This window comes from Paenibacillus sp. 2TAB26 (genome assembly GCF_052115145.1).
Classification (GTDB): Bacteria; Bacillota; Bacilli; order Paenibacillales; family Paenibacillaceae; genus Pristimantibacillus.
Window position 1 is genome coordinate 173,014 of the sequence record NZ_JBFRGC010000003.1, and the last position, 115,343, is coordinate 288,356.

The 115,343-nt window shown below is 45.8% G+C and carries 88 protein-coding genes and 1 other annotated feature (2 of these 89 only partly in view); of the genes, 76 read left to right on the forward strand and 12 right to left on the reverse strand.

The window, feature by feature from the left end; genetic code table 11:
- On the reverse strand, positions 1–12 hold the start of the coding sequence (gene ytvI / locus AB4Z50_RS03840) for a sporulation integral membrane protein YtvI (RefSeq protein ID WP_441875872.1). The gene continues 1,152 nt to the left of window position 1, outside the view; only the first 12 of its 1,164 coding nucleotides appear in the window; its start codon is at positions 10–12; its stop codon lies off the left edge, out of view.
- A gap of 166 nt (positions 13–178) precedes the next feature.
- Between ytvI and AB4Z50_RS03845 the strand changes: the two genes are divergently transcribed.
- Entirely contained in the window at positions 179–1,570 is a 1,392-nt protein-coding gene (locus AB4Z50_RS03845) for a polysaccharide deacetylase family protein (RefSeq protein WP_441875875.1), read from the forward strand.
- Between the two features lie 176 nt (positions 1,571–1,746).
- Here the strand turns inward: AB4Z50_RS03845 and ilvD are convergent, their stop codons facing one another.
- Positions 1,747–3,432: a dihydroxy-acid dehydratase gene (gene ilvD, locus AB4Z50_RS03850; RefSeq protein ID WP_076270807.1), complete on the reverse strand. Its 1,686-nt coding sequence runs from the start codon at positions 3,430–3,432 to the stop codon at positions 1,747–1,749.
- A 242-nt stretch (positions 3,433–3,674) separates the two neighbouring features.
- Between ilvD and AB4Z50_RS03855 the strand changes: the two genes are divergently transcribed.
- The 18 genes from AB4Z50_RS03855 to AB4Z50_RS03940 all read left to right on the forward strand — a co-directional run bounded on the left by AB4Z50_RS03855 (position 3,675) and on the right by AB4Z50_RS03940 (position 21,050).
- A complete protein-coding gene (locus AB4Z50_RS03855) occupies positions 3,675–4,379 on the forward strand; it encodes a response regulator transcription factor (RefSeq protein WP_339207922.1) in 705 nt (234 codons plus the stop codon).
- Complete coding sequence (locus tag AB4Z50_RS03860; protein WP_441875879.1) at positions 4,369–5,463, forward strand: sensor histidine kinase; 1,095 nt, start codon at positions 4,369–4,371, stop codon at positions 5,461–5,463. Before AB4Z50_RS03855 ends, AB4Z50_RS03860 begins: the two co-directional genes overlap by 11 nt.
- 96 nt (positions 5,464–5,559) lie before the next feature.
- On the forward strand, positions 5,560–6,528 hold the full coding sequence (locus AB4Z50_RS03865; RefSeq protein ID WP_441875882.1) for a D-alanyl-D-alanine carboxypeptidase family protein: 969 nt from the start codon (positions 5,560–5,562) through the stop codon (positions 6,526–6,528).
- 216 nt (positions 6,529–6,744) lie between these two features.
- Positions 6,745–7,047, forward strand: coding sequence for an urease subunit gamma (locus AB4Z50_RS03870; RefSeq protein ID WP_441875885.1), 303 nt, complete (start codon positions 6,745–6,747; stop codon positions 7,045–7,047).
- A 93-nt stretch (positions 7,048–7,140) separates the two neighbouring features.
- Positions 7,141–7,509: an urease subunit beta gene (locus AB4Z50_RS03875; protein ID WP_441875888.1), complete on the forward strand. Its 369-nt coding sequence runs from the start codon at positions 7,141–7,143 to the stop codon at positions 7,507–7,509.
- A complete protein-coding gene (gene ureC, locus AB4Z50_RS03880) occupies positions 7,506–9,221 on the forward strand; it encodes an urease subunit alpha (protein ID WP_441875891.1) in 1,716 nt (571 codons plus the stop codon). Before AB4Z50_RS03875 ends, ureC begins: the two co-directional genes overlap by 4 nt.
- A 42-nt stretch (positions 9,222–9,263) precedes the next feature.
- Entirely contained in the window at positions 9,264–9,956 is a 693-nt protein-coding gene (locus AB4Z50_RS03885) for an urease accessory protein UreF (protein ID WP_441875894.1), read from the forward strand.
- Between the two features lie 25 nt (positions 9,957–9,981).
- Positions 9,982–10,710 carry an urease accessory protein UreG gene (ureG, locus tag AB4Z50_RS03890; RefSeq protein ID WP_441875897.1) on the forward strand — a complete coding sequence of 243 codons (729 nt, stop codon included), beginning with the start codon at positions 9,982–9,984 and terminating at the stop codon, positions 10,708–10,710.
- Positions 10,710–11,603, forward strand: a complete 894-nt coding sequence (locus AB4Z50_RS03895; RefSeq protein ID WP_441875900.1) for an urease accessory protein UreD — start codon at positions 10,710–10,712, stop codon at positions 11,601–11,603. The genes ureG and AB4Z50_RS03895 overlap by 1 nt, the downstream gene beginning before the upstream one ends.
- Positions 11,604–11,800: 197 nt before the next feature.
- Positions 11,801–12,244 (forward strand): MarR family winged helix-turn-helix transcriptional regulator, encoded by a 444-nt coding sequence (locus AB4Z50_RS03900; protein WP_076270801.1) that lies wholly within the window; start codon positions 11,801–11,803, stop codon positions 12,242–12,244.
- 145 nt (positions 12,245–12,389) lie between these two features.
- Positions 12,390–13,427, forward strand: a complete 1,038-nt coding sequence (locus AB4Z50_RS03905; protein WP_441875904.1) for a BMP family lipoprotein — start codon at positions 12,390–12,392, stop codon at positions 13,425–13,427.
- 116 nt (positions 13,428–13,543) lie between these two features.
- The gene (locus AB4Z50_RS03910) at positions 13,544–15,043 is read left to right on the forward strand and encodes an ABC transporter ATP-binding protein (protein WP_441875907.1); all 1,500 of its coding nucleotides are present in this window, start codon (positions 13,544–13,546) and stop codon (positions 15,041–15,043) included.
- A complete protein-coding gene (locus tag AB4Z50_RS03915; protein WP_076270798.1) occupies positions 15,036–16,085 on the forward strand; it encodes an ABC transporter permease in 1,050 nt (349 codons plus the stop codon). Before AB4Z50_RS03910 ends, AB4Z50_RS03915 begins: the two co-directional genes overlap by 8 nt.
- Before the next feature lie 2 nt (positions 16,086–16,087).
- Positions 16,088–17,011 (forward strand): ABC transporter permease, encoded by a 924-nt coding sequence (locus tag AB4Z50_RS03920; protein ID WP_076270797.1) that lies wholly within the window; start codon positions 16,088–16,090, stop codon positions 17,009–17,011.
- Between the two features lie 61 nt (positions 17,012–17,072).
- Positions 17,073–17,747, forward strand: a complete 675-nt coding sequence (locus AB4Z50_RS03925; RefSeq protein WP_441875911.1) for a sulfite oxidase-like oxidoreductase — start codon at positions 17,073–17,075, stop codon at positions 17,745–17,747.
- A 4-nt stretch (positions 17,748–17,751) separates the two neighbouring features.
- Complete coding sequence (locus AB4Z50_RS03930) at positions 17,752–18,474, forward strand: nucleoside phosphorylase (RefSeq protein WP_076270795.1); 723 nt, start codon at positions 17,752–17,754, stop codon at positions 18,472–18,474.
- Positions 18,475–18,506: 32 nt separating this feature from the next.
- Positions 18,507–19,421 carry an AraC family transcriptional regulator gene (locus AB4Z50_RS03935; protein ID WP_441875914.1) on the forward strand — a complete coding sequence of 305 codons (915 nt, stop codon included), beginning with the start codon at positions 18,507–18,509 and terminating at the stop codon, positions 19,419–19,421.
- A gap of 132 nt (positions 19,422–19,553) precedes the next feature.
- A complete protein-coding gene (locus tag AB4Z50_RS03940) occupies positions 19,554–21,050 on the forward strand; it encodes an alpha-glucosidase/alpha-galactosidase (RefSeq protein ID WP_339207940.1) in 1,497 nt (498 codons plus the stop codon).
- On the opposite strand, the gene AB4Z50_RS03945 is transcribed toward AB4Z50_RS03940, so the two are convergent.
- A complete protein-coding gene (locus tag AB4Z50_RS03945; RefSeq protein WP_076270792.1) occupies positions 21,047–21,661 on the reverse strand; it encodes a 3'-5' exonuclease in 615 nt (204 codons plus the stop codon). The two genes, AB4Z50_RS03940 and AB4Z50_RS03945, sit on opposite strands and share 4 nt — an antisense overlap.
- A gap of 596 nt (positions 21,662–22,257) precedes the next feature.
- Between AB4Z50_RS03945 and AB4Z50_RS03950 the strand changes: the two genes are divergently transcribed.
- From AB4Z50_RS03950 to AB4Z50_RS04140, 39 genes are all read left to right on the forward strand, one after another.
- Positions 22,258–23,514, forward strand: a complete 1,257-nt coding sequence (locus AB4Z50_RS03950; RefSeq protein WP_441875918.1) for an MFS transporter — start codon at positions 22,258–22,260, stop codon at positions 23,512–23,514.
- A 234-nt stretch (positions 23,515–23,748) separates the two neighbouring features.
- Positions 23,749–24,555 carry an ABC transporter ATP-binding protein gene (locus AB4Z50_RS03955; RefSeq protein ID WP_076270790.1) on the forward strand — a complete coding sequence of 269 codons (807 nt, stop codon included), beginning with the start codon at positions 23,749–23,751 and terminating at the stop codon, positions 24,553–24,555.
- 9 nt (positions 24,556–24,564) lie between these two features.
- Positions 24,565–26,403 carry an FtsX-like permease family protein gene (locus tag AB4Z50_RS03960; RefSeq protein WP_441875921.1) on the forward strand — a complete coding sequence of 613 codons (1,839 nt, stop codon included), beginning with the start codon at positions 24,565–24,567 and terminating at the stop codon, positions 26,401–26,403.
- 133 nt (positions 26,404–26,536) lie between these two features.
- Positions 26,537–27,121: a GNAT family N-acetyltransferase gene (locus tag AB4Z50_RS03965; RefSeq protein WP_441875924.1), complete on the forward strand. Its 585-nt coding sequence runs from the start codon at positions 26,537–26,539 to the stop codon at positions 27,119–27,121.
- Between the two features lie 13 nt (positions 27,122–27,134).
- The gene (locus tag AB4Z50_RS03970; protein WP_441875927.1) at positions 27,135–27,608 is read left to right on the forward strand and encodes a GNAT family N-acetyltransferase; all 474 of its coding nucleotides are present in this window, start codon (positions 27,135–27,137) and stop codon (positions 27,606–27,608) included.
- Positions 27,609–27,646: 38 nt separating this feature from the next.
- Positions 27,647–28,687, forward strand: a complete 1,041-nt coding sequence (locus AB4Z50_RS03975; protein ID WP_441875930.1) for a serine hydrolase domain-containing protein — start codon at positions 27,647–27,649, stop codon at positions 28,685–28,687.
- Between the two features lie 72 nt (positions 28,688–28,759).
- On the forward strand, positions 28,760–29,110 hold the full coding sequence (locus AB4Z50_RS03980) for a hypothetical protein (RefSeq protein WP_441875933.1): 351 nt from the start codon (positions 28,760–28,762) through the stop codon (positions 29,108–29,110).
- 160 nt (positions 29,111–29,270) lie between these two features.
- Entirely contained in the window at positions 29,271–29,582 is a 312-nt protein-coding gene (locus AB4Z50_RS03985) for a sigma factor (protein ID WP_441875936.1), read from the forward strand.
- Positions 29,583–29,609: 27 nt separating this feature from the next.
- Positions 29,610–29,822 (forward strand): sigma-70 family RNA polymerase sigma factor, encoded by a 213-nt coding sequence (locus AB4Z50_RS03990; RefSeq protein WP_441875939.1) that lies wholly within the window; start codon positions 29,610–29,612, stop codon positions 29,820–29,822.
- Positions 29,815–30,036 carry a hypothetical protein gene (locus AB4Z50_RS03995; RefSeq protein ID WP_441875942.1) on the forward strand — a complete coding sequence of 74 codons (222 nt, stop codon included), beginning with the start codon at positions 29,815–29,817 and terminating at the stop codon, positions 30,034–30,036. Before AB4Z50_RS03990 ends, AB4Z50_RS03995 begins: the two co-directional genes overlap by 8 nt.
- A gap of 93 nt (positions 30,037–30,129) precedes the next feature.
- Positions 30,130–30,391: a binding site (T-box leader), on the forward strand.
- Between the two features lie 41 nt (positions 30,392–30,432).
- Positions 30,433–32,079 carry a methionine--tRNA ligase gene (gene metG, locus AB4Z50_RS04000; protein WP_441875945.1) on the forward strand — a complete coding sequence of 549 codons (1,647 nt, stop codon included), beginning with the start codon at positions 30,433–30,435 and terminating at the stop codon, positions 32,077–32,079.
- A gap of 4 nt (positions 32,080–32,083) precedes the next feature.
- Positions 32,084–32,548: an NUDIX domain-containing protein gene (locus AB4Z50_RS04005; protein WP_441875948.1), complete on the forward strand. Its 465-nt coding sequence runs from the start codon at positions 32,084–32,086 to the stop codon at positions 32,546–32,548.
- 63 nt (positions 32,549–32,611) lie between these two features.
- Positions 32,612–32,998, forward strand: coding sequence for a VOC family protein (locus tag AB4Z50_RS04010; protein ID WP_441875951.1), 387 nt, complete (start codon positions 32,612–32,614; stop codon positions 32,996–32,998).
- 215 nt (positions 32,999–33,213) lie between these two features.
- A complete protein-coding gene (locus AB4Z50_RS04015) occupies positions 33,214–34,131 on the forward strand; it encodes a phosphotransferase family protein (RefSeq protein WP_441875954.1) in 918 nt (305 codons plus the stop codon).
- Between the two features lie 5 nt (positions 34,132–34,136).
- Positions 34,137–35,000: a MerR family transcriptional regulator gene (locus AB4Z50_RS04020; RefSeq protein ID WP_441875957.1), complete on the forward strand. Its 864-nt coding sequence runs from the start codon at positions 34,137–34,139 to the stop codon at positions 34,998–35,000.
- A 53-nt stretch (positions 35,001–35,053) separates the two neighbouring features.
- Entirely contained in the window at positions 35,054–35,968 is a 915-nt protein-coding gene (locus AB4Z50_RS04025) for an NAD-dependent epimerase/dehydratase family protein (RefSeq protein ID WP_441875960.1), read from the forward strand.
- A gap of 41 nt (positions 35,969–36,009) precedes the next feature.
- Entirely contained in the window at positions 36,010–37,059 is a 1,050-nt protein-coding gene (locus AB4Z50_RS04030; protein WP_441875962.1) for a hypothetical protein, read from the forward strand.
- The gene (locus AB4Z50_RS04035; protein ID WP_441875965.1) at positions 37,059–38,072 is read left to right on the forward strand and encodes a S66 family peptidase; all 1,014 of its coding nucleotides are present in this window, start codon (positions 37,059–37,061) and stop codon (positions 38,070–38,072) included. Before AB4Z50_RS04030 ends, AB4Z50_RS04035 begins: the two co-directional genes overlap by 1 nt.
- Positions 38,073–38,287: 215 nt before the next feature.
- The gene (locus AB4Z50_RS04040; protein WP_441875968.1) at positions 38,288–39,781 is read left to right on the forward strand and encodes a glycoside hydrolase family 32 protein; all 1,494 of its coding nucleotides are present in this window, start codon (positions 38,288–38,290) and stop codon (positions 39,779–39,781) included.
- A gap of 517 nt (positions 39,782–40,298) precedes the next feature.
- Complete coding sequence (locus tag AB4Z50_RS04045; RefSeq protein WP_441875971.1) at positions 40,299–40,826, forward strand: hypothetical protein; 528 nt, start codon at positions 40,299–40,301, stop codon at positions 40,824–40,826.
- Between the two features lie 139 nt (positions 40,827–40,965).
- Positions 40,966–41,214: a hypothetical protein gene (locus AB4Z50_RS04050; protein ID WP_441875974.1), complete on the forward strand. Its 249-nt coding sequence runs from the start codon at positions 40,966–40,968 to the stop codon at positions 41,212–41,214.
- Between the two features lie 98 nt (positions 41,215–41,312).
- The gene (locus AB4Z50_RS04055) at positions 41,313–41,459 is read left to right on the forward strand and encodes a hypothetical protein (RefSeq protein ID WP_441875977.1); all 147 of its coding nucleotides are present in this window, start codon (positions 41,313–41,315) and stop codon (positions 41,457–41,459) included.
- 56 nt (positions 41,460–41,515) lie between these two features.
- On the forward strand, positions 41,516–41,875 hold the full coding sequence (locus tag AB4Z50_RS04060; protein ID WP_441875980.1) for a hypothetical protein: 360 nt from the start codon (positions 41,516–41,518) through the stop codon (positions 41,873–41,875).
- 1,081 nt (positions 41,876–42,956) lie between these two features.
- Entirely contained in the window at positions 42,957–43,523 is a 567-nt protein-coding gene (locus AB4Z50_RS04065) for a helix-turn-helix transcriptional regulator (protein WP_339207960.1), read from the forward strand.
- Between the two features lie 86 nt (positions 43,524–43,609).
- Positions 43,610–44,203 carry a hypothetical protein gene (locus AB4Z50_RS04070; RefSeq protein ID WP_441875983.1) on the forward strand — a complete coding sequence of 198 codons (594 nt, stop codon included), beginning with the start codon at positions 43,610–43,612 and terminating at the stop codon, positions 44,201–44,203.
- 218 nt (positions 44,204–44,421) lie between these two features.
- Entirely contained in the window at positions 44,422–45,486 is a 1,065-nt protein-coding gene (locus tag AB4Z50_RS04075) for a serine hydrolase domain-containing protein (protein WP_441875986.1), read from the forward strand.
- Between the two features lie 851 nt (positions 45,487–46,337).
- A complete protein-coding gene (gene panD, locus AB4Z50_RS04080) occupies positions 46,338–46,721 on the forward strand; it encodes an aspartate 1-decarboxylase (protein ID WP_076270779.1) in 384 nt (127 codons plus the stop codon).
- Between the two features lie 29 nt (positions 46,722–46,750).
- Positions 46,751–58,858 carry an amino acid adenylation domain-containing protein gene (locus AB4Z50_RS04085; RefSeq protein WP_441875990.1) on the forward strand — a complete coding sequence of 4,036 codons (12,108 nt, stop codon included), beginning with the start codon at positions 46,751–46,753 and terminating at the stop codon, positions 58,856–58,858.
- A gap of 30 nt (positions 58,859–58,888) precedes the next feature.
- The gene (locus AB4Z50_RS04090; protein WP_441875993.1) at positions 58,889–59,743 is read left to right on the forward strand and encodes a CPBP family intramembrane glutamic endopeptidase; all 855 of its coding nucleotides are present in this window, start codon (positions 58,889–58,891) and stop codon (positions 59,741–59,743) included.
- Position 59,744: 1 nt separating this feature from the next.
- Entirely contained in the window at positions 59,745–60,545 is an 801-nt protein-coding gene (locus tag AB4Z50_RS04095; RefSeq protein ID WP_441875996.1) for a CPBP family intramembrane glutamic endopeptidase, read from the forward strand.
- Positions 60,542–61,333, forward strand: coding sequence for a CPBP family intramembrane glutamic endopeptidase (locus AB4Z50_RS04100; protein WP_441875999.1), 792 nt, complete (start codon positions 60,542–60,544; stop codon positions 61,331–61,333). The genes AB4Z50_RS04095 and AB4Z50_RS04100 overlap by 4 nt, the downstream gene beginning before the upstream one ends.
- 64 nt (positions 61,334–61,397) lie before the next feature.
- Positions 61,398–74,861: an amino acid adenylation domain-containing protein gene (locus tag AB4Z50_RS04105; protein WP_441876002.1), complete on the forward strand. Its 13,464-nt coding sequence runs from the start codon at positions 61,398–61,400 to the stop codon at positions 74,859–74,861.
- Positions 74,862–74,949: 88 nt separating this feature from the next.
- Positions 74,950–75,921: a hypothetical protein gene (locus AB4Z50_RS04110; protein ID WP_441876005.1), complete on the forward strand. Its 972-nt coding sequence runs from the start codon at positions 74,950–74,952 to the stop codon at positions 75,919–75,921.
- A gap of 41 nt (positions 75,922–75,962) precedes the next feature.
- Positions 75,963–76,691 carry a thioesterase II family protein gene (locus AB4Z50_RS04115; protein ID WP_441876008.1) on the forward strand — a complete coding sequence of 243 codons (729 nt, stop codon included), beginning with the start codon at positions 75,963–75,965 and terminating at the stop codon, positions 76,689–76,691.
- Between the two features lie 15 nt (positions 76,692–76,706).
- Positions 76,707–79,919 (forward strand): non-ribosomal peptide synthetase, encoded by a 3,213-nt coding sequence (locus tag AB4Z50_RS04120; RefSeq protein ID WP_441876011.1) that lies wholly within the window; start codon positions 76,707–76,709, stop codon positions 79,917–79,919.
- Positions 79,913–81,184 carry an ACP S-malonyltransferase gene (gene fabD / locus AB4Z50_RS04125; protein WP_441876014.1) on the forward strand — a complete coding sequence of 424 codons (1,272 nt, stop codon included), beginning with the start codon at positions 79,913–79,915 and terminating at the stop codon, positions 81,182–81,184. Before AB4Z50_RS04120 ends, fabD begins: the two co-directional genes overlap by 7 nt.
- A gap of 43 nt (positions 81,185–81,227) precedes the next feature.
- Positions 81,228–82,571 (forward strand): M20/M25/M40 family metallo-hydrolase, encoded by a 1,344-nt coding sequence (locus tag AB4Z50_RS04130; RefSeq protein WP_441876017.1) that lies wholly within the window; start codon positions 81,228–81,230, stop codon positions 82,569–82,571.
- 54 nt (positions 82,572–82,625) lie between these two features.
- On the forward strand, positions 82,626–83,315 hold the full coding sequence (locus AB4Z50_RS04135; protein WP_441876020.1) for a 4'-phosphopantetheinyl transferase family protein: 690 nt from the start codon (positions 82,626–82,628) through the stop codon (positions 83,313–83,315).
- Positions 83,316–83,484: 169 nt separating this feature from the next.
- Positions 83,485–84,216: an MOSC domain-containing protein gene (locus tag AB4Z50_RS04140; protein WP_441876023.1), complete on the forward strand. Its 732-nt coding sequence runs from the start codon at positions 83,485–83,487 to the stop codon at positions 84,214–84,216.
- Between the two features lie 64 nt (positions 84,217–84,280).
- On the opposite strand, the gene AB4Z50_RS04145 is transcribed toward AB4Z50_RS04140, so the two are convergent.
- Genes AB4Z50_RS04145 through AB4Z50_RS04155 form a run of 3 tightly spaced genes read right to left on the reverse strand, consistent with a single transcriptional unit; the run spans position 84,281 to position 87,680 of the window.
- On the reverse strand, positions 84,281–86,230 hold the full coding sequence (locus AB4Z50_RS04145) for a CotH kinase family protein (protein WP_441876026.1): 1,950 nt from the start codon (positions 86,228–86,230) through the stop codon (positions 84,281–84,283).
- 18 nt (positions 86,231–86,248) lie between these two features.
- On the reverse strand, positions 86,249–86,965 hold the full coding sequence (locus tag AB4Z50_RS04150; protein ID WP_441876029.1) for a DUF4956 domain-containing protein: 717 nt from the start codon (positions 86,963–86,965) through the stop codon (positions 86,249–86,251).
- Position 86,966: 1 nt separating this feature from the next.
- Positions 86,967–87,680, reverse strand: a complete 714-nt coding sequence (locus AB4Z50_RS04155; protein WP_441876032.1) for a polyphosphate polymerase domain-containing protein — start codon at positions 87,678–87,680, stop codon at positions 86,967–86,969.
- Between the two features lie 187 nt (positions 87,681–87,867).
- On the opposite strand from AB4Z50_RS04155, the gene AB4Z50_RS04160 reads away from it, so the two are divergent.
- Positions 87,868–89,100, forward strand: coding sequence for a purple acid phosphatase family protein (locus tag AB4Z50_RS04160; RefSeq protein WP_441876035.1), 1,233 nt, complete (start codon positions 87,868–87,870; stop codon positions 89,098–89,100).
- Positions 89,101–89,163: 63 nt separating this feature from the next.
- Here the strand turns inward: AB4Z50_RS04160 and AB4Z50_RS04165 are convergent, their stop codons facing one another.
- Positions 89,164–90,165 carry a VanZ family protein gene (locus AB4Z50_RS04165; protein WP_441876038.1) on the reverse strand — a complete coding sequence of 334 codons (1,002 nt, stop codon included), beginning with the start codon at positions 90,163–90,165 and terminating at the stop codon, positions 89,164–89,166.
- Between the two features lie 202 nt (positions 90,166–90,367).
- Here AB4Z50_RS04165 and AB4Z50_RS04170 point away from each other — a divergent pair, with 202 nt between their 5' ends.
- Together AB4Z50_RS04170 and AB4Z50_RS04175 are read left to right on the forward strand one after the other, a co-directional pair.
- Positions 90,368–91,399, forward strand: coding sequence for an ROK family protein (locus tag AB4Z50_RS04170; protein WP_441876195.1), 1,032 nt, complete (start codon positions 90,368–90,370; stop codon positions 91,397–91,399).
- 68 nt (positions 91,400–91,467) lie between these two features.
- A complete protein-coding gene (locus tag AB4Z50_RS04175; protein ID WP_441876041.1) occupies positions 91,468–92,028 on the forward strand; it encodes a maltose acetyltransferase domain-containing protein in 561 nt (186 codons plus the stop codon).
- A 51-nt stretch (positions 92,029–92,079) separates the two neighbouring features.
- On the opposite strand, the gene AB4Z50_RS04180 is transcribed toward AB4Z50_RS04175, so the two are convergent.
- Positions 92,080–92,853 (reverse strand): copper amine oxidase N-terminal domain-containing protein, encoded by a 774-nt coding sequence (locus AB4Z50_RS04180; protein WP_441876044.1) that lies wholly within the window; start codon positions 92,851–92,853, stop codon positions 92,080–92,082.
- Positions 92,854–93,029: 176 nt separating this feature from the next.
- On the opposite strand from AB4Z50_RS04180, the gene AB4Z50_RS04185 reads away from it, so the two are divergent.
- The gene (locus tag AB4Z50_RS04185) at positions 93,030–94,220 is read left to right on the forward strand and encodes an acyl-CoA dehydrogenase family protein (protein ID WP_076269411.1); all 1,191 of its coding nucleotides are present in this window, start codon (positions 93,030–93,032) and stop codon (positions 94,218–94,220) included.
- 80 nt (positions 94,221–94,300) lie between these two features.
- Here AB4Z50_RS04185 and AB4Z50_RS04190 read toward each other — a convergent pair whose 3' ends face one another.
- Both AB4Z50_RS04190 and AB4Z50_RS04195 read right to left on the reverse strand, forming a co-directional pair.
- On the reverse strand, positions 94,301–95,842 hold the full coding sequence (locus tag AB4Z50_RS04190) for a sensor histidine kinase (protein WP_441876047.1): 1,542 nt from the start codon (positions 95,840–95,842) through the stop codon (positions 94,301–94,303).
- Positions 95,839–96,525: a response regulator transcription factor gene (locus tag AB4Z50_RS04195; protein ID WP_441876050.1), complete on the reverse strand. Its 687-nt coding sequence runs from the start codon at positions 96,523–96,525 to the stop codon at positions 95,839–95,841. Before AB4Z50_RS04195 ends, AB4Z50_RS04190 begins: the two co-directional genes overlap by 4 nt.
- 301 nt (positions 96,526–96,826) lie before the next feature.
- Between AB4Z50_RS04195 and AB4Z50_RS04200 the strand changes: the two genes are divergently transcribed.
- The 12 genes from AB4Z50_RS04200 to AB4Z50_RS04255 all read left to right on the forward strand — a co-directional run bounded on the left by AB4Z50_RS04200 (position 96,827) and on the right by AB4Z50_RS04255 (position 110,519).
- Positions 96,827–98,482 (forward strand): urocanate hydratase, encoded by a 1,656-nt coding sequence (locus AB4Z50_RS04200; RefSeq protein WP_441876053.1) that lies wholly within the window; start codon positions 96,827–96,829, stop codon positions 98,480–98,482.
- Positions 98,482–99,579: a DUF917 domain-containing protein gene (locus tag AB4Z50_RS04205; protein ID WP_441876056.1), complete on the forward strand. Its 1,098-nt coding sequence runs from the start codon at positions 98,482–98,484 to the stop codon at positions 99,577–99,579. Before AB4Z50_RS04200 ends, AB4Z50_RS04205 begins: the two co-directional genes overlap by 1 nt.
- A 45-nt stretch (positions 99,580–99,624) precedes the next feature.
- Positions 99,625–101,184 carry an HAL/PAL/TAL family ammonia-lyase gene (locus AB4Z50_RS04210; RefSeq protein ID WP_441876059.1) on the forward strand — a complete coding sequence of 520 codons (1,560 nt, stop codon included), beginning with the start codon at positions 99,625–99,627 and terminating at the stop codon, positions 101,182–101,184.
- Positions 101,177–102,544, forward strand: a complete 1,368-nt coding sequence (locus AB4Z50_RS04215) for a dihydroorotase (RefSeq protein WP_441876062.1) — start codon at positions 101,177–101,179, stop codon at positions 102,542–102,544. The genes AB4Z50_RS04210 and AB4Z50_RS04215 overlap by 8 nt, the downstream gene beginning before the upstream one ends.
- A 27-nt stretch (positions 102,545–102,571) precedes the next feature.
- Positions 102,572–103,846: a Zn-dependent hydrolase gene (locus AB4Z50_RS04220; protein ID WP_076269418.1), complete on the forward strand. Its 1,275-nt coding sequence runs from the start codon at positions 102,572–102,574 to the stop codon at positions 103,844–103,846.
- Positions 103,839–105,089, forward strand: a complete 1,251-nt coding sequence (locus tag AB4Z50_RS04225) for a Zn-dependent hydrolase (protein WP_076269602.1) — start codon at positions 103,839–103,841, stop codon at positions 105,087–105,089. The genes AB4Z50_RS04220 and AB4Z50_RS04225 overlap by 8 nt, the downstream gene beginning before the upstream one ends.
- Positions 105,090–105,185: 96 nt before the next feature.
- On the forward strand, positions 105,186–105,830 hold the full coding sequence (locus tag AB4Z50_RS04230; RefSeq protein ID WP_076269419.1) for an ABC transporter permease: 645 nt from the start codon (positions 105,186–105,188) through the stop codon (positions 105,828–105,830).
- Between the two features lie 18 nt (positions 105,831–105,848).
- Positions 105,849–106,754, forward strand: coding sequence for an ABC transporter substrate-binding protein (locus AB4Z50_RS04235; protein ID WP_076269420.1), 906 nt, complete (start codon positions 105,849–105,851; stop codon positions 106,752–106,754).
- 68 nt (positions 106,755–106,822) lie between these two features.
- Complete coding sequence (locus AB4Z50_RS04240) at positions 106,823–107,779, forward strand: ABC transporter ATP-binding protein (protein WP_441876068.1); 957 nt, start codon at positions 106,823–106,825, stop codon at positions 107,777–107,779.
- A 5-nt stretch (positions 107,780–107,784) separates the two neighbouring features.
- Positions 107,785–108,423: an ABC transporter permease gene (locus AB4Z50_RS04245; protein WP_076269422.1), complete on the forward strand. Its 639-nt coding sequence runs from the start codon at positions 107,785–107,787 to the stop codon at positions 108,421–108,423.
- A 51-nt stretch (positions 108,424–108,474) separates the two neighbouring features.
- Positions 108,475–109,215 carry an IclR family transcriptional regulator gene (locus AB4Z50_RS04250; RefSeq protein ID WP_076269423.1) on the forward strand — a complete coding sequence of 247 codons (741 nt, stop codon included), beginning with the start codon at positions 108,475–108,477 and terminating at the stop codon, positions 109,213–109,215.
- 146 nt (positions 109,216–109,361) lie between these two features.
- Positions 109,362–110,519: a peptidoglycan-binding domain-containing protein gene (locus AB4Z50_RS04255; RefSeq protein WP_441876073.1), complete on the forward strand. Its 1,158-nt coding sequence runs from the start codon at positions 109,362–109,364 to the stop codon at positions 110,517–110,519.
- A 175-nt stretch (positions 110,520–110,694) separates the two neighbouring features.
- Here the strand turns inward: AB4Z50_RS04255 and AB4Z50_RS04260 are convergent, their stop codons facing one another.
- The gene (locus AB4Z50_RS04260; protein ID WP_441876076.1) at positions 110,695–111,408 is read right to left on the reverse strand and encodes a collagen-like protein; all 714 of its coding nucleotides are present in this window, start codon (positions 111,406–111,408) and stop codon (positions 110,695–110,697) included.
- Positions 111,409–111,738: 330 nt separating this feature from the next.
- Between AB4Z50_RS04260 and AB4Z50_RS04265 the strand changes: the two genes are divergently transcribed.
- Complete coding sequence (locus AB4Z50_RS04265; protein WP_441876079.1) at positions 111,739–113,364, forward strand: S-layer homology domain-containing protein; 1,626 nt, start codon at positions 111,739–111,741, stop codon at positions 113,362–113,364.
- Between the two features lie 117 nt (positions 113,365–113,481).
- Here the strand turns inward: AB4Z50_RS04265 and AB4Z50_RS04270 are convergent, their stop codons facing one another.
- Complete coding sequence (locus AB4Z50_RS04270) at positions 113,482–114,357, reverse strand: helix-turn-helix domain-containing protein (protein ID WP_441876082.1); 876 nt, start codon at positions 114,355–114,357, stop codon at positions 113,482–113,484.
- 102 nt (positions 114,358–114,459) lie between these two features.
- Between AB4Z50_RS04270 and AB4Z50_RS04275 the strand changes: the two genes are divergently transcribed.
- Positions 114,460–115,343 carry the start of a glycoside hydrolase family 95 protein gene (locus AB4Z50_RS04275; protein ID WP_441876085.1) on the forward strand. 1,426 nt of this gene lie beyond the right edge of the window, so 884 of the gene's 2,310 nt are visible here — the first part of the coding sequence; the start codon lies at positions 114,460–114,462; its stop codon lies off the right edge, out of view.

Below are 115,343 nucleotides of genomic sequence, written 5' to 3' on the forward strand. Positions count from 1 at the left end.
AAAGGGCAGCATAATGTTTCTCCTTCTTTTTCCATATTCATATTTCCATAAAGATTGTACTATAGTTTTTAAAAAGATGCCTATTTTTAATTGCGTTATGCTACAATTAATACTACTGTTGTTGTTTTGTACCGCTATTTATTCGTCGACTAAATCATATAACGGTGGGGAAAACAAAATGGAAAATTTGCTGTTATGGGGATTATACGTAGCATCCTTCTATGCGTTTCTTCCTGGCCTCATTAGCCGTACTTTTGGCTTTCGTGTTTTTAAGAAGGGCCGTGTGGGAAACGAAATATCTTTAACGTTCGATGATGGGCCAGATGAGATCTATACGCCGCAATTGCTCGATCTTCTTGCCCGCTACAATGCGAAGGCAACCTTTTTTGTTGTCGGCTCACATGCCGAGGGACAAGAAGAGCTGCTGAAGCGGATGAAGGATGAGGGTCACAATATTGGTGTCCATAATTACGTTCATAAATCGAACTGGTTAATGCGTCCGAGGACGGTTAAGCGCCAAATCGAGCGTACGCTTGACATTATTGAGCAAGCTACGGGATTGCGATCGACTTATTATCGCCCGCCATGGGGAATCGTAAATGTATTCGATTATGCGAACTTAGGCCATTTGCAAATTATTTTGTGGTCGGCAATGTTCGGTGATTGGCGGATACGTTTAGGGTCAGAACGATTGAAAAACCGGATGATGAAAAAGCTTCGGCCAGGTGAAGTCATTCTATTGCATGATTGCGGCATGACCTTTGGGGCGGACAAGGATGCACCGAGAAATATGCTTACGGCACTTGAGGCTTACTTAGAAGAAGGTACGAAGCAAGGTTTCCGCTTTGTTGGCATTGAAGAAATGATGAAGCGATCTGAAGCAGCGCGTGCTTCTCATACATCACTCTTGAAGAAAGCGATGATATCGCTTTGGCTGACATGGGAGCGTCTGTTTCACGTCGTATTCCGTCTGAAGACCGTAGGAGATGTGAAGGATGCAGCGTTTCATTACCGGGTGACCACATACACTGRCCAGGACATTGAATTAGCAGAGGGAGGACGCGTCTCAAAGGGAGACCGTATTGCAGAACTGCATTTTGACAACAAGAAATTGTCGATGATTGCAGCAACCTCAAAATCCCCTGTAGCTACAGGTATTCGCATGCTTCGTGAAGTGGAGCAAGCTCTTCCGCTGCTCGCAAATCAGCTTGCTGAAGATACAGATGCGAATGACATCAAAGCGGTATATGGGGTTACCATGATCCATCGCGGGGCTGATCGATTGGGATTTGAAATATTTCAGCTACCTGAGGGCTGGTTTGCCAGATCATCGCGTGTGTACTTGCGTGTATTGATTAAAGTATTAACGAACACGAAGCAGACTTCTCAGAGCAAGAAGAAAAGAGAACTGATCTCGCCGCGTATGCTGTTAATGCCCGTCGCAACGATTAGGTCCTATGCAACGGCACAGCTGAACATGATTCAAGATATAAGCCAGACAGTAGAGAGAACTTTAAACGCAGCAGCCGACGAAGCTGCGCAGTTAGGTACAAAAACAACAGCGATTTAATGTTGAGATATAAAAGACATTTATCCAAATGAATGTTAAATAAATAAAGGAGTGCAGGCTGTTTCCAGCCTGCACTCCTTTTGTTTTAATATAAGGAAGGAAATCACTTCCTCTAACTTACCTTATATTTTTTGCTCAAAGCTGCTTCAGCATCCAGAGGATGCTGAAGGCGATAACTACATTTTCATTACGCCGCCCGTGCTGGCAGATGTAACAAGGTGAGCGTAGCGAGCCAAGTAGCCGCGCTTGATTTTTAGCTCGAAGCCTTTCCATTCGGAACGGCGTTTCTCGAACTCTTCGTCGCTAATAAGAAGATCCATCGTACGGTTGTTCATGTCGATCTCGATGATATCGCCGTCTTGTACGAAAGCGATAGGGCCGCCTTCAGCTGCTTCAGGAGAAGCGTGGCCGATGCTGATGCCGCGAGATGCGCCGGAGAAACGTCCGTCTGTAATGAGGGCAACCTTAGCGCCGAGTCCCATACCTACGATTTGCGAAGTTGGTGCTAGCATTTCTGGCATACCTGGGCCGCCGCGTGGTCCTTCGTAACGAATGACTACGACATGACCTTCTTTGATTTTTCCGTTAGCGATGCCGTGAAGCGCTTCGTCTTGGGAATCGAAACAGATAGCAGGACCTTTGTGGTAGCCGCCAACGGACTTGTCAACTGCACCTGTTTTGATAATAGCGCCGTGAGGAGCCAGATTACCAAATAGTACAGCTAAACCGCCGCGTTCTGTATGCGGGTTGTCGATGGTATGAATAACATCGGTGTCTTGAATTTCACAGCCAATAACATTTTCACGAAGCGTTTTGCCAGTAACGGTGATGCAGTCACCATGCAATGCGCCTTCTTTCTTGAACAGCTCATTAAGGACAGCACTTACGCCGCCTGCATTATGCACATCTTCAATGTGATAATCGGATGCAGGAGCGATTTTTGCCAAATGCGGTACGCGTTCAGCTACTTCGTTAATACGCTCAATTGGGTACTCGATTCCAGCTTCATGCGCGATTGCTAGCGTGTGAAGAACTGTGTTTGTTGAGCCGCCCATTGCCATATCTAGAGCAAATGCATTGTCGATTGTATCTTTTGTAACGATGTCGCGAGGTTTGATGCCTAGCTCGATGATTTTCATCAATTGGCGAGCAGCGTCTTTAACGAACTCTTTGCGTTCTGGAGAAACAGCAAGAATCGTGCCGTTACCAGGCATTGCAAGTCCCATGCCTTCTGCCAAGCAGTTCATGGAGTTTGCCGTAAACATACCGGAGCAAGAGCCGCAAGTCGGACAACCGAATTGTTCAAGCTCCATCAGTTGATCGTCATTGATTTTACCAGCTTGGTGAGCGCCTACGCCTTCAAATACGCTGGAGAGTGAAATTGAACGACCATCGGATGTTTTACCGGCTTTCATAGGTCCGCCGCTTACAAGCATAGTCGGGATATTGACGCGAAGTGCGCCCATGATCATGCCCGGTGTAATTTTGTCACAGTTCGGAATACAAACCATACCGTCAAACCAGTGAGCATTTACGACTGTTTCAATGGAATCGGCAATAATTTCACGGCTGGCAAGTGAATAACGCATACCGATGTGACCCATTGCAATACCATCATCAACGCCGATTGTGTTAAATTCGAAAGGAACGCCGCCAGCTTCACGGATCGCTTCTTTAACGAGCTTGCCGAACTCCTGTAGATGAACGTGACCAGGAATAATATCAATATACGAGTTGCAAACCGCGATAAACGGCTTGTCAAAATCTTCCTCTTTTACGCCTGCGGCGCGAAGCAAGCTGCGGTGCGGTGCGCGGTCGAATCCTTTTTTGATCATGTCTGAACGCATTCTTTTGGCCGCCATGTAAGTTCCCCCTATATGCTTATTAAAATATCAATACTCTCGATTTTATCACAACGGACAGGCGTTGGCTATAACGGAGGGCCGAAAGGCGTTTCGCAAATAAATGTTAAAAAAACATTAAAAATGGCTTAAACATTGTGATATTCCGTGAAACAATAGGACATGATGCAGGTTATTCATGTATAGTATGCTCATTGGTAACGATGAGAATAATTTGAAGATGAATAAGGAGGCGCTTGAAATTGGAAAGAAGAGTATTAATTGTTGATGATGAGCGGGAAATTGCCGATCTTATAGAGATCTATTTGAAAAATGAAGGGTTTATTACCGAAAAGGCGTATGACGGGGAGCAGGCGCTGCTTGCTTATGCGCGAGATCCGTTTGACTTAGTCATCTTAGACATCATGATGCCGAATATGGATGGGCTGGAGGCTACGAGGCGGCTCAGGCGCGATCAATCGGTCCCCATTCTAATGCTCAGTGCAAAAGCGGAGGATATGGACAAAATAATGGGGCTGATGACCGGTGCGGACGATTATATGATCAAACCGTTTAATCCGCTTGAGCTTGTCGCTAGAGTACGCTCTTTACTGAGAAGATCCTATCAGTACAGCGGCCAAGCAAGTGCGAATAACGGGGCGCGACTTGATAAGGAACTTCGCCTTGGGCCGCTGCGGATCGATAAGCTGAGCCATACGGCTGAAATAGACGGCAATCCGCTGCATCTAACTTCTACTGAGTTCGGCATTTTGCATTTGCTCGCTGGCCAGCCTGGCCGCGTGTTTAGTGCGGAGGATATTTTCCAGCAGGTGTGGAAAGAAAAATATTTTGATTCCAACAATACGGTAATGGTCCATATTAGCAAGCTCAGAGATAAGCTGGAGAAGGAGCTTGGAGATAAGATGATCATCACGGTCTGGGGGGTTGGCTATAAAATTGAAGGATAACATTGCATTAAAGCTTGTCTTCCGTTCGTTGCTGAATATCGCGATAAGCGCCGTGCTAGCGGCCTTTTCACTGTATATCCTATTAGGGTTCGGAATGTGGCTTATCGATAATGTAAGGCCAATGAGAGTTTTTTATCAATTCATTGATAGGTTTGATCGACGGCTTGTGTATGGTGCTGCGGGCATTGTAATGTCTCTTTTTTACTACATCATTCTCCAGTGGAGCTTATTTCATTATCTCGGTCAAATGAATAAGACGGTTCGCGGCATTGCTGACGGTACCTATGATATGGATTACAAAATCGAAGTGCGGAAAAGAAATATATTTGGTCCTATGGCAGCCAATATGAACAGCTTGGCAGGAAGGCTCCATCATGCGCTCGTGGAAGAGCGGAAGGCAGAGCAAACCAAAAACGAATTGATCACGAACGTTTCCCATGATTTGCGAACACCTTTAACGTCAGTGCTTGGGTATTTGGGACTTATTGAGCAGGATCGTTATCGAGACGAGGTAGAGCTGCGCCACTATGTTCAAATCGCTTATGAAAAATCGATGCGGCTGAATGTCCTCATTAATGATCTTTTTGAATATACGAGAATGAGGCATGATACGACTGCGCTTAAAGTAACGAATTTTAATTTAATCGAAATGCTCGGACAGCTGCTTGTGCAGTTTCGTTTGCCGCTGGAGGAAGCGGGAATGCAGAGCAAGCTGGTGACAGATAAAACGTCAGTCATGATCAAGGGAGATGCAGCCAAGCTTGTGCGTGTATTCGAGAACTTGATAGTGAATGCCATGAATTACGGCAGAGACGGCAAACAGGTCGTTGTGACTGTTCAGTTGGAGGGCAGTGCAGCCGTTATCGAGGTTATTAATTTTGGTGAACCGATTCCAATGATGGACATTCCTCATATTTTTGAACGATTTTATCGCGTAGACAAATCAAGAACACAGTGGTCAGGCGGTTCCGGCTTAGGGCTTGCCATTGTCAAAGGCATCGTTGAAAAGCATGAAGGTACGATTTCGGTTACGAGTGATTCGGAGCAAACGGCATTCCGTATAACATTGCCGATTATTAATTAATAATTAAGGGTTTCTTATGGTTTGTTTACGGTCTCCTTAAACTGACTCTCCTATACTTGGTTGTATAGAAGAGACAGTGAAAGGGGATCGTTTTTTATGCAGCAAGAAACGTATGGAAGAAAACGTGGAGGTACAGTTTTGTGGCTTCTAACCGCAATTGGAGTGATCGTCAGTGTCTTTTACGTCATTTCATTAAAAGGCAGCCCATCTAAAGCTGATTTGCAATTGGATTCTAGCTCGGCTATTTTAATAGATCTCAATACAGGGGAAGTGCTTTACGAAAAAAATGCAAATGAAGCGCTGCCGCCTGCAAGCATGTCGAAGCTGATGACAGAGCTTATCATATTAGATCTCACAAGTGAAGGTACGCTTGATTGGAAAGAACAAGTGAAAACCAGCGCTTATGCTGCAGAGGTGCCAGGTTCCCAAATAGGCTTTGCAGCGGGGGAGACCTATACGGTTAGAGAGCTTTTTGAAGCGATGGCGATTCATTCCGCGAACGATGCGGCAGTAGCGCTTGCAGAGCATGTTAGCGGCAGTGAGGCTGCCTTTGTTCAATTAATGAACAATCGGGCTGCTAAGCTGGACTTGTCCAATCAAACCGTCTTTGCGAATGCAACGGGCCTAAGCCATGAGGATCTGCTTCCGTTCGAAGCTGCTTCCTCAGACAGGGACACCATGATGTCAGCTAAGGATACAGCAACACTAGCTGCCTATTTACTGAAGAAGTATCCTGAGGTAGTCGATGTTTCCAGCCGCAATAGCGTGAAGCTTGCGAGCACCTCGCAAAGATTGAAGACGACAAACATGATGCTAAGCGGCATGCCGTATGCATTTCCGGGCAATGACGGATTGAAAACAGGTTATACCGTGCAGGCTGGCTATTGCTTTACAGGTACTGCGAAGCAGGATGGCAAACGGCTTGTATCCGTCATTATGGGGGCGAAGACGCCAGAGCAGCGATTCACGGAAACAGGGAAGCTGTTTGAATACGGTTTTCAATTAAGCGGCTTGGAGAGCGTGATGGGGCATGTCCAAAGCAAACTCGGCTTTAAAGTAGGATAAATAAGATAGAGTTAAATCTATTTTTCTCGAATGATGCAGAAAAAAGACGGTTATTCTCATCAAAATAGTTGTGTTATTGTCATGTTAAGTCTAGGACGAGCGCGAGTCGCTTTTTCTGGACTTTTTGTTTTTATGTCACAAAAACTAACATTAAATGATTTACGAACCGGTTTTTGCTGTTTATAATAAAACTAATACAGATAAAGAGGTGAGTACATGCAATTGACCGAACGTGAAAAAGAAAAGCTGCTCATTACGATCGCTGCAGATTTGGCAAGACGACGAATGAATCGCGGCTTGAAGCTTAATTATCCTGAAAGCATAGCGTTAATCACCTCTGAAATTATGGAAGGCGCTCGTGATGGAATGACAGTTGCACAGCTAATGGCATTTGGAACAAAAATTTTGAATGCAGATCAAGTCATGACTGGCATACCGCAAATGATTCACGAGGTTCAGGTGGAAGCGACTTTCCCAGACGGAACGAAGCTTGTTACCATTCACGACCCGATAACTTGATAACTATAAGTAAAACGGCTATGGGCAACATTTCATTTGATATAGAAAGTGGCATGTGAACGATCAGCTTTATAGGAGAGGAGAGAATGGCCTGTGATACCTGGACAATATCGAACGGCTGAAGGTGAAATTGAATTAAATGCAAGGCGAATGACGAATCAGTTGATTGTAGTAAATACTGGAGATAGACCGGTTCAGGTAGGCTCTCATTTTCATTTTTTTGAAGTGAATCGTGCATTGAGGTTTGATCGCGAGGCAGCTTTCGGGATGCGTCTTCACATCGCAGCAGGGACAGCGGTTCGTTTCGAGCCTGGTGAGGAGAAGCCTATAACCGTTGTTGAGCTGGGTGGTACAAAGCTATCTTATGGACTTAATGGTCTCAGCCAAGGGAAAGCGGAGAACGGCAGGATGCCAGATGTTGTTCGCGAACGACTTGCGGCTTGGGAGGGCGAAGGTAAATGACTAAGATGGATCGACGCAGCTATGCGGCCATGTTTGGCCCTACAACGGGTGATGCCATTCGGCTGGCAGATACGGAGCTATGGGCACAGATTGAACATGATTACACGGTGTATGGCGACGAATGCAAGTTCGGTGGCGGCAAAGTTATACGCGATGGCATGGGGCAGTCGAGCGGCGCGCAGCGTGATGAGGGTGTGCTGGATACATTGATTACGAATGCCGTTATTATCGATCATTCCGGCATTGTGAAAGCGGATATCGGCCTAAAGGATGGATTTATCGTTGGCATCGGCAAAGCCGGAAATCCAGACATTATGGACGGCGTGCACCCAAATATGATTGCTGGCGCAAGTACCGAGGTTATTGCCGGTGAAGGAAAGATTGTAACAGCAGGAGCCATTGATTCGCATATTCATTTTATTTGTCCGCAGCAAATTGAAACGGCGCTCTCCTCAGGCGTCACGACGATGATCGGCGGCGGAACAGGTCCGGCAACAGGAACCAATGCAACCACGGTAACACCTGGCGCGTGGCATATGCGGCGCATGCTGGAGGCAGCCGAACATTTTCCGATGAATATCGGCTTTACGGGTAAAGGCAATGCTTCATTCACCGCTCCGCTCATTGAGCAAATTGAAGCGGGAGCCATTGGGCTTAAGCTGCATGAGGACTGGGGAACAACACCAGCAGCAATTGACGCTTGCTTGCAAGCCGCAGATCAGTATGACATTCAAGTTGCTATCCACAGCGATACGCTGAATGAGGCAGGTTTTGTTGAGGATACGCTTGCGGCCATAGGCGGAAGGACGATTCATACTTATCATACCGAGGGCGCGGGCGGTGGTCATGCCCCAGACATCATCATCGCGGCGGGTGAGATGAATGTTTTGCCGTCATCCACGAACCCTACTCGTCCTTTTACAATTAATACGATAGAAGAACATTTGGATATGCTGATGGTTTGCCACCATTTGGACAGCAGCATTCCTGAGGACGTTGCATTCGCTGATTCTCGGATTAGGCCGGAGACGATTGCAGCGGAAGATATTTTGCATGATATGGGCGTATTCAGCATGATTAGCTCCGATTCACAGGCGATGGGGCGCGTAGGAGAAGTTATTATCCGCACATGGCAAACGGCAGACAAGATGAAAAAGCAGCGAGGACCGCTCCTTCCGGACAATGAACAGCATGATAACTTCCGTATTAAGCGCTACATTGCCAAATATACGATTAATCCTGCGATCACGCATGGTGTCTCTCATCTGGTAGGCTCGCTGGAAGCGGGCAAATTCGCCGATCTTGTCATTTGGAATCCAATGTTTTTTGGCGTCAAGCCGGATATCGTCCTGAAGGGCGGGAGCATCGCATTTGCGCAGATGGGTGATCCAAACGCTTCCATCCCAACACCGCAGCCTGTGTTCGGTCGGCCGATGTTCGCCTCCTTCGGGAAGCTGGTGTTCAGCAGCTCGATTACGTTTGTATCACAGGCAGCCTATGACCTCGGGGTTGTGAAGGAGCTCGGACTGCAGAAACGTATTGAACCTGTAAAAGGCTGCCGCAGCGTAACGAAGAAGGATATGATCCACAATGATGCAACGCCTAAGCTTGAGGTGGACGCGGAAACCTATCATGTTCTGGTAGATGGCGAGCATGTGACCTGCGAGCCAGCTGAGGTGCTGCCGATGGCGCAGCGTTATTTCTTATTTTAGCTGCGCGCTGCGGCCATGGAGGACAGGAGGGCGAGCGAAAAATTGAATGATGATATGAAATGGCTGGCTATGCAGCAGCTGCTCGATTCAGCGCTGCCGATCGGCGGCTTCTCGCATTCGTTCGGACTTGAGACCATGGTTCAAGATGGCCGTATGAATCGTTCTGCTCAGCTCTATGATTATGCCTCAGCCATGCTTTTGCAAAGCTGGGCAAGCTCGGATGCAATGGTGATCAAGGCCATATATAGGGATGCGCCAAAAGGGAATTGGGAGAAGGTGTGGGCGATTGAGCGGATTGTTCATTTGCAAAGGGTCGCATCAGAAACACGCAGCGGCGTAGAGAAAATGGGACGGCGGCTGCTTCAGCTTGCAGCAGCTATACATCCGCAGCTGGATTGGTCGCCTTTACTGGAAGCAATGAAGGCAGGGAATTGTTTTGCTTCCCATCCTCTCTCGCACGGCTATGCCTGCTGGGTGCTTGGCATATCGGAGGAGAAAGCGATCCAAGGCTATTTGTATACTTGCATCGTTACTTGCGTCAACAGCGCTTTGCGGCTGATGTCGATGGGACAGACGGAGGGCCAATCGTTGGTCGCAAGGCTAATACCGCTAACAGCAGACGCTTTGGAAATCGTGCGTGCGATGGATCCGGAACAAGCCTATTCTAATATGCCGATGGCGGAGATGGCGATGATGCGCCACGAACGGTTATATTCGCGATTATTTATGTCTTAATTATAAATTAATGGAGGAATGAAAAATGTGCCAAGGACAAGGACATACGCATCAGGAATGGGAAAGCCCGGCAATAGACAGCTCAAGGCCGATCCGAATCGGTATCGGGGGACCAGTGGGCTCAGGAAAAACAGCGCTTGTAGAACGATTAACGCGTGAGCTGCATACCAAATACAGCCTAGCTGTCATTACGAACGATATTTACACGAAGGAGGATGCTCGTATTTTGTTCAATACGGGTGTGCTGCCGGAAGAACGTATTATCGGTGTTGAAACTGGCGGGTGTCCGCATACAGCCATTCGAGAGGATGCATCGATGAATTTTGAAGCTATCGAGGAGCTGGAGCGGCGTTTTGACCATCTGGATCTGATTTTCATTGAGAGCGGTGGAGATAATCTTGCTGCGGCGTTCAGTCCAGAGCTTGTCGATCGTTTTATTTATATTATCGATGTCGCCCAAGGCGAGAAGATTCCACGCAAAGGCGGACCTGGCATTATGCGCTCGGACCTGCTTGTCATTAACAAAATCGATCTTGCGCCGTATGTAGGAGCGAGCCTCGCAATTATGGAAGCTGACACAATTAAGATGCGCGGGGAGCGTCCTTTCGTTTTCTCTAATTTGTTTGGCGGCGATGGCGTGGATGAGATTGTGAATTGGCTTACACATGAGGTAGCACATGCGCGCGGAACGGAACACTCGCATGTGATCCAGCTTACGAGCATACCTGATGACAAGCGGCACACAGCTTCCTAATGAAGCGTGAGCAAAGCAGTGCAGAGGCTGCAGCCATTCGGCACGTGGATAATGCAGTGGGAGAGGTCAGGACATCCGTACTGCGTGCAACGTTTGCCAGCCGCCTCGGTCAAACGTTAATCGGCAATAAATATCATACCGCTCCGATAAAGATTGCCAAAGCTTTTCCACTGGATGGTCAGCTGGGCGTAATCGTAATGGATGTTTCACCTGGCCTGCTCAGCGGTGACCGGTATGAGCTGGAATGGACAGCCGAGCAGCACTCTCATGTCATGATTACGAACCAATCGTATACGAAGGTGCATCCTAGTTCACCTAACAGTGAATCTTCGATGCAGCAATTGTTCGAACTAGAGGCAGATGCAGTCGTCGAGCATATGCCGGAGCCCATTATGCTATATAAGGAAGCAGCCTTTCGAAACGATACACAGGTTCGACTGCAAAAAGGGTCTGCTTGGCTGCAAGCCGACGTCCTTTGTCCAGGTCGCACGCTTCGCGGCGAACGCTTCGACTATCGCTCATACAGCAATTCATTAACCGTTCATTATGGTGAAGAGCTTATCTTCTCGCAGCGTCAGCGAGTAGTGCCAGGCAGTCAAGTTATAACTGCGCCTGGCAGTTGGGATGAGATGACGCACTGGGCTACCTTTTATATGTTCAGTGATCGTGTCAACAGCAGCCATCTGGAGCAGCTTCAGGAGAAACTGGACAGCTTCGAAGCTCCCGAGGCTCATAAAGTAATTGGCGGAGCGTCTATGACCTATCGTTACGGTGTTGCGGTGTCCGCAGCCTCAACGGCAGCATGGCCGCTGCAGCAATTAATGCAAGAGCTGTGGCAGACTGCGCGAATGGGACTGCTTGGCAAGCCGCCGCTGCGATTTTTGCAAGGATAGATCAAGCGGTTTTATACTTTTTCGAAAAAAAAAGGTCAACCTGCAACCTTGGGTTGGTCTTTTTGTGCTAAATCAAAAAGGTTTCATATTTATTTCGTGCTGAACGTTAGTTAAACAAAGAAAGGGAAGGTATAATATGAACAACAGTATGGATTAAAGAAAGTAGATAGGTTGGTGATCAATTGGAAGCTTCAAATATGGAAAGACAAGAGTTAATGAGGCGGCTGGACGAATCATTTCGTCAAGTGAGAAGACAAATAAACACCGAATGGCACACCTATAATGTGCATGGCTTAGGCATGACCCATGGGAAAATGCTAATTATTTTAGGGAAATCAGGACCACAGAAAGCATCAGCTTTGGCTGAACAGCTGCTCATCACTAGTGGTGGAGTTACTGGAATTGCTGATCGTTTGATAGAGCTTGGGTATGTGAAGCGCGAACGCGGCGAGAAGGATCGGCGTGTCGTGATGCTCGAAATTACGGAAGAGGGTTTGGAAATCATCCATTTAATAGAGACGATACGCTCGAAGCTGATGCTTAAGCTGTTCGATGGCATGTCGATAGCAGATATGGAGCAAGGTGTTCAGTTGTTTGAGCAAATGAGTCGTAATATGGAATCGGATGTTACAAATTCGTGACTAATTTCATATTTTATTATTATTGTGGATGAATTTAGTGTAGAATAAACTAGAAATTTGTCGAATCGAAAAAGATTGACAAAATCCGATAAAACAACTAGGATTAAAAGGAATTAATACATTCAATTGTTTAGGGGAGATTACGATGAAAAAGGTTTTTGCTTTGGCGGTATCGTTGTTTCTAATGGTTGCGATTGTTGCAGCTTGCGGATCTAACAAAAATGAACCAGGAAACGCAGCGAATAACGGTGCAGGCAACAAAGCGGACAAGAAAAAAATCGCTCTTGTATTGCCCGAAAAAATTGGCGTTAACAAGTTTTTTGTATTGATGGATGAAGGCTTMAAAAAAGCAGGCTCCGAATTTGGCGCTGAAGTGAAAACAATTGAGTCCACGGACCCAGCGGGTTTTGAACAAAATCTTCGTGCAACTGTAGCTGAAGATTATGACTTGATTATTACAGCAACATTCCAAGCAGAAGATGCACTTAAGAAAGTGGCTGCTGAAAATCCGGACAAGTCTTTTGCAGTTATCGATACTGTAGTTGATCTTCCAAACGTTCGCAGCGTTAACTTCCGCGAGCATGAAGCTTCCTACTTGATGGGAGCACTTGCAGGTCTTGCAACTAAAACAAATATTGTGGGTGCAGTCGTTGCAATGGACGCTCCACTTCTTAGCAAATATACATCAGGATTCGAACAAGGTCTGAAGAGCACAAATCCAGATGCACAATTCCTTATCAACTATGTAGGCAGCTTCACGGATCCAGTTAAAGGTAAAGAGCTTGCGCTTCTTCAACAGTCCAAAGGCGCAGATTTTATCGCAGGTATGGCAGCAGTTGGCGACAATGGTGTGTTTGACGCAGCGAAAGAAAAAGGCTTCTTCACTTCAGGTCAAGATACAGACCGTACGGATGAAGATCCAGAGCATATCGTGCTTTCACAATTGAAAGGTACGGATGCAGTTGCTTACGAAACAGTGAAAAGCTTCGTTGATGGCAGCTTTGCATTCGGCGTTGCAGACTACGGCTTGAAAGAAGACGGCGTAGGCTTGACTTTCGTAACAAGAGACAGCAAATCAACGCTTAGCCCGTTTATTGGCCAAGAAAATGTCGATAAAGTAAAAGCTATCGCAGAAGACATTAAATCTGGTAAAATCGTAGTAGTTAATCCGCTAGCTCAATAGTACAACAGGCCGGCTGCTACCCATGCAGCCGGCTTGCTTGTTGCCTAGAAGCTTCCTCTGTAATCGAGGGAGCGGTTTTTTTGTTTATATCGGGATTGAAAGGGGAGAGCTTTTGTATGTTGCTGCAAATGGACAGCATTACGAAGTCATATGGGAGCGTAACCGCAAATAGCAATGTTCAGTTTTCGCTGCAAAAAGGAGAAATTCATGCCCTAGTAGGTGAAAACGGTGCAGGAAAAACGACGTTAATGCGTATTCTGTACGGGATGGAAAGTCCAACTAGCGGTGAAATTCGCATTGACGGCAAGCCGGTTTCGTTCGGGAACCCAGCTGATGCGATTAAGCATAAGATTGGAATGGTTCATCAGCATTTCATGTTATTCCCGACGTTTACGATTGCCGAAAATATCGTTATTGGGCGCGAGCCCTCCAAAGGGGTAGGTTTTGACCGTAAGGCAGCTGCCACAGAGGTGGAAAGAATCGGCAAGCTTTATGGCATGCCGGTAGACCCTTGGAAGAAAGTTGCAGATTGCTCGCTTGGCATGCAGCAGCGCGTTGAAATTTTGAAAGTGCTCTATCAGGGCGCTGAAGTTATTATTTTGGATGAGCCGACTGGCGTCTTGACGCCTCTCGAAGTGAAAGAGCTGCTCATTGCGATTAAAGGATTAGCCGCGCAGGGCAAAAGCTTTATTCTTATTAGTCATAAGCTGCAAGAAATTATGGAAGTTGCTGACCGCGTTACCGTCCTTCGAGATGGCAAGGTGACGGGAACAGTCGAAGCGAAAGACACGAATGCGGAACATTTGTCACGGCTTATGGTAGGCCGGGATTTAGTACATATATCACGAAATAAGGTGAGCAGAGGCAAGCCTGTTCTTGAGGTATTGAATGTTTCTATTCCTGGTGTCAAAGCGAAGCCGCTGCTTAGCGATATTAGCCTTCATGTCAATGGGGGCGAAATTGTGGGGATCGCGGGTATTTCAGGCAATGGTCAATCCGAGTTATTGCAGACGATATCTGGTTTAATGAAACCCGGAGCAGGCACAATCAAGCTGCTGGGTAAAGATGTGACCGGTGCGCCAGTTGGCGATATTCGTGAAAGCGGGCTTGCTCATATTCCTGAGGACCGTTACCAGTGGGGCGTTGCGAAGGATGCGACCGTTACGGAGAATGGCTTGATGGGACATGCTGACAAGCATCAAAAGCTTGGTGTATTGAATGGGACGAGCATTCGTCAGATGGTAGGCGAGTGGGTGACACGCTTTGGGATAAAAACAGGCACTTTATCTACAAAAGCTCAGTATTTATCCGGCGGAAACCTACAGAAGCTTATCGTTGCACGGGAACTTGCGCAGAAGACGCCGTTTCTTATCGCAGCGGAGCCAACGCGAGGCGTTGACGTCGGCGCAATGGAAATTATACATGGCGAGCTTCTAAAGAAGCGGGATGAAGGCGGAGCTATATTGCTTGTTTCATCAGAGCTGACTGAAATTTTGAAGCTATCTGACCGGGTGTTGGTCATGTATGAAGGTAAGATCGTAGGGGAACTGGATGCTGACAAAGCTACAGAAGAGCAAATTAGTTTGTTAATGGCGGGAGGAAAAGCGGTTGGATAAGCTGGTACAATTCGGACGTTCGCTGTTACAGCCGCTTTTGGCTGTTATCATCGGTTTAGCAGCGGGTGCGATTGCCATTGTTATCGTCGGAGGCTCCGTAATGGAGACATACGCGGAAATGTGGAAGGGCGCCTTCGGCAGCTTTTATTTTTTTACGAATACGCTCAGTAGAGCTACGCCTATTATCCTTATTGGCCTAGGGGTGGCGCTGGCATTCCGTGCTGGATTTTTTAATATGGGCTCAGAAGGCCAAATGGTACTAGGCGCTCTAAGCGCAGCGGTAACGGCAATCTATTTGCCGGGGCCAGGTTGGTTTAAGCTCGTAGCTGCTATTATAGCTGGAATTATTTCCGGGGGAATATGGTCGGCATTCGCAGGATGGCTCGATGCTAGATTTCGAATGAATCTGCTCATTACCACATTATTGCTCAATTATATTGCAACGTTGTTTGCAGGGTATATTGTATCGTATCCGCTCAAGGATCGTACAGGCTCTGCTGCAATGGCGCAGACGGTTATGCTTGATCAAAGCGTATGGCTGCCGAAGCTGTTTAAAGGAATGAGCCTTCATGGTGGATTTATTATCGCTGTAGTCGGAGCAATATTGCTGTTCTTGTTCATGCGCTATACCGTTAAGGGTTATGAAATTAGAATGCTTGGCGGCAATCCGTTGTTTGCAAGCTATGGCGGCGTGCAGCGTGGGAAAATGATGCTTATCAGCATGTTCGTCAGCGGAGGGTTTGCTGGACTAGCTGGCTCCGTTGAAGTGCTCGGCACGCAGTACCGCTATTTGGATGGCGCGTTGACTTCTCCGGGTTACGCCTGGTCGGGTATTATGGCAACATTGCTTGCCGGATCGCATCCGCTCGGTACGGCTGTAGCAGCGATTTTGCTTGCTGCACTGCAGACCGGCGGTATGGGCATGGAGCGGAATACAGATGTTCCGCTGGAGGTATCAAGCATTATTCAAGCGGTGCTCATTTTGTTCGTTTCTGCTAAGTTCACATATTCGTTCATTAAACGCAGGAAGGCGAGGTCATAAGTATGGATTTTTTATTAGATGTCTCGCTGTATGCCTCGACGCTTCGTATGGTTACACCAATTCTGCTTGCGGCACTCGGCGGCGCAATATGCGCGCGTGTTGGTTTGTTTAATGTAGGCCTAGAAGGCTTAGTATTGATCGGTGCATTTTCTGGGATTGTAGGCAACCACTTCACCGGAAATGTGTTCGCAGCCGTATTGTTTGCGGTATTATGCTCACTCCTGTTTTCAGTGTTGTTCGGTTTTATGAGTATTCATCTGAAAGCGAATGTTATCGTTGTTGGTATTGCGCTTAACTTTCTGGCGCTTGGACTGACGACATTCTCACTGCGTGCAATCTTTGATGTGAAAGGCGCATACTACAATAAGGATATGATTGGGCTGCCTAAATGGGATATTCCATTGTTAAAGGATATTCCATGGTTCGGCGAGGTTTTATCCGGGCATTCCCCGCTCGTCTACTTGTCCATCATTCTCGTTATTGTGCTGCAGCTGTTTTTGTTCAAAACGGTTACCGGCTTTCGCTTGCTGGCAGCTGGAGAGAATCCAACAGCAGCCAAAAGCTTAGGCATCAAGGTAACTCGCATTCAATATGGAGCAGTGCTGCTCTGCGGCGCTCTGTGCGGGTTAGCAGGCGCGCAGCTGTCGCTCGGCAATGTCACTATGTTTACAGAGGGAATGACTTCCGGTAGAGGTTTCATTGCGCTCGTTGCAACGATGTTAGGCCAATCCAATCCAATCGGTGTTGCGGCATCAAGCTTGCTGTTCGGATTTATGGATGCACTCAGCATCAGGCTGCAGGGCTTTGCGCTGCCGACTCATTTTACGATGATGCTGCCTTATATCGTTACGATTCTCGCTATGTTGTTCTTTAAAGATAAAGGTTATATGCAGGAAGCTCGCAAGTCGAATGAGAGCTCCAGGTAGAGCTGAGATGCTTAATAGCTTGAAATGAATCAGCAAGGAATGGAATTTGGAGGTATACGAGATGCATAAAAAAGCAGAACGTCTCAAAAAAGTGACTAGCATTAAACAGACGGTGCTTGCTCCCGAGATCGCTCATCGGATTCCGCCTGGTCAAACGATGACCGAGCGTTTTCCGATTTTGCATGAGGGAGAGGTTCCTTCCTATGACATCAACACCTGGTCGCTGCGAGTATTCGGCGAGGTAGAGGAAGAGCGTACGTTCAGCTTCAAAGAGCTGCTTGCTATGCCTCAAACCCAAACGAAGTGCGACATTCATTGTGTAACGCGCTGGTCGAAGCTGGACACAGAATGGGAAGGCATTAAGTTCAAGGACTTGCTGCCTTTGCTGGGCGTTAAGCCAGATGCCAAATATGTTATGTTTCATGCAGATGAGGACTATGACACGAATGTGCCGCTTGAGGATTTATTGCACGATAATGTACTGCTTGCGCATCGATTTGACGGTGAGCCGCTGACTGACAAGCATGGCTGGCCGATGCGGATGCTCGTTCCTCATTTGTATTTTTGGAAAAGCGCAAAGTGGATTAGTGGTATTGAGTTTATGAAAGAGGATCGCGAAGGCTTCTGGGAGCGCAACGGCTTCCACAACTATGCCGATCCATTTCAAGAACAACGCTTCACGAGCGAAGAGAATTCGATGCCGGAAGACGAATGGATAACGAAGGAGTTTGATTAATCAGATGCTGCCTATACTACAAGTTAACCCAGAAGATTTGCCGGCTTACGCTATCGTATGTGGTGATCCGCGCCGTGCGGAGACGATTTCACAGAAGCTGGACAATGTAAAAGAGCTTGCATTCGCTCGCGAATATCGGACATTTGTTGGTGAATATCAAGGAGTAAGACTAGCCGTGGTAAGCCACGGCGTAGGTTCGCCAGGTGCCGCGGTATGCTTTGAGGAGCTTATCCGCGGAGGCGTTAAGACACTTATTCGTGTCGGTACAGCGGGATCTTATTCAGCAGATCACCCTGCAGGAAGCCTAATCGTCAGCACAGCGGCAGTTAGAGCGGAAGGGCTCACGCATCAGCTGGTGCCGGCAGGATTCCCAGCTGTTGCAGACAGCGCGGTTACTGAAGCGTTATATGCATCTGCGCTTGAGAGCGAAGGCATTGTTAAAAAAGGCATAACGGTAACGCTTGATGTCTTTTTCTCAGGAGTTGTAGACATTCCGCATCGCCAGTACAAACAAGCAGGCGCACTAGCTGTTGAAATGGAAATTGCAGCTTTGTTCGTTATCGCTACGATGCGCGGTGCACGCGCGGGAGCGATTCTCGCACTGGACGGTTACGCAGATTCTGATTTGGCGGGCGAATATGATCCGCATACAGATGTTGTAGCGAAAGCGATCGAGCGTGAGATTGAAACGGCGCTTCTTGCCGTAGTTAAGCTTGCATCCGCGTAACCATACTTGTCTATAAGTAAGGGGGGCTTCACGTGAGTGGGACGTTGTTCAAGCGAGAATGGCTGAATGGAGATTTTTATCCGCATGTGTTTGCTTATTATTTTAAGCAATGGTCTGATTACGAGATGGCCTTCCACACGCATGATGCAATCGAAATAATGTATGTCATTTCCGGAGCTTGCGGGATAGAGCTGGAAGCAGAGGCAACCAGCCATGCATGTGAAATGACGCTCAAGAAGGGTGATTTCATTATTCTTGATGCGAATGTGCCGCACCGACTGACCGTTGACGAGCGTGGGCCCTGCCGGATGCTTAATGTTGAATTTGATTTTAGGGAACGCCCCTCGGCGTTTCCCTCTATACGGCAGCTTGCGATGGAGGACGAATTTGTGGACAGATTGATCACAGAGCCGTCCTCTTATTTGTTTTTGCGTGATCCGAATGAAGTGTATCAGGTGCTAAAGAGCCTAGTGCTTGAGCTGGACAGCCGAGGCAGGAGCGTCAATATGAAGGCAGAGCTGTTGTTTGCTCAACTGATCTTGGCGATTGCGCGACTTCATAAGGAAGCTGGCGTAAAAGGGGCTAATCCGATTGAAGCTTATGTGAAGCAATCGATTGAATATATGCATCATAACTATGATAGAGATATTCAAGTAAAGGATATTGCTGCAGCTGTAAGCTTGCATCCAGGTTATTTGCATCGTGTATTTCGCGCGCAGATAGGCCAAACGTTAACAGGCTATTTAACGGAGCTCCGAATGGAGAAAGCAAAAATGCTGCTCCGTGAGACGGATATTGCAATAGCGGATATTTGTGATTATGTTGGAGTGGGGAGTAGGCAATACTTTCATGCGATGTTCAAAAAATATATGAAGCAGACACCAATTGCTTACCGTCACTCGGTCAATACGCAAACATTGGACTTCCGCTGGCAGCGCAATGAATAATACAAAGTGACGATTTCTGACACTATGAATGGCAGTTGGTCACAATATTGATAACGCTTCCGTTTTATCGTTGCTAAAATGTAGAGGAGATTAAACAAACTCTATTTAGACGATAATCGGAGGCTGATTGGCATGTCTACTTTTAAAATTGCATTTATAGGCGCAGGCTCGATTGGATTCACGCGTGGACTGCTGCGGGATTTGCTCGCTGTACAGGAGTTTCAAAACATTGAAATCGCATTTACAGATATTAATGCACATAACCTGGAGATGGTGACTGCGCTTTGTCAGCGTGATATTCATGAGAACGGCCTGTCGATTTCTATTCAATCGACAACCGATCGGCGCGAAGCCTTGAAGGATGCGAAGTACGTCATTTGCACTATTCGTGTCGGTGGTCTTGAGGCTTTCGCAACGGATGTTGATATTCCGCTCAAATACGGCGTTGACCAATGCGTTGGCGATACGCTCTGTGCTGGCGGCATTATGTATGGGCAGCGGGGCATCGCTGAGATGATGAACATATGCCGTGATATCCGCGAGGTTGCTGCAAAGGATGTGCTTCTGCTCAACTACGCGAACCCGATGGCGATGATGACTTGGGCATGCAACAAGTATGGCGGTGTCCGGACGATTGGTTTATGCCATGGCGTGCAAGGCGGACACTGGCAAATAGCCGAAGCTTTTGGACTAAAGCAAGAGGAAGTCGATATTATTTGCGCGGGTATCAACCATCAGACCTGGTACATCCAAATTAAGCATAACGGTGAGGATCTAACCGGCAAGCTGCTCGAAGCATTTGAGAAACATCCAGATTTCAGCCGTACGGAAAAGGTACGCATTGATATGCTGCGCCGCTTCGGGTATTACAGTACAGAGTCTAACGGCCATTTGAGCGAGTATGTCCCTTGGTATCGGAAGCGGCCTGAAGAAATTAACGATTGGATCGATTTGAGCTCATGGATTAACGGAGAAACGGGCGGGTATCTTCGTGTATGCACGGAAGGACGAAATTGGTTCGAGACTGATTTTCCAAACTGGATGAAGGACCCTGCAAATGAATTCAAGTCGGAGCTGCGCAGTCATGAGCATGGTTCATACATCATTGAAGGACTCGAAACAGGACGAATCTACCGAGGTCACTTTAATGTGGAAAACAAAGGGGTCATAGCTAACCTGCCTAACGATGCCATCATTGAAGCGCCAGGTTATGTTGATCGCAACGGCATCTCAATGCCAATCGTAGGCGACCTGCCGCTTGGCGCCGCAGCGGTGTGTAATGTAAGCATCTCTGTGCAGCGTCTTGCTGTAGAGGCAGCCATAAATGGCGACATTAACCTGCTCAGACAAGCTTTTATGATGGACCCGCTAGTTGGCGCAGTTTGCAATCCGAAGGAAATTTGGCAGATGGTCGATGAGATGCTTGTGGCGCAGGAGCAGTGGCTGCCGCAGTATACAGATTCTATCGCAGCAGCCAAGAAACGCCTGGAGGAAGGGCCTTTACTTCCTACGCGTGATTATAAAGGCGCGGCGCGTCTGAAGGTGAAGACGGTTGAGGAAATGCAACAGGACCGAGATGCCGCTAATAAAAATGCAGGCGAATCGGATAAAGGCAAGGAGCGGGTTTAACGCGGAGCGTATTTCAGCTCCATTGCTTCAAGCCTAGTCCCTGGCGGTGTCCAAGCAGGCGGACCAAATTTCTTGAGGTAGCCTAGTGTATTGAGGTAGCTCTCTACCGATTGCTCTTCATCCATCTTGCGGAAAATTTCCCAACAAGCGATAACATCATTCAGTGCACGATGACCGCCAATGAGCGGAATGCCATAACGATCGGACATGTCTTTCAGTGTATGCGGATAAACATGCCGCGCGCGGCTAATCGTGAGCGTATCGATGAAGCTGTTCGAAAATGATCTGCCCGCAATGCGAAGCAAGGAATGATGCAGGAAACCAAGGTCGAAGGCAGCATTATGAGCAATCAAAACGTTATCGCCTATCATTCGGTTCAAAATACGGAATGCAGTGTCCTCGTCCATGCCGTAGGAGGTCATCTCATCCGTGATGCCGGTCAGCTCTGTTATTTTGGCAGACAGCTTGCCATCGTAACGTACGAGAGTACTGAATTCACTCGCTATTTCACCATTCACGCAGCGGATCGCAGCCATCTCAATCACACGATCTTTCTTCGGATCAAGGCCGCTCGTTTCAAAATCGATGACAGTATAAGAATGATTAGTCATAGTTGGTTCACCACTTTTTCTAGTTATAAGTTGCAATCGTATATGAAATAATTCGACAAAAAAGATAAATAACCTTCTATTGTAAACATAAAACGACCCATTACCAGAGCTTAGTAAGCCGGTAATGGGTCGTTTTTGCTTTGATAAATTCGTTTTGCGGACTAGTGGTTATTGCCGGATGCATTGCCTTTTTTGTCGGAAGTTTTTGTCGTTGTATTTTTGGTTGCATGACCTTGCTGCTTCGCCATGATCGGTTCACCCCCTTCTTAATGTAATGGTTGTATTTTGTGATTTGAGGGGTGAGGCTATTCTCGATTAGGTACGATTAGCATGCTTTTGAAGCACATGTAAAAATTAACCAAATTAGATCTGTTTAATCGCTATGTCTACTATTTTCAAGTCGGATCGGCAAGTCTAATCATGCGAACAAAGGATATAAACAATGAATACGGTTACTTGATTGCTCCATATGGAAGAATAACGGCTATTTTGAAGGAGTGAGCGCTTTATTGAGTCGAGGGTATATGATAGCCATATGATAAACTAAATAGAAAAGAAAGCGCTTTTCAGTTGAGAAGCAACGGGGGATGCTGCAAATGCGGACGGGGTCGAGATTTTGGAGTAAATGGAATGTAATGAAAGGTACGCCGCTTCCGCCAGAGAGCAGACTTAGCAAGGAAGCGATAACGGCTTTAATCATTCATTGCTGCTTTCAGTTTGGCGCATCGATGTCGGGTTTGTTTCTCAATTTATATTTGTGGCGGTTAACGCAGGATTTAACAGTAAACGGAATTTATAACATCATCGTTTTCATCGTAACGCCTCYGGCCTTTGCATTAGGTGGCTGGATTGCGAAGCGGCATGATCGTATGGTCACTTATCGACTGGGTATCGTCATGATTGCCATCTTTTATTTGATGGTCGTCATTGCACAAGAGCATGTGGCTCAGTATTACATATGGTTTGCTATTTTTAATGGGATCGCCGCGGGGCTTTACTGGACTGGTTATTTAGTTATTCAATATGATGTCTCAACGGAAGCGAATCGCATACGTTTTCTTGCAATCAATATGATTTTCTTTAATGCTTCCGGGCTAGCAGGGCCGGCGCTTGCGGGGTTCATTATTCAGCGAAGCGAGGGGCTGCAGGGTTACATCATTATTTTCACGCTTGCCTTCATTATGTTCCTTATCGCAGCGATCGTCAGCTTCCGCATTCCGATGATCAAGTCACATCACAAAGCCTATTATTTAAAATTCATGGGGCTGGTGATGCATAAGAACCGTCGCTGGCTGAAGGCATTGTACAGCTTTTTTGTATTAGGTCTATTTCAGGGAATTATGCTCTTCCTGCCAAATATTATGCTGTATCAGACGGTTGGGCGTGAGGATTGGGTTGGTTACTTGGGTGTTTTCTTCTCTTCGCTTACGGTAGCGACGGGTTATGTGATTTCAAGAAAAGCACAGAAGGAGCAAGTACGCAAATATGTGCTCCTGTCTACAACTGGGGTAGCCATCGGTTCATCGCTGCTGCTCATTCAAGTGGAATTTTGGTCGGTTGCCTTATTTATGATTTTGTTCTCGATATGCAATCCACTAGCCGTCAATACGCTTACTTCCTATTATTATCGCTTAATCGGGACATTGCCTCTTAAAGGGCAGCTGCGAATAGAATCCGTTGTCATGCGGGAGCTTTTTCTAAATGCGGGAAGGGTGCTTTCTATTTGCTTGCTCATTATACTTGCTAAAGATCTGCAATCTATATGGATGCCAATTGTGCTGTTTGCCATGGCGGTATTGCAATACATATCGGTATGGCTCATTAAGGAGAAGCAAAACTCGGAGCAAAATTAACGAAAAGCAGGTAATATTAATTATCTTGAAAGAAAAGCCTCGACCGTGGGATGACATGGTTGGGGCTTTTTGCCGTGAAGTTCAGGAGCTGTCTGTTAAATCGTAAAAAAGTATTAAGATAATCTTTATGAAATCTTAACGGTTACATTAAGCTCGCTTTAGGCGTCTTCCTTATACTAAGTAGAGTGCAGGGTATCGTACAGGTACCAAGGCAGAAGGAGATGTCACTAAGCTATGACAACAAAAAATCCCGTTATTGATATAAGACAAATATCCAAAATATACGGAAGCAATAAGGCGAATCAGGTTTATGCGCTTAATAATATTTCGTTCACGATGCAAGAAGGAGAGTTCATCGGCATTATGGGAGCTTCCGGTTCGGGCAAAACCACACTGCTCAACGTAATCTCGACGCTGGATAATCCAACAGAGGGTACGATTTCAATTGCTGGAACAGATATTACACGAATGAAAGCCCGTGAGCTTTCGGATTTCCGGGCGCAGCGGCTTGGGTTTATTTTTCAAGATTTTAATCTGCTCGACAATCTGACAGTCTATGAGAATATCGCACTTCCCTTGTCCTTGCAGGACGTCCCTGCTGGCGAGATCCGAATCAAAGTGCGTCAAGTTATGGACAATCTTGGTATTACAGCGCTAGCCGAACAATATCCAGCGATGATCTCAGGAGGGCAGCGGCAGCGAACAGCTGCGGCGCGCGCCATTGTTCATGAGCCTGCTTTGCTGCTGGGTGACGAGCCGACAGGCTCGCTTGATTTGAAAAATGCGGTTAGTCTGCTCGAGACGATGAAGCGTCTAAACGAGGAACAGCGAATATCGATTCTCATGGTGACTCATGACGCGTTCAGTGCAAGCTATTGCGGAAGAATTTTATTTATACAGGATGGTCAGCTTGTGAAAGAGCTGTACCGCACGGGCAGCCGTGAATCCTTTTATAAGCAAATTTTGGACGTGCTCGGCGATTATGGCTCGGCAGCTGCCGCTGCTGCATCCGATGAAACTTACGAATCGGAAAGGCAGTGAGGTGAGAACATGCTTATAAAACTAGCTTTATCCGGCATGAAGAGCAAATTCAAAGATTATATCGTGCTGCTTGCTGGACTTGTCATGTCGATAGCCATTTTTTATATGTTCCAGACGATGGCGTGGAACCGCGATTTTACGGAGGCAAATGCAGTTATCAACTCAATTGGGCTCGTCTATATATTAGGCTCGGTACTGCTCTCGGCGATCACTTTTTTCTACATTATTTATGCCAACAGCTTTTTGCTGTCGCTGCGCCAGCGGGAATTCGGACTCTATCTCGTTCTGGGGGCACGCAAAAGTAAAATACGTACTTTAATGTTTATTGAAACGATTGCGCTCGGCTTAATTTCACTAGCGGTTGGGCTTGGGCTCGGGTTTGGCTTATCCACACTTGTGGGGCATCTCATGGCTAAGCAGCTTCAGACGAGTCTTATCGGTTACCATGCTGTATTTGGACCAGCCATTTTATTTACTATTATCTTCTTTACTTGTTTATTTGGATTGTCTGCGATATGGAATCAGCTGAAGCTTTCTCGCATGAAGGTATTGCATCTTGTCCATGGCAATATGCAAGCAGATCGGCTGTGGGGAAGCAGCCCGTGGAAAATTGTACTTAGCATCGTCGGAGCAATTGCTCTCGGGCTCGGTTACTTCTCCCTTACGTTTATGGAGCAGCTGCGGGAGATTGGATTGTATACCGCCACATTCATGACACCGCTCGGAACGTACCTTCTGTTTATGATGCTGCTTCCGCCACTTGTAGTAAGAATGAAAAAGAGGAATCAAACACGTGGAATCCGCGCCTTCACTTTCGGCCAGCTGAGCTTCCGAATTAACGGCTTAACGAAGCTGCTGGCAACAGTAGCGATGCTGATTGCACTTGGAGCTGGTGCAATTGCCGGAGGTATGGCTTTTGTGAACGATGCGAAAATTAGGGGAGAGAGCTACCGCGTTTATGACGCGATCGTGCATAACCCGAATGCGGAAGAAGCAAAGATACTCGCTTCCATTCCGTTCAAGGAGCAGTTCAAGTATCGCTACAAAATAGAGAACGAAATGGTTTATTATGCGAAAGAGGACCTCGAGAGCCAGCGGCCATTTGTTCATTCGGGGCAGGGCCGCGAGTATTGGGATGAGATAGAACAGATCAAAGGCCCTCTTCCAGCAGGCTCTGCGAGTGATGCAGATAATACGGATGCAGAAGAGCTGTCCAGTCAGAAGTGGAGAGGTTTCATCTGGGAGATTTCGCCACCCATAAGTGAGTTCAGGCTTGTTGATGCAGGAGAGTTCGCAAAGCTTGAAGCAAAGGAACAGTTCGTTGTGATCGGAAGGACGGGTGATTTCCTCGCTTATCGGATGTCATGGAAGGCACTAGACCAGCTGGAAACAGAGAAATCCAATGGGGAGTACCTATCATGGAGCAAGTACAAGAACTATGAGAATGCAATAGGTATCGCTAGCGGTACAGTCTTTATGGGCTTTTTCCTTGGCATCGCCTTTCTTGCTATGATGGCGAGCTGCTTAATGTTCAAAATATTATCGGGTGCAGCGAAGGATGTTCAGCGATATGAGATGCTCAGCAAGCTTGGGGTAAGGAGAGAGAGGTTATCGCGTTCAATCTATCACGAGCTGTTCCTCGTATTTTTATTTCCTGGTATCGTTGGGCTCACGCATGTTCTAGTTGGTATGAATCTCTTCTCGTTTATGTTAACTGAGCCATATTATCGCTTATGGATTCCCATTGTGTTGTTCGTGGTTATCTATGCTGCTTACTATCTATTAACCGTTCGATTGTACCAGAACATCGTGCTGTCAAAGCGGGACAAGGCTGTACATTCAAGGTAACCAAAAAAAGAGCTCTCAGGATGAATGACCTGAGGGCTCTTTATTCGGATAGGACATTACAAATAATTTCCTTTTTAATATTAATTTTATGTATAATAGCGCTTAATACGATTATTGATTATGGGAGGATCACATGAGAGAAATAGATTATAGTCAATATTTTTGGCAGGATGAGGAGATCAGATTACGAGCAATTCAAGATGCTGACTGGGAAGGGCATTACTTCAACCGCTTTGATACGCCAGCTCGGCGCTTACTAGAGTGCACGGTTGAGCTGCCGCCTACGATTGCCGAGGCCAAAAATTTCGTTGAAACTTATGCTGATTTCTCTACGGATAATAGGCGTATCATGTTTGCGATTGAAAATAGAAACGCTGAAAATGTTGGAGGCGTTAATCTAAATAGTATCGATGAGAAAAACGGCACGTTTAGCATTGGCATACAGATCGATAGAGATCACCGAGGCAAGGGATACGGGACTAGAGCGATGAGAATTCTCTTAAAGTATGCTTTTATGGAAAGACGGCTTAATAAGTTTAATGACTATGTACTGGAAGGCAACGTAGGCTCAACAAACATGATGATCAAGCTGGGCTGCCAGCAAGAGGGTGTGCGACGGAAAGTGATTTACACTAACGGTGAGTATAAAGATCTCATTTTATTTGGTCTAACGAAGGATGAATTTGTAGAACAGCAGAAAAAAGATCGTTCTGTTTAGGAGGTTTAACAATATGAATATTCGATTGTTCGAGCAAAACGACAGGCAGGATGTAATAAAGATATTATCGGAGCATCCGCTGCAATTCCCAGATTTCGTTATTGAAAGATATCCGCCTCGGTGGGCGGACTTCGCCAAAGCTCCAGCGGGTAAAAGCCAATATTATGTAGCTTATAGCGATGACAATCAAATTATGGGTCATGCAGGATACCTATTTAATAATGAAGTAGGACTTTATGAAATCGTAGGCGTAGTCGTGAAAAAGGATTTTCAACGAGCGGGCGTTGGCAAAGCTTTGCTTTCTACCATCTGCAATAAAGTAAACGAGCTGAAAGAGAAGGAAATTATTCTTTATACTTTAGGGCATCCGGGGAATGAAGACACGATAACGTTTTATCAACGGATCGGTTTTGAGGTCAGCCTATATGAAAAGGACTATTTCAGCAGTGGTTACGATAGAGTGACGTTTATTAAACAATTGAGCTAGTAGATTCGTTGAGTATAAAAGAGTGGGTGATTGCATTCATGACTAACGACGTTGAAGGCTTGATAAGTGTTATGGAAATGGATCGACCAGAAAACCATGGTTTATCATCAAAGTCGTTGCTTGCGTTTTTTACTCAAATCAAGCAATTAAACTTGAAGTTGAACAGCTTTATCCTGATGCAAAACGGCAAGGCTACTTCCAAGTTTTATCGTGATCCTTATCGTTCAGGCACTCCGCAGCTGTTATTCTCACTTAGCAAAAGCTTCACATCTATCGCAATAGGGATTGCTTGTGACGAGGGCCTGTTGGATTTAAGAGACAAGGTTATCTCTTTTTTTCCTGATAAGCTGCCTCCTGCGCTTTCGGACAATTTGGCTGAAATAACCATTCACGATCTGCTATCGATGAATGCTGGCCATCGTGACAATATTTACGGAAGCGTTGCGGAGCAAACGGACTGGGTTAAAGCCTATTTAGCAATGGAAGTAGAGCATAAGCCAGGAACCTATTACCGTTACAGTACACATTCTACCTATATGTTGTCTGCTATCCTTGAGAGAGTAACAGGTCAAAAGCTAACCGAATATTTAATGCCTCGTTTGTTTATGCCTCTAGGCATTTCATCCCCTTCTTGGGAAACCTGTCCGCTTGGCGTCGTTGCTGGAGGAATGGGACTAAGTATACCTACTGAAGGAATAGCTAAGTTTGGGCAAATGCTGCTAAACAAAGGTAGATTTAATGGCCAGCGAATCGTTTCAGAGAAATACATTTCACTCGCCACCAGCATGCAAAGCGATACATCGCGAGACGAAGAGCGCATCGATTTTTCCCAAGGTTATGGGTATCAATTTTTTCTATGTCGTGATGGCTGTTATATGGGTAATGGTGGGTATGGGCAGTTATGTTTTGTGTCGCCCAAACATCAGGTTGTTATTGCGGCAACATCGAGCTTCTCTTCCATGAAACAGCTTCAAACCATGCTAGATTTAGTGTATGAACATATCCTCATGCAAATAGACACGGATATCCTCTTTGAAGATGGTGAACAAAAAACAGATTTAGATCAGCATCTCTTGTAAATGGCTAATCCGTTCATACCAGCATTAAGTGAGCCTAGTCCTATTCGCTTAGATGATCTTCGTTTTTCATTCATGGATAATAAACAAGGACTCACTAAGCTTCATTTTGCAGCAAGCGGCAACGAATTTCAGTTTAAGTTATTTTTTGGCGAACAGAGTGTGAAGACGTATCCGTTTAACTTCAGCACCATAAACCATTCAATCGATCATTTTGTGAAAGATTTGGAGACACATGATCAGGAAGTGGTTACAAATGCTTGTTGGATAGACAGCAACCAACTATCTCTTACTTTGATCTACATAGAAACCCCGTATGTGATAACCTATTTCGTTCGCTTTTATGATCATAAAATAGAACTTAAATGTACCCATAACGTTTCATTTGGATTTGAAGCGTACGAATTAATTGGTGTGCAGGTTTAGTATTGTGACAGCATAGTTATGCGCTTTAGCGTACATTCAGAGAGGATGCCAAGCGGCGTCCTTTTTTTATACATACAGGAGTCCAATTTTTTTTAATCTACCGCACGAAACGGGACTTAGCGACCAATATCATATATTACACAATGTGAGGTGAGTTCTTTTGCCTGTAGAAATCAATCGTCGTATTGAGCAAGTATTAGGAGGCAATCTAGAAGCGTTTTCCGATATTTATAACGCGACCATTGATATGGTTTACCGTACCCTATTCTTGCTAACCGAAAACAAAAATGATGTGGATGATCTTGTTCAGGACGTTTACGTCGAATTGTTCAGGAGCCTTCGGAATTTTGACGGTACGAGACATTTTCAGCCTTGGCTTTACGGTATCACGATTAGACAACATCAAGCCTACAAACGAAAAAAGTGGAGGCAATTTCGCAATCATGCACATGAGCTTAATAACTACTCATAAACACTCGAAAATGATTTTTCTGACTCTGTGATAGAAAAGCTGTCCAGCCACAGCATATTGGATGATATGGATTGTCTTTCATATAAGCTGAAGCAAGTGGTAGTGCTGCACTATTTAAATGATTTAACACAGGAAGAGGTTGCAGAAATCGTTCGAATTCCAGTCGGAACGGTGAAATCCAGACTACACTACGCATTAAAACAACTAAGGGATAAGAGAAGGAGAGATATCCATGTTTAATAGTGCAGTTGAGTTGAAACGCATGTTGATGGAAAAGGCAAATCATATTCATCCGCCAGCGGGATTGAAGCAAAAGGTGCTTGAAGAAATCATGCTCGTTAAAAAAAAGGTAACGGATGATAACGGAATTAACATCCAATATGAGGTAAGGGCATTCGAGGTTTCGAAAATGTGTGTATGTGCAATCGCGGATAGTTTGATGGAGATACAATAAAGCGAGTTAGGAATAAGGAGATGTGGGCAGTAACATAATCACCTTGACTTGAAATATCATATTGAGTATAATTCCAATAAATTGAATATTCTAACAAAAGCTATGATGAGAAAGAGTACCAAGGCGATGTCTTTTTACAGAGAGCCCCGGTTGCTGAAAAGGGGTAAAGAATAACTTTGGGAATATGGTCTCTGAGCTGCGCATCGAAACCTCATATGGTTGTAGGCTGCGCCGGAACCCGCACCCGTTACTGTGCTAGGGTATACATGCATAAGCATCGTACCTGAAGAGGTTAATGTCGCGAGGCATTAATAAAATTGGGTGGTACCGCGTGAGCACAGCTCTCGTCCCTTTGGGATGAGGGCTTTTTTGTTTGTCAAAAAAGGAGGAGTTATGATGACAAATGTGTTTATTGGCGGTGCTTGGCCCTATGCGAACGGTTCATTGCATTTGGGAAGATTGGCGAGTGTATTGCCAGGGGATGTGTTGGCACGTTATTACCGCGCAAAAGGAAATAAGGTGTTGTACGTATCTGGAAGTGACTGCCACGGTACGCCTGTTGCGGTGCAAGCGATTCAGGAGGGTGTTTCTCCGGGAGATATTGCAGATCGATTTCATCATGAATTTGCCGAATGTTTTAAACAGCTTGGGTTTACGTATGATTTGTATACTCGAACAGACCAGCCATTTCATCACCAAGTCGTTCAACAGTTATTTTTGGCACTTTTAGAAAAAGGACATTTATATAAAAAAACAATCCAACAAACGTATTGTGAAACGGATCAACGATTTTTGCCGGATCGATATGTTGAAGGGATTTGCCCTGTTTGCAGCAACCGTGCGAGAGGCGATCAATGTGATTATTGTTCAACCTTGCTTGACCCAGCCGACCTGACAGACAAGACATGCAAGCTTTGCGGGAATCCTCCAATTGAGCGGCCAACGGAACATTATTATCTTGCACTCTCTTCTTTCCAAGCTGAATTGACTAAGTATGCAAAAAAAATAAAAGGTTGGAAAGAAAATGCAGTACAATTAACGCAAAGATATCTTGCAGAGGGGCTTCAAGATCGAGCGGCAACAAGGGATTTAGATTGGGGCGTGGAGGTTCCGGTTGCAGGGTTCGAAGGTAAAAAAATTTACGTCTGGATTGAAGCAGTGAGCGGATATTTATCGGCAAGCAAGCAGTGGGCTGCTGAAACAGGCGGCAGCTGGGAGGCCTTCTGGAAGGACGGAAATGAGGAAATAACCGCTTATTATGTACACGGTAAAGACAATATCCCTTTTCATACACTAATATGGCCGGCTGTACTGATAGGCGCCGAGGAATACCATTTACCTGATCGAATTATCTCTTGTGAATACATGACGCTGGAAGGGAAAAAGTTTTCGACAAGCAATAATTGGGCGGTTTGGGTGCCGGACATTTTGAAGCGCTATGAGCCAGACTCTATTCGTTATTTTCTGATCGCAAACGGTCCAGAGAAACGGGATACTGATTTCTCTTGGCGAGAATTTATTTATAGTCACAATGGAGAATTGCTTGGTGCATTTGGCAATCTAGTCAATCGTACGCTAGCGTTTATAAATAAATCTTTTGAAGGAAACGTTCCTGAAAGCAAGCAGAACGCGGAATGGATGAAAGCCATTGCTTCTTTATATGTTGAGTCAGGTGCATGCATTGAAGAAGGACGACTAAAGGAAGCGATTGAGTTAATTTTTGCTACTATTCGCAGAGCAAACAAATATTTTGATGAACAAAAGCCATGGATTCAGATTAAAGAAAATCGAGAGGCTTGTGCTTTTACTATAAACACTTGCGTGCAAATTATAGCGAATCTGTCTCAATTGTTGAGCCCGTTTATTCCTTTCTCATGCGAGAAAATAAGAAGGTTTCTGACTCTTCCTGAGCCTAGCTGGGAGCTCATTAGTGTAGCTGCTAACCAAAAAATTCAAGGTTTAGAGCTGTTGTTTGAGCGTATTGACGTTGGTCGCATTGAGGAAGAAACAAATGCGCTAAAGATTCAATCCAAAAGGGAGTGAGCCTATGAATAAGAGAATTATCGTCACTGGCGGAGCCATTATTAAAGATGAAGCTGGAAGAATATTATTACAGAGAAGATCAGACTACGGAGATTGGGGTCTGCCTGGCGGCGGAATGGAAGCGGGAGAGAAAATTGAAGAAACAATGATAAGAGAGGTGCTGGAGGAAACGGGGCTGCAAGTAAATGAATATGATTTGTATTCCATTTACACTGGTCCCAATATGCAGTATCGATATCCAGATGGCAATGAAGTTGTATTCGTCATGTTTATCTTCAACGTGGCGGTAGATTTAACAGGTAAATTAGCTGAGGATGGTAAGAATCTACTGCATACGGATAGCAATAATGAGTCGCTGCAGTTGGTTTTTACGAAATTGGAGGATATCGATATTGAATGCATTAACAGCGTGCAGAAGCAGCTTTTTAGGGATCTATTAAATCATAAAACGGATATTTTGCGAGGGTGATGATTGAATTTTCTTTTTGATACATTAGTTAGGATAAATTATAAATTTTAGGAGCTGTTAAGAGTGGGAAATAATAGTGCAAACTTGGTTCAATTGAAAGGACCATCATTGGTTTTTCTAGTAGCCGATATACACGATTCCATCCATTTTTATGAAAATATCGGATTTACTTCAGAAAATATTGGCGGACATATTCATATGAGCTACGGCGATGTGACCTTTATTTTGCACGAAGCTAAATTGAAAAGTGATATTCGGCCCAATTCGTCAGTAGAAGGCGGACTTTATTTTGATGCTTTCTGCTATACGAATCCAGAGGGACTAAGACAATTACATAAGTTGTTTATCTCAAAAGAAGTGAAGATTGTGCAAGGACCGCATTGGTCAGATGGATGGAGTGAGCTTACCATTGTCGACAATAACGGTTATCGTATTGCTTTTGGCGGATAAGCATTATTTTTTAAGTCGATGTGCCCGAACTTAAAAGTCTTGATTTGAATAATGGCATAAAGCATGTCATTAATCGAAGTATGAGATAAAGTTGAAGCGTTGAGAAATGGTTTGGACAGTTTTTACCTAGAGTTGACTATGAAACGTTTTTTACCTTTGAGCGATCCAGCAGTGAAGCTAAAATAAATGTATAACCTTGTTAAGGAGCTGCTGCAATGCCTAATAAAAACGAGCTTATCTCATCATTATTATTTATGGCCAAAAAATGGGGGTTAACGGATATTACGCCTCATGTGCTTAGTGAGGGTGGGAATTTAATTATTCATCTAGCTCCTTATCCCATTGTGGCAAGAATAGCGATTGTCCTCTCTGAAGCAGATGGAGAGTATGCATACAAGATACTGGATCGAGAGCTGCTTGTTGCGCGTTACCTTCATTCCAAGAATGTCCCTGTACTGCTGCCAACTAGCCTTGTTGATGCGGGTCCTCATAACGTGGCAGATACATGGCTGACGCTGTGGGCTTATGTCCCTCCTATAGCCTTGCAACCTCCATCACCGAAGGAAGCAGTTGATCTTATTAATAAACTTTCTAAGGCAATGAAAGACTTCGAAGGTGAGGTCCCTATGCTTGGTGTTTGGGAGCGCACTTGTCAATCAGCACAAAGATTAAGACAAAACCCCGATGAACGAATACAAGCATTATTGCAGAAGTTTCATAAATGGGATGAGCAGATGCGGAAGGAGCTAGGCCTGTTATTACCCAGTCATGGTGATGCCCATGCAGGAAACCTGATACCGAGCCCGGAGGGCTGGTTATGGATGGATTTTGAGGACATATCATTAATGCCCTACTACTGGGATTTGGCCTCCTATGTTGGCAACCTTGTTTTATTTGGTGGAACACAAGAGCCAACTTTCACATGTATGCTGAATCATTCTGATATTGTTTCTGACAAAAAGGCATTTGGTTTTGCAGTTTCTGCACGCATACTGATGTCTACCTTAGGCAATCTGGATTTTGCTCTCGCAGGGCATGGTGATCTGGAGTTTGCAACGAAACAACTTGAATTAGCTGAACCCATTCTGCAGCAGATAGATCTATTAACAGGCGAGACTCTCAAAGGGGAATAGATTCGATGAGCAACGATCAATTCTACTCTATAGGCCAAGCGGCAAAGATATGTAATATCGCTGTTCAAACACTGCGCTTTTACGACAAGATCGGCTTGGTCATACCCAGCCATACGGATAAATCCACTGGTTATCGGTATTACTCCAATTATGAACTTCTTTATATTAAAATCGTCCAAGACATGAAAACATTGCAATTTTCGCTTGATGAAATAAAAGCAGCTTTAAAAGAGGGAAGCTTAAGTAGTTTAATAGAGAAGCTTGAATTAAAACGAAGGAACACGATTACTGAAATAGAACAATTAGAGCAGCTTGTACAATTAATAGGAAAGAGGTCGGAACAAATCAATTATTTGCTGGATTTAGGCGATGAGCTTAAAAACCTTGATGTATTAGTGGAATTAAAACATTTGCCGGAGCGGCTTATCCTATCTGATCGCAGCAGATCAGCGTGTGGAATGGAAGCGTCGGTTGTGAAGTTTACACGATTATTTCAGCAGGCGGAAGCAAACGGATTAATTCCGAAGCAATTGATGACGATTTACCATGAAAATATTTTGACATTTGATCGAGAGGATTCCGATTTGGAGTTTTGTATTTCTACCGACTCTACTGGAGCTCAAGCTCCAAATGATTATAGCCGAATTATTCCTGAAGGCGAGTATATTACAGCTCTTTATTGCGGAATTCCGAATGCCGAATCGTGCAAACGGATTTACAGCAAGCTGCTGGAGTGGATGGAGAAGCATAACTACATCGAAGCGGGCCCATCGATTGAGCTGTATTTGGTTGATATGGCTCAAATGATGAAGCCGGAGGAGTTTATTGTAGAGCTTCAAGTTTCTGTTCGAAAAGCGTTGACCCTATAGTTACTATAGGGTTTATATTGTTTTTATTCGCCAAATGGGGAGGAAAAAACAATATGAATGTGATTTTCGGAACGGGTCCGCTGGGTATGGCTGTCATGAGGGAGCTTGTTGCTCTTGGAGAACCTGTCAAAATGGTTAGTTTGAGCGGGAAAGCGACTGTGCCTTCCGGGGTGAGTGTAAAGCAAGCGAACGTAATGAATGAGGATGAGACAAAGGCCATAATGAAACATGCAAAGGTTGTCTTTCAGTGTGCGCAGCCGCCATATCAGAAGTGGCATGAGTTGTTTTTGGCTTTTCAGGAGCATATCATTTCGGGAGCTATAGCTGCAGGAGCGAAGCTGGTCGTTGCCGAAAATGTATATATGTATGGGCAGGTTAATGGGAGCATGCATGAAGGATTACCGTACACAGCCGTGACAAAGAAGGGGAAAGTACGCGCAGACATGTCTAGTCGACTGCTGCAGCTCTATCAAGAGGGGATGCTGCAGGTGACGATGGGGCGGGGAGCGGATTTTTTTGGACCGAATGTTCACCATTCTTCTGTTGGTTCACGGTTGTTCAAGCCGATAGTGAAAGGCAAAGCTTGCACGGTTATGGGAAACCCGGATAAGAAGCATACGTATACGTTTATCGATGATTTTGGTAAAGCGCTCGTTGTGTTAAGTCAACATGAAGATGCATATGGCCGCGCGTGGCATGTTCCGAACGATGCTACGGTTACAACAAGAGAATTTGTTGAAACAGCTTATCGACTTGCTGGATTCCCTGCAAACCTTCAAACCATAGGGAAAGCGATGCTTCGAATAGGGGGATTGTTTATACCGGCAGCTCGAGAAAGCATCGAAATGCTGTACCAGTTCGAAAATGATTTTATTATTGATAGCAGTCTATTTTCAGAGAGGTTTGGCTTCACGGCTACACCCTTAGAGGAATCTATAGCAAAAACATTGGAATCGACTGTAGTGTAGAGGTTTTGCAGGTGTGACCATGAAGAGATGGAGGTACACTTATGGATGAAAATAATCAATGGAGTGCTAACACACTGGTGAAAATTGATCATTACAAATTTAGTGGACTGGACAGTTCTTTAATCGGTGCCATTAAATCTACGGCTGACTTTTATCAAATGCCTCTATCGGCAGCATGGATTTATGGCATGACGGGTCTTGCTTTCTTACATGTCATTGATGAAAGACTAGTTGAACCTAACGGGGGACCGCCTGAGCCGGAGGTTTTTCGGCTTGTTCGCAATATTGGATTAGAGGTTAGTGGGTTGCATGCTTATGCGGAAGGAGAAGACTTTAAACGTCTGCAAGCGGAAGCGTGGGAGAAAGCAAAGCGCGCCTTACGTGCCAATCATCCCGTTTTTTCTAAAAATATTGATATTCAAAACCAGACATCTGTCGTGTACGCCCATGATGATCACGGTTATTATACATATAATTGGCATACAGGGTATGAGCACAGCGAAGATGCAATACCTTGGAGTTTCTTAGGTCTAAGCCGCTGTCCTTGTATAAACTGTGTAAAGAATGGAGAGAAATCCGAACAAAAAAACAAGGCATGCGGCCTCATTTCTTTGCATTCGGTTGTTCCTATTCAAGCAGTAGACGAACGAACCGCTTTTATAGAAGCGCTTGATTATGTTATTCGTTTAAATGAGGATGGCGATTATCGGTGGCAGGATAAAACGTATCTCGTTGGTGCAAAAGCTTACGAACGGTGGCTGGACGCACTCGAGAGGGAAACGATGGATAAATATTATTTCAGTTTATTTATCGAAATTTTGTGCGAAGCTAGGAGTCATGCCGTGCTGTTTCTAATGGAATTAAGTGGAAAATTATCTGGCGTGGGAGGACAAAGCTTTAACGAGTTAATCCATACGTATAGACAAGTTGTCTCTCGATCTAATAAGCTGAAAGAGATGTATCCATATCAAGAGCCGCGAGAGCGCGAAGTGAAACAAAAAGAGCAATGTATAACCATCGTTAAAGAGCTAATGGCATTAGAGAATGACGCGTTCTCTATTTTAAAAGACATTTATGCTGGGGGACAATGATGATCAAATATCCGAGGTTTGAAGAAGGAGCAACGATAGGCGTAACGGCACCATCGCATGGGGTTTCTGCTTCTATGCATGACTCGTTTAAGCTGGCTTGCAGTCGTATGGAGACGAAAGGGTATTCAGTCATTTGCGGGGAGACAGTTTGGACGCAAAATAAAGCCAAATCATCACCTGCCAAAAAACGTGCCGATGAGTTTAATGAAATGATGAGCAGCGATCACATTGATATCGTCATTCCTCCATGGGGAGGTGAGCTGTTGATTGAGATGCTTGAATATATTGATTTCAACCGCTTAAATGATAAATGGATAATGGGCTATTCAGATATAAGCGTGCTGCTGTTTGCTACTACGTTAAAGACAGGCATAGCGACTGCACATGGTGCTAATTTATTTGATCTAAGAGGCGAATATTCGGATGAGACGACAGCCATGTGGCAACCGGTTTTATCAACTAAGGCGGGAGAAGCTATCATTCAATACTCGTCTAACAACTATCAAAAAGAATGGCAGCACGATAATCCAACCCCTTATGTATTTCATTTGAACGAGCCTACATTCTGGAAATCGACCTCCAACCAACAAGTGAAGACCGAGGGGCGTATACTTGGAGGCTGTATTGATGTGATTAGACATTTAGTAGGCACACCTTATGGTGATGTATCCGCTTTTCGAGAGCAGTTTATCGATGGTGAGCCTATTTTGTGGTACCTCGAAAACTGTGAGTTATCGACCGTAGATTTACGCAGATCACTGGTTCAAATGAAGCTGGCAGGCTGGTTTGAGCAAAGCCCATGCATTTTGTTCGGACGGAGTCCAGCAAATCAACCTGTAGATGGTTATACTGTTGAAGATGTATATCAAGAGCTCGCAGAAGAGCTTCAAATTCCGATCATTTATGATCTGGATTGCGGGCATGTCCCTCCACAAATTACACTCATAAACGGTGCTTATGCCGAAGTGGAAGTTGATGAGGGTAAAGGTATAGTCAAGCAGTATTTTAAATAGTGGCAAAGGTCAAAAGAATACTATTTGCAATATAGTGCTGATCCTAGAATTAAGAGAACGTAGCAGCAGTATTTACAGCAGAGGTGAGTCCGTCTTTCGAAAGCAATGGTCTGGAGCTATTTGCGATCGGGAGGACGGATTGGTATAAAAAATTAAGCGTTTACACATGCTCAATTGGCGTGATGAAAATTCACAAGCAAGGATGGGTGATCAGGTTGGAAAATACGACAAGCAAACAAGACCTTCATCAACGTTATATTGCAAATGCGAATAAAGCGCTTCAAGAAAATGTGAAAACGATTGATACAACATATCGGCTTCATTATCATATGATGCCGCCAGCAGGCTGGATGAATGACCCGAACGGCATGATTTATTTTGAAGGACATTATCATTTGTTTTATCAGCATGACCCCTATCAATCGAAGCAAGGTCCGATGCACTGGGGACACGCTAGGAGCAAGGATTTAGTTCACTGGGAGCATCTGCCGGTTGCGATAGCACCCTCCGAGGATTATGACAAAGCAGAGTTTGGCGGACAGGGCTGTTGGTCAGGAAGCGCTGTAGATAACAACGGCGTTTTAACGTTAATTTATGCGGGGCATGTTGATGGCAAAACACCGGAAGAGGTTCAAGCTTTAGCGACAAGCACTGATGGTGTGACGTTCCACAAGTATGCTGCTAATCCGGTGATCGGTGATTCACCTGACGCGCAGCGGTTCGGATTCCGTGATCCGAAGGTGTGGAAGCATGAAGATAAATGGTATATGGTCGTTGGTTACGGCAAAGACGGACTTGGCAAAGGGTTAATTTATACGTCGAGCGATCTGCTGAGCTGGGAATATCAAGGTGCTGCGACGCAGAGTGATGGTACGATGGGTGATATGTGGGAATGTCCAGATCTATTTCCGCTTGGAGAAGGCAATCAGCATACGCTGCTCATCTCCCCGATGAATATTGCACCTATCAAAAACCTGTATTTGTCAGGGACGTTCGATTACGCAAGCTGCCGCTTTGAGAAGCAGCAGATGGGACAAATCGATTATGGCTTTGACTTTTATGCGCCGCAAACGCTGCTTGATGATCAAGGCAGAAGAATTATGATCGCATGGATGAACATATGGGGAGCTAAGATGCCAGAGCAAGCGCATGGCTGGCTTGGCGGAATGACACTGCCGCGCGAACTGACGTTAGCAGCGGATGGTACGGTAAGAAGCAATCCAGTGCCGGAGCTTTCCGTGCTGCGTGGACAACAGGTTTCGGTGTCTGATCTAGCTCTATCAAGCAACGAATTTGTCAAAATAGACGGCGTCCGTGGAGACTCTCTTGAAATGGATATTGTATTTGATCTGGCTGGAACGGAAGCAACAACAGTAGGTATTCGTGTACGCAGCTCCGAGGATGGGACTGCCTATACAGAAATCAGCTATTCCATAAGCGAACAAAAGATTTATATGGATCGTAATCTCGGCGGTGAAGGCGATGGCGGAATTAGTGAGGCGCCGCTTCAGCTGTCTTCAGACTGGCGTTTGCAGCTAAGACTGTTTCTTGATCGCTCCTCTATTGAATTGTTTGCAGGTGAGGGCAGAGTCGCCATGACCAATCGGGTTTATCCGAGACCAGAAGATATAGGTATCTCTTTCTTTGCTCGCGGCGGAGACGCGCTTCTTCAAACCGTAAATGCTTGGCAGCTGCGCTCGATTTGGTAATGAATGTTGATAATGTTGATACCGTAATTGTCTGAGGATTTTACGTTGTTGCGCGTGACGAGTTGTTGATGGATTTCACACTTTGATTAAAAGATTTGGTAGACACGTTTCAGACAGTGGGTTCGTGATTTTGTCTGCAATCCTCCAAAGGGCTGTTCCAAGCGTAGATTTATCTACGCCTGGGACAGCCCTACTTTATTTTGATGAAACTTAGGCAAAACGATGAGCTCACCTTATCCAATACACGGCTTACGAACCTAGAAACTCTTATTTAAACCATTCAGAATGGATTAACATTGTAACGAACTCTAGAATCGTTATTTCGAGAAAAGCAGCTAAAGACACCTTAAAAATCATGCTTTAGCGTTAATTGTCCACAGAAAATAAAGTATTAGACTGAGAAAATAAAGCTTTAGACTTGCGGGTGCTTCATTACGCTAACGGGCAGATTACGCTAATACCTGGCAAGTGTTATAATTCAGAAAGTAGTGATCGAAAAGCAGAGGTTGATATAAGGATGGATAACAAAATTTTTTATAAAATTAGTGGATATTTAGAAGGGCTAGGTACAATCAATACTCATTTTGGAGCCTCTTATGGTCATGAATACGTGTTTTGTGAGCTCGAAAGTGGTGTGCCTTTGATGCAAATAGTTATACAGTATAATAAGAGAAGCAATCTAAAAAACCATGATGACGTTATATTCCTACCCTTACGTGACGTCGAAGACTGGAAGGAAACTCTTTTCGATGTAAGTGCATATTGGTTCTTTTCCCTTTATCGCATGCAAAATTTTCAGGTTCGAGTTGCTTATTACGATGATGATGGTCAAGAACTTCCTGAGATACCCGCTGAATTTGATAAAGGATCAAACTCAGTTAGCAACAAGCTAATTGATCTAATTGACCAGCTTATTGATGGGAAAGAACTAAAGGTATACAGGTTGGAGACGGAAGTAGAAGAAAAAAATGAATTTGATTGGGAGCAGTTTTATTTTGTTATTGATGGTAAGGTATTTATTCTAGAGTTTTATCAATGGGGTTAATAAATCCTAAATTTAATTGAGCTAACGGGAACGATAGTTCAATACTGAAAAGGCTGCCGATTGGCAGCCTTTTGTTCAACTAACGGGCAGTTTAGTTAAAGAGGCGTTTTATTGAAATTATCCTTGAAGGAGAACGAAGATGAATAAATATTGGAATTATAGAATTTTAAAAAAGGATTGGGAAAATGGCTTGGTTTCATATGAAGTATGTGAAGTTTATTATGAGAATGACATACCTACTTCATGGATTTGGGGTAAAAATGTACTTAGTGGTGAGAGTAAAGAAGACTTAGAATGGAGGCTAAATAATTCAATATTGAAAGCATTTGAAAAGTCAGTACTTGAAATCATTGGTGATGATGAAGGGTTAGTTGAAGTAAAGGAATAGAGAAAGGCTTACGATTCTTCATGAACTAACGGGCAAGTTAGTTTAAATCACTTCGCGAATACTTCATGTATGGAGAATTTGAACAGGAGGTATGAATGATGCATGGAACTCGATTTATTGAAGAATATCCGCAATTTCAAATCTTATTTGAAAAACTATACTTAAAGAGAGAGTTAGATTCCTGGTATAAAGAAGTTTGCAAACAAAAACTTGAGTTACCAGAAAATTACACCACATCAAAGTAATCAAAAATATTAAAATACATGATAACTACTGTCCTTCTATACATGTATATCTTGATTTGGAAGATAAATATGGTGCTGATGGTTTTATTTTTAGACAAAGAATTAATCTTGTAATTTCAAAAATAATACCAGTTTACAAAATGGATTATTTGTATCTAGTTAAACACAGTTCTCTGGTTGGGGAGTTAGGTACATTTGGCAGCCCACAAGAAACCTTTGAAGCAATGGAAGCAGAGGAACAAATAACGGGGTTATTAAAAACAAATAATTATATTGAGTTAACAGGTTACGATTTACAAGACACGATTTATGAATGGAAAGAATTGAAGCTTGAACCCTTCGATAGAAGATTAACATTAGATTATGCAGCCTTTTATGACGCATTAGAGTTATGTGAAGATTCATTATTAAACTAACGGGAAACGATAGTTGAATAACACACATGATGAGCAGGCGCTACGGTGGCCTGCTTTTCTTATTAAGCTAACGGGCAGGAGAGTTCAGCCAATAGTTTGAGAAATTTTTAAGTACCCTGAGAAATGGAAATCGTACACATAATAACAGCTATTCCCTGGAGTTTAAGCTTCAGGACAGAAATTGCAGCGGTTGACCGTGCAAAATGGTTATGACTAGGCATGCGTATAGTCAAGTGGTTATTCACCTACATAGTATAAGATACACTTTCATGTAATATCATGAATATCTTCCGCTAGGAGTGATGTTATGGTTCAAATGCGAAATATAGGACCCATGAGACAACCKCCKCAGTCACCTCCTCCCGCATTCATCCCGCCGAAACCCGCTGTTTCTTATATCGTCGACTGCGTTTACCAGTACACTTATATTTGGCTTAGGTCTGGCGAGAACTTCTGGTTTTATCCGACATCTGTCGATATGGACGGTGTTGCWGGGTATAGATGGAGCGGATCATACTGGTACTTCTATGGTATMGATCCGCGATTCATCGATGCCGTATCGTGTCCTCCGATTCCTACCCTTTTCTGATCACTAAAATCAGAGTGCCAGTGGTACTGTTTACTCACCGCGCTCTGTTAGTGATACTTAGGACATCCTCGAAAATAAAATATAATCCAGCGCCTTTGGCTTGCCCGATGTTGCCTCCAAAACGCGATTGTGCGAGACGGTAGGGGACAATCGGGAGGCACTCAATTTGCTGCGCTGGCGGGGTTTGCAGTGTTTCTAAGTGTTGAGCCACTGAATAACAAGATGGAGAAACCTTCAGAATTAGCCAGTATCATTTTTGAAAGCAATCTCTTACCTCGTTGAACTAACGGGGAACGATAGTTGAACGGAAAATGGAGCAGTTTGCCGCGGCAGCTGCTCCATTTATTATTAAGCTAACGGGCAGTTTAGTTCAACATCCTTTGCAACCCACGGTTGCATTTAATGGTACATTCAATTCAACATATACTCGATTTTGATTTCGCTTTCTTTATGATACTATTTGCTTAAGTTGAGTAATGGAGGTGATCCACAGTGTTAGATAATGTAAAAGTCGGTAAAAACATATTGGACTTGCGGAAGGGACTATCATTAACGCAAGTAGAACTTTCCAATTTACTGGGCGTAAGCCATCAAGCCGTTTCCAAGTGGGAACAAGGCGAATGTTTGCCTGATATCGAAGTTCTGCTAAAACTAGGACAGGTCTTCAGCAAGTCTGTTGAAGAACTTCTTCTAAGTGAAAGGGTATATGGGGAGCCAGTAATTCATGAAGTTAAGAATACTAAAATAGAAGTAACGGAACAACTTGATGTCTGGACAAAAGCATTGGACAAAATACAAAGCGAAATTTCAATTCCAAGCTTCAATACATGGTTTAAGAGTACGAAGGCAGAGTACGTGGAAAGTACATATTTAATTTACAGTCCGAACAACTTTACTACGGAATGGTTATACCAAAGATACTCCAATTTCATTATGCAAATTCTCGAAGAAATTACTGGTGAATCCGACTTTAAAATCGAGTTTCGATCAATGGATAATTCTTCGACTAATTTTGAATCAAGTCTAATTCCAGGTAGAGCGAGTTTATGGTTAAGCTAACGGGCAGTTTAGCGCAACTTAAGACTATATTAATCATATGAATTAGGTAGGAAAGTAAATGAGTTCCATAAAAGGGATGAAGCTAGTTGCAGACGAAAAGATGGATTGTATCAATCAGCTTGATTATTATCGTCATTGGCGCAATCTGGGTCATGTATGTGAAGCACCCCAGCACAATTGATGTAAAGCTGATTGGTGTTAAGTATCAGTTAGGTTACGAAGATGTAAAATCGGGGATAGAGCCTGCGACTGTTATAATTCAGGGCAAGGTGCATACGAGCTTGAAAAGAGAGCGAATATTTAAGGGTGTAGTACGAATTGTAGGTGAACAAATTCCAGTGCCTCAGGATCAGCGCAATATAGAAATTCATTTTTCTAGAGACGGCTGGGGCTCAATAGCCTATCCTTATTTTCTTTATGACGAACGGGGAACAACTGTAGGAGCTGAAATTTACCAGTCACATTCTATATTCGCGAACAAAGACTTTAGTCAAGTAACATTCCTTATAACAACGCCCAATCAACAGTCTGAATCCGAAGATGGAAATCTTCAGACCGTTTGGAACACTGAGAATGGAAAGATGCTATCTGCCCCCGCAACAACACGAGAAGAGGCCCTAGCCTTATCCAATAAGCAGATGCGTGAATATTTGAAACCTTATGGGAAGTCTTTACGATAACCTGTACATCACATAATTAAGCTAACGGGAAACGATTGTTCAATACACTACATTAGCTGGTCTAATGCTCAGCTGCCGTTTCTAATTGAAGTAACGAGCAGGAATATAAAGAAATGGAAACGAGTACATAATTCAGCATCCAAATAGGTTGATTAGCGTGATTTCAACAACCGAGGATTTTTGTAAGCATCATAAAACTAAAAGGAGTAGCTGTTACTATGAAGGATTTACATAATTTTGTTTCAGATTACACCAAAGATAAGAAACATTTACATCTTGCGATCGGGATTATTAGAGATGGCGGTATTGAATATTTTTCGTTCAGTAATAATCAAAAGAGAAGTACGATTCCTCCTGAGCATATGTTGTTTGAAATCGGCTCCATAACCAAAGTTTTCACATCCATTCTCTTATTAGAAATGGAACGGGAAAAACTGCTTTCCTCGGATGACATGGTTGGTAAGTTTGTGCCAAACGTTAAAAACGATTATTTGAATAAGATTACCTTGAAAAGCCTTGCTACTCATACCTCTGGTTTACCTATATTGGCAACAAACCACAATCTGGCTAAAAAAAGATCGAATCCTTATTCAATGTATACCGAGCAAGATTTAACTGCTTTTCTATCTAATGCTGATTACACGGATAGTATTGGTTCATTTGAATATTCCAATATCGGTGTGGGCTTACTGGGGAATATTCTATGCAAGGTGTCAGGAAGCAAGTATGATGAACTGTTGAAAAAATACATAACGAGCCCATTAAAGATGAATGAGACAGCCGTTACACTTGATTCAGAACAGAATAGAAGGTTTTTGAATGGACATGCTTCAACTGGGAAGAGAGTCCCTCACTGGGATCTCTCTATACATGAAGGAGCTGGGGGGATTAAGTCATCGGTTAACGATTTGAGTTTATTTGTCCAAGCCAATCTAAATGATGATAATCCGATAGCCTCTACACTGCAAAAAAGTCATATCCCTATATGGATCGGAAATTCAAACCGTTATTTTGGCTGGGGTGAGGATAAACTTCTAGATAAAGGTATCCTCTGGCATAATGGGGGTTCAGCTGGTTTTAACAGTTATCTAGCTTTCAACAAGGAACTCCGTGTAGGAATTGTATTGCTATCCAATTATTCTTTTTTCTCGAATTCTCTTATGGATTATTATGTTGCTCAATTAATAAAATGGATTACTAAAAAAGAGCCTTCTCAAGGAACTATGATAGACGTTACAGGGTTAAAAATATTTGAAGCCATCCTAAGTAGTGAAAAGTCATGAACTAACGGAGAACGTTAGTTGAAATAGCCGCGGCAGTCTAAGACTTTATTTATCTGGTCTTGGTTCGCCGCTGCTTTTGTTATGGGGTTAGTCTAAAACTTATTTTTTAAAAGCTGACGATCCTTCAATTCAAAAATCGCGTTACTTCAATGACTCCAGTCTAATACTTTATTTTCACCGAACATTAATTAGATTTGTTAAAACGAAAGAAGCGTAGTTTTCTATGGAATAAGCTCAATACAGTTCGTTAGAGAATAAAACACCCCCCTATTGTCTTACACGAAATCGTTTATTATGCGCGAATCTATCACAATAGTGACCATATAAATCAAAAAAAGAGAATTCCACCCCTTATTAACATAAAAATCCCCTTTCATTCATAGGTGCAATCCAACTACTATAGGTATGAGTTCGAATGGTAAAAAGTATCATTTTTTTGATATTAGTATCAAATTAGTCAGGATGACCACGCTCTTTGATATCAAAATAAGCTAAACCTTTACAGCATTTTCCCACACCTCTTTCATTGCGCAGCTCTTTTCTAGTAAATGATTTCATTGCTAATCTACATGCTTGTCAGTCTCCCCAACAAGTTAACCCACATGTTATTTTAACTCGAGTATTCAACCCGCATAAGCTATACCTTCAACCAAAACTACTTAGTCGTATGCAATCAGAAGTTATTAACAAACTATTGATAACGCTTTCATGTTAACGGAGTAATTTCTTTGTCTTTTTTATTTTAAAATTTGTAATAAATACAAATAAAAGTAACTTTAAGGTTGTGTTAAAGCCCAATTATTTATCGGTATATTAACCAAATTCACTATTCTATGAGGAGTGTGTTATTTATGTTTAGAGAAATTCACAAATCCAAAATTCACCGTGCGGTCGTTACGGAAGCAAATTTGAATTATGTAGGCAGCATCACGATTGATCAAGATATTTTAGACGCATCCAATATTTTAGAGAACGAGAAAGTGCAAGTTGTAAATATCAACAACGGCGCGCGGTTGGAGACGTATGCGATCACTGGCCCAAGAGGCTCAGGCATGGTTTGTTTAAATGGAGCGGCTGCGCGAATGGTTCAGCCAGGAGATCTCGTTATTATTATCTCCTACGCCATGATGGAAGATCATGAAGCGAGGGTGTACAAGCCCGATGTGGTCATTATGGATGAGAATAATCGGATTGTGACGGACAAGTATCAAGAGCTGCACTCTACAACGGTATAATGCCACAGAAAAAAAGTAGGGGGAGCTATATGAATATCATCCGAAATCTCTCAGAGGTACTCATTGCAAGCGGAACGAGCGGTGCGGGCATTACGTTCTGCGAGGCGGGTAAGGATCGATTCGTGTCGTATGGGCAACTACGCAAGGCAGCGGGTGCATTACTCGGTCAGCTGCAGGAAAGAGGGCTTGGCAAAGGGCAGCATGTTGTGCTGCAGACCGAAGATAATGAACGATTTCTTGTTTTATTTTGGGCCTGCCTATTGGGCGGCATGATCCCCGTTCCACTTACAGCGGGACGAACTGACGAAGGCAGGAAGAAGCTTCTTCAAGTAAGCAGCCAACTTGGAAATCCGTATTTGCTTTGCGAGCCAGAAATATGGGACTCTGTTGCAGCTTATTGTCTCAAGAATGAAGAGCAAGCCGCAGGACAGCTATTACAAAAAAGAATGCTGCCGATTAAGGATGTTTTGGATGAAGCAGCTGCTATAGATCGCCAAGGAACAGTCTATGCGGCAAACGAGGATGATGTTGCATTTATCCAATTCACCTCTGGTTCTACAGGTGATCCTAAAGGTGTTGTTTTGACACATGGCAACTTACTTTCGAATATGCGGGCGATATTGGAGGGCGCTCAGTCGACCGAGGCTGATTCCTCTTTAAGCTGGCTCCCGCTTACGCATGATATGGGTTTGATCGGATTTCATCTAACTCCGATGCTTGGGCTTATGAATCAATGGCAGATGCCGACCTCGACATTCGTGCTTCATCCGATGAAGTGGATGGAGCTCACGCATCAGCATCGCATTACCTGTCTATCATCACCTAACTTTGGTTATGTTCACTTTCTACAGCATTTTAAACCTGAGAATGCCACCTGCTGGGACCTTAGCTCTGTAAGGCTTATCTTTAACGGAGCGGAACCAATATCTGCGAGCAATTGCCGCGAGTTTCTCGCACAGATGAAGCCTTATGGGCTTAGAGAACAATGTATATTTCCCGTCTATGGACTAGCGGAAGCAAGTTTGGCCGTTACATTTCCACATGTGGAGGAGAGCTTGAATACCTTATATGTAAGCCGAAAAGGCTTGAATATCGGGGATGTTATTCAGGATGCTCCGGCAGATGATCCCAATAAAATAGAAATCGTTGAGCTCGGGTTCCCTGTATCCGAATGCGAGCTTAAAATTTGCGACGAGTCTGGTCGGGAAACGCCAGATCGCTACGTTGGACTCCTCCATATTAGAGGGAGGAATGTCACCAAGGGTTATTTTAACCGCCCTGATGTGAATGCCGTCATTCTATCGACAGACGGATGGCTGAATACCGGTGATCTTGGATTTATGCAAGACGGCAGATTGTATGTGACTGGCCGCATGAAGGATATTATTTTCGTCAATGGACAGAACATATACCCGCATGATTTGGAAATGCTGGCAAGCGAAATTAAGGGAGCAGAAATAGGCAAAGTAGCTGTCAGCGCGATTCAGAATGAAGTAACGAAGCAGGATGAGATCGCCGTGTTTATTCAATTTCGAGGAAAGCTTAATGCTTTTGTGCCGCTGAGGCAAAGCGTGCAGCGATTGCTAAATCGAAAAACTGGACTCCAAGTGGAGCTCATTGTTCCAGTGAAGCGTATTCCGAAAACGACCTCTGGGAAAATTCAGCGTTACACTCTTGCTGAGAGTATGCAGAGCGGACAATTCTCTTCAGTAATTGCAGAACTGGAGTCGCTGGCAGCGATTATGGAAGAAACAGCTCCCGAGTCGGCTGCTGCAGCTCCTGAAACGGATGCCGAACAGCGCATATTGTCTATTTGGAAAAAAGTGCTGAAGACAGACCGCATTGGAATAGATGATCATTTTTTGGAGCATGGCGGTAATTCACTGAGCGCAGCTTATGTAGCTGCCCAGCTGCAGTCGGCGTTTGGCATAAATGTATCTCTGAGCGAGTTGTTTCAGCATCATACTGTTCGGTTACTAGCCGCTTATGTCGCTGAAGTGACTGCTGGGGAAGATCAAAGAAATGACAGAAATGGCCAGTGTGAAGTGATTTCAAATGGAGGCACGAGGGATTGGTATCCCGCCACATCTACTCAGAAGAGATTATTTATTGTTGAGGAAATGAATTCAGGTCTCCTTCGTTATCATCTTCCGCAGCGCATAAGCATTGAGGGGGAGCTGGATCTCAGTAAATTTCAGCAGGTGTGGGAGTCCTTGATCAACAGGCATTCTTCACTACGTACATCATTTGTTATGGACAATGATATCGTGGTCGGTCGCATTACAGATTCAGTAAAGCTGCCCATTGTTTATACAGACGGCCGCGGCTGGTCAGAGAGTGATATGCAGCACAAAATAAGTACATTTCTACAGCCCTATGAGCTGTCTAAGGCGCCGTTGTTCCGAATGGAGTTAATCACACTCAGTCATAACCGCCATCTGATGTTATTTGATATGCATCATCTCATTACGGATGGCACGTCGATGGGAATATTAATCGGGCAATTTGTTGCGATGTATGAAGGGGCTGAGCTGCCTCCAATTCCTTTTCAATACAGCGATATTGCTGATTGGGAGAAAAGGTTCAGGGCAGAAGATAGGCGCATGATAAGGCAGAGAGAGTATTGGCGGCAAATCTTCAAGGAGGGAGCGGGGGAGATCGATATCCCGGCAGATTATCGGCGTCCGCTCACTCCTAGCTACAAGGGAGCTATTGAAAAATTTGTACTCGATGCAACACTTACAGCTAAGCTGGAGCAATTAGCTTTCCGAACAGGCGGTACGTTGTATACCGTTTTAACTTCCGTTTACTTTATGCTGCTGAGCAAGTACACCGGAGCAGTTGATATGGTGATCGGTACTGCGTCGGCAGGGAGAACAAGGCCGGAGATGGATGGTATCGTGGGCCTGTTCGTCAATATGGTGCCGCTGCGACTTCGGGCTGGCAAGGAGCTTTCGATCCTTCAATGCTTTGAAGAGATCAACAAACAAATATTGTTATCGCTAGACCATCAGGACGTCCCTTACGAAGAAATTGTAGAGCTGGYAGAGGCAAAACAAGAACTTGGCCGTAATCCATTGTTCAGCACTGTATTTACGTTGCACAACATGGAAATTCCACAGTTTCATACAGCGAATGTCACATTCAAGCCTGAGCCGATAGGGACAGGTACATCTAAATTTGATATGACCTGGGAGTGTATAGCTTCGGAGGAAGGCATTACAGTATCTATTGAATATTCCCTCGACTTGTACAGTCAGGAAACAGTAAGAGGATTTGCTCGCCATTATAAAACATTGGCTGATGCAGCAGTTCAATCCCCTGAGACGACTGTTGAGATGCTTCCTATGTTAGACGAGGATGAATRCCAGCTTATTTTGGCAACTAGCGAGTCGAGTCGAGCACCTTACCCTAACGATGCTTCGCTGTACCGGCTGTTTGAGAGGCAGGTGGATCATACACCGCAGCTCCCGGCTATAGTTATGGATGAGGCGACCCTCTCTTACACAGAGCTGAATGAAATGGCAAATGCTCTGGCTAGATGGCTTATCAATCGAGGAGTAGTTCCGCATTCACGTGTGGCGCTGCTTCTTCATCGATCCTTTAATATGCCAGTTGCGATACTTGCTGTGTTGAAGACCGGCTCCGCTTATGTGCCAATCGACCCGAGTTATCCTATCGACAGGATTGAGTTTATGCTTGGAGACGCTGATATTTCTACAATGATAGTAGATGCTCAGACAAGCCATATAGGCGGCAAGCTTGCTCAAGCTGGGAATAGGCCAGTAGATAAGATTGACATGGATGCTATGAGGAACGAGTGGAGACAGGCAGAGGGACATAATTTGAATGTGGATGTAACAGGGGACGACGCAGCTTATGTGATGTACACCTCTGGTTCCACAGGACGGCCAAAAGGAATTTTAACTACGCACCGAAACGTCATTCGCATTGCTCGGGATACTGACTATATCCGAATCACGAATGAGGATGCGCTGCTGCAGTTATCGAATTATGCGTTTGACGGATCGACGTTTGATTTTTATGGGGCACTTTTGAACGGCGCAAAGCTCGTCCTTGTGAATGAAAACGATTTGCTTGATATCCATCAGCTTATTTTATTGATGAAGAAACAAAGGGTTACGGTATTTTTTGCGACTACAGCTTTGTTTAATGCATTCGTTGACTCTGGATTGAAGGACTTGCCTTCCCTTCGTCATCTATTGTTTGGCGGTGAACGCGCATCAGCCTCGCATATTAAAAGAGCTTATCAGATCGTCGGTTCAGGCGTGCTGCTTCATGTGTACGGTCCAACAGAGTCTACTGTTTTCGCTACTTGTTATCCGATTGACTCGCTAGAGCAGGACAATGCTGCAATTCCAATAGGCAAGCCTATCGCACATTTAGAAGCACTTGTATTGGACGAAAATGGTGCCTTGCTCCCAGCACTTGTGCCTGGGGAGTTATGTATTGCCGGCGATGGTTTAACACAAGGTTACTTGAATCTGCCGGAGCTTACTGCAAATAAATTTGTTCCCCATCCTTTTAAGGAGGGAACCAAGCTTTACAGGACAGGGGATTTGGTTAGGCGGCTGCCTGACGGTAATCTAGAGTTTTTGGATCGGCTCGACACCCAGGTGAAGCTGCGTGGATTTCGTATAGAACTGGGGGAAATTGAGAGCAAACTGCTAGAGTGTGAGGACGTTAGGGAAGCGGTAGTTATGCTGAAATACCGCAGCGGCGATCCACAGCTTGCTGCCTATATCGTTGCAAATGGTGAGCTTTCCATAGATCGGCTGCAAGCAGAGCTGGGAGCAAAGCTGCCGCAATTTATGATTCCGGCAGTCTTCGTGCGGGTGGAGAAGCTTCCGCTCACCTCTAACGGCAAGATTAACAAAAACGCATTGCCTGAGCCTGACTTTTCCAAACTGAGCATCGGAATGGCAGCAGCCTATGTCCCGCCTACAACCCAAACCGAGATTCAGCTTGCAACCATTTGGGAAATGGTTTTGAAGGTAGAGGCTGTTGGCGTTAATGATAATTTCCTCGCACATGGCGGTCACTCATTGAAGGCTGCAACGCTTGTATCGGAAATTTATAAGCAATATCATGTCCGAATGCCGATCAAGGAAGTATTTCTACGTTCAACAGTTAGAGAGCAAGCAGAATGGATTGATAGCGCAGATATAGAGGCATATGAACCGATAAAACCGATAAACATTTCTCGTTCTTACCCGTTAAGTCCATCCCAGCAGCGTATTTTTCTCATTGAAGAAATTGCAAACGCGGGTATAGCCTATCATATCCCGTTAGCGCTGCGCTTAACTTGCCATGTTCAGCGAACGGATATGGAACGGGCCATAAAAGAACTTATTGCTCTGCATGAGCCGCTTCGTACATCATTCCAGTTTATTGACGGTGAGGCGCGTCAAATTATACATGAGCATGCTTCGTTCGAGCTTCAAGAGATAAGCGATACAACAATAGATCTGGAGCAACAGTTCTGCGAATTTGCCAAGCCGTTGCCGCTTTCACAAGCACCGCTCCTTGACGCACGGCTGCTCAGCAGCGCATGCGGAGAAACTTATTTGCTTCTAAATATCCATCATATTATTGCGGATGGCATTTCGGTGAGTCTGCTTATTGAAGAGCTAGTCAAACGACTAGACGGCAAGCGCTTGGAAGAGCCGCATATTCAGTTCAAGGATTATGCGGTATGGAGATCAGGCCAAGGGAATAAGGAACGCATGCGCAAGAGCATCCGATATTGGGAGACCGAGTTAAGCGATCCACCCTCGAGCCTCGACATGCCGCTTGACTTCCCGCGTGGGGAACGGCAATCGCTAGAGGGGGAGACGTTTGGATTCCATGTTCCTTCAGAGCTAGCTATTCGGCTTCAATCTATATCCGATACGCTCAATATCAGCTTAAATAGTCTGTTGTTTGCTTCCTACGCTCTGCTTCTTCAAAAGTATACAAGCGGAAATGACTTGATTATTGGGGCGCTAGCGGCAGGAAGATCACATCCCGATACGGCTAATATGATCGGTATGTTCAATAATTTTCTTCCGGTTCGCCTTAAAATAGGCGATGGCATGAAATTTGATCAATTTGCGAAGGCGTCACATGATCATCTGCTTGCAGCACTCGAACATCAAGATGTGAGCTTTGACCAGATGATTGAAGCTGCGCAAATGATGATGGATCCCTCACGAAACCCGCTGTTCGATACGATGATGATTTTGCACAATCAGGTCGAAAATGATTTGGAAGTGAAGGGTCACACTGTAGGGGTACAGCCTGTACGCGCAAGTAAAAACATGACATCTAAATTGGATTTTAAACTTGATCTTTATCCTCATGGTGACGGAGGCTTTCGAGCAGAGCTAGAGTTCAATACGCGATTATTTCATAAAGCGACGATGATGAGGCTGGCGGATCATTGGCTCAATGTATTGAAACAAGTGGCGGATGAGCCAGGTATGAAATGCTCTTCCCTCAGCTTAATTATGGAGAAGGAAGCGCAAATGCTTCTTCAAGAATGGAATGATACAGCAACGCCGTATCCTGATGGCGAAACCATTCATGGCTGTTTTGAGGCACAGGTACGCAAGACGCCGAATGCTCCAGCCATTCGATCGAACGAGGGTATGTTTACTTACCGTGAGCTTGATGATCGTGCAAACCGACTTGCTCTGCTGCTCCGTCAGAAAGGTGTTGGAGCAGAGACTATTGTTCCGATTGTTGCAGAGCGCTCTTTTGAAATGATGGCAGCGATTTTAGGCATTCTAAAAGCCGGGGGCGCTTACTTGCCTATCGATCCGCATTTTCCAGAGGAGCGTATTGGGTACATTTTTGAAGATAGCGGAGCCAAGTTATTATGCTCCCAGCGCAAATGGATGGACCAACTGCCGTTTAATGGTGAAATTATAGATATAGATGCTGTTGAAGACAAGGGTTCCCATGATACTGAGGAATGGCTATTGGAGCCTGCAGTGAACGCGCATCATTTGGCTTATGTTATCTATACATCAGGTTCTACTGGAAAACCAAAGGGGGTTATGATCGAGCATGCTGCGGTCATCAACCGTATACATTGGATGCAAGATCAATATCCACTTGACTCGCAAGATGTCATTCTTCAGAAGACACCCATAACATTTGATGTTTCAGTGTGGGAGCTGTTCTGGTGGAGTTTTGCAGGGGCATCTGTTTACTTGCTGGAACCGCGGGGGGAGCGGGAGCCGCAGGTCATGATGAAAGTCATCCGTGAGCAAGCGGTGACGGTCATGCATTTTGTCCCATCCATGCTGGGCGTTTATCTCCAGTATGCATCGGAAGTTAAGGCGGTCAACCCTTTCGGAGGTTTGCGTTACGTATTTGCAAGCGGAGAGGCGTTGAAGCCTGCACAGGTGGAAGGGTTCTACAGCCAGCATTCTGCAGGCAGCGAAAGTCCACGACTCATAAATTTATACGGACCGACGGAAGCGACCGTGGATGTCAGCGCATATGATTGCGCGAACTATAAGCAAGGATCTGTTCCGATTGGCTCGCCGATTCAAAATATTCGGCTGTACGTTGTGGATGAGCAGCGGCGGCTGCAGCCCATTGGAATTCCGGGCGAGCTCTGCATCGCTGGAGTGGGACTCGCTAGAGGTTATTTGAACCGTCAAGAATTGACAGCGGAAAAATTTGTACTTGATCCTTTTTTTGCTGGGGAACGAATGTACTTGACCGGAGATCGCGCGCGCTGGCTTGCTGACGGTCATATCGAGTATTTGGGTCGATTCGATCATCAAGTGAAGATTAGAGGATTTCGAATGGAATGTGGAGAGATTGAGCATGCGCTGATGCAGCTGGAGGAGGTTTCCGATGCGCTCGTCATGCCCGTGAAGGATCGGACGGGAGAACCAGCCTTATGTGCATATGTGGTTTCTTCTTTTGAACGCAATGATCGTGAGTTGAAGGAGAGGCTAAGGGGAATGCTTCCGGAATATATGATTCCTTCCCTGTTTGCCTGCCTGCATTCCTTTCCTCTAAATGCTAGCGGGAAGATAGACCGCAGCCGCCTTCCACAGCCGATATTTGCTGATTCTATTGGCGGCGCCGATCCGCGCAGTGAGACGGAGCTCCGACTGGCAGAGCTATGGAAGAGCATACTTGGTGTTCACATCGTACGCACCGACGATCATTTTTTCCAGATTGGCGGACATTCGCTGCGCGCAGCGCAGTTAACAGGTGCAGTGGAGCGGCAGTTAGAGGTCATATTTACACTAAAGGATGTGTTTGCCTACCCGGTCCTAGAAGAGATGGCAGCGTTCATTGATAGATCGCCGAAAAGGACTGCTGCAACTATCACAAGGGCCGAGCAGAGGGATGTTTATCCATTGTCGCTTGCACAGAACCGACTATTCGTTTTGCATCATATGAAACCTTCAAGTACAGCCTACAATTTGCCGTTCGCACTCAGTATGCGTGGTGAACTGAACGTTGAGAGATTGCAAGAGGCGCTGCAGCGGCTCATTGATCGTCATGAGCCGCTCAGAACAAGCTTTGAATGGCGCGATGGCGCCCCCGTTCAACGCATTCATGAGCGAGTAATGGTGCGAGCTGATGTAACAAAAACGGATCAAGTGGATGGATGGAACAGCATGCAAAAATTCGTTCAGCCATTCGATTTGAGCATTGCTCCGCTGTTGCGCGCTTCGCTTATTACGAATGGCGCGCAAGAGCATTTGCTGTTGCTTGACATGCATCATATCGTATCTGACGGTATTTCAATGACAGTGCTGGCGCATGATTTCACCAAGCTTTATGAAGGCGGCACGTTGCTGTCGCTTGAAATCCAGTACAAGGACGTAGCTGTATGGCAGCAGGGTTTTATGAAGAGCCGTGAGCGGGATAGGCAAGAGCAGTACTGGCGAGAGGAGCTGGCGGGAACGCTGCCGCTTCTGGATTTGCGAGTGGACAAGCCAAGGCCAGCCGAACAAAGCTTTAAGGGGAGCAAAATCATCCATGCGCTGCCTCTCTCGTTAATGTCCGAGGTAGAGTCATTGGCAGCAACGGCTGGCATGACTAGTTTTCCAATATGGCTTGCTTGTTTTCACGTGCTGCTTCATAAGCTAACGGGTCAAGAGGATATTATCTCTGGTACACCGATTGGAGGAAGATCCCATCTAGAGACAGCCCCGCTTGTTGGGATGTTTGTCAATACCGTTGCAATCCGGAGCCAGCCATCGGGTGAGCACAGCTTTCTTCATTTTGCCCGACAGATCAAGGAGAAGGTGCTTGGTGCGATGCATAATGGGATGCTGCCGTTCGAGCATTGTGTAACTGCACTTGATGTAAAGCGAGACCTGAGTCGAAATCCAATCTTTGACGTCATGTTTGTTATGCAAAATATGGATGTGCCGGCAATGAAAGCTGATGTGCTGCAATTAAAGACGCAACCGCTGGAGCACGCTGTATCCAAGCTGGACCTGACGTTTGAGCTTGCAATGCGTGAGGATGGTGCAGACCTTACTGTAGAATATGCAACGGATCTATTCGAACAACAAACAATTAACCAAATGATTAGCTACTATATTCGAATTGTGGAGCAAATTACGAAAGATACGCATATCTCTTTAAACCAAATAAGCTTGCTGACTTCGGATGAAGAAGCCATTCAACTTGTTCAATTTAATGAAACGGCTACCGCTTATCCAATTCATATGACCGTTGAGTCCTACTTGGAAGCACAAGCTGAGTGGATACCGCATGCTACTGCGCTGATCTATGAGACTGGGGAAATGTCCTATCGTGAACTGAATGGGAAGGCCAATCGGCTGGCAAGAGTTCTGAGAAAGCACGGGGTGAAGCATGAGGATACTGTAGCCGTCATCATGGAGCGTTCTGTAGACATGATCATTGCTATTTACGGCATATTGAAGGCGGGAGCGGCGTATGTCCCGATCTCACCTGGGCTTCCTGAAGAGCGAGTTCGGTATATGCTGGATGACTCGGGAGCAAGGATTGTTTTGACTCAGGGCTTAGACGGGCAGTTCAACAACATGTCGCTAGATTCTAAACGATTGAACATAGAGGAAGCGCTGCAGCATGAGCAAAATGATGGACCGCTAGAAAAAATTCATCGATCGCGTAGCTTAGCGTATGTGTTGTACACCTCAGGGTCAACAGGACAGCCGAAAGGGGTAATGATTGAGCACCATTCCGTAGTGAATCGCCTTACGTGGATGCAAAACAGATACACACTTGATATGCATGATGTGATTTTGCAAAAAACGCCATTTACGTTTGATGTGTCGGTATGGGAGTTGTTCTTATGGAGCTTCTCAGGCGCTAAGCTATGCTTGCTTGCACCAGGCGGAGAAAAGGACCCTGGGGCGATATATGATGCCATTAATAAGCATGAGGTGACTACGCTACATTTTGTACCTTCTATGCTTCATCTGTTTTTGGATTACCCGGGCCTTGTTAATGATAGTAAAAAGCTTGAGAGCTTGCGTTATGTTTTTGCCAGTGGAGAAGCGCTTACGGTCAATCAAGTAGAGAGATTCAGAGAGCGAATCGGAGAATCTAATGCTGCGAAGCTCATTAATCTGTATGGTCCAACGGAAGCGACGGTCGACGTGTCCTATTACGAGTGTATAGGAGAGCAAAGTTTAACGAGCGTGCCTATTGGCAAACCTATCGACAATATTTCCTTATATGTGGTCAATGATGTTATGCAGGTTCAACCGGTAGGCGTGGCGGGAGAGCTGTGTATTGCGGGAGTTGGCTTAGCGCGGGGGTATTGGAAACGTCCTGATTTGACCTCGGAAAAGTTTGTGAAAAATCCATTCGCAGCTAACGAGCTCATGTATCGTACAGGCGATCTTGCGAGGTGGCTGCCTGATGGCAGCATCGAATTTCTGGGACGAATGGATCACCAGGTGAAAATTAGGGGGTACCGCATTGAATGCGGGGAGATCGAGCATGCTCTTACGGGTCATCCAGACGTGAGGGAAGCCGTTGTCATGAAGCGTGATGGAGCTGCGGGGGAAAGTGCATTTCTATGYGCGTATGTCGTAACGAGTGATGCAGTCACTACCGCACAATTACGTTATCATTTGGCTAAAACATTACCCGATTATATGGTTCCGGCTGTCTACGTCGAGCTGGATCAAATGCCGCTTTCTCCAAATGGCAAGGTAGATCGGAAGTCATTGCCAGCAACAGATGAGCGGTTGGATGAAGGCGTGCATTATGTGGAGGCAGCAAGCGAAACGGAAAAAACCATTTCTATTGTGTGGGGAGAAGTGCTAGGCCGAACCGCTATTGGGACGCATCATAATTTCTTTGATGTTGGGGGAGAGTCGCTGCTGCTTGTCCGTACCCACCAGCGACTGGAAGAGCTGTACCCAGGTTTACTCAAGGTGACGGATCTATTTAATTATCCGACGATTGCCGGGCTTGCGGAATATATTGATTCCCAAAGCAATCTTCCTCACATTTGGCATTACGCTGGAATTGCTGCAGGTGAGGACTCCTTCAATAACACATACACTGCGCAGCGGAATGGTTCGTACCAATTCACCCTTGAGGACGATTTAATTGAGGGACTGGCAGAAATGGCATATTCGGAGTCCGTGTCCATTACAACCGTTGCACTAGCAATCTATCTGCTCTTCTGGAAGCAGCAGTCAGGCGCTAATGATCTGGTAATGCCGGTTGCAACATCAAGAGGGCGGCTCACACCATTAGAGCTTGACTTTAGTACGGTGCTGGAGTTTAGCGAACTAATCCGAGCAGCCGACTCGTTATTTGACGATACGAAAATTTCCTACGATTGGAATCAAGTGGAGAGAGAGCTTGGGAGCCATAATAGTTCCCGCATAACGCCTTTGTTTGTAGATCGCTCGCGCACAGGCTTCATTCCCGAAAATCAACTCATGCACCACTTCGATATCATTCTGACGTTAGACAGCGGCAGGGGAGGAGCAGGTAAAGGGATGAGCGGTTTATGGGAATTTAATGCACGTCGATTAAAGAAAGAAAAGGTTAAGGCATGGGCTCAGGGCTATATTAAACTGCTCAGAATGGCCGTTCATCAATTTCAGCAGACTTCTAATGCTAGAGCTGGCGGCAAGCAGTAAGGACAACCCTATATGCAAAGGAGCATTACGTTGAAAAAGATCTTGTTTATGCTCGGGAATATCGCATGGTATTTAGGTATCTTCTACGCTTTGCTTTATCTGCTGCGATCAACCTATCAGTATGAAGCTACACTCGGCCTTGCCAAGTTTATGGATCGTAACCCGGCGATGTTCATGGCGATATTATTTACCTCCATTTTACTCATCTATATGCTTGTTTTCCGTTTGAAGAGAAGCATATGGAAAGAGCAGAAGCAAACTTTGTTTCAAGTTAGCGGCTTCAAGAAGATCGGGGTCAAAGATGCCGGGTTGATGCTGGCTATGGGGGCAGCCGGATGCCTGTTTAGTATTGGTCTAATTGAAATTGATGTCATCGCTCGGCACTTTCCGTCCATCCCCTTTCTCGTTGATGATCTCATTAGGGGAGATTCCATTTTATTCGTTATTTTGGGTGCGGGGCTTATTGCCCCCATCTATGAAGAAATTTTGTTTAGAGGATTAATTTACGGACAATTACGTCAAGTGATGCCGCTGTATGCTGCGCTTATTTTGCAAGCATTGGTTTACGCCTATTTTCAGCCAAGCCTCAGCCTGTCATTCATTGGTTTTGGTTCTGGACTCATCTACGCGATATTGTATATCCGAATAGGGAGCCTGTGGGCGCCAATTATTGTACAAACCTCAGCCATGAGTCTTATTTTTATAACAAAATATGTTGGTTGGCATGAAGCGATTAACGAAATAGGAGAACCTGCTTTGTATGTTCTAACGGCTGGAAGTCTGCTCTTCCTCATAGGAGGAACGGCAAATATTTGGCGAAGAGGGTTCGAAAAAGGTGCAAGTTCAGTACAAGCAGACCCGATTACGGTTGGAAGAGGGCGATAAGATGAGAAATTGGACTGTATCGATAGGGCGTGTTGCGCTGGTCATCGGGTTGTATTTCGCCTGGTTTCTTACCGTTACCAAATTATTTTTTGCTTATATCTACCCGTTAAGTCCTTGGTTTGAACAAAATACGCTTACTGTCATCATATTAAATGACATTATTGGTTTTCCGCTTATGTACTTTGCAATAAAGCTAATATTTAAACAAAACCTATTCAAGGAAGCCCGATTTCAAAAGATGGATGGCAGCGCTATTTCCTTGTCGCTGTGGGTGGGTTTGGGCGCGGGGTTGTTCACTGTGGCATTCTCGCAATTGCCTGCGATCCAGTCTGATCAGTTCAAATTCCAAGAGTTATTCGAATATTTGAATCGGGCAGAATGGTATGTTTTCCTCGTTTTTCTATTGCTAGGCAATGTATACAAGGAAACGTTATTCAGAGGTTTACTGCTGAACAGTTTTAGAGGCGTTCTGCCTGTCACCGTTGCGATTTTGCTGCAAGGGTTATTATATGGCGTTCTATTCTTCTTAGGTGATATTCCGCTCTCCTTGTATGGGTTTCTTGGCGCTATCATTTTTGCCCTCTTGTACGTATGGTTTGATTCCATCTGGGCGCCGATTGCCGCGCAGGTGGCTTGCCAAGGAGTTCAATACTTGCTCTGGCATCTAGGCCCGAAGAGTGACGATATATTCATATTGTCAGCTGTAATGGCAGTTGCAGGTGCCATGATTGCAACTGGCTTATATTTGGGCAATCGCCGCTTTCGCAAGCCATACAATCACAAAGAGGTCATTCACACATGAGAACTTTAACTGTAATTAGTAAAGTTCTACTCTATTTAGCTATTTATATCTGCGTAGTTTTATTCACGAATTGGGCGTTGAACAATTGGATTCAAGATGCTGAGTTTAGTGCGTGGCTTAGCAAAAATCCAGCGAGCTCTCTTATCGCAGCGAATACGATTGTGATCGCCATTTATGTGCCGCTGCTTCGCTGGCAAAACATTCGAATGCAAGACCTCGGCTTCGTTCGACCACAATCAGCAGTGATGGCTGCTGGGACAGGAATTTGGCTTGGTCTGTTCATCGCGGTGTTCACACAGCTTGCTTGGATCGCTGAGAATTTTCCGGAAATTGCGAATTTGGTTCAATTTGTAGCTGGTGGAGGGAATTTCTATGTATTTGTATTGAGCAGCTTATTGCTAGGTTCTTTGCTCGAGGAATGGCTGTTCCGGGGGATGCTGATCCATGTTTTCCGCCAACGATTCTCCTCTGGATGGTCTGTGCTGCTGCAAGCTTTGTTGTTTGGAACTGTATTTATGAGCGTAACCATTGGTGCCTTCGCTGCTCTTGGAGCGATTATTTATGGTGTAATTCGCGTGAGCACAGGATCGATATGGTCATCTTTGCTCGCGCATGTGTTCAGTACAGCAACCTTGTACGTCGTCTCTCATTTTATGAAGGATTCCTCTCCCGAAATTTTTCTTATTCTGTCGTTCATAAGCGGAATAGCGATTATTGTGCATTTGTATATTTTGCTGCGTAAACAATCGGAGGATTTGAAGCGGCAAAATAAAAGTATATCAATTTAAATCAATGATTTATGGTAGTGATCACATTGCCACTGCAAACAACCGCAAAAGAGGAGTGTGCAGCATGTTCCAGTTGGATTTGTTGGAACCAAATCGCAATGAAAATGAAGGAGACGCAGGTAGTGACGCGGTGCTGGAAACCGCAAGTCAAGAAATTGCGATCATCGGCATTTCTGCCAAGCTTCCAAAGTCAGACACACACCGAGAGTTTTGGGATATGCTGCAAAATGGAGTGGACGGTGTACGTTCCTTCCCGCAGTCGAGGCGGCAGGAGTTGGAACCGTATCTTCGTCGCCTGAGCGCATTGTATGAAACCATTTCAATATTTGATGGTGCATATTTGGAGGATATCTCTTCCTTCGATTATTCCTTTTTTCGATTGTCTCCGAAGGAAGCTTCACTAATGAGTCCGAACCAGCGCATGTTTCTGCAGACCGCATGGAGCGCATTGGAGGATGGCGGTTATGGGGGCGAAGCGCTCCATGGCTCACGAACAGGTGTATTTATCGGTCATAACGCCGATGCGCTGCATGATTATAAACGTATTATTGAAACGGTAAATCCAGAAGCGCTCGCAATGGCAGCGCCAGGCAATTTAAGTTCAATGATCGCAAGCCGCATCTCTTATCTCTTGAATTTGAAAGGGCCGGCACTTAATGTCGACACCGCTTGCTCATCCTCTCTTGTGGCCGTCCATTTAGCATGTCAGTCCATTCGCAGCGGTGAATGCGATGCTGCTATCGCTGGAAGTGTGAAGCTCAATCTGCTTCCGATCGATATGGGCATTCGGCTTGGGATCGAGTCAAGCGATAACCGTGCAAAGCCGTTTGATGACAGCTCTGACGGGACCGGTATCGGGGATGGTGTAGTCGCATTGCTGCTTAAACCGCTCGCAAAGGCGCTGCAGGATGGGGATCATATTTATGCACTTATTAAAGGGAGCGCTATGAATCAGGATGGCAGCTCCGTAGGCATTACTGCGCCTAACGCCTTGGCGCAGGAGGATGTCATTGTCCGTGCTTGGCAGGATGCAGCCATTGATCCCGAAACGATCATGTATTTGGAAGCGCATGGTACAGGAACCACATTGGGAGATCCTATTGAAATTGATGGCATTACGAGAGCGTTCAGACGTTTCACAGACAAGAGGCAGTTCTGTGCGATTGGCTCGGTCAAAAGCAATATCGGACATCTCGATCATGCTGCTGGTATTACGGGGCTGCTGAAGGTAGTTCTTTCCCTTTGCAATAAACAGATTCCACCTACGCTGCATTATCGTTTCCCCAATCGCAAAATATCGTTTGTTGATTCTCCAGTGTATGTCAACGACAAGCTATCGCATTGGAGTGACGAGTTTGGTGCGCGTAGATGCGGTATTAGCGCATTTGGTATGAGCGGAACCAACTGCCATGTTGTGCTGGAAGAAGCACCGTCAATGTCAATGAATGATAGCGTTATGTTAGAAGAGGTAGCGCATGCAGCTTATGGGGAAGAAAAAAATGAAGTTTTTTGCCTATCCGCCCAAAGCGAATCGGCTCTTAAGCGATCCATTATTAATTATCGTGCTTGGTTTACCGATCAGGAGCAGCAAGAATGGCGCTTGACGGACATCTGCTATAGCGCGGCGATAGGTCGCGGACATTATCGATATCGTTTGGCGATCGTCGCCAAAAATGAAGTTGAGCTTAGAAATAGGCTGGAAGCCTTAGATGTTGAGCGGTTGCAAAGCACGATGATGCCGAATATTTATTACGCCGATTCAAATGCAGTGCATACGGGAGGGAATGACGAGCGAAAGCAAAAAGAGCTCTTAGAGCAGGTTGTCCGCAGTAATCGGGGCAACGATGATGCAAGTACACAGTTAGCTCAGTTATATGCAGCTGGTGCTAAAGTAGATTGGAAGGAGCTTTATCGTGATGAGAGACGCAGAAGGGTACCGCTGCCTGTATATTCATTTGATCCCTATCCGTGTTGGGTAGAGGAAGATGATCGCAGTGTTAATATAGCACCTCTGAGAGAGATTAAACATGAATCGGCAGTTAACCACGTGAGGCTGTGCAGTGAAGGTTCCGTCTCGGAATCGGAGCAAAGTGTCGCTAATGTATGGGGGGAACTGCTCGGTTATCGTGAGCTCAGCAATGATGCTAACTTCTATGAATTGGGCGGTGATTCGATCATTGCGCTGCGAATCGTTAATTCACTTAGTCAAAGCTGGGGGATTCGACTAGAAGTGCAGCATTTGCTAGGACATCCTACACTTAGCGGGTTTGCTGGTGTTGTGGAAGAGCGGCGATTAAGGATTGCTTCGCCAGAAACGGAAAAAGTAATTCATATGCCTCGAGTGGCGGAGCGGGAGTATTATACGATCTCTTCGTCGCAAAAGCGCATGTACTTGCAGCAAGCTGCCTCGCCTAGCGATAGAAGCTATAATTTGCCGGAGCTTTTACATATAGAGGGGGAAATGGATGCAGGCAGATTGGAAGCGTCTATTCATTCATTAATAAAAAGGCATGAGATGTTAAGAACGTCATTCGCCATAGTAGACGGTGAAATTTGTCAATTTGTTCATTCTGATGTTCATTTTTCCCTTCAGCGGCTGCAGGTATCAGAAGAAACGGTGCTTGAAACGCTGCATAGCTTGTTTACTTCATTTGATCTGAGTCATGCGTCGCTGCTTCGCGCTGCTTTACTCACCGTTAATCTTGAGCGACATTTTTTGTATTTGGATATGCATCATATTGCTTCGGATGGCTTCTCAGCAGGTATTTTGCTCAAAGAGCTTATGATGCTTTACCGAGGAGAGAGTCTTGAGCCGTTAACCTTGCGGTATATAGACTACGCTGCGTGGCAGAGAGAGGAACTGCAATCGGAGCGGATGGAGCGACAGAGAAGTTACTGGATGAAGCACTGCCAAGGGGAGTGGCCTGTGCTGGAGCTTCCGACTGACTTTCCTCGCCCTCTGATAAAGAGCAATCGCGGCGAAACATTTGATATATATGTGGACAACGAGTTATCGGATAATTTGCGAAAGCTGGCAAAATCAACGGAATCTACGCTATTTATGGTGCTTTTATCGGTCTATTATACCCTTCTTGCAAAGTATTCTGGCGGGGAAGATATTGCTGTAGGCACACCGATTGCGGGGAGAGTCAACCGTGAAGCTGAGACTCTGGTAGGGATGTTCGTCGGAACACTTGTATTGCGCGGGTATCCCGTGGCAAACAAACCGTTTACCCAGTTTTTAGAAGAGATAAAAGCAGCATCGACAGAGGCTTATGAAAATTCCGACTTTCCATTTGAAGAGCTAGCGTCCATGGTGGATCGGCGAGACAGCAGCCGCAATCCGTTATTCGATACGATGTTTATTATGCAAAATTTGAACATTCCCAACTACTCGAGTGAAGAATTGACCTATCGGCACGAGAGGTTCCCGCATGGGACGGCGAAATACGATCTGATGGTTCAAGCCGTGGAGCAAAATGACGGCACCCTGCGATTGGTAGTCGAATATGGCAAGGACTTGTTCCGCGAAGAGACTGTAAGGTCGATGATGAGGCATTACGTTACGTTGCTAAGTTATGTATCGGACTATCCAGACCATACATTAGGCGAGTGTGAAATGTTGTCCCCTCAAGATTACAACAAGTTGCTGACGGAATTTGGCAGTCGTGCGGCTGCTTTCCCTAGTGCTCGCTGTATCCACAGCAGCTTTGAAGAACAGGCAAGACGGGTTCCTGGAAGAGTCGCCGTTCAGTGCAGAGGGGAGTCATTAACGTACGAGCAATTGAATGGGCGAGCAAATGCGCTGGCGCGCAAGCTTGTTCGCTGCGGTGTTGGCCCTAACAGCATTGTCGGTGTGATGGCTGAACGCTCGATTTCAATGGTGACAGGAATGCTTGCGATTATGAAGGCTGGTGGTGCATACATGCCAATCGACCTTCAATATCCGCAGGAGAGAATTAGCTATATGCTTGCTGACAGCGGAGCAAGTTTGCTCTTAGTAGACGATTCGGTTCATAGAAATGTGTATCCATCCGTTCAGGAAATGCGATTAACGGATGAAACGATATATGACGGGGATAAAAGCAATGTGGACGTATCCATTTCAGCAGATGATCTTATGTATGTCATCTACACTTCGGGATCTACTGGGCAGCCGAAGGGAGTTATGGTTCCGCATCGCAGCTTTTATAACTTCAGCCATTCGATGAAGCTGTTTTATGACGGAAATTTTGATGAAAGAGACCGCTGCTTAAGCCTTACCAATATTTCGTTTGATGTGAGCGTATGCGAGCTGTTTATGCCTTTTATGTTTGGCGCGTCCCTTGTCCTTTATCCAAATCCCAAGCTTCTTGATCCTAGAGAGCTAGCAAAAGTATTAGTAGAAGAGAAGATAACTTTTGCTTATATTCCGCCGACGCTGCTTCGGGATGTGGCGCAATCGTTGGAACAATCGAGGATGACGATCTCCTTGGACAAGCTGCTTGTTGGTGTTGAACCTATAAAAGATACAACGCTTGCGCTTTTTGTTCAATTAAATCCGAATATACGAATGGTTAACGGCTATGGTCCGACTGAGGCGACGATCTGCTCCAATATGTATGTGTATAAATCAGCTGCTGCCAGCGGCGTTAATGTGCCAATTGGCGGACCGATGCATGGCGTCGCTGTTCATATTTTAAATTTTGGAGACAAGCCTGCACCGGTGGGAACGGCTGGGGAGCTATGCATCTCCGGCAGCGGCCTTGCTGCTGGGTATGTTAATAAACCGGAATTGACCGCGGAACGGTTTGTTGAACACCCGCTGCAGCCTGGCACCATTATGTACCGTACCGGTGATTTAGCTAAGTGGCTGCCAGACGGAAATGCGGTGTATTTAGGCCGAATGGATGATCAAATCAAGCTAAGAGGCATTCGGATCGAGCTTGGAGAAATTGGTGCGCAGCTTCAAAGACATGAGGCGGTAGACGAAGCGGTTATCATCGCTCATGAGGATCAAGCAGGCGATAAAAAACTTTGCGCATACATGGTTGTGAATCAAACAATAGGAGCTCAGGATTTAAAGAGCTTTTTGAAAAGTAAAATGCCAGATTATATGATCCCTTCGTTTTTTATGGAGATCGCTGCGATACCATTAACACCTAATGGCAAAGTGGATCGCAAGGCGCTCCCAGAACCTGTTTTACAGCAACGAGTCGTTGCTGAGCTTACCCTGCCGCGAACCTCGCTGGAGGCAGAGGTGGCTGAAATATGGAGAGATGTGCTCGGCATGGAGCAAATTAGTATTTATGATGATTTTTTCGAGTTGGGTGGACATTCCCTGAAGGCTGCAGTATTGGTAAGCCGGATTCAAGCTAAATTTCATGTTGAAATGCCGCTGAGCATCGTATTTGAACGACTGTCTGTTGCGAGTATGGCTGAGTGGCTGGCAGGGGGAACGCTGTTAAATTCTGAGCTGGGCATCGGAGGAGCTAACATTCCACTGCAAGCAAATCGGGATCATTATCCAATGTCTCCTGCACAGAGACGCCAATATATGATCGAGCTCATTGCCGGACAATCGACGATGTATCATATTCCGTTTGTACTTCACATCCAAGGTAATTTGGAAAAAAAGAAACTGGAAGCCGCGTTTACTGCTCTAATTACGAGACATGAGAGCCTGCGAACATCATTCCACTATGTGGGTGAAGAGTTCTGTCAGCGAATTCATCCTGCTAATCCATTTCAGCTAACGGAAATGGTTATGAAAGGCGAGCAGGCTGATCTATGGCAGCGCGCGTCAACTGCAATCGGAGCAGATGTACGGATCAATGAATTAATGGCCCAATATACAGATCCATTTGATCTCGGAAGCGGCTCACTGCTAAGAGTCGGTCTTGCTCAATTGGCAGAAAACCGTCACTTGTTGTTGCTGAATATCCATCATATTGTGACGGATGGGATATCGATGAGCGTGCTCATAAAAGAGTTGATCGATTTATACAAAGGGCAGGCCTTGCCAGAGCTGACGGTGCAATATCGAGATTATGCAGTCTGGCAGCTGGAACGATTAAGCGGTGACTATTACTCGAAGCTGAGGCGTTATTGGCTGGGCATGTTCTCGGACGAACTCCCGGTGCTTGATCTGCCTGCAGACAAGCAGCGTCCGGCGGTTCAGCGTTTTGAGGGCCGAAGGTATGCTTTTCAGCTAAACGAGGAGCTGGCATATCGGGCGCGGCAATTGGCAAGGGAACGAGGGACGACGTTATATACGCTGCTGCTTAGCGCTTATACGGTTCTCCTTGGGAAGTATAGCGGACAAGAGGATATTATCGTGGGTACTCCCGTAGCCGGACGCAATCACATTGATGTAGAAAGGCTAATCGGCATGTTCGTCAATACGGTCGCCATTCGTTGCCGCCCGCAATTCGGAATGACGATTGGCAGTTACATTACTGAAATGCACGGGAATGTGCTGCAAGCGCTGGAGCATCAGGAATTTCCGTTCGAGGATCTTGTAAATCAGCTTGATATGGAACAGGATTTAAGTCGCAATCCCCTATTTAACACGATGTTTATTTTGCAAAATATGGAGCAGCCAGCAAGGCAGGCGGGGGATTTGATCTTCGAGCCGCAGCCGTACGAAACCGGATTCAGCAAGTTTGATTTGTCGCTGGAAGCAGTGGAGACGGGGAAGGGGATTACATGCAACCTTGAGTATGCAACCTCTTTATTTCATGAGAGTACGATCGAGAGAATGGCCGCACATTTCTGCACAATCGTTAAGGAGATGACATCAAGCGAAGGGTCAAAGAGGACGATTGGTGAGCTGGAATTATTGGATGAGGCAGAGCAATTGCAGCTTTCTTCGCTGTCAGCAAGCGCTGATGATGAAGCGGAACAGAAGAGTAATGACATCGCGGAGAAGGTAAGAGATGCACTGCTCGATGAAACAAAAGAGATGGTAGAGATGACAGCAAATAATACACATTTCTCCGCATCCACCGAAGAGCATCCCTGCTGGATGAGCATCATGGCGGAGATAGAGCGGCAAGCGGCAGAAACGCCACATTCCGCTGCGATTTTATTTGGTTTGGAGACGCTCTCGTATTTCGAATTAAATGAGCAAGCGAATCGTCTTGCCCATACGCTTCGCAGCCGCGGAGTAGGACCGGATCGAATTGTAGCATTGATGGCAGACCGTTCACCTCTGTTGATGATCGGCATTCTTGGCATTTTGAAAGCAGGAGGCGCTTATGTCGCTATTGATCCGGCATACCCTGCTGAGCGTATTCAGTGGATGCTGGAGGATTGCGGCGATCAATGGCTTTTGACAGAAAGGAAATATGCCGGGTTTGTCATGAATGCGTCAGAAGAATGGTATTTGGATGATGCTGATCTGTATAGCTCGGAACGAGGGAATCTGGAGATCGTAAGCCGTCCCGAGCAGCTGGCGTATGTACTGTATACTTCCGGCTCAACGGGCAGGCCGAAGGGTGCAATGATCGAGCATCGCGGTTTGGCAAGCTTCGTAAGTTCATTCCGTGAGCGAATTCCATTCGAAGCAGGCCAAAGCATATTGGCAATGGCGACCGTATCCTTCGATATTTTCATTGTAGAGAGCCTGCTCCCATTAACAATGGGGATGAAAATGGTGCTTTGCAATGAAGAGGAACGGGGTGATGCTCATCTGCTGCAGGAGCTTATAAGTAAGCATCGGGTAGAAGTGCTGCAAATTACGCCATCACGCTTCAAGTGGTGGATGGCGCAGGTGAGCCATAGCGAGGTTTGGAAAGCCTTAAGCGTAGTCATGATTGGAGCGGAGCCGTTGACGATGGACCTGCTGGAGAGACTTCGTGCGGTGACGAATGCACGTATCTTCAATCTTTATGGACCAACGGAAACAACGGTATGGACTTCGGTGTGCGAAGTAACTAGCGGTGAGAACATTACGATTGGCAAGCCTATTTCCGGGGCAGCAATGGTTGTGCTAAATCCAGCACTGCAGCTGCAGCCAACGGGTGTGATTGGTGAAATCTGCATCTTAGGAGCAGGCGTTGGACGGGGTTATCTTCGCCATCCAGAATGGGATCATGGAGTATTCATCACGAGCCCGTTTAATGCAAGTGAGAGGATGTATCGTACGGGTGATCTTGGCCGAAGGCTGGCGAACGGTGAATTTGTATACGCAGGTCGCCGCGATCATCAGGTAAAAATACGAGGACATCGCATTGAAACCGGTGAGGTGGAGCAGCAGCTGCTGCTGCATGAGCGTGTGAAGGAAGCTGTTGTCATTGCATTTCAGGAGGAGAAGGGCGAGCACGCGCTTTGCGCGTATGTTGTACACGCTTCCGACTCTAGTTGTAACAACAATATTATCGAGCACAACCTCTCCGACATGATTTCGGAGCTGCAGACCCATCTCAGCAGCAAGCTGCCTGCCTATATGATTCCAGCTTATGTGATGCTGCTAGATGCAATACCGCTGACACCAACCGGAAAGCTGCATCGAAAGGCGCTGCCGAAACCTCATAAGGTTGCGCGGAGTGAGCGCCAGTTCTTAAGGCCAAGAAACGAAACGGAACACAAGCTTGCCGAGCTGTGGAAAGATTTGCTGAAATCGGACGATATTGGCGTGATGGACAGCTTCTTCGAGCTTGGCGGCCATTCGCTCAAGGCTGCAGCGCTGGTGAGCCGAATCCACGAGCAGTTCGGTGTACATGTGCCGCTGAGGGAGCTGTTTTTAAATCCAAAGCTAGGGTCCCTTGCTGAAGTAATTGAAGGTAAACATCTGCAAACATATGAATCGATTCCTCGCCAGATGGATCAGGAGCATTATCCGATGTCGCATGCGCAGAGAAGACAATATTTGCTGGGGCTGCTAACAGGAGAATCCACGATGTACCATGTTCCGTTTGCACTGCGAATTCGGGGCAATCTGGACGCTTCGAGACTTGAAGCTGCGTTTTCATCATTGGTCGCTAGGCATGAAAGTTTACGAACTTCGTTTCATTATATGGATGAACAATTCAGGCAGCGAGTTCATCCAGCGACGGCATTTCATTTCGAGGATGCTGTAGAGGAGCTTGTACCAGCTGGCAAGTGGTTGGGAGCATCTAGTGATGATGTAAGCGCTGAATCCGAATGGCTGAATGAGCTTACTACGAAGTTTATAAGACCTTTTGATTTGGAAAGCGGACTGCTGCTAAGGGCAGGACTTCTTCAACTGGAAGAAGAGCATTACTTGCTGCTGCTGGACATCCATCATATTGTGACTGATGGCGTTTCAATGAGTGTGCTGGTAAAGGAATTAACAGCATTATACGGCGGAAATGAACTGCCAGAGCTGCGGGTGCAATATAGAGATTATGCGGTCTGGYAGGAGGGACAGCTAGGCGACGAAGCAATCGAGGCGCATGAGCGTTACTGGTTGAAGAAGTTTGAAGGCGAGCTGCCGCTGCTGGAATTGCCGACAGATAGGAAACGCCCGATCGTTCAAACTTTCAAGGGGCGAAAACATGTCTTCCATCTAGACGGAGAGCTTGCACAGCTGGCGCGGCGTTTGGCGGTAGAGCAAGGTGTGACACTATATTCAGTGCTGCTGAGTGCGTATGCTTTTATGCTTGGGAAGTACAGCGGACAAGAGGATATTATTGTTGGCACGCCAGTAGCTGGACGTAATCATGTTGATGTGGAGGGACTCATCGGCATGTTCGTCAATACAGCAGCCATTCGTTGTCGACCACAGCTCGATCGTACGGTTAGCAGCTACGTTGCCGAATTGCACGAGGATGTGCTGCAGGCGCTGGAGCATCAGGAGTATCCGTTCGAGAAGCTGGTGGAGCGGCTAAACCACGTTCAGGACAAGAGCCGAAATCCGTTGTTCGATACGATGTTTATTTTGCAAAATATGGAACATTCAGCGTTGCAAGCGGGCGGTTTGAGCTTCGAGCCGCAGCCGTTTGAACACGGTGTCAGCAAGTTTGATTTGACACTTGAAGCTGTAGAGCGCGCGGAAGGCATTGCCTTCAGCTTGGAATATGCAACGGATCTGTTTCATGAGGAGACGGTCATCAGGATGGCGAACCACTACTGCGCGATTATTAAAGCAATGATGTCGAGCGAAAATCGATTGCGGACTCTTGGCGAACTAGAGCTGCTAAACGATGAAGAAAAGTTGGAGCTGCTTGCGGCATTGAATAGTATGACGTGGATGAATAGCAGTGGAGCTGATGGTGGAGGGGCTGTAGCTGCAGGAGATGCACCCGCTAAAATGCCGCTGAGTTTGCAGGGCCAAGTATTATCTTTGCCAGGAGACCCGTTCAAATGGCGATCCGTCATCGAAGAGATAGAGCGGCAGGCAGCAAAAACTCCTGATGCGGTTGCAGTCCATTTTGAATCGGAGCAGATGACCTATCGCGAACTAAATGATAGATCCAACCAGCTGGCACATACGCTTCGCAGCCGCGGGGTGGGACCGGAGCGAATCGTAGCGCTGATGGCAGACCGTTCACCCCTGTTGATGATCGGCATTCTTGGCATTTTGAAAGCGGGTGGCGCTTATGTCGCTATTGATCCGGCATACCCTGCTGAGCGTATCCAGTGGATGCTGGAGGATTGCGGCGATCAATGGCTTCTGACAGAAAGGAAATATGCCGGGTTTGTCATGAGCGCAGCAGAAGAGTGGTATTTGGATGATGCTGATCTGTATAGCTCGGAACGAGGAAATCTGGAGATCGTAAGCTTTCCCGAGCATCTGGCGTATGTACTGTATACTTCCGGCTCAACGGGCAGGCCGAAGGGTGCAATGATCGAGCATCGCGGACTGGCAAGCTTCGTGAGTGGATTCCGTGAGCGAATTCCTTTCGAAGCAGGCCAAAGCCTATTGGCAATGGCGACCGTATCATTCGATATTTTCATCGTAGAGAGCCTGCTCCCATTAACAATGGGGATGAAAATGGTGCTTTGCAATGAAGAGGAACGGGGTGATGCTCATCTGCTGCAGGAGCTTATAAAGAAGCATCGGGTAGAGGTGCTGCAAATTACGCCATCACGCTTCAAGTGGTGGATGGCGCAAGTGAGCCAAACCGAGGTTTGGAAATCCTTAAGCATAGTCATGATTGGTGCGGAGCCGTTGACGATGGATTTGCTGGAAAGACTTCGTTCGGTGACGAGTGCACGTATTTTTAATCTCTATGGCCCAACGGAAACAACAGTATGGACATCGGTGTGCGAGGTAACTAGCGGTGAAGCTATTACGATCGGCAGACCTATTGCAGGGGCAGCAATGGTCGTACTGAGTCCAGAGCTGCAGCTGCAGCCAACGGGTGTGATTGGTGAAATTTGCATCGGAGGAGCAGGCGTTGGTCGGGGTTATCTTCGCCATCCGGAATGGGATCAAGGAGTATTCATCACGAGCCCATTTAATGCCGAGGAGAGGATGTACCGCACGGGTGATCTTGGCAGAAGGCTGGCGAATGGTGAATTTGTATACGCAGGCCGCCGCGATCATCAGGTGAAAATACGAGGACATCGCATTGAAACCGGTGAGGTGGAGCAGCAGCTGCTGCAGCATGAACGTGTGAAGGAAGCGGTTGTCATCGCGTTTCAAGAGCCTGAGGGTGAGCCAGTTCTCTGCGCTTATGTTGTCCTACAAAAGGCTGATGATGCTGATCTGCCAAATATGACCTCGTACGCGGATCATTATGTTGCAGCAGCACTCGAAAGTATCCATAAGGAAGAAACCGTATGGTTAGAGAGCGTAGACGGGCATTCTCTCGGTGTAACTGAGGAGCTAATCCAACATCTGAGAGGCAAGCTGCCTGCTTATATGATTCCAACCTATGTGATGCTGCAGGACGAAATACCGATGACGCCAACAGGCAAGATAAATCGCAAGGCACTTACAAGACCGCAGCAGACAGAACGGAATGTACGACATTACCGGGAGCCGAGCACGGAGACGGAGCGCAAGCTGGTTATGCTCTGGCAGGAGCTGCTATTGACGGATAACATCGGAGCGACAGACAGCTTCTTCGAGTTAGGTGGACATTCGTTAAAGGCGGCAACATTGGTCAGTCGGATAGGCGTTCAATTTGGAGTGCGCGTGCCGCTGAGAGAATTGTTTCAGAATCCGACACTAGAGTCACTCGCTCTAGTAATTGAAGGTCAAAGCCAGCAAACCTATGAATCGATTCCGCGCCAGATGGACAGGGCGTATTTCCCGATGTCGCGCGCTCAAAGAAGGCAATATGTTTTATCTCTGCTGTCTGGAGAAGCAAAGATGTATAATGTCCCTTTTGCACTGCATATCCGTGGGAATCTGGATGCGAAGAAGCTGGAGCAGGCGTTCACCGCTTTAATCATGAGGCATGAGAGTTTACGAACGTCTTTCCATTATGAAGATGGACAATTCAAGCAACGGATTCATCCATCTGCGGCATTTAAGCTGGATGGCAATGCATGGGCACGAATGACTGCCAAACGTTTGTTGTCAGAAACGGGAATGGATGAAACCATCACTAGATTAATGGCGCGGTTCATCCGTCCATTTGATCTTGGCAGCTGCTTATTGCTGCGGGCAGCTCTTGTTCCGCTAAGCTCTAGCTCTCACTTGCTGCTGCTTGATATGCATCATATTGTTACGGATGGTGTATCGGTCAGTGTGCTTCTAAAAGAATTGATCGAATTGTACTCCGGCAATGAGCTTGCAGAGCTGCGGGTGCAGTATAGAGATTATGCCGTCTGGCAGGAAGCTCAATTAAAAGGTCCAGGGTACGAGGCGCATGAGCGCCACTGGCTGGATATGTTCTCAGGAGAACTGCCAATACTGGAGCTCCAGGCGGATAATCCGCGACCAGCGATGCAGAGCTTCGAGGGGCGCAGATATAATTTTAAGTTGAATGAGGAACTTACGAGAAGAGCGCAGCACATGGCAAGAGAGCTGGGGACAACATTGTATACGGTGTTGCTTGGTGCTTATGCTCTTTTGCTTAGCAAGTACAGTGGGCAACAAGACATTATTATTGGCACGCCGACAGCAGGACGTGACCATGTTGATCTTGAGGGCCAAATCGGCATATTCGTTAATACAGTTGCGATTCGATGCCGACCACAGCCTGAAAGAACACTTGGCGGTTACATCGCCGATGTGCATAATGATGTACTGCAAGCGCTGGAGCATCAGGAGTATCCGTTTGAGGATTTGGTGAAGCGATTGGAGCTTGGGAAAAATCAGAGTCGAAATCCTTTGTTCGACACGATGTTCATTTTGCAAAATATGGATCGTTCTGTCATGCAAGGAGGCGATTTAACCTTTGAGCTTCAGCCGTTCGAGCCAGGAGTTAGTAAATTCGATTTGACGCTGGAGGTTGTGGAGAGTAATGGAGAAATGATTTGCAGCTTGGAGTATGCCACAGCACTGTTTCACTCAGATACGATTACGCGCATGGCTCAGCATTATTGTGCAACCGTAGAGGAAATGACGGCTGCTGCCAGCCCTCTGATGAAACTAAGCGATCTATTGCTGCAAGATGGTCCGAAATAACATCGTTCTCGGAGGTATTTCCTTCGTGCAGTACCGCCGAGAAATGATTAAATGATACGAGTTTGGATCTATTAAGGAGGATAAGCGGATGAAAGTTACGTTGGACAGACAACCATTTAATGAATTCTGGGCGAACTGTATGCTCAATCAAGCCTATTCAATCGCTGTTTCTGCTCATCCCAGCTATCGATATGCGGCATATTTGAACATTCATCGATATTATCCTTGGTCTGCAGCGACAGACCAGCAATTTCGATATCCGACGATTGATACGCTATATTATCTCGACGATTGGACCAAATTCCCACTAACCGGTGTTATTAAGTGGATTGAGCCGGGGCACTTCCGCGATAAGGAAATGTTTATAGATGAAATAAAAGAGGTGCTTGACGGTGGGCGCAATTTAAGTGTGAATGTCGATTTGTTCTATTGGCTGCCGGGAAGCATGGCTTGGAAAAAGTTTCATTGGTACCATTATTCGCTGTTTAATGGTTACGATAATGAACGCTCATCCTTCTATGTCATTGACGATACGCTTGCTGGCTACAATGAACATGAGGTTCCTGAGGATCGGCTCAGAAAAGCATTCAAAAATTCAGAATACAATATCAACAAAAACTATAATGGCCCTGCCTATTATATTTATAATCTTCATCCAACGATTAAACCGTATCAATTGAACTTATCGGAAGTTGTTGACAATGCGGAGCGGCTCACGCGGGAGCTTGATGATTTCTCTATGGAGGGAATGTGGCAAGTAGATTCAAGCCCGGATAAATATAGCGCTCATATTACGTATGCACTCATTGGAATCAACATTATATGCAACCGGCATATTGCAAATGAAGGACTTATTCGAACGCTGCGAGAGCAGAAGAAAATAAATGTGACATTATACGAATCCCTTAAGGATCAATTGGAGATGATCTGTGACGGCTGGCATGCGATCAAGCAATCTTTTGTTACGTATAAATTTCAGCGAGACAGAGAGATAGCTCTAGCAGAAAAACTATTTGCAATGGAAAAAACATTTTGGCGTACGCTAGCTAGTGGTGTTTAACAAAATCAAATCGCTTCCTAACAAGGTGGTCGTTCCTAATTATGGATAGTATACCGTTGCTTTGTTTGCCTTACGCGGGGGGCTCGGCTCAGGTCTATAAGAAATGGTCGCGGCAGCTCGATCCTTCTATTCAATTGATTCCGATTGAATTAGCTGGGAGAGGAAGCCGGATGAGTGAGCCGCTCTACGAGGATATTCATGAGGCAGTTAAAGATATATTGCATTTAATCCATGACTATACACAAAATCAGTATGCTTTATTCGGCCACAGCATGGGATGCTTGATCGCTTATGAATTAATTCATAGCATTCATGCAGCAGGATTGACGCTCCCATCCGTAGTTTTTATGTCAGGGTACGGGGCGCCTCATTCCAGCCATGTGAACCGAGAAATATATCAGCTTCCCGATAAAGCTTTTATCGAAGAAGTATTAAGCCTTGGCGGAACATCTGCTGAGCTATTCGAGCATAAGGAGCTGCGAGACGTATTTATGCCCATATTGCGAGCTGACTTTAAGCTGGTTGGCACGTACAAGCCAGAGGTTAAGCCGCCGCTCCCTCTTCATCTCATTGTTATGAATGGCTCTGAGGACAGCAGCCTGTACGGGACTTCAGAAGATTGGCAGTCACAAACGACGGAGACCTGTAAAATCGTCAACTTCGAAGGAGGTCATTTTTTCATACATGAACGGGAACAACAAGTCGTTTCGCTCCTAAATGATACGCTCCTGAGGATATTGGCTGGCAAAGAAATCATCCATTCACAATAGAGAGGAGCAAAAAATATGGATAAGGTAGTCATAGACGCTGGTGAGAGAAATCAATATTTGTGGCGAGAGGATGGAGGGTTTCCCCCAGATTTGCTTAGCAGAGAAGCGGAGTATCGTTCTATGGAGCAGCGCATCCATTTACCCAAAGAGCTCACAGAAATGCTGCTCCGATATGCTGAACAGTCCAATCAGCGATTGTATAGCGTACTGCTTACTGCGGTTTACATCATGCTTTATAAATATAAAGGGGATAACCGATTAACGATCGGCATTCCGTCTCAGAGATTCGGAAGTCATATGGACGGGACATGGATTCCGCTTCAAATCAGGGTAGATGAGCAAAATATGCTTCAGTCATTGCTAAAGCAATTAGACGGAGCTCTGAATGAATTCGAGGACAGTAACAAGGGACATATTTTGGAACTAGAAACTATCGATTCCGCCAGAACAAGCAGCTTCAATTCGGGACAGGCTGTAGCCGTAACCTTGGAAAATAGTTATGGGAAACCGAGCGCTGATGGGGTTGGTTTGCTCTTTTCGTACAGTGTCTTGGAGTCAGAATCACCCGCCATAATGCTTACTATGACATACAATAGCTCTGCTTACAGCACGACAATGATGAAAAATCTAGCTAATCATGTCCATCGGGCAGCGGAGCTGTTAGTTCGAGGCGACGATATTCTCCTTAGAGATGCAGCCATATTGGATGAAGATGAAGTTCAAGCATTAATAAAATCACTTTGTGTTGGTTCATGCCCATCCACTGAATCTAAGCCATTGCATAGAAAGGGAATAGCTGGTGAATCAAGCATGACCCTGCATCACCTATTCGAGAAGCAGGCTCAATCTCGCCCCTATGAGACTGCACTTATTTGCGGCGAGGAGTCGTTTACTTACAGCACGCTGAATCAGCGGGCACACGAACTTGCTAGTAGACTGCGTAGCGAAGGCGTGCGTTCAGGAATTGTGGTTGGACTGATGGTGGAGCGAACGGTCGAGCTGGTAGTTGGCATCATCGGCATTTGGAAGGCTGGAGGCGCCTATTTGCCCATTGATTTGGAATACCCAGAGGATCGCATTCATTATATGCTGGAGGATACTAAGGCTCCGGTTTTGTTAACGCAGCACGAATACCTCTCGAAAGCTTCTCAATATGAAGGCAATATTGTTTGTATCGATGAGAGAGACGAGCAGTGCGCTGCTGGCAGGGAAGAGAAGGATTCACACATACTCTCAAGCAGCATGGAGCAGGACAATGCCTCTCAAAATCTAGCTTATGTGATCTATACATCAGGTTCAACAGGCAGACCAAAAGGTGTCATGATTCAGCATGAGAGTGCGATACGGTTCATAGAAGGAATGGCAGAGCAAGTAGAATATGTACCAGGAAAAACGATTGTTGCTTTAGCAAGCGCTGCGTTCGATGTATCTATACATGACTTAATTATGCCGCTTCTTTATGGGCTGAAGGTGATTCTAGCATCACAAGCGGAGCGCAGAGACCCAGACCTGCTGGATCGTCTCATCGTCAAACATGATGTTGAGATGATGGTAACTACCCCGATGAGACTGCAAATGCTGCTGGCTGGCAAAGAAGAGAGACCATGCTTGCGCTATTTAAAAGATTTGATCATTGGCGGGGAGCCGTTTATTCCAACCCTATGGAATCGGCTGAAGCCTTATCCACAGCTTCAAATATACAACGTGTACGGGCCTACAGAAACGACGGTATGGTCAACGATACAGCGGATAGAGGATAATCATCCCGGAATAGGCAAACCGCTTGCTGGAGTGCGAACGTACATTTTGGATAAGGCGGGACGTCTTCAGCCTCCTGGAGTAGCTGGTGAACTTTGTATAGCGGGGACAAGATTGGCCCAAGGTTACCTTGGGAAGCCGGAGCTTACGGAGGAACAGTTCGTTAACGACCCTTTTTATCCCGGTGAGAGAATGTATAGAACAGGTGATCTTGCACGCTTCTTAAACGACGGAAACCTCGAATTTCTCGGGCGCAGTGACTTTCAAGTGAAAATCCGCGGACATCGCGTCGAGCTGGAGGAAGTTGGAATGATGCTCGCACGGCACGAGGACGTTACTGAATCGGCGGTGCTGCTGGAAGATGAGCAGTCTAATGGCGGATTGTTATGCGCTTATTATGCAGCGGAGTCTGAATTGTCGACATCAGAGCTTCGCAGCTTTATGGCAAGTCGAGTGCCTGAATATATGGTGCCGCAGCGTTACATTTGGCTTGCAGCATTGCCATTGAATAATAATGGAAAGATTGATCGCAAGGCGCTGCCAAAGCAGAGTGAAGTGGCTCGTTTGCAGGATAATGCTGCATTTGCTCTGCAGCTGCTTGAGCTGGATACCGATACGGAGCGGAAAGTAGCGGCTCTTTGGCAAGAGGTGCTGCATACAGTCGACTTTGCCGCTGAAGACAACTTCTTCGAGGTAGGAGGCAACTCCATTCTGCTTGTTGCTTTACATCACAACTTGGAGCAGCACTATCCTTCTCGTGTATCCGTTGCAGATCTGTTCGGAAATGCAACACTCCGCGGAATGGCTGCGCTAATGGATGCACCATTCAGTGAAGAAGGAGATATGGATGGACTAGCAGGGCTGAAAGGTTTAACTTTCCCTAATCGCATCATAAGCAGAGAAACGGGTATAGATCATGCAGCCATTCCCCGTTCATGCAAGCTGGATGAAGCGCTGCTCGGGAAATTGATGCAGCTATCAGAAGACATGGGATCAGATATCGTCGATATATTGCTTGTCCTTTATATGTACGTGCTATCCGATATTACGATGTCCGATGAAGTTACAGTCATCGTCAAAGACGGTGTAGGAGATCGGATGGTGCCTGTGTCACTGAATATGTCCCACTATATGACGGTTGTGGAAATGATCCCTGAAGTAGCTAATCAACGGGAAAGCGGCGACTATTATACCTTTTCCTCGCTTGCGACAGCAGCTGGTTTCCGTACATTGGACAATGGAATCATACCATGGTTCTCTTCAACCGACTTGAGAGGAATGGAGTCCTATATGCCGCTAATCGGCTTTGCGCTTCAGCTTGAGTTTAGTGAAGACGAGTTAAACATCCGATGTCTATATGATRCTCGTTCATGGGACATAGCAAGTGTGGATGAATTGCTCTCTCTGTATCTAGCATCTCTCAAAGTTGTAATGGCAGAATTAGAAGAGGGAGCTGAAAGCGTATGGTAGGCGGCACATTGCTGTTTCCCGGTCAAGGCTCACAGTATGTTGGCATGGGCAAGGATTTGTATAGGAAATATGAGCTCGCCAAAGAGACCTTTCATGAAGCGAGTGAAGCGATAAACATGGATCTCACAAAACTTATGTTTGAGGGCAGCATGGAGGAATTGACAAGGACGGAATATGCACAGCCAGCTATATTAACTGTAGGGATGGCAATGTACAAAATATACAGAGACCTGCTGGTGAAGACTCCGCAATTTTTAGCCGGTCATAGCCTTGGAGAAATTACCGCCTTGTCTTGTGCAGGTGGTATTCCATTTGACAGCGCTGTCCGTATCGTTCATCGTCGCGGTGAGCTCATGCGTGATGCGGACGATGCCGGCAGTGGTGCAATGGCGGCGGTAATGTCGCTTAGCGCAGCTGAAGTTGCAGAGATCTGCAAGCACGCTAGTTCCTCGTTTCAGGGTGGAGCCGAAATTGTTGTAGTGTCTAATATTAATTCAGATGATCAGGTTGTTATTTCTGGACATAAAGGAGTATTGAACGAAGCGGTGCAGCGTATCTCCAAGCGGGGAGGCGTTGTCATCCCGCTTCATGTGAGCGCACCGTTCCACAGTCCTCTTATGGCACCAGCAGCGCAGCTATTTGCAGAGGAAATTAAAGGACTGAAGCTTGGAACACTCCAGCATCCGGTTGTTTCCAGTGTGACTGCAAGATTATATCGGAGTGCGGATGAGATTCCAGCAGTGCTGACAGAGCAGATTACCGCACCCGTACAATGGACAGCGGTTATCCGTTTTTTGCTGGAAAACGGGGTTTCGGAAGCGGTTGAGATGGGCCCCCAATCGATATTGAAGAAACTAGCCAACAATAGTACTGCCCTGAGGGTGCTTTCTTTCGACCATGAACCGGATAGGGAACAGCTCCTTGGGAAGGGCCGGGATGAGGGGCAAGACTATTCGTTAGATTTTATTATTCAATGTTTGACTATCGTTACTTGCATGCGTAATCGGAACAGGGATTTAGAGCAGTATGAGCAAGGTGTAGTTGTACCTTACCGCGAGGTTCAGACGATGTTGAATGGGCTTCAGCTTTCTCGTGGCCGGGCAGAGTGGAAGCATCTGGTTAAGGCTTATGAGATGCTGATTTCTGCGTTCCATACGAAGCTTGTTCCAGAGAACGAACAGCAGGATCGATTGGAACAAGTGCTTCACGACAACGGCCTTAAGGATAAATTAGGGAGTCGATTTTCAGCTTCTAATAGAAGTTAAAGGATGAAAAAGGGAAGTCAACCATGCCAAGGAGGACTTTACGATGATTAGCAGCTTGGACGGGCCAATATATGAGTCCCCTCAATATCTATTGCAGCAATTAATACGGTTTAATACAACGAATCCGCCAGGCAATGAGCGAGATTGTATTTATTTTATTCGTGATCTTCTTCTTGAATCGGGAATCAGCGATACGATCATTATTGCTCAAGAAGAGCATAGACCTAATTTAATTGCACGATTAAAGGGGTGCGGAGATGCACCTCCTTTTCTCATGTACGGGCATGTTGACGTTGTAGGTGTAGAGAAGCAAGCATGGAGCCGCGATCCATTCGGGGGTGAGATTATCGATGGTTACGTATGGGGGAGAGGAAGCCTAGATATGAAAGGCGGTGTAGCGATGATGCTTGCCGCCTTTCTAAAAGCCCACGCGGAGAAAACAGCATTACAAGGCGATATGATTTTGGCTATTGTAAGTGATGAAGAAGCAGGAGGGGATTTAGGAGCCTCCTACTTAGTTAAACATCATTCTTATCTCTTTGCTGGCGTGAATTATGCGATTGGGGAGTTTGGGGGCTTCTCCTTTCAAGTAAGCGGCCAAAAATTTTATCCCATTATGGTGGCAGAGAAACAAATTTGTTTCCTTAGAGCTACGGTTAGAGGAGGGGGCGGACATGGTTCTCTTGGCCAAAATGAAGGAAGCATGGCGCAGCTTGCCTATATGCTGGGAGCGTTAAATAAGGTCAAGCTGCCGATTCATGTCACGCCCGCAGCGTCGTATATGATTCAATCCATGGCATCGGCATTGCCCCTATTGCCGAGGTTATTATTGAAAGGGCTGCTTCGGCCACGCCTGAGCAATCTCATGCTGAGGATAATGGGTGACAAGGGAAAGCTGTTTCAACCGCTGCTTCGCAACACAATAAGTGCTACGGTTGTGCATGGTGGCGAAAAAATCAATGTGCATCCAAGTGAAATCATCGTGGAGATGGATGGGAGGCTGCTGCCCGGTTTTACTCCAGAGCAGTTCATAGCCGAGCTGTACGATCATGCCATACAACATCAAATAATGTTAGAGGTGATTCGTCATGACCCTTGTCCAGAAAACCCGGAAATGGAATTGTTTGAATTGCTGTCAGATGTGCTGAAGAAAGCGGATGAAGCTGCAGTGCCTATTCCGATGCTGCTGCCGGGTGGAACAGATGCGAGACATTTTTCAACATTAGGTATTCAAACGTATGGTTTTTTGCCTATGACGCTCCCAGAGGACATGAATTTCTCGGAGTTGATCCATGCTGCAGATGAGCGTGTGCCTGTTGAGGCTATTCGTTTTGGGGCAAAAGCTATTCATGAAGTGATGGCGCGTTATGGAAATTCGAGGTTGTGATAGATTCAGACGAGTGCTTTTAGGATTAGTTGAGGGGGAAAGGAGCAGCAAACTGTGCAGGCTGAGATTATGGTTTTGAAAATACCTCAAAACATCACGTCGAATGACTACCGGCAATTGTTAAGTCTCGTATCAGAAGAGAAGCGTTTAAAAATAAGTCGATTGCGACAGCAATGTGATGTTTATCGGACGTTATTTGGTGAAGTGCTTGTACGTGCTGCAATTGTGCGAAACCTAGACCTATCCAATCAAGCGATTCAGTTTACTTACAATTCATATGGTAAGCCGTCACTTATCGGCTGCGAAGATTTTCACTTTAATATTTCGCATGCTGGAGATTGGGCTGCCTTATTTATAAGCTCTTCCCCGGTAGGCATTGATGTGGAACAAATATGTGAAATAGATGAAAGTATAGCAAAATCTTATTTTTCGAAAATGGAATATGAACGTTTGTTTTGTTTGAGAGGGGAGGAGCGAACCGCTTATTTCTATGAGCTTTGGACGCTGAAGGAAAGTTACATAAAAGCAAAGGGTAAAGGGTTGTCCATACCGCTGGATTCCTTCTCAATACATATTGGTGAGGATAGCTCCATCGCTTTAACTCCGAGAACGGAAGCTTATTTTTTCAAACAATATGAACTGAACCGAAGCTATAAGCTGGCGGCTTGTACTACTGCTCCAAAAGGATTCCCTAATCAGCTGCAGCATTGGAGCATGGAGGATTTAATACACCTTTTTTTCTAATCGTATTACAATGCGTTTGAACCAATCATATGAAATGACATGACGCGTGATAAGCGGAAAGCCTTTCTGTACCGAAAGGTGTACTTGGCTTATCGCGCGTCTTTTGTGTTTATACTATAATCAAAGATACATGTGAATGGAAGAAAACGGATGTATGGAGGTTGTTGGATTGACATTAACGTTGATTGGTAAAATTAGTAGTATAAGCAGGTACCCGATTAAGTCATTTGCAGGAGAGGAACTGGATACCTGTAAAATCGATAGATACGGATTGATGGGCGACCGTTGTTATGCTTTTTATGATGAAACAAAGGAAGGCTGGGATAGCTTCTTTACTGCAAGAGAAATTCCGGCGATGCTGGCATACAAAGCGAAGCTGGTTGATGAACGCACGAGCGCAGAGCATCCCGTAGTAGAAATAACTTCTCCAGAGGGTCAGACCTTCAGCTGGGACGAGGAGCTGTTAGCTGAAATGCAGAAGTACTCCAAGAAGAAGATGCGGATGCGCAGTTATCAGGCACAAAGTCCTGACCTTAAAGCGGTGGATGAAGGCAGTATCCTTATCATCACCGATAAGAGCTTGCAAAAGCTCGAAGCGATATGGGGAAAACAGCTGGACGCGCGGCGCTTTAGAGCAAATATACTCATTACAGTAGAGGAAGGCGCTTTTGGAGAAAAAGAGTGGATAGGCAGACGAATAACGGTAGGCGGTGCTGAATTGCAAGTGGATAAATATTGTGATCGCTGCTCCATGGTTACGCTTGATCCAGATTCGCTAGCACGTGATGCTTCCTTATTGAAAAAAATTAACACAGAGATGAATTTAAACTTCGGGGTGTATGCTTCTGTAAAAAAGATAGGAGACATTGAAGTAGGCGAAAAGGTATTTCTTATGGATTGAAAAAGATCGCTGCCCGAATGCCACTGTGGCAAAGGGTTCGCGATCTTTTTTTGAACTAGAATGCTTATAGTCGTTTACGTTTATAGAAGACGATGAATGCACAGGAGAGAAGCAGGACAACGATGGCGATTCCAGCCGTCGCGGCTTCTTTAGGACTGCCTTGTGCCTGAGTTTGCTGCGTGCCAGGGCTGCCGAAGCCACCGCCCATGCCGCCACCCATATCGTTTGGTCTTTGGCCGCCAAACCCGCCTTGCATGCCGCCTTGCTGATTAGGCATTTGTCCATCTGGAGGCGCCATGACAGCATCGCCCTGAGGGACTTGCCCGTCAGGAGCAGCAGCACCTGCATTGCCCTGAGGGACCTGCCCGTCAGGAGCAGCAGCATCTGCATCGCCCAGAGGGACCTGCCCGTCAGGAGCAGCAGCACCTGTATCGCCCAGAGGGACCTGCCCATCAGGAGCAGCAGCACCTGCATCGCCTTGAGGGCTTTGTGTAGTAGGTGAGGTAGAGTTGTCAACTACTTGTTGAACGGAGCCATCTGCCACAGCACCTTGCGGGCTCAGCTCTTTGTTCGCTGTAATGCCGGCATGTAGCTGCCCGGCTCCTGCATTAACAGCAGCATTGCTGTTTCCGGTGTTGCCCTGAGTGTTACCCTGCTGAGCGTTTGGCCGATTGCCGCCGAATCCGCCACCACCGCCCATGCCACCACCGCCACCCATCCCGCCGCCGCTGCCAGAGCCGTCGCCAGCAGCAGGAATAGTGCCGGCGAGCTGCTGTGCAATGGTGCTGGTTTGCTGCGAGTTAAAGGAAACAACCTGAGCAACACCTTGCTCATATTGCTCATACGTGTAGAAGGAGGAAGGGTCTGCTTTTACATAATTCGAGATCATAGCTTTAATTACATCGACCCTTGCCTGAAACGTATCGGTTGCCAAATATCCTTCTAACATGCTTGTAACGATTTCGTGATACTTATCTTTATAGGCATCCACTTTAAGCAGCTTGTCAATAAGCGACCGATCGGCAATCGCGCCAGTAGTTGGCTCATCAATGAGTACGCTGGAGCCGCCGAAACCGCCAAAGGACATATTGTAATCCCATGGCAAAATGCTGAAAATACCATCATCCTCATACAAATAATAATTATGTTTTTTCTCAGAGAGGTAGCTGTCAAAGTTGCCGGCTACTGCGTTTAAGGCGATGAACTTAAGCGCTTCATCAACGTCCAGCACACTCTCGTAATTGGAGCCATTGTTCAGTTCATCCAGCATATCGAGCAAAATATCATCATTTGATTTGTCGGACTTCAAATCGAGGCCCGTATAGGAATCGATCGTTTCTAACCAGTTGAGCTCGCTGCCGTTGCCGCCGTTTGCTTTGTAAAGCGCGCCATATGCATTGCCGAAATTACGTTCAAGATAGGCATCGCCAATCTGCTCGACAGCCAAATAAAAGCCCCAAAGCTCGCCATTGACGTAAACATTGACATAAGAATATTTTGGGGTTGGAAGTCCCATTTGCTCAGCAAGCTCATACGATAGAAACTCTCGCATATAAGAGGCATCGCTGTAGTTGTTATTTAAATTAATTTTGCTTATTCCTTGCAAGGTTTGATTAACATACTCATCGAATGAAATTTTAAAGCTGTACCGATCGGATTCGGTCATTCTTACGACACTGTTCAAGCTGAGATTGCCCTTCGTTCGAATGGCTACGTTTTCGAACTTCTGACCGTTATATTCGACCGAGGCTTCTTTATATTCCTCCGCGCTGGCGTTGTCCAGCATATTTTGGAACGCGTCCTCGTCGATCGTAATTTTTACATCTACGATTTTATCTTTAGGAAAAACCGTTTCATCTAGCTTTTGCTCATCCGCTGATTTCTCATCTGTACCCTTTGCCGCACCCGAGCTGCTGAGACTGAAGGATGTACCGCCTGCGGCACATCCAGCGAGTAAAGTAACCAGGAGAATGGAGCAAAAGCATAATAAGATTACACGCGCTTTCGCTTTCATGAAAACACCTCCCGATAATTAGGATACATAGTCCCCGCTATAGCTAATAAGTACGGTGTTACGAACGCCAGCCAGCTCCGTTAGTTGGTTAACGAAACGTCCGGTTTCGTCGCGAAGGCGAATTTCCAGCGTCATTTCAATATTGCCCTGCGTCACTGTTTTTTGCTTCACGTTATAACGCTTAACGAGCGTGCCGACTTGCTTGTGAACAAGCTGCTCGGTAGCATCGCTGTCGCAGTTAACAACAAGCAGGTAAGGGGTTTCTACCGATCCGCCCTTAACGAAGAAGAACAGAATAAGACCAACCACAACCGAACCAATTACCGCTAGTGTAAAGAAGCCCGCGCCAGTAACGATACCTGCAACGGCAGCCCAGAATAAGAAAATTAAATCGGTTGGATCTTTAATTGGAGTACGGAAACGGACGATGGACAAAGCGCCAACCATACCAAGCGACAGCACGAGATTGGAGTTAATCGCGATAATAACAACTGCTGTAATCATGGTCATGCCGATCAGCGAAACGTTAAAGCTTTTTGAATAAAGCACGCCGCTAAATATTCGTTTATAAAGCAAGTAAATGAAGAAGCCAAGTAAAAAAGCGACGCCCAGCGTAATCAATATTTTCGAAAGGCTGATATCAGAAGCAAAGTTATCCAGTACTGAATTTTTTAAAAGATCGGCAAAATTTGTTGTCGTCTCCGTTGCTGCCGCGGCAGTTGTATTGGTTTCCATTTTAATAATCCTCCCAAGTGTTGAACTTCAAATGTTTTCGGCAGATGACATACTTTGATGCGGATTGCCGGTTTAGTCCTTCCAGCTGCAAAGCGATTCGGATAAAGGCTGGAATGTATTCATCATATTTCACCTCAAGAATGATTAAATCATTGTCGAGTGCGCGTACGGGCTCCACCTTTTCATCAAAAATATTAACAGCATGAAGCCCGGTGCGCAGCTCCTTATCGAACGTAATGCGTACGTTGCCGTTAGCGTAAACATATGGCTCACGGACATAATCGACGATGACCTTCGGACGCAACAGATGATGCTTCATTTCATTGTGAATTTCGTTCAAAAGCGGCTTGTCCGGCCCTCTAAGGACGTCGTATTCGCCATCCATAAGCTTGTCGTACATTTCCCTCGTTAGCGGTTCCTTTACCTTTGCGATGTAGTCCTTGAATTTAATTTTTTTCTCAAAATGAATGACATGGTCTTGGCCATTGTATATGCGGATACGATATTTGACCCGATCACGAATGCCGCCAAGCTTCTCATGCAAAGCTTTGTTGTTTATATCATCAAAATATAAGCTTCTAATATGGTACTCGCCTGACGGACCGACATGTTTGTCTTGTTCCATCAGATCCTTTAGCCGCTGGCGAATAATAAAGTATTGATGATAGTTAATGAAAAATTTCAATTCATGGCGATAGTTTAGGTTTTTGTTCATCTCACACCTCATTTCATGTTCAGCGCCCCTCGCTGCTTACAAATGTTATTCTACGGGCCTTTACTTATTCTTAACTTAAGGCTGGCTGAAAGATTGCTGAATGCGCCGTGCAACAGCTTTTTGTTAAGATATAATTAAAATTAGATAGAGAAGAAGGAGTGTGACTAGGATAAAAATCCGAAAAGACATGATGATACTGCTCATATGCTGCGCCTTATTAGTTGTTGGAGCCATTGGCATGGAATGGTTAAAGGCCAATAAGTCGGTGAAGCCAGCCGCGATTGTGACTACGTTCAAGGGCGATCCAAAAACTAGCCGCGCCTTCACTTGGCATAGTACGAATGCACACTCCGATTCAATTGTTCAGATCATTGAAGGAGCCGTCCCTAGCGATTGGGAAGAGGCTCTTGTAATGACCTTTAAGGGTACGACATCATCGATTGACATAGGTGAGGATACTTTGCGTGGTGTTCATAAAGCAGAAGCAACCGGCCTTAATCCGGGAACCACATACACGTACCGAGTAGGCAGCGGAGAAAAAGAGGCATGGAGCGATGCTGCACAATTTAGGACGGAAGCTGAAGCAAGCGATGCTTTTACTTTCATAAACGTAACGGATTCGCAAGGCGTGACGGAGCAGGATTTTGAGCTGTGGGGAAATACGCTGGATCAGGCGTTTAACGTATTCCCATCCTCTGCCTTTATCGTTCATAATGGTGATCTGACAGAAGAGCCCACCGATGAGCAAGCTTGGACCGAGCTTTTCGCAAAAGCAGGCAAGTGGGTAACACAGGTTCCATTTATGCCAGTTACGGGGAACCATGATGAAGTGGATGGAGATGCCAAGCGATTTGTTTCTCATTTCAACTTACCTGCGAGTGGCGCGAAGGGATCGAATGCGGGAACGACATACTCGTTTGATTATGGTTCTGTTCATTTTGTTATTTTAAATTCGGAATCGAATATAAAGGAGCAAACAAGCTGGCTGAAAAAAGATTTGGAGAGCACGGATAAGCCATGGAAAATCGTTGCTCTGCATCAAGGGTCTTATGGAGGCAATACGAACAAGAAGGTGAAGGATTGGACAGCGCTATTTGATGAATTCGAGGTTGATTTGGTGCTGCAAGGTCATAATCATGAGTACTCCAGATCCTATCCGCTTCGTGATGGTCAAATCACAGGCGACGGTGATCAAGCGGTGCAAAACCGAGCGGGCACTGTATATGTGGTAACCAATACAGCAGGGCAAAAATTCAATGAGAAAAAGGAAGATAAGTTTTATCATAAGGTTCATTTTCAGAATGAGAAGCAAATGTTCGCAGGGATTACGGTAAACGGCGACAATTTAACTTATCAAGCCTATGACGTGGAAGGTGCAAAGCTGGATGAGTTTGTGCTTCAGCACGGAGCTGCAGATTGAAAAATGAAGTGACATTACAAAAAGCCGATTTCTTTGCAAGCTAAGAAATTCGGCTTTTTCCATTTAAAATAATGTTTTTAGTTTTTGTTTGATCCCATTTATTATTTTTTGTCCGGTATTTACTTTATGAAGTGCAATGTCCCACAGCAGGACATCTCGATCGGATGTATGATTAACAAATTTTATAGTAAGTTCCTTTGCTCCATTTAAGGGGATTTGAAAAAACTCGGAAGGAAGCTCTTCCTGTCCATCGAAACTCCATCCAAATGAATGGATTACGGTTCCGTCTGCGCTAAAAATGAGATCGATATTTCCATTGCCGGCACTTTGAGTTAAGGTTTTTGATATCGCGAGATTACCTGCTATCATGTGATATTTGCCGTCTAAAAGATAGGTAAACTCATTTGTTCGTGTATTGTTTCGGCTGTACATATTTAGTTTCGGCTCAACGTTCTCTTGGGCTGCGGGAAAGCTGGAGAGACTTTTATCCCAAAGAACAGTTCCAGCCTTTAATGGCAGTTTATCTAAAGCGATAACCTCGCTGCTTGCTTTATCTAGATAATTATTAATGCCTCCAATACTTCCAATGACAACAATCGCAAGTACAAATGCTGTTATTATTATTTTGCAGAAGCCTTTGAATGTATCACGCTCATGTCGAACAAACCTTTGTGCGCAGTAGCCTACTGCAGCACCTAACGTATTAATAATAATATCGTTAATATCAAAGGAGCCTAAACGGGAAAACATCTGCAGCGTCTCAAGCATGGTAATCGATACAATAAATAGCAGTATGAAACGCAGAAAACGAGAACGAAACAGAAGCGGGATCATGATTCCGAAAGGTATAAATGCTGCAAAGTTGCCGAACTCAAAGAGCGAAAATGAAAACTCTCTCTGCATAGGGAGGAATAAATGGATCTTCTCGGGTATTAGATTATATCGCAAGCCGCTGTCATGAATAGAGGCAGCTCTGTTGAATCCGACATATAAGAAATAGAAGATTAATACGGTATATAAAACCAACAATAAAATAGTCATTTTTCGCAGCTTTCCTTGATACATCGTTACATCCTTTCTTGTCTGAGTGCGGCTATTACCAGAACAATTGCTTTACGTGTTATTCTATAGAATGAACATGAAAACTTTTTTAAGCATCTCTTATTTTTTCCTGAAGATTACTTTTATCCAAGACGATATTCTGATATTATCGGTGTAACTTATTAAATATATTTAATAAGTATTGCGCTTAGAGGTGGTGATCATCATAAATGAGCTAATTGCAACTCCAAAAGAATGGAAAAAAGTTATTTTACGCAGCATTCGTGCGGCTCTTCTGGAGCATGGGAGTGCCACGAAGGTTGAGCTAAGTCAAAAGCTAGGAGTAAGCTTCCCAACCATTAGTAAGTTTCTCACGCAAATGGAAAAGGACGGGGAACTCATTTTAGTTGGTCTCGACCATTCAAGTGGCGGGAGAAGAGCAAACAGATACGCATACAATCCCGAGTTCATGCTCGGTTTGGCTATATTTTTAGAGAAAACAGAAACTAACTATACCATTTTTAATTGTTTAGGCGAAGAGAAGGAACAAGGCAGTACTTCAAGTGTGCTAATGGATGATGCTTTGAGCTTATCTCATTTACTTGAAAGCATTATAGAAAAGCATCCTAAAATCAGCTCTGTAGCTATAGGTGTGCCGGGTTCAGTCAATAATGGCCGAATTATTTTCATCCCGAGCTATRAGCAGTTTCATGATTTTGATTTAAAAGGATATTTTGAGGAGCGTTTATCCATACCTGTCGTTGTTGAGAATGATATGAATGCGGCTGTTCTTGGGTACTACGACAACCGAAACAATAAAGACAAGGGTTCCTTGGTCTACTTGTATTTGGGTCAAAATGGTCCTGGTGCCGGCATTATGATAAATGGTGATGTCGTGCGAGGCAGTACGTTTTTCTCAGGAGAAATATCCTTCGTTCCTCAGTATGATGACCGAAATTTTGTACAAGCCCTAAATAACGAGGATGGAACAGAAACTGCATTGGTTCATGATGAGAAAAAGATTGATGCGATTAGTCGGTTGGTAGCCTCATTTACAGCTACAATAAACCCGCACACGATTATTTTTTCCAATGATGAAATAAATAAGCAAATAACCGACCAAATAACATTAAGAAGCGCAGCCTATATTCCTAAAGAACATTTGCCGGAGCTTACTGTGAGCGACTGGAAACAAGATTATTTGTATGGATTACAGAAACTTGCTTTAGGCCTCATGATTTCAGGAACAAGAAAATAAACGAATGTAGTGATCAGACAAACCGTATTTCTGCTTAAATTTGAAACAACAAACAGGAGTGGTACCAAATGAAGACAGAAAAAGAGAAAATGCTGAATGGTGAGCTTTATAATGCAGCCGATGCTGTGCTGGTTGCGGATAGAATGAACGCTCGCAGACTAACGAGGTTATTCAATCAAACCTTGGAGACAGAGGATAATAAAAGAACGGAGCTGCTAAAGAAATTGTTCGGGTTCACAGGCAAAACTCTATATGTCGAGCCCACTTTCCGTTGTGATTACGGCTACAACATTCATGTTGGAGAAAACTTTTATGCTAATTTTGATAGTGTACTATTGGACGTTTGCGACATTCGGATTGGCGACAATTGTTTTCTTGCACCAGGAGTACACATCTACACAGCAACTCACCCCTTGAATGCAAAGGAGAGAATATCTGGCGTTGAATACGGAAAACCGGTAACGATTGGCCATAATGTATGGATAGGCGGGAGAGCCGTTATAAACCCTGGCGTGAACATCGGCAATAATGTCGTTGTTGCTTCCGGTGCTGTCGTTACAAAGGATGTGCCAGATAGCGTAGTTGTAGGTGGAAATCCCGCCAAGATTATAAAGCAGATCGAAGAGTAATGGAACGCAATGAAATATTTTATTAAACAAAATCGTTGGTTTTATACTTGTTTAAGGTGCCGAGCTTGAGAAAATAATATCGTCGACCATCCATGTATTTTGAATTTGTTTAAGGATGATTTTTCGCTCGACAATCATACCTCCAGCATTTAAGGGGGATTCATATTGATTAATATATCCTTCCTTTCCTTCGGAATGACTGTATGCTGTACCTGTGAATGGAACGTTGAACTCTAGTCCATTTTGTTTGATGATTTTATTAATGAATGTCCCAGTAAAATTGGATTTAAAATGGGCTCTTATTTGTGAATAGGAAGATAGATTAGTCGCTTCGTTCGCTTTTTGGATCAGCGTATTAATATGTTCTTGCGGGATCGTAGACAAGTTAAAAGTAGACTCTGTAGTAATTCTAACTTGTTTGTCGCCTAAAGAAACGTCTGCTGATCTACGTTCGGCATCCCAACTAATGGTGCCGCCTAAGGTCTGTGAAATAAAGCGAATGGGGACGTATGTAACCCCTTTGGTTATTTGAGCAGGAACATCAATCGTGATTTCAGTACCATTCTGCATCACTTTATTTGAATTAATTTTGAGCATAACCTCGGTTTTTCCGTTAAGAATGGTTACCGTTTTGGACTGTTGGTTCCAATTAACCTCAGCCCCTAACCCTGCAGCAACATAGCGTACTGGAACTAAAGTGCGTCCCTGAACCACTTTTCCCTCTATTACGAATGGCTGATTTGCTGCTTCTGCATGAATGTGATTAACTGAAAATATACTGGCAGACAACATTAGCGCTAATAATGCAATAGTAGTTTTTTTCATCTGAAAGCCCTCCATATCATGTATATCGTAATAGACGTCTCTACAAAGGATTAGTTGCTTAGATAACCTAAGCAATTTAATCCTTTTTTCATTTTTATTTTGGCAGGATGGGTGTAAACTGAAAGGAAAGATTGCTATACAGATATGAAAGTGTGGATAGGAGGCTGGACAGCTTTATGCAGGTGAAAATCGAAAAGGATCGGTTCGTTCGCAATGAGCGCGAAGCGGAAATCGCGGCGACAGCGGATCAGCTGGCGAGCAAGTTTGCAGGAAGATCAGCTAAGCATGATAGGGAAGGCTCTTTTCCACATGACAACTTTGCCGATATGCGGGAGTGCGGTTATTTGAAGCTTACTGTGCCGAAGCAATATGGCGGGGATGAAGCGTCATTGTATGAATTTGTACTAGCGCAGGATCATTTGGCCCGCGGTGACGGTTCAACGGCGCTCGCCGCGGGCTGGCATCTGGGGCAGGTAATGCAAATGCGGATAAGCCGTCCATGGCCCGAAGCTTTATACGCCAGCTTTTGCAAGGAGGTTGTAAGCAAAGGCGCCACAATAAATCATTATGCAAGCGAGCGAGCAACTGGAAGCCCAAGCAGAGGCGGCAAGCCGGAAACTACAGCGATAAGAACGGCTGGAGGTTTCCTTATTAACGGGCGCAAGACCTATAGCACGCTTAGTCCTGATGTGTCTTATTTCACCATATCTGCATGGATGGAAGAAGAAAATCGTGCAAGCGAGTTTTTAATTCCAATGGGTGCAGGCATAAGTATTGAAGAAACATGGGATACACTCGGCATGCGGGCAACAGGGAGCCATGACCTCCTGTTGAATCAAGTATTCGTGCCAGACAGCGGTACGCTTGAAGGCGCAGAAATTAATCGTAAAGGCGGGACGGCCTTCGATGGCGGAACGCTGCTTCATATTCCTGCCTGTTATATCGGCATTGCACATGCGGCACGTGATTTTGCAATTCACTTTGCCCAAAACTATCGGCCTAACAGTTTGCCAGGCCCGATATCCGAACTGCCAACGATCCAGCGGCAAATTGGCGAAATGGAAGCGGAGCTAATAACGGCTCGCACCTTACTCTACAGCATCGCCGATCGCTGGGACCGGGAACCGGAGGGACGGAGCGGATTAAAGCCAGAGCTGGGCCTCGCTAAATATGTGGCGACCAATTCAGCCGTTCGTATCGTTGATCTTGCCATGAGAATAGTGGGGGGAAGCAGCTTGTCTCGCACGCTTCCGCTGGAGCGGATGTACCGCGATGTTCGCGCAGGCTTGCATAATCCGCCGATGGATGACATTACTTTAAACGGATTAGCTCAGCGGGCATTAGCAGAGATGCAGTCTGCGGAATAAATAATAAATCATGAAGAAGAGGCAGTCTCAAAAAGTAGAAAATCTACTTTTGAGACTGCCTCTTCCTGTTTTTTTCTAAATTAATCTTGCATATCAACCGGCTGGAGCGGGGTGGTTGGGAGCAAAATGCGGAAGGTTGTTCCTGCTCCGGGCAAGCTGTCTACTGTAATTGTACCTCTATGAGCATCTACAATCGATTTCGTAATGGCAAGCCCGAGACCTGCGCCGCCTTTCTTTCGCGTTCTGGATGATTCGTTTCGATAAAAGCGCTCAAACAAATGAGGCAGATGCACGGCCTCAATCCCTGTTCCATTGTCGGCAACGCGTATTTCAGCTTGATTATTGTACGAAGCAAGCGTGATGCTGATCACGCCTGTCTCCGAATCGGTATGCTGCACCGCGTTGAAAAATAAATTGAGCACCACCTGTTTCAGCTTATCCGCATGGAACTGACCGCTCACATGAGGAGTGAGAAGCAGCTCTACTGTGCGATTGCCAGCAATCAATTGTAACTGCGGCTCCATCTCGAGCAGAAGCGCATCCAGCTTTGTTTCGGCCAGCTGCAGCTGCGGGTCTTGATCAAGCTTCGCCAGCACGAGTAAATCCTCGACCAGCTTGTTGATACGATTGGATTCAAGAAACATGCTGTTAAGCGCGCGCGCGAGTTGCTCCGGATTCGAGGCCGCCCCGCGCAGCAGCACTTCTAGAAATCCGTGAATCGAAGTAAGCGGCGTACGCAGCTCATGGGAGGCGTCCGCTACGAAACGCCGCATTTTTTCAGTTGTTTTCCGTTCCGCCTCGAAGGAATGATCGAGGCGCTCAAGCATGCCATTAAACGCATCGGATAAACGATCGATTTCCTCTTGTCCTTGGCTGGCGGGAATTCGTTTCGTTAAGCTGCCTGCATCGGTTTGCTGCGCTGCCACAACGACGCGAGATAAAGGACGAAGCGTACGCCGAAGCAGCGGCAAATAAAGCGCGAGCCCTGCTGCAAGTGCAAGGACAGATAAGCCAGCGAATATGGCAAGCTGTGTCATGAGCAGCTGCTTCAGTGAATCGGTTTCGGCGCTCACTTGAATGAGGCCTTCGGCTCTGCCTGGCGGTCCAGCCATACGGAAGACGACTAGCTGCTCGATGCCTTCGGCATTGTTCAAGATTTTATAACCAATTTGCTTATGCGCTTTAAGCTGATCTCTAATTTGCTCATATTCGTCCGTTGATAGAAGCGGGGCGTTAAGGTTATTATCCTTCGATACGTCAGCGGTGACACCGTTTGGATCAATCAGGACGATAGACAAGCCCGGTTGATAGAACATGGGCGAGTCGCGTCGATCACGCTGCGGCCGTTCAGCCGGATTAGCGGGATCACCCTGATTGCTCGTTTCAGGGCGGTTATTCGTATCCTTCCCATCCATAAACCAATCCATGGGCATCGACATGATTTGAGCATTTAAGGCATCGGCTTTATTTTGAAAAATAAAGTCCTTCATAATGAAATATTGAAGCACGCCAATTAATAGAAACAAAGCCGCTAGTATAAGCAGCGACCGATATAATAACTGATATTTTAGTGAACGTGGAGCAAAGAAACGAGTGACGTCTGACCTTTTAATACGCGTCATGGCAGATCCATCCGATAGCCGGCCCCGCGGAGTGTTCGAATGAGGCGATGCTCCTTGTCGTCCAATTTGTCGCGAAGCGAGCGGATATACACCTCGACAATATTTTCTTCTCCACCGAATTGATATCCCCATACCTTATCCAAAATGAGCGATTTACTAAGCACGACACCATGATTTAGAATGATAAACCTTAGCAGCTCATATTCGGTAGGAGACAGCTCAAGAACCTGTTCCATATAAATGAGTTCTTTGCGGCGGTCATCGAGCCGGAACGGTCCATACACAGCTTCACCAAGCAAATTAGGAAACTGATTCCGCAGTCTTGCACCTATGCGGGCAAGCAGCTCGCTGAAGCTGAAGGGCTTCACCAAATAGTCGTCAGCTCCAAGGGTTAAGCCTTTGACACGATCCTCAATCTCATCTTTTGCTGTCAGCATAATAATAGCGATATTATCGCCGGTAGCCCTTAATGCCTCGCATACTTCGAATCCATTCAGCCCGGGCATCATCACATCGAGGATGACGACATGGGGCTGAAAGGTACTCGCTTCCTGCAAAGCGGATTCCCCGTCATAGGCGAATCGAATATCAAATCCTTCGTTGATGAGCCCGAGCTCCAGAAATTGCACGATAGTTGGTTCATCATCTACAAGCAATATTTTAATCCCTTTGAAGGACACCATTTCAAATTCCCCTTTCGCAGCTTACCCCTCTATTATCTGTCTTTTTAGAAAAAGATGCATCTGTTTACTCGTTCTTTCAGCAAACTTTCAGCCACATACGAAACCGATTGATGGGTTTAGTTTACAGGTTCTATTTTGCAAAAAATGAGGTAACCTTTATATTTATAAAGCATCTTATTCCTAGTGCGTTACTTAAACTGACGTAAACTTGTTTTTTTGTATTGACTAGAGAGGAAACGTTTGTTAATTTATTGATTAATAGAAACTAATTATTGAATAATGATAATAAGGAGAATCGGATATGGATCGAATTGTAGCTGCCAGAGGCGTTGAACTGCGTTGCAAAGGCTGGAGGCAGGAGGCGCTGCTGCGAATGCTTGAGAATGTTCTTGAAAATGGCGAAAACCAACAAGAGCTTACTGTCTATGCTGCCCTCGCGAAAGCAGCGCGTAATTGGGACTCCTATCATGCAATTGTCAGTACGCTCAAATCATTAGAGGAAGATGAGACGCTGGTCATTCAATCAGGCAAGCCTATCGGCATTATGAGAACGCATAAGTACGCTCCAATTGTTGTAATGGCGAATTGCAACATTGTTGGCAAATGGGCAACGAGCGACAATTTCTATAAATATCAAGAGCAGGGATTAATCGTTTGGGGCGGTTTGACCGCGGCAGCTTGGCAATATATCGGTTCACAAGGAGTCATCCAAGGAACCTATGAGATTTTTCAATCGATAGCTAGAATGCATTACGACGGCAATCTGGCTGGGAAGTTTATTTTGACAGCCGGTCTCGGAGGAATGGGCGGCGCACAGCCGCTTGCAGGAACGATGGCGGGTGCCGTTATTTTATGCGTAGAAGTGTCTGAGGCTAGAATCGACAAACGTATCGAGGTCGGCTATTTGCAGAAAAAAACGGCAAGCTTGGATGAGGCTTTGGAATGGATTCAAGCAGCTTGTGCGAATAAGGAGAGTTTGTCAGTCGGTCTTCTTGGCAACGCAGCCGATATTTATCCTGAGCTGATTCGCAGAGGCATTCAGCCTGACGTTGTCACCGATCAGACGTCGGCGCATGATCTCATGTACGGTTATATCCCTTCAGGCTACAGTTTAGATAAGGTAGCTGAGCTGCGCAGAACAAAACCGGATCAGCTTCAAGCGGATGCAAGAGCTTCAATCGCATTAGAAGTTGAGGCGATGCTGGAGTTTCAGCGCAGAGGTGCAGTCGTTTTTGACAATGGCAACAATATTCGTTCGCAGGCTGTACAAAATGGAGTTACAAATGCTTTTGATATTCCTGTGTTTACCGAAGCGTTTCTAAGACCGCTGTTTTCTCGTGCGATTGGGCCGTTCCGCTGGGTCGCTTTGAGCGGTGAGGTTAGTGATATTCGCAAGATTGATCAATATATATTGGAGCATTTCAGCGATAACGAGGTTGTAGTCAACTGGATTCGCTTAGCGAATCAGTATGTTCCGGTCGAGGGCTTGCCTGCGCGCATTGGCTGGTTCGGTCATGGCGATCGGACGAAGCTGGCACTAGCGGTGAACGCCATGGTTCAAGCTGGCGAGCTGAGCGGTCCCATTGCCTTCTCGCGTGATCACCTCGATGCGGGAGCGATGGCTCACCCGAATATTATGACGGAGAACATGAAGGATGGCAGCGATGCAATATCGGATTGGCCGCTGCTTAATGCAATGATTAACTGTTCATCGATGGCTGATCTTGTAGCGATACACTCTGGCGGCGGTGGCTACAGCGGATATATGACAAGCGCGGGTGTCACGCTCGTTGCAGATGGCACATCCGATGCAGAGCTTCGATTAAAAACGACGCTAGACAATGACACAGGCCTTGGCGTCCTACGATATGCTGACGCTGGTTATGAGGAAGCGCTGGATGAAGTAAGCAAAAAGGGAATACGTCGAATTGATACGAATCGGAAGGAGAATGCATGATGCGTGAATTAACGATAGAGGATGTAAAAGCAGCAGTAAGAGGAGGGGCAGTATTCGCATCCGGAGGCGGGGGCTGGGTTGATCATGGTCTTGAGATTGGCGGAGCAGCAGTAGGCATTGCTAGACCAAAGCTGGTTTCGGTTGATGAGCTGCCTGATGATGCCATTATTGTGACAGCGACGGCGATCGGCGCACCAGCAGGCAATGACTGGGAAATGTGGGGCATTGATTATATTAAGGCTGTTCAACTGCTGATGGACAACTATGACGGCAAGGTTGTGGGGGTTATGACACCGCAAAACGGCATGTCGAGCACCATTAATGGCTGGCTTCCAGCTGCGGCGCTCGGTCTGGTTGTCGTTGATGCGACTGGTGATATTCGTGCGCATCCAACAGGCAAGATGGGTTCGATGGGCCTTGCTTCCCGCACCGATTATGAAACGATTCAGGTCGTTGTTGGCGGACGCAGAGATACGGGTTCTTATTTGGAGCTCGTTGTAAAAGGCACGCCAGCTAAAACATCGAATATATTGCGGACAGCTGCAGATATGTCGGGAGGATTTATCGCTTCTGCTCGCCATCCGATTCCAGCATCTTATGTAAAGGAGCATGCAGCGATTGGAGGCATTTCGTTAGCGCTTGATCTAGGTTATGCGATGATCGAGGCTGAGCCGAATGGCGCGGAAGCGATTATGGAAACGGTTTGCAGCAAAACAAATGGACAGATCATCGGTCGCGGTGTCGTATTGAAAAAGGACGTTCATTATTCAGGCGCTTTCGATATTGGCACCATTACTATGACGGATGGATCAGGCGGTCAACTGACGATGCATGTCATGAATGAATATATGGCTGTGGATGATGCAGACGGCAAGCGACTTACTACTTATCCGGATGTCATTACGACCTTTGAAGCAGCAACAGGTTTGCCGATCAGCGTAGGCGGCGTGAAGGAAGGCATGGAGATCGCATTGTTTGCAATCGATAAGCAATTTGTGCCTCTAAGCTCCAGCGTGAAAGACCCGACCGTATATCCAGAGGTGGAAAAGGCGCTTGGCATACCGCTTGCTGAATATGGCTTGAAGGGTATCGTCTAGCACGATCATTCTAATTTATCGATATCTACTAAGAAGGTGCCTGTTATGAATGAAGTTATAGATGGTATCGGTTTGGAGGATACGAAGTCGTCCGAACGGGTGGTTACGCTTGATGGCAATGCGCTCACGATTCGCGAGCTTGAGCAAATTGCATTGGAAGGTTATCGCGTGGAGTGCTCACAGCATGCATTAAAGCGAGTAGAGGAGGCTCATGTTCTCATTCATGAGCTTGCCGCCGAAGGCATTCCGATCTATGGGCTAAACCGCGGCGTAGGTCTTAATAAAGATCGAACCATTACAACGGAGATGTATGAACAGTTTAACCGCAATCTTATTTATTCCCATTCGGCGGCTATTGCGCCTGCTGCTTCTGAGCAGCAGGTGCGGGCCGTGCTCGTTGCCAGGCTGAATTCATTGCTTATTGGTTGTACAGGTGTGCAGCCTGCGGTCGTACTCATGTATCAGGATTTGCTTAATGCAGCTATCCATCCGATCATTCCGCTTCGAGGATCTGTTGGCGCAGGCGACATCTCGGTTTTGTCTCATATCGGCTTAACGATGATGGGAGAAGGAAATGTGAATTACAAAGGCCAGATGATGAGCGCGGAAACGGCTTTTCAAGCTGCGGGGATTACTCCTGTGAAGCTGGGGCCAAAGGATGCATTGGCAATTGTAAGCTCCAATGCGCTGTCCGCGGGCACTGGTGCACTGGCAGCAGCAGCGGCTTTAAAGCTGCTCGGTACGGCAGATGCTATTTTTGCATTGTCGCTTGAAGCGCTTCGGGGATGCATGAATCCGCTTGATCCGGCTTTATTTGAGGTAAGGCCATTCGAGGGAGCTGCAGCAAGCGCGGCAAATGTGAGAAGTTATTTGCAAGGCGGAACGCTACAGCAGTCAAGTAAAAACGATAAAATTCAAGATCCGCTCAGCTTTCGCAGTGCTTGCCATGTACATGGCGCAGCTCGTGATGCGCTTGCTTATGCGACAAGGCTGCTGCTCATTCAATTAAACGGTTCTGATGATAATCCTTGTGTATTAATAGATGAAAGAAGAGTAGTGCCCTCCTCAAATTTTGACGTAACCTCATGGACCGTGGCGTTTGAGATGGTTGCGATAGCGCTAAGTCATGTATCCAAAATAAGCTGCTACAGATCACTTAAGCTCGGAACGCCATCCTTTACCGGTCTGGAGAGGTTTCTAGCACCAAATCCAGAGTCTATCGCTTTCGGAACGCTTCAAAAAACATACACCTCCATTGATGCCGAAATCCGCTTGCTCTCTAATCCGGTATCTGCTGATTATTTATCGCTGGCAGGCGACATGGAGGATCATGCAAACAATACACCGCTCGTCATTCGTAAGCTCGAAGACATCATCGATCGCTTAACCTACATTATAGGGATGGAAGCGCTGCATGCAGCCCAAGCCATTGATTTACGCGGTATACAAGCTGAATTAGGCAGAGGCTCGGCCGCTGTTTATTCGCAAATTCGCAGTGCAGTGCCTATGTTGACGGAAGATCGTCCGCTAACCCCAGATATTTCTGCTATGTATGAGCTTATTCGCAGTGGCATTCAATTGGAAGGAGGAGCAAATGGTGAATAACAGCTATGATCTCGTCATTTATGGAAATCTCGTACTTCCAGGGGGCGTCGCATACCATTCCGCAGTTGGAATCAAGGACGGTAAAATTGTTCGTATTGGTGATAGAGACGACACGGACATGGCTGCCGCAACAGAAAAGATTAATGCCGAAGGCAGCTATGTGCTGCCTGGTGCAGTCGACGCTCATGTCCATTGTTACAGCTCGCTTGACGAAGGGTTTTACACAGCGAGTGCAGCTGCAGCTGCCGGAGGCGTAACGACGATTATTGAAATGCCTTATGATGCGACGGGGATGGTCTGTACGCTTCCTGCTTTCGAGGAAAAAAAACAACAGCTAGAACAGCAATCCATAGTTGATATGGCGATGCTTGTTACGATTCATAAGCAAGACGGTTATGACCATATCCGCCAGCTTGCCGAGGCCGGTGCATGCGGCTTTAAAGTATCGATGTTTAATACGGATTCCTTCCGCTTTCCGCGAATAGATGACGGACAATTGCTTGATTCGTTTGCGGTCATTGCTGAAACAGGTTGTCCGGTTGGCGTGCATGCAGAAAACGATGAGATCGTCCGCAGATATATTGATAAATATCGCTCCCAAGGTGCAGATCCACGTTCGCATGGCTGGAGCAGACCGAAAGTAAGTGAATCAGCAGCAGCGCTGACCGCTATGGAGCTTGCTTATGAGACAGGAGTCAAACTGCATTTATATCATTGTACGTATCCGCGTATTTTTCAATTGGTGGACTATTTCCGTTCAATCGGAGCGAAAGTCACTGCGGAAACCTGTACCCATTATTTGATGCTAAGTGAAGAAGATATGCCGCGTTTGCAGGCGAAAGGTAAAATCAATCCTCCGCTTCGCACGAAGCAGGACAAAGAGGATTTATGGGAATTATTGAAAACCGGATCGATCGATATGATTACTTCCGATCATGCTCCGTGGCTAATTGGGCGTAAATCAGACGCGGATATTTTTAATAATGCTTCAGGTGCTCCCGGAGTGGAACATTTGCTTCCGATTATTTACAGCGAGGGAGTGGCGAAAGGAAAATTGGCGCTTACCGACTTGGTCAGGCTGATCAGTCAAAGGCCTGCTGACGTATTTGGGCTTGGTCATCGCAAAGGCAGATTAACTGAAGGTTACGATGCCGATATCGCGATTATCGATCCTGCTGCTGCTTGGACGCTAGATGAGCGTGAGCTTCAATCAAGTGCTGGCTGGAGTGCTTATAACGGAATGAGTATGCAAGGAAAAGTAACGCACACGCTCGTAAGGGGAACGCTTGTGTATGAAGCGGGAGCTGTTACCGGCAAGGCGGGTCATGGCGAATTTATTAAAGCAGAGCATCTTGCTTAATCAATTTGCGAGAGAGGAGTGAATGGGATGGGTAGCAAAATGGATAGACTGGTGCCAAGTGTATCTCGAATGATGTCTGATATTGAACATCTATCGATGTTTGTTGATCCATCTAAACCCGGCTGGACGCGACGTCCATTTACGAAGCAGTATGCTGACGGCAGGCGCTGGCTGACCGAGAAAATGGAGGAAGCGGGCCTGTCTGTTTCGCTGGATGCAGCTTCAAATTTGATAGGCAGCTTGCCTGGCAGCGATCCGAATTTAGCGCCTATCATGATTGGCTCCCATACAGATACCGTTACTGGCGGCGGGCGGTTCGATGGAATCATAGGAGTGCTGGCAGGCATAGAAATTGCCCGTTTACTTCAACAATCAGGAACGCAGCTTCGGCATCCGCTGCAAATTGTCGATTTCACGGCAGAGGAGCCTAGTGAGTTTGGCATCTCCACGATTGGGAGCAGGGGGATGGTCGGCAATTTGTCTGAAGCGATGCTGGAGCTTCGCGACGATACTGGGCTGAAGCTGAGCGATGCGATTAATCAACAAGGCGGAAATGTCGAACGCCTGACAAGTGAGGCGAGGCAGCTGGGGGATGTAGCGCTCTACCTTGAGCTTCATATCGAGCAAGGTCCGGTGTTGGAGCAATCAGGCCATCAACTTGGGGCGGTGCTTGGTATCGTAGGTATTCATCGCTATCGTGTCACGCTCAAAGGTGCGCCAAATCATGCAGGGACGACGCCAATGACGCTTCGGAACGATGCGCTGGCAGGCTTTTGCGAGATTGGTTTAGCATTTGAACGTCACTGCAACGATCATGCGAGCGTAGCCGTAGGGACGATCGGCAAAGTGTCGAATGAGCCGAATGCATCCAATGTCGTGCCCGGCCTCGTTCGGTTTGATCTTGAAATCCGCTCACTAGATCATACGGTGGCTGACGCGGTGTACGCCGCTTTTGCAGCGGAGACGATCCAGATTGCTGCAAGGCGAGGCCTTCGTTTGTCGCTTGAGCTGCTGTCGAAGTCAGATTCCGTCATGGTCAAAAAGTCTGTGCTGGGTGGAGTGCTTGCAGCCTGTGCTTCTGTTGCTCCAGCTATTCACCTTGCAAGCGGGGCGGGACATGATGCGAACCAGCTCGCGCGTATTGCGCCAATCGGCATGATCTTTGTTCCTAGCAAGGATGGCAGAAGCCATTGTCCCGAGGAATGGACCGATGAGGATGATATTGCTGCGGGAACGCAGGCTTTAGCCGCCGCATTGCTTTATTTTGATAAGGAGGATTTAAGCGGGTGGCATGATGGCTAAGACTCAGCATGTGCAGGTCAACGGCAAACGGTTATGGGATTCGATTCAAGCTTTAGGTTTAATCGGCGCAGATCCAAGCGGCGGTGTAACACGGCTATCGCTCAGCAATGAGGAATTAATAGCGAGGCAATTTATTATCAGTGAAATGAAAGCAGCGGGACTAGAAGTCAGGCAGGATGAAGCGGGCAACCTGATTGGGCGATTGGAGGGGGAGGAGCAGCGGACAGGAGCTGTAGTGACGGGCTCTCATATCGATACGGTCATTCAAGCAGGCCAATTCGATGGAGCGCTTGGTGTACTTGGCGGTATTGAGGTTTTGCGAACGATTAAAGAGCAGTCAATCAGGCATTATAGACCTTTCGAGGTTATTTGCTTTACGGACGAAGAGGGCGTGCGCTTTGGAGCCGGCTATTTGGGAAGCCGTGCGATGGCAAATACTTGGGATGAAAAATGGCTGGATTTTACTGATTCTTCCGGCATATCGCTTCGCGAAGCGATGGAGCATGGCGGCTTGTACCCTGATCAAGCAGCTCTTGCAAGTCGCAGTTCAGAATCCATTCATGCCTATGTTGAGCTTCATATTGAGCAAGGACGAGTTCTGGAAGAGCTGAATACAGCAATTGGCATTGCAACAGCGATTTATGGACATCGCTGGTTCGAAGTGACCATTCATGGACGAGCGGACCATGCGGGAACAACGCCCATGAAGTTAAGACAGGACCCGATGCCTGCCGCAGCAGAAGTTGTTCTTGCTGTGGAGCAAATCGCAGTGAAGCATGGGGGCGTCGTAACAATAGGGACGTTTAAGCTTGCGCCAGCTGCAATCAACGTAATTCCGGGTGAAGCGGTGTTTACACTCGATGTTCGGCATGAATCCTTGGAGTCGCTCAATAAGCTGGAGGCTGCGATAAAAGTCGAGTTGTCACGCCTTACTGCAGCAAGAGGGCTGACCTGCGCTATCCGGACATTAGATGCTGCTGTGCCTGTAAAAACGTCGGAGTATATTACAAAAGTGATTACAGATAGCTGTGAGGATGCGGGTTTGCCTGCGGAGTATATGATTTGCGGCGCAGGTCATGATGCGGTGGTCATGAGTGAATTAGCGGAAATGGGGCTCATCTTGGTACGTTCAAAGGATGGCATCAGTCATCATCCACTTGAATGGAGCAGCCAAGAGGACTGTGAAGCAGGAGTAAACATACTGCTGCAAACTCTTATTCAGCTAGGAAATGATGTAAATTAATAATTCCGATTGACATAATGGGGTATAAAGTTTAATAATAGTGGTAACAAGTTWTTGATTAGTGATAATACAAAGGGGAAGGAGGATGACAAACGAGTGAATGTATTCCTCGAAGCTTATGACTATGTGAATGCTAACAGCGACAGATTTTTGGAAGCGGTCAAGGTGCATTTAAGCATAAGTTTCTACGCGCTCCTTATTGCTTTCGTCGTATGTGTGCCGCTCGGTATATTATGTGCCAAGAAAGAGTGGCTGACCGGTCCGATTATGGGACTGTTCAACTCCTTGCGAGTCATCCCAAGCCTTGCGGTTTTAGTCATTATTTTACCGATCATGGGAACTGGCTTTGCACCGGCATTAGTTGCATTAACGCTGCTTGCTTGTCCGCCTATTCTCATTAATACATACATGGGCTTTAGAGGTATTGAGCCAGCGATTATTGAAGCTGCTTCAGGCCTTGGTATGGGAGAGAAAATGATTATGCGGAAAATCGAGCTGCCGTTAGCTGCTCCGCTGCTGCTGTCAGGATTAAAAACAGCCGCCGTAGAAGTTATCGCCAGTGCAACATTGGCCGCATTCATCGGAGGAGGCGGGCTGGGAACGTTTATTATCAACGGTCTTGGCATGTACAAATTCTCATTGCTGCTTGTCGGGGCGCTGCCGGTAGCGCTGCTAGCTATTTTATCAGAGATCGGATTTGCTGGAATTGAAAGAGCAGTAACCAAATATCAGCGTGTATAATGAAAGGGGAAAATTCAGATGAAAAAGAAATGGGTAAGCTTGGCATTGTTGATTATAAGTGTGGTACTCGTTATTAGCGCTTGTTCTTCTAAGGAAGGTTCAGGCAAAGAAAAGATTAAAGTCGGCTCGAAAAACTTTACGGAATCATTGATTTTGGGCGAGATGTACGCACTGGCACTTGAGGACGCAGGCTACAAGGTAGATCGCAAGCTCAATCTTGGAGGCACACTCGTTGCCCATGAAGCGCTCAAAAAAGGCGACATCGACTTTTACCCGGAATATACAGGAACAGGCTTAATCAACGTTTTGGAATTGCCGCCAAACTCCGATGCCAAAACCGTATATGATACTGTAGCAAAGGGCTACAAAGAGAAATTCAACCTAGTTTGGCTGGAGCCAACTAACGCAAACGATTCACAAGGTCTTGTTACAACAAAGAAAATTGCTGAAAAATATAATCTTTACAAAATATCAGATTTGGTGAAATTAGCTCCTGAGCTTAACCTCGCTGCTGTTCCTGAGTTTGAAGAGCGTGAAGACGGATTAAAGGGACTAAATACTTTCTACGGTAAAATGGACTTCAAAAGCATCAAGCTGTTTGATTACGGCATCAAATACCGCGTAACGCTAGATGGCGAAGCGGATGTAACAGTTGGCTTCACGACTGATGGCGATTTGACGAATCCGGATCTTGTACTGCTTGAGGATGATAAGAAGTTTTGGCCTCCATACTTCGTAGCTCCAGTGCTTCGCGGCGAGCTGAACGAGAAGGACCCTGAAATTGCTAAAGTGTTGAACAAAATTTCTGCAAAGCTGGATAACACAACTGTTCAGAAGCTGAACGCGCAAGTGGATATCGACAAGAAAGAATACGCGGATGTAGCGAAGGCATTTTTGGAAGAGCAAGGTTTATTGAAAAAATAATTCATAATTAGATGCAGCGGGGTTTCTCCATATTGGGGAAGCCCCCTTCCTACAGGAGTTGATATAAAATGAGCAAAGAGGCCATTATTTTTGAGCAGGTGTCCAAAACATTTCCAAAGTCTGCGAATCCCTCCGTTAATGAAACGAGCCTTATTATTCCGCAAGGCTCCTTTGTTACGATTCTAGGTGCTTCAGGCTGCGGCAAAACGACCTTGCTAAAAATGGTAAACCGAATTATTGAACCGACCGCAGGAACGATTTCGATATTTGGCAAAGACATTCGCAGCTTGCCCGTGACGGAGCTTCGACGAAGCATCGGTTATGTAATCCAGCAGGTAGGGTTGTTTCCGCATTTGTCGATTGAACAAAATATAGCAACGGTCCCCAATATACTGGGCTGGGAACGGCAAAAAACAGCAGAGAGAATCGATTATTTAATGGATCTTGTTCATTTGCCAGCAAGCTATAAGAAGCTTTATCCGCGGCAGCTGTCAGGTGGACAGCAGCAGCGAGTAGGGATTGCTAGAGCGATGGCAGGTGATCCAGCTATCCTGCTTATGGATGAACCGTTTGGAGCGATTGACGCGATTACGCGCACGAAGCTGCAGGATGATTTTAAGCAAATCCAACGTGAGCTTGGCAAAACCGTATTGTTTGTGACGCATGACGTGGAAGAGGCGATGAAGCTCGGCGATCATATGATCGTGATGAACGAAGGGACGATTCAGCAATATGATACGCCTCTAGCCATCATGTCCAAGCCCAATAATGCTTTCGTATCGCAACTGATTCAAGCCGATGATTTGTTCCAACAGCTTCACCTGATTAGGGCAGAAGAGAAAATGATTGCGCTGGAAGAACCGGCTGGATCTGATATTCCCCGTATTCCCGCTGGTGATAGTCTAAAGTCGGCGCTTCAAATTCTGCTGCAGCAAAATGTACCGTATGTGGCTGTGGAAAATAAAGAGCATGAAATCATTGGCAAAATAACGCTTGAGCAATTGAAGCTGCAGAACGGCAGGTGAGAGGCATGATTGACTATTTAACCCGCCATTATGATGATTTGTTAACCTCGTTGCTGGAGCATATTTATCTCACCTTTGTTTCGTTGTTTATCGCACTTGTTATTGCGCTGCCATTAGGTTATTGGCTGTCGAGGCATCGGCGGATTTCCGTTCCTATTTTGTCCGTACTCGGCATTATCTATGCGATTCCAAGCCTCGGGATGTTCGCTTTGCTTATTCCGCTAGTTGGCCTCGGCAGCAAGCCGGCGATTATCGCATTAGTGGTATATAGTCAGCTGATATTGGTGCGAAATGTCATTTCGGGCTTTCAATCGATTGAACCTTCGATTATTGAAGCAGCCAAAGGAATGGGCTATGGCAAGTGGAGGCTGTTCGTCCATATCGAGCTGCCGCTGGCACTGCCTGTCATTATTGGCGGCATTCGCATAGCATCGGTATCGGTAATAGGTATCGCAACCATAGCGGCGTGGATTAATGCCGGCGGGTTAGGCGGTATTTTATTCGAAGGCTTATATCAAAACTCAGTACCAAAAATGGTATGGGGCACGCTGCTCGTATCGTTATTAGCTTTATCTACAAATACGATTTTGCTGCAAGTTGAAAAATCAACGATGCGCAGAGCACGCGGAGAACAAAGGGTATGATATACTGATCCTTATAATTGACTACTATTGTAAATATTTTGAGGTGCAATGATGAATGGAACTCAAACATTAGGACGTGCTATCGATATTTTATTCGTACTCGCTGAATCGGGAGCAACGCTCACGGTTAGTGAAATTGCGGAGAAGGTAGGCATCCCCGACAGTACCGCATATCGTTTTATTCAAACACTTATAAAAAATGGTTTCGTAGAGCGTAAGGGCAGAGGGCAAATTGGTTTAGGTCTGCGTATTTTTGATTTAGCAAGAAGCTTATCGCAGCAAATCGAGAAGGAGCTTCTTACGATCGCGAGACCGATTATGGAGGATCTCACCGCACTTACGAATGAAACGACGGTGCTTTTTGTCCGCTCCGGTTCCAAAGCCATTTGTATCGAAAATGTAACGAGTAAACGTTTGATCAGGCTTTCTATTGAAAATGGAAGAATATTGCCGCTTAATTCAGGCGCATCAGGGAAAACGCTGCTTGCTAATGAAAATGACAAAGTTATTGAAGAGATGTGCAAGCTTTTTGGCGAGGATGCCGGCAAACCATTGCTTTTGCAAGAAATGCATCGTATTAGGGAAGCGGGTTATTGCTTTACTTTGGGTGAGGTGGATACGGATGCTTTTGCAATTGCTGCCCCTATTTTTGATCCTCAGCAGCGAATCGTAGCCAGCTTATCTGCAGCAGGGCCTATCCATCGGCTTAACGAGAATGAAATTCCTAATGTGATCCAGTATGTAAAGGCAGCTGCATCACAAATTTCGTGCAAGCTCGGTGGCTTGGCATAAGTATTTTCAAATAGGATGAAGAAGAGTAGCGGAGCGCAAATAAGCGATCCGCTTTTTTTATTGATTCAATGTGGAATGAAATTAAATATTTGGGGATAGTAAGGGGGGAGTTAAATTCAAGAATCAAAAAGGATGGTGTATTTTGCATGCAACAACATAAAAAGGAAATTGATTCGGATGAACAACACAATAAGATTGGGAGGTTTGCTGCAAGGTACATAGGCGCAGCATTACTCGCAATCACATTGATGTTCAGTATGCCTCATACTGGTCAAGCGATTGGCAAAAATGCTAAGGGTCCAGATGTCTATGTTATTCAAGGCATGCTGAAATCTCTGGGCAGCTATTCTGGTAAAATTGACGGTCGATATGGGCCATCTACAGTGCGCGGCGTAAAATATTATCAAAAAACTCATGGCTTGCCTACAACAGGCGCCGTAGATGCTAAAACGCTACAATCGATTTCTTATTCCTATTCGGAGAAGAAAGCAGCAACGAAGGCAAAAACGCAAGCAAAATGGAAAGGTAAAGCAAAATCACTCGGCAACGGTAAAGGCGCTGGTAACGGAGCTGGCAATGGAGCAGGCGGAGCTGGTGGCGGTGCAGGTGGCGGTGCAGGCGGCGGAGCTGGTGGCGGAGCTGGTGGCGGCGCTGGTGGCGGCGCAGGCGGCGGAGCTGGTGGCGGTGCAGGCGGCGGTGCAGGCGGCGGAGCTGGTGGCGGCGCAGGCGGCGGAGCTGGTGGCGGTGCAGGCGGCGGAGCAGGTGGCGGTGCAGGCGGCGGAGCTGGTGGCGGCGGAGCTGGTGGCGGTGCAGGCGGCGGAGCAGGTGGCGGCGCAGGTGGCGGCGCAGGCGGCGGAGCTGGTGGCGGCGCAGGCGGCGGAGCTGGTGGTGGCGCAGGCGGCGGAGCTGGTGGCGGTGCAGGCAGAGGTTATGGTGAGAACCAAGGCAAAGGCGGCGGATTTGGCGGAGGCCAAGGAGAAAACCGTGGCAAAGGCGGCGGCATTGGCGGAGGCCAAGGAGAAAACCGTGGCAAAGGCGGCGGGTTTGGCGGAGGCCAAGGAGAAAACCGCGGTAAAAGCGGCGGCATTGGCGGAGGCCAAGGAGAAAACCGCGGTAAAAGCGGCGGCATTGGCGGAGGCCAAGGAGAAAACCGTGGCAAAGGCGGCGGTATTGGYGGAGGTCAAGGCAATAACCAAGGTATCGGTGGAGGCAACTCTAATAACCAAAGCAACAAAGCTCCATCCGAGAATCAAGGCAAAGGCGGCGCTCAAACGGAAAACCAAGGGCCGAATGGAATCCATTAAGAAATTCGCTTCCTTGATATAAATGAAAGGACTTCTCTTAAGTGGAGGTCACAGATTAACAGCGATTAATGTTGTGAAGTGAATTTAAAATCAAAAAGGCGGCTTTCATTCCGTAGTGAATGTAAAGTCGCCTTTTTATATTTTCGGATGTTGGTATGAAATCCATTCTATTTCCTTATGCGATTTGTGTAATGTAAAGATGTGCTGAAACTGACCTTGTTCCGCCAGCGAGAGGAGTCATCGTTAATGTTGTGGAATTGCCAGCTGGGTTTCGCACGGTGAGAATGGAATTGATGACTGTCGTTTGAACAAGAGACATTCCCATGATCTGAGATGTTCCAGTAGCTCGCCCGACTACTGTATAAGCTAAGTCAGCGCCATTAAGCGTTAAAATCAATTGGCCTGCTTCGTTAATACTTCCTTGAAACATAACCTGATAAGTTCCGATTGCAGCCAAGTTAAACGTAGTAGCACCAGTACGAGTAATGTTAGTTCCGCTAGTTGGCCCATCTTGCGGGAAACTTACATCTGCACCGACAGCAACTGTTGCTGCATTATCAGGCGGCATCAATGCAAAAAAATCGGCAAAGCCTATTACTCCTCCTGTTGCCCCAGTAGTACCAGTTGCTCCTGTTGCTCCTGTTGTTCCTGTTGTTCCTGTTGTTCCAGTAACACCAACAGTGCCAGTTGCTCCTGTTGTTCCAGCTGCGCCAGTAGAACCAGTTGTTCCAGTAACGCCAATTGCACCAGCTGCGCCCGTTGCGCCTGTCGCTCCTGTCACTCCTATTGAACTACCAGCAGGTCCAGTTGGGCCTTGCGGTCCCTGCGGGCCCTGAAGGCCAGTCGGAGCGGTAACATTTACTTGAGGAGGAGGACATGTTACCTTCACAATTTTTTTAACAACTCTATTTCGGCATTTCTTTCTTTTTTTTGATTTGCATACTATTACACGTATCTTTTTGCAGCGATTTCTTTTATTCAAACAACTCACTAAAGACACCTCCCTATAGATGGTTTAGTGTACGTTTATACTTTTTTTTAAGGTTGGACTAATAACCATTTTTAACTAGACTAAAAACTATTTTAAGAAAAATGGGTTAATGATAGGGTCATTTCGCCGCCCAAAAGTTGGGTCTATTAGACTTTTTATGGAATATAGGATATGATTCTATCGAATAATCGATAGAGTGATAGCTATGCTCATAAAGGAGAGGATGTAGTGAGGTTCAAAGGGAAAACAACCGTTATTATTGGAATCCTGCTGATGTTTATGCTGGGAAACGCCATGCAGGCGTTTGCGTATGATGCGCAATTAAAGCCTTATCGAGATGTACCTGTAAAGGATTGGGCAGCCGAATCTATTTATCGTTTAGTCGCACTTGGAGTCGTTTCTGGATATGAGGATGGAACCTTTCGTCCAAGCGCCGAACTTACGAGAGAAGCATTCGTAAAGCTGCTAGTACAATCCGTTAAACCAGTGATAGATAAAGAGAAATCTGCTGGACTCTCTGACGTAGCCAAGGATCGTTGGTCTTATGCCTTTATTAAACCCGCTTATGACGCTGGTTGGTTGGATTTGCTCATCGTAAATGGGAAATTTAATCCAAGCCAAAATATTAAGCGTGAGGAAGTAGCAGCCTTAACGGCTTTTGCACTGCTCCAAGGAAAAACGGCAGAAGAGAAGCAGCAATGGTTAGATACAGGCTGGCAAGAAGCTAGCGAGAAAGCGGCCTTTGCCGATATGAATCAAGTGGATAAAAACCTTGCACCGTACGTGCTGCGTACATACGCGGATGCCATTATGCAAGGGGACAATAAAGGCTTGTTTCTTCCGAAAAAGTCGTTATCACGACGTGAAGCAGCGGCCATTGTTGATCGGATGATCAGCTCCCAAAGCGAAAGCCACCAGCTTGAGGTATCAGCTTTTTTTGCAGCAGGTGGACCTTACAAAAAACTGGATAGATTCGCAACTGCAGATGAGGTTATCTTTGACTGGGCTAAGCTTGACTATCAGGGAGCGGGCAAAGCATCCGTTCTTATGTCGCCGCCAAGCGATTGGAAGCAGACTCTAACAGCGGCAGAAACGAGTGGTTCTACGAAGACGCTAATGATCTTTGGAAATACAACGCTTCAGAAGCTTGGTGATTTTATAATCGATGCTGAAGCTCGCAAAGCATTTGCTAGTTCTGTAGCCGAGGCAGCCGCTAATCCATTGTATGGTTTTGAGCGAGTGTCGATTGATTTTGAAGGCATGGTACCTGCTGAGTATAAGCAGCCTTTCGTTGAACTGATTCGCGCAATTAAGGCTGAACTAAGCAGTGAAATATCACTTACGGTAGTTGTACCGCCTTCTTATTATTATGCAGGTTATGATTACAAACAAATTGGCGAACTGGCTGATGAAGTTATATTGATGGCCTATGAATTTACGCATGAGGAAAGTGGATTGCCGTCTGCGCCGCTTACGCTTGTTGGTGATTCCGTACGAAATATACTCTCGTATATTCCAGCAGATAAGCTGAAGCTAGGCATTTCTAAGCAGGCTAACCAATGGACAACAAAGGCAGACGGTACTGTAGAGTTTTTCCGGTCGCCAGCCATCGCTGCTGTAGAAAGTCGCTTAACAGCTGCAGATACCAAATCCGTCATGCAGCTGCCGTACTTTTTGAATCAAATCACGTTTAAGGACGATAGAGGCACGCATCTGCTTTGGTATGAGAATACGCAAAGCATCGAAGCCAAAATACGTTTAGCGAAAGCGTTCGGCCTGCGTGGTGTTGCGGTATGGCAAATCAATCAGTTAACGGATGCCGATTGGACAATGATCTCTTCTTATCATCATTAAGCAGCAAAAAAATAGGACAAAGCAGGCTGCTGCAGCTGCTTGTCCTATTTTTTGTTGCCATTAGAAGGCAGACCCTTAGAATTATACCCTTATACCTTAGTTTCTTACATCGTCACATTATGAATGCGCTTTTATAATTGAATTATCGCCTTGAAGCGATCGCTTCTCCGAATAGGCTGTTCGATAATCGGTTGGGGTTAGATTTGTTTCTTTACGGAAAAATTTCGTGAAATGATTCGTTTCTTTAAAACCAGATTGATCGGCAACCTCCTTAATACTGCGAGAAGTTGTCGTTAAGAGCTGTTTGGCGCGATCTATTCGTTTGCGGCTGACGTATTTAAGCGGAGGCATTCCGAAATGTTTTTTGAAATAGGAACTAAAATAGTTGGGATGAAGGTGAACAGCTTCGGCCATTTGATCGACGCTTATGCTCGTATGAAGACGACTGTCTACATATTGCTGTATGACGTTCAAACGGTTCATCTCCTCGGTTCGGTGCTGCAGCACGCGAATCGGAACGGATTCGAGAAAACAGCTAATGATTTCTAGCAATACAGCTTTTTCTCGGAGCCTAGCAACAATTGAATCTTGTTTATGCCATTCGATGAGCTCATGGAACAAGCGCGACATGCTGCTCGTATCCTCAATGTTGATGCAAAGAGGGACCCCTATCCACTGAAAAAGATCAAGCGGACCTGCCATGATATTGAAATGGCACCAATACTTTAAGTATGGGCGATGATTTAAAGAGGAGAACGATATCTTTGTATGCGCAGGGGTGAGAAACAGCTGGCCGGGTTTAGGATAATAGTCGTCGTTGCCGATGCGAATCCAGCCTTCCCCCTCGCAAATAAAATAAAGCTTATTGTATTCAGGAACAGAGTCGGTTTCTCCCCAATTTAGAGAGACTTGCGTTTTATGCGCCATAAGCAATTTTAGCTGCAGCGACTGCAGCAGCTCAGATAACGCATGTTGTTCACTTGTTCTATCCACCTACGGCACCGCCATCCAATGTTTTTTGAAGGATTATTAATATAGTAATGGATTGTTCTCTTAAATAAAAGATGAATGAATGAATGAAAAGGGGATTGGAAGATGACGCTGGTTGAAGAAACGCGCTTATGGTATAAGGAGCCTGCCTCCAATTGGGAGGAAGCGCTGCCTGTTGGCAATGGGAAGCTCGGTGGCATGGTATTTGGTGGCATAAGCCGTGAGCGGATTGCTCTGAACGAAGACAGCGTATGGTATGGCGGACCGCGTGATCGCAACAATCCAGATGCACTGCCGCATTTGCCGAAAATTCGTGAGCTGCTGAGAGAGGGAAGACTGCATGAAGCGCATGATTTATCTGCGATGGCTTTATCAGGCGTTCCCGAGACGCAGAGGCACTATATGCCGCTTGGAGATTTAGAGCTAAACTTAAGATATGATTCGAAAGAAGAAGTACGAGAATATGTCCGAGCTCTCGATATCACCAACGGTATTGCAAGTGTAACCTTTACTAAAGGAGATGTGCTTTTTGCTCGTGAGACATTTGCTAGTTTCCCAGATGAAGCGCTAGTTACAAGATTCTCAGCAGATAAACCGGGTAGCATCAGCTTTAAAGCCCGATTACTGCGCGGCAGCAATCGCTACTATGACGAGCTGGTGAAAGCTGACGAGAATACGATTGTGATGCGCGGCATGTGCGGCGGTTCAGGCGGATCTGATTTCCGAACTTCTTTGCGCGCGGTTGCAGATGGCGGTTCAGTATCAATTATTGGCGAGCATCTCATCGTAGAAGGCGCCAATAGCGTAACGCTTCTATTAACCGCAGCAACTTCTTTCCGTAATGCTGATCCGGAGGCATATGCTGTTCATGCAGGAATCCGTGCTGGCTTAATAAGCTATGATGAGTTGAAATCGCGCCATATTCAAGATTTCACTTCATTATCGAAGAGGGTACAGCTTCGCTTAACGGATGCTGCTCATTCGAATGC

Coding starts and splice junctions, on each gene's coding strand:
- AB4Z50_RS04195 (WP_441876050.1), bottom strand. CDS start 96,525: ATGGTGTCCTTCAAAGGGATTAAAATATTGCTTGTAGATGATGAACCA.
- AB4Z50_RS04185 (WP_076269411.1), top strand. CDS start 93,030: ATGCAGGTGAAAATCGAAAAGGATCGGTTCGTTCGCAATGAGCGCGAA.
- panD (WP_076270779.1), top strand. CDS start 46,338: ATGTTTAGAGAAATTCACAAATCCAAAATTCACCGTGCGGTCGTTACG.
- AB4Z50_RS04180 (WP_441876044.1), bottom strand. CDS start 92,853: ATGAAAAAAACTACTATTGCATTATTAGCGCTAATGTTGTCTGCCAGT.
- metG (WP_441875945.1), top strand. CDS start 30,433: ATGACAAATGTGTTTATTGGCGGTGCTTGGCCCTATGCGAACGGTTCA.
- AB4Z50_RS04055 (WP_441875977.1), top strand. CDS start 41,313: ATGCATGGAACTCGATTTATTGAAGAATATCCGCAATTTCAAATCTTA.
- AB4Z50_RS04130 (WP_441876017.1), top strand. CDS start 81,228: ATGATTAGCAGCTTGGACGGGCCAATATATGAGTCCCCTCAATATCTA.
- fabD (WP_441876014.1), top strand. CDS start 79,913: ATGGTAGGCGGCACATTGCTGTTTCCCGGTCAAGGCTCACAGTATGTT.
- AB4Z50_RS03865 (WP_441875882.1), top strand. CDS start 5,560: ATGCAGCAAGAAACGTATGGAAGAAAACGTGGAGGTACAGTTTTGTGG.
- AB4Z50_RS04015 (WP_441875954.1), top strand. CDS start 33,214: ATGCCTAATAAAAACGAGCTTATCTCATCATTATTATTTATGGCCAAA.
- AB4Z50_RS04155 (WP_441876032.1), bottom strand. CDS start 87,680: ATGAACAAAAACCTAAACTATCGCCATGAATTGAAATTTTTCATTAAC.
- AB4Z50_RS04160 (WP_441876035.1), top strand. CDS start 87,868: ATGATGATACTGCTCATATGCTGCGCCTTATTAGTTGTTGGAGCCATT.
- AB4Z50_RS03920 (WP_076270797.1), top strand. CDS start 16,088: ATGGATTTTTTATTAGATGTCTCGCTGTATGCCTCGACGCTTCGTATG.
- AB4Z50_RS03955 (WP_076270790.1), top strand. CDS start 23,749: ATGACAACAAAAAATCCCGTTATTGATATAAGACAAATATCCAAAATA.
- AB4Z50_RS04110 (WP_441876005.1), top strand. CDS start 74,950: ATGAAAGTTACGTTGGACAGACAACCATTTAATGAATTCTGGGCGAAC.
- AB4Z50_RS04165 (WP_441876038.1), bottom strand. CDS start 90,165: ATGTATCAAGGAAAGCTGCGAAAAATGACTATTTTATTGTTGGTTTTA.
- AB4Z50_RS03930 (WP_076270795.1), top strand. CDS start 17,752: ATGCTGCCTATACTACAAGTTAACCCAGAAGATTTGCCGGCTTACGCT.
- AB4Z50_RS03995 (WP_441875942.1), top strand. CDS start 29,815: ATGTTTAATAGTGCAGTTGAGTTGAAACGCATGTTGATGGAAAAGGCA.
- AB4Z50_RS03900 (WP_076270801.1), top strand. CDS start 11,801: ATGGAAAGACAAGAGTTAATGAGGCGGCTGGACGAATCATTTCGTCAA.
- ureG (WP_441875897.1), top strand. CDS start 9,982: ATGTGCCAAGGACAAGGACATACGCATCAGGAATGGGAAAGCCCGGCA.
- AB4Z50_RS04150 (WP_441876029.1), bottom strand. CDS start 86,965: ATGGAAACCAATACAACTGCCGCGGCAGCAACGGAGACGACAACAAAT.
- AB4Z50_RS04175 (WP_441876041.1), top strand. CDS start 91,468: ATGAAGACAGAAAAAGAGAAAATGCTGAATGGTGAGCTTTATAATGCA.
- AB4Z50_RS04045 (WP_441875971.1), top strand. CDS start 40,299: ATGGATAACAAAATTTTTTATAAAATTAGTGGATATTTAGAAGGGCTA.
- AB4Z50_RS04145 (WP_441876026.1), bottom strand. CDS start 86,230: ATGAAAGCGAAAGCGCGTGTAATCTTATTATGCTTTTGCTCCATTCTC.
- AB4Z50_RS04005 (WP_441875948.1), top strand. CDS start 32,084: ATGAATAAGAGAATTATCGTCACTGGCGGAGCCATTATTAAAGATGAA.
- AB4Z50_RS04235 (WP_076269420.1), top strand. CDS start 105,849: ATGAAAAAGAAATGGGTAAGCTTGGCATTGTTGATTATAAGTGTGGTA.
- AB4Z50_RS03980 (WP_441875933.1), top strand. CDS start 28,760: ATGGATAATAAACAAGGACTCACTAAGCTTCATTTTGCAGCAAGCGGC.
- AB4Z50_RS04205 (WP_441876056.1), top strand. CDS start 98,482: ATGCGTGAATTAACGATAGAGGATGTAAAAGCAGCAGTAAGAGGAGGG.
- AB4Z50_RS03945 (WP_076270792.1), bottom strand. CDS start 21,661: ATGACTAATCATTCTTATACTGTCATCGATTTTGAAACGAGCGGCCTT.
- ureC (WP_441875891.1), top strand. CDS start 7,506: ATGACTAAGATGGATCGACGCAGCTATGCGGCCATGTTTGGCCCTACA.
- AB4Z50_RS04115 (WP_441876008.1), top strand. CDS start 75,963: ATGGATAGTATACCGTTGCTTTGTTTGCCTTACGCGGGGGGCTCGGCT.
- AB4Z50_RS04100 (WP_441875999.1), top strand. CDS start 60,542: ATGAGAACTTTAACTGTAATTAGTAAAGTTCTACTCTATTTAGCTATT.
- AB4Z50_RS04095 (WP_441875996.1), top strand. CDS start 59,745: ATGAGAAATTGGACTGTATCGATAGGGCGTGTTGCGCTGGTCATCGGG.
- AB4Z50_RS04050 (WP_441875974.1), top strand. CDS start 40,966: ATGAATAAATATTGGAATTATAGAATTTTAAAAAAGGATTGGGAAAAT.
- AB4Z50_RS04200 (WP_441876053.1), top strand. CDS start 96,827: ATGGATCGAATTGTAGCTGCCAGAGGCGTTGAACTGCGTTGCAAAGGC.
- AB4Z50_RS03940 (WP_339207940.1), top strand. CDS start 19,554: ATGTCTACTTTTAAAATTGCATTTATAGGCGCAGGCTCGATTGGATTC.
- AB4Z50_RS04250 (WP_076269423.1), top strand. CDS start 108,475: ATGAATGGAACTCAAACATTAGGACGTGCTATCGATATTTTATTCGTA.
- ilvD (WP_076270807.1), bottom strand. CDS start 3,432: ATGGCGGCCAAAAGAATGCGTTCAGACATGATCAAAAAAGGATTCGAC.
- AB4Z50_RS03960 (WP_441875921.1), top strand. CDS start 24,565: ATGCTTATAAAACTAGCTTTATCCGGCATGAAGAGCAAATTCAAAGAT.
- AB4Z50_RS03965 (WP_441875924.1), top strand. CDS start 26,537: ATGAGAGAAATAGATTATAGTCAATATTTTTGGCAGGATGAGGAGATC.
- AB4Z50_RS04020 (WP_441875957.1), top strand. CDS start 34,137: ATGAGCAACGATCAATTCTACTCTATAGGCCAAGCGGCAAAGATATGT.
- AB4Z50_RS03970 (WP_441875927.1), top strand. CDS start 27,135: ATGAATATTCGATTGTTCGAGCAAAACGACAGGCAGGATGTAATAAAG.
- AB4Z50_RS03895 (WP_441875900.1), top strand. CDS start 10,710: ATGAAGCGTGAGCAAAGCAGTGCAGAGGCTGCAGCCATTCGGCACGTG.
- AB4Z50_RS04210 (WP_441876059.1), top strand. CDS start 99,625: ATGAATGAAGTTATAGATGGTATCGGTTTGGAGGATACGAAGTCGTCC.
- AB4Z50_RS03870 (WP_441875885.1), top strand. CDS start 6,745: ATGCAATTGACCGAACGTGAAAAAGAAAAGCTGCTCATTACGATCGCT.
- AB4Z50_RS03910 (WP_441875907.1), top strand. CDS start 13,544: ATGTTGCTGCAAATGGACAGCATTACGAAGTCATATGGGAGCGTAACC.
- AB4Z50_RS04240 (WP_441876068.1), top strand. CDS start 106,823: ATGAGCAAAGAGGCCATTATTTTTGAGCAGGTGTCCAAAACATTTCCA.
- AB4Z50_RS04190 (WP_441876047.1), bottom strand. CDS start 95,842: ATGACGCGTATTAAAAGGTCAGACGTCACTCGTTTCTTTGCTCCACGT.
- AB4Z50_RS04225 (WP_076269602.1), top strand. CDS start 103,839: ATGGCTAAGACTCAGCATGTGCAGGTCAACGGCAAACGGTTATGGGAT.
- AB4Z50_RS04245 (WP_076269422.1), top strand. CDS start 107,785: ATGATTGACTATTTAACCCGCCATTATGATGATTTGTTAACCTCGTTG.
- AB4Z50_RS04075 (WP_441875986.1), top strand. CDS start 44,422: ATGAAGGATTTACATAATTTTGTTTCAGATTACACCAAAGATAAGAAA.
- AB4Z50_RS04035 (WP_441875965.1), top strand. CDS start 37,059: ATGATCAAATATCCGAGGTTTGAAGAAGGAGCAACGATAGGCGTAACG.
- AB4Z50_RS03975 (WP_441875930.1), top strand. CDS start 27,647: ATGACTAACGACGTTGAAGGCTTGATAAGTGTTATGGAAATGGATCGA.
- AB4Z50_RS04220 (WP_076269418.1), top strand. CDS start 102,572: ATGGGTAGCAAAATGGATAGACTGGTGCCAAGTGTATCTCGAATGATG.
- AB4Z50_RS04030 (WP_441875962.1), top strand. CDS start 36,010: ATGGATGAAAATAATCAATGGAGTGCTAACACACTGGTGAAAATTGAT.
- AB4Z50_RS03925 (WP_441875911.1), top strand. CDS start 17,073: ATGCATAAAAAAGCAGAACGTCTCAAAAAAGTGACTAGCATTAAACAG.
- AB4Z50_RS04025 (WP_441875960.1), top strand. CDS start 35,054: ATGAATGTGATTTTCGGAACGGGTCCGCTGGGTATGGCTGTCATGAGG.